The following is a 114,779-nucleotide window of genomic DNA, read 5'->3' on the forward strand; positions in this document are numbered from 1 at the left end:
CTTTTCCGAGGCCGATTCGCCAAATGCCGAAACGATGGCGCCGGCGTGACCCATGCGTCGACCCTTCGGAGCCGATAAGCCTGCGATGTAAGCGATCACCGGTTTCTTCATGTGCTCCTTGGCGAACATGCCGGCCTCCGCTTCCTGCGGACCGCCGATTTCGCCGATCATCAAGACGGCATCGGTCTCGGGATCCTTCTCGAAGGCTTCGAGAATGTCGCGATGCGAAGAGCCGTTGATCGGATCGCCGCCGATGCCGACGGAGGTCGAAACGCCGATACCGAGCGACTTCATCTGCGCTGCGGCCTCGTAGCCAAGCGTGCCGGAGCGACCGACGATGCCGACGCGGCCGGGCAGGTAGATATGACCCGGCATGATGCCGAGCATCGCCTTGCCGGGCGAGATCGTGCCCGCGCAGTTCGGGCCGGTCAGAACCATGCGGTTCTCTTTCTTGTAGCGACGCATGTAGCGCTTCACGCGGATCATATCCTGCGCGGGAATGCCGTCGGTGATGCAGACGCAGTATTTGATGCCGGCATCGGCTGCTTCCATGATCGCGTCGGCCGCGAACGGCGGCGGCACGAATACGATCGAGGCTTCGGCGCCGGTTTCATCGACCGCGCCCTTGACGGTGTTGAACACCGGACGGCCGAGGTGGGAGGTGCCGCCCTTGCCGGGCGTGACGCCGCCGACGACGTTGGAGCCGTAGTCGATCATTTCCTGGGCGTGAAAGGTGCCGATGCGTCCGGTGAAGCCCTGGATCAGGATCGGCGTCTTTTCATTGATAAAGATTGCCATTGGTGCGTTTCTCCGGATTTAGGCTGCTTTTTTGGCTGCTTCGACCGCTTTTTTTGCCGCTTCCGCCAGCGTATCCGCACTGATGACGGTAAGACCGCTGGTGTCGATGATCTTGCGCCCTTCCTCGACGTTGGTTCCGGCGAGGCGAACGACAATCGGCATCGTGATGTTCAATTCCTTGACGGCATCGACGACGCCTTTAGCGACCCAATCGCAGCGATTGATGCCGGCGAAGACGTTGACGAGGATGGCGCGAACGTTCTTGTCGCGCAGGACGGCGCGGAAGGATTTCGTCACGCGCTCCGGCGAAGCGCCGCCGCCGATGTCGAGGAAGTTCGCCGGCTCACCGCCAGCAAGCTTGATCATATCGAGGGTTGCCATTGCGAGACCCGCGCCGTTGACGATGCAGCCGATATCGCCGTCGAGGCCGACATAAGACAAACCACGATCGGAGGCGTAGGTTTCGCGCGGATCTTCCTGGCTCTTGTCGCGCAGCTCTGCGATGTGCGGGCGACGGAAAAGAGCATTCTCGTCGAACGACATCTTGGCGTCGAGCGCGACGACCTGCTTCTCCTTGGTGATGACGAGAGGGTTGATTTCGACCATCATCGCATCGAGGTCGCGGAAGGCGCGATAGCAGCCCATGATCGCCGGAACGAGCTTGTTGACGATCTCAGGATCGACACCAAGGCCGAATGCCAACTCGCGAGCCTGGAACTGCTGCATGCCGACCGCCGGATCGACGGTAACGCGGATGATCGTGTCGGGCTGCGTGGCGGAGATCTCTTCGATATCCATGCCGCCGGCGGCCGAGGCGACGACGACGATACGTTCGGTGGCGCGGTCCATCACGAAGCCCAAATAGATCTCGCGATCGATGTTGGTTGCTTCTTCGATGTAGAGGCGCGAGACCAGCTTGCCGGACGGTCCCGTCTGATTGGTGACAAGCTTGCGACCGAGCATCGATTCGGCTGCTTCCTCGATCTCACGCTCGTTGCGGCACAGCTTGACGCCGCCGGCCTTGCCACGCGCACCGGAATGGATCTGCGCCTTGACGACGACAGTGCCGCCAAGCTCGCTGGCGCGATAGGTCGCCTGTTCGGGGCTATAAGCCAGTCCGCCGCGCGGAATCGGCACGCCAAACTTCGTGAGAAGCTCTTTTGCCTGGTATTCGTGAATGTCCATTATTGGACCTCCCTAGGATTATCCGACGTTTCCTGGCCGTTTATTATTTCGCCCGCGCGGCTTCAGCCGCCTTGATCGCGGCGGCAGTCACAAGCAGGTTTTTCGCCATCTTCTCAGATGCAGCGTCAATCATCTTGCCGTCGAGCGACGCGGCGCCCTTGCCTTGGGCCTCAGCTTCCTTGAGAGCGACGAGAATACGCTCGGCGCGCTCGACTTCCTTGGCCGTCGGCGAATAGATCTCGTTGGCAAGTTCGATCTGCGAGGGATGAATGGCCCACTTGCCTTCCATGCCAAGAGCCGCGCCGCGGCGAGCTGCTGCCTTGTAGCCTTCCGGATCGTCGATGCCGCCGAACGGTCCGTCAATGGGACGAAGGCCGTAAGCGCGGCAGGCAACCGTCATGCGCGACAGCGGGAAGTGCCACTGATCGCCGGGGTAGTCGGGGTTCAAGCCGCCGATGACGACGGTGCGTGCTTTGTTGAACGCCGAATAGTCGGCGACGCCGAAGTGCATCGATTCCAAGCGGCTCGGAGTTCGAGGCAATCGCCTCGACGTTGGCCATGCCGAGCGGCGTTTCGATCAGCGCTTCAGTACCGATCTGGTTCTTCAGCCCCTTGGCGACTTCGATCTGGCTGACGATGCATTCAACGGTGTAGACGTCGGCCGGAACGCCGACCTTCGGAATGAGGATGGTGTCGAGCTTGGCACCGGCCTGCTCGCAGATGTCGACGACATCGCGATACATGTAGTGGGTGTCGAGACCGTTGATACGAACGGAAACGCTTTTGCCGGCTGCTTTCCAATCGAGATCGTTCAGCGCCTGGATGATGTTCTTACGGGCCTGCTCTTTTTCCGGCGGGGCGACGGCGTCTTCGCAATCGAGGAAGACGTAGTCGGCTGCGCTCTTGATGGCGCGATCGATCATGCTCGGATTGGAGCCCGGAACCGCGAGATAGGAGCGCTGCAATCTCTGTTTGCGGAGCGGGAACTGCGAGAAGCTCATTGGGAGTTGCCTTCCTAGGATACGTGTTTTTGTTTTCGGGTCACAAAGGCTCAGAACGGTAAGTGCCCGGCCCTTTCATCAGAGCCAGGCACTTTTTGCTTATGCGGCTTTCGCAGCAGGCTGAGCCGGGCTCGTCGCCGATTTCGTTGCGGTCTTGGAGAAGTATTCGGCTGCAGCACCCGTGCCCGATCCGAGCTTGATGTTGATGCCCGTGTCCTTCAGCGCCATCTCGACAGCGAAGAGAACGCCGCCGATCATGAACTCGTCGAGCGCACCGAGGTGGCCGATGCGGAAGACCTTGCCGGCGACCTTGTTGAGACCGGTTCCGAGCGACGTGTTGTAGCGGTAGTAAGCCGTCTTCAAGACAGCGTTGGCGTCGAAGCCTTCCGGAACCAGAATTGCCGATACGGTGTCGGAGTGCCACTTGGGTTCCTTGGCGCAGAGCTTCAGACCCCAGGCATCGACGGCGTGACGGACGCCCGTCGCCAAGCGATGATGGCGGGCGATGACGTTGTCGAGGCCTTCAGCAAAGATCAGATCGAGCGAGGCGCGGAGCCCGCGGATCAACTGCGTTGCAGGGGTGTAAGGGAAGTAGCCAAGATCATTCGTCTTGATCATGTCTTCCCACGAGAAGAAGCAACGGTTCATGCGGCCGTTGACGCTCTTGTTGACGTCGAGCGCCTTCTGGCTGACGGCGAGAATGCCGAGACCAGTCGGAAGCATGAAGCCTTTCTGCGAACCAGAGACGCATGCGTCGACGCCCCATTCGCCCATGCGCATGTCGAGCGAGCCAACGGACGACACGCCGTCGACGAACAGAAGTGCGGGGTGCTTGGCGGCATCGAGCGCCTTGCGGACGCCGGCGATGTCGGAAGAAACGCCTGTCGCCGTTTCGTTATGCGTGGCGAAAACGGCCTTGATCTCGTGGTTCTTGTCCTTGGCAAGAATGTCCGCATACTTCTCGAGCGGAACGCCCGTGCCCCACTCTTCGTCGCAGAGCTCGACCTTGAGGCCGAGGCGTTCAGCCATATCGACCCAGAGAAGCGAGAACTGGCCAAAGCGGCTCATCAGAACTTTGTCGCCGGGGGCGAGCGTGTTCTCGATTGCGGATTCCCATGCGCCGGTTCCCGATGAGGGGAAGATAAATACGCGACCGTCTTTCATCTTGAAGACCTTCTTCAGGTCTTCGAACACCGGCAGCGTGAACTTAGGAAATTCCGGCGAGCGCATGTCTTCCATCGGAAGGTTCATGGCCATGCGGACTTTGTCCGGAATCGTGGTCGGGCCGGGAATGAAAAGATGAGGCGTAACGGTCATTGAAGCGTTCCTCCGCGCTGCGTTGAGCCAAGCCGACGATCCCCGATACAGCGGGGGAAACGTTTTGGCGTGCTTTTGCTGATCCACCCGCCCGATCGCAGATGCGGGCGTCCGGTCTTAACTAGCAGGCGGACAGTGATGGTGGGAACGAGAATCTATCAACACCCTGTTGGGCAGATCGAGCTACCCACCCAGTCGTGCTTTGGTGCCGACATTCGCGCTGGATCAGATGTCTCGCTTGCTAGGACTCGGAACGGTTAACGGAGACATGCAGCGCAACAGCCATGGCGCGATTCGAGACACCGAGTTTATCGTATAAATTTTTCAGATGATATTTCACCGTGTTGCGCGAAATTCCCGTGCGCGCTGCGATTTGAAGGTTGGTCCAGCCGTTCGCTAGTGCAGCAAGCAACTCGCGCTCGCGCGCCGTCAATCCTTCGAGCGGGTCGTGATTCAAAAGATCGATATCGACATATGGCAGCGACAAGCGGCCACGCGCGACCGAAACGACCGCTTCGAGCAGAACCTGCGGATCTTCAGTCTTCGAGACGAAACCCCAGGCGCCGCCTTTGATGGCTTGCCGAAGCACGTCATTGGAACGTTCGCCGGTGTAGATGATGACGCGCGTCTGCCACTTCTCTTGTTTCACGCGCTGAAGCACTGCGCCGCCGTTGATATCGGGGAGCGTCCAGCCGACAACGGCGATCTCGACGGGCTTCTGTCTCAGCGCGTTGATCAGCGCTTCGCCGGTCGGATAAACTCCGCACACGTTGAAGCGTCCATCGCGCTCGATCAGAGCGTCGAGGCCCGCGCGTACGACCGGATTTTGATCGGCGATCGTGACCTCGATCTTGGCGGCCATCCGCGTGAAGCTCTCCTTAAACACTGACGGCGGCTAAACGAGCGCTAACGGCCCGCCCGAACGCTGGCGACCCCGGCAGGATTTGAACCTGCGACCTACGGTTTAGGAAACCGTTGCTCTATCCAGCTGAGCTACGGGGCCCGCTTCGGCCTTTCGGCCGCGACTCGTCAGATCGATTTCCCGCATCGATCGCGGGCGTCAAGAGCTATGAGGTTAGTGTCGGCGGAGGTCAAGCACGGCCCCGTTCGGCTTATGGCCTGCGAACATGTTTTGGTGACGCAATTCGTGCGAGCGAAGCCATTGGATTGCATAGACTCTTGCGTGCCAAATATTCTAGCATCTACTTTTGGTTGAATTATGCTTTAATTCAGGATAATGGATTGACCGCCGCGAGCGGGCAGGCGGCTGAAAGGCCAAAGCGGGGCCTGTATTGAGGGCCGCTCGCGGCAATTCCGTCCGGCTCATGCACTCGCTTCTTAGGCCCGCTCCACGTTAGGCTGGCTTCGCGGTCCACTGGTCTTGGTGAAGCAGGATGGGTGTGGTGTCTGTTGGGGCATGACAGGGCAACGGCGGCGGGTGACATCTGGCGTGGTGGGACTTCTTGCTCCCTTTGCGGCGGCGGCTGAAACGGTCAATGCGCCCTCGCAATGCACGCTCGACCCTGGCCCAATTCGGACCGTCACCCGGGTCGTCGATGGCGAAACGCTTGTGCTCGATGACGGCAAGGTCGTCAGGCTGATCGGCGCACTTTCGCCCAGGGCACGCGATGCCGACGCCGCCGCAGGCGCTTGGCCGCCGGAAACGGAGACGATAAGAGCGCTGTCGGATTTCGTATTAGCGAAGCGGGTGAAACTCGCCTTTTCCGGCAGGAAGGTCGACCGATACGGACGCTCCCTGGCGCAAGTCTTCGTCCTCGATCATGGCCGCGAAGAGTGGCTGCAGGGCAGGTTGCTTGCGGGCGGCTTCGCGCGAGCTTACGGACTGCCTGAGAGCTTTGCGTGCGCGCACGAGCTCATGGCGCACGAAGCGGAAGCGCGGCGCCAGAGGCTCGGTTTGTGGAGCAACGGCATCTATCGCACGCGCCCTGCCGATCATCCCGGCGAGTTGATGAGGGAGCGCGGAAAGTACGAGCGCGTTATGGGTACGATCGTTTCGGTGGGACGAACGAAAGGCGCGACCTATCTGAATTTCAGCAGCGACTGGCGCACAGATTTCACGGCGCGCATCGATAAGAAAGTGCTAGCCGCCAATCCCGAATTCGACAAGTCGCTCGATGGGCTCGCAAACAAGACCGTTATCGTTCGCGGCTGGATCGAACGTCGCAACGGTCCGTTGATCGACATCGCCGATCCCTCACAGGTCGAGGCACCGGACGAAGCACCACCGACCGAAGCCCCAAAAGAGGTGCGCCCGGCCCCGCCGGAAGGTGCGGAACCGAGCGCTGTAAATCTCAAATCTCTTTAGCGGATTCGCGAACCAATTGTCGCGAACGCGATCAGGCCGCTTCCTCTTCGACCGGCGCTTCGGTTTCCGTCAGGCGACGGCCTTTGGCGCTTTTCGAGAGAATGTCGGTGATGCGCTGGACGGCGCCGCGCTCGTCGAGCTTTTCGACGGCAGCGAGTTCGCGGGCCATGCGATCGAGCGCGTCCTCATAGAGCTGGCGCTCCGAATAGGACTGCTCGGGCTGGGCCTCGGAGCGATAAAGATCGCGCACCACTTCCGCGATCGAGATCAGGTCGCCCGAATTGATCTTGGCGACGTACTCCTGAGCGCGGCGGCTCCACATCGTACGCTTGATGCGGGCGCGGCCCTTGAGCGTCTCCATGGCCTTTTTGACGAGACCTTCGTCGGCGAGCTTGCGCATTCCAACGCTCGCCAGCTTGCCGGTCGGGACGCGCAGCGTCAGCTTCTCCTTGTCGAAGGTGATGACAAAGAGTTCGAGCGCCATACCGGCGATTTCCTGCTCCTCGATGCCGACGATACGGCCGACGCCATGAGCGGGATAGACGATGAATTCATTGGCCTTGAAGCCGTGACGCTGATTGACCGGCTTCTTCTGCACCGCCAAAATCTGACGTGCGGCGGCGGCCTTGTCGGCAGCTTCCTTCTGAGCCGGCTGCTGTGCTGCGGATACAGGCGCCGAAATTTTCTGGTTAGCCGCCTTGTGGGCGTTGGCCGGCACAGCGACTGTGCGCTGCGGAGCAGCGGCGGCAAGCTTGGCGTTGAGCTGAGCAGCGGCAGCCTGCGGCGTAATCGGCGTGGCGCCGACCGGCTTCTTCGCGACAGGCGCGGCTTCGGCCTTGGCGACCGGCTTCGATGTGGCGGGCGTTGGCTTTTTGTTGGCGACTTTCGGAGCGGGTTGAGCGACCTTCGCCTTCACAGGCGCTTCGACCTTTGCCTTGGCAGCCGGCTTCGCCACCTTGTTGGCAGCGGCGGTAACCTTCAAGGGCATCGATTTACGCGCGGAGGCACTTTTCGCTGCGGACTTAGGGCTGACCGGAGCTTTTTTCTTTTGAGCCATATCGATCTCTCACTCTCGCATACAGGGCTGTGCCGGTGATGACCGGCTTCGCCGTCTGACCGCCCCCGGGGGAGGACGGAGCATCGAGCCGCGGGCCGAACAATACCCGAACGGCACGCGCGCATTGATCCGAGCCTCGCCCTTTACGAGAGGCCGTCCCCTGCGCGCTCACTTTTGGCCTAGCTTTGCAAATCCCGTCCGACTCTGAATTGGCCCTGTGACGCCCCATAACGTCTTATTGGTTGCTGCCCTTCAAAGCTGGGCAACCCCCTTTTGTTCGCGGCCGTTCCGGATTTGTGCAGACTTAACGCCATCGCAACTGACACTAACACAGTCTTGACGGTAATTGAAGGGTGGGGTTCTGAGACAATCTCGACGAGATTAAGACGACCTTTAAATTACCGCGCCAAACCAACAGCTTAAGTAAGAACTGCCGTAACAGACTTCAAGACCTACGGCGCGGACGCAATATCAATCCCCGGATCCGGGATTAGGCGAAAAATACTTCTCAAACTTGTCCGCCTCATCCTTAACGGCGTCGGCGTCGGGGAGGGCCGCCTTTTTGGCGGTGATATTGGGCCAGACCTCTGCATACTGGCGGTTGAGTTCCATCCACTTTTCCACGTTAGGTTCAGTATCGGGCTTGATGGCATCGGCCGGACATTCGGGCTCGCAGACGCCGCAATCGATACACTCGTCAGGATGGATGACGAGCATGTTCTCGCCCTCATAGAAACAGTCGACGGGGCAGACCTCGACGCAATCGGTGTATTTGCACTTGATGCATTTCTCGTTGACGACGTAGGTCATTCAAATTCCCGGTTCTCGAAGCGGCGATGCTCGATCGAATCAGCCGCCAAATATAAGCGCTCGTTCGAGCGGCGCCCTTATTACCATAGGCCTTGCCGCTGCCTAGGTGGACCGGGCGTCACAGTTCATCACGTCCTCTTAACTTGTCAGTCGCGCGCCGGTCCCTTTTTGTCGGGCGGCCGCTGCCCTCAAGCCGGGCTGCGGGGCGGCCACTGAAGGCAATCTCGCCCTCCAGCGCCGAGACGCCCGAAGCCGGTTTTTGAGGCTTCGGCGTCAGGTCACGGTAGAGCAATTGCGCCTCTGAGGCCGGACCACGACGGGCGCCGATGCCAAGGACTTCAATACTTATCACGCGCGGACCGAGGGAGAGCGTCAGGACGTCGCCCGCGCGAACGTTGAGGCTCGCCTTTTCGATCTTCACCCGGTTGACGCGGACCTTGCCACGTTCGATCAGGGCCTGCGCCAGCGTTCGCGACTTGGCGATCCGGGCAAACCAAAGCCATTGATCGATGCGCTGCAACAGCGCGCGATCGGACTCTGGCACGGTGTCAGGTCGACCCGGAGCCTTCACTCCGTTTCTCCATCTGGGCTTTGAGGGCCGCGAGCGCCGCAAATGGCGATGAGGAGTTGCCGGCGGCAGACTTCGGCGGCGCGGCCGTGATCAGCTGGGGCGAGCGGCGCTCGTCGCGGCGCCGTCCGTCGTCACGGCGGCCCTTGCGATCGTCATCGCGGTGGCGGCCTCCGTCATCCTTGCGGTCGTGCCGGCGGTGATCGCCGTTGCGGCCTTCGGCCCTGCGATGATCGTCACGGCGATCGCGGTGTTGGTGTTGTTGGCGATCAGATCGCTGACCGCTTTCCGCGGAACCTGACGCGGGCGCGTCGACGGTCGTTGCGGCCGCTGCGGGAGACGGCGTCGCTTCCGGCGCAGGCGCCTGCTGAGGACGATCGCCGCGCTGGTGAGGCCGGTGACGACCATGTCCGCGATCGCGGCGCTGACCGTCGCGCTGCTGATTGTCCCGGCGTTCCGGTCGATGGTGACGGCGCGGACGCCAAATTTCCTCGAATTGCGGTTCAGCGGGCGTCGCAGCTTCAATCGCCTCAGCCGTCGGCGCCGGAGTTTCGATCGCGGCCGGTGCGGCCACTACTTCTTCGGACGGGCCCGTCGTGGTCGCGACAGAAGCGTCGTCGACTGTCGTGCCGGCGACAGCGGCTTCAGCGGGCGGTCCTGCTTCCGGCGGCATCTCGGCATCGACAGGGCTCGGAGCGGGAGCCGCGGCCGGCATCGCGATCGGGCGCCTTTCGAGGCGGAAGCCCAAAGCTTTCAAGACCTCGCCCAATTCCTCCGCCGAGCAGCCGAGAATGGACATCATGTCGTCAGTTGCGCGGAAGCCGCCGTCGCCGGTCGAGCCCTTCGGCGGTGTATCCGTTTTTCCTGGCCCCGACCGCCAGGCGAGCAACGGGCGGATCAGATCGGCGAGGCGCTCGAGGATGTCGAGACGAATTGCGCGAGGACCGCAGACGTGGAAGCCGTGAGCCCGATAAAGCGCTTCGGGCGTTGCCGGATCGACGACCACCGACGTCAGCCCAGGGCGGGGCAATTGCGGCGTGGCGCCGTTCGATGGCGGATTTTTCAGAAGCCAGAGCGTCGCCGCAAGATCGGCGGGCGCAGGCTTCAGCATGATCGGGAAGAAGATGTTGAAGGCACCGAAGCGAAGGCCGAATTTGCGCAACTCGGCGCGGGCCGCCTGATCGAGTGCGTTGATGTCGTCGGCAACGACCTCGCGCTTCAGAGCGCCGAGACCTTCCTTCAGTTGGAAGGCAATACCGCGCGCGAGGCCCTGAAGTTCAGCGCTCTTCGACATCTCGACGAGTGGCTTCAGCTTGTCGGCGATCGTGTCATCTATCCAGGTCTTGATGCGCGCCTGAACTTTCTCGCGATCAGATTCGCTCATTGTCTCGTCGGCGATCAAGGTCACGCCGGGCTGAAGCGGATCTTCCGCCCGATCGAGCTTGGCGATCTCGTCGTCTCTCCAGACGATGGCGCCGTTTCGCATGAGTTTGAACGCATCGTTCTGTGCGGCAGCGACGCGGCGCGCGCGCATGCCCAATTCGCGCGTCACGACTTGCATCGCGGCCTGGCGCGTCGCCTTTTCATGAATACCGTCGGCAGCAGAATCCATCGTGAAGCGGAAGCCCTTGAGCTTTCCGACGAAGTGATTTTCGACCGTTATGGCGCCGTCGTCGGCGATGTCGGCGGTCAGTTCGTCTTTGTCTCGCATGCCTTTCATCAGAGCGCTGGTCCGGCGATCCACGAACCTTTGAGTGAGGCGTTCGTGAAGTGCGTCGGAGAGACTATCTTCAATGGCGCGCGTCCGCTCCTGCCAATGCTCCGGATCTTTGAGCCAGTCCGGGCGATTGGCAACGAAAGTCCAGGTGCGAATGTGCGCGATGCGGGTGGCGAGCGTGTCGATATCACCGTCGGTGCGGTCGGCCAATGAAACTTGCTTGGAAAACCAGTCCTCGGGAATGCGGTTATCGCCGTTCGTCAAATGCTTGTAGAGGCTCGAAACGAGCTCTGCATGACTTTGGCCGGAGATCTTGCGATAGTCGGGAAGCTGGCAGACATCCCAAAGCAGTTCGACGCGCGCCCGGTTGCTGGCGATGTCGGCAATCTCGCGATCGGCGGTGAGCGCTTCGAGCGCGGCCACATCGTCGGCCGTGCGGACGCGGGTCAAACGCTGCTCGCGCGGAAATTCCCGCAGCGATGCGTGAAGCGCATCGAGTGAAGAAAAATCGAGTGAACGATTGCGCCATTGCAGCGTGCGCACGCTGTCGAAGCTGTGCGTTTCGAGACGCTCGACGAGATCTGAATCAAGAGGTTCGGCGCCGCCCGTAACCCCAAACGTGCCATCATTCATGTGCCGACCGGCGCGGCCGGCAATCTGGCCGATCTCGCCGGGCGTCAGATTGCGGTGGTTGTAGCCATCGAACTTGCGCAGCGCCGAGAAGGCGACGTGATCGACATCGAGATTGAGGCCCATGCCGATGGCATCGGTCGCGACCAGGAATTCGACGTCGCCCGACTGATAAAGCGCGACCTGGGCGTTGCGCGTGCGCGGCGAAAGCGCGCCGAGCACGACGGCTGCGCCACCGCGCTGGCGGCGGATCAACTCGGCGACGGCGTAAACTTCCTGCGCGGAAAAGGCGACGATGGCGGAGCGCGCCGGCAAGCGCGTGATCTTCTTCTCGCCGCTGTAGGTCAATTTCGACAAGCGCGGCCGCGAAATGAAGTTGGCGCCGGGGATCAGATCATTGATGGCTTCGCGCATCGTCTGGGCACCGAGCAAGAGCGTCTCGGAGCGGCCGCGCGCATGCAGCAGGCGATCGGTGAAAACGTGGCCACGATCGGGATCGCCACAGAGCTGGATTTCGTCGATCGCGAGGAAATCGACGTCGATGTCGCGCGGCATGGCTTCGACGGTCGAGACCCAATAGCGGGCGCGCTCGGGCTTGATCTTTTCCTCGCCGGTGATCAGGGCGACTTTCTCGGCGCCGACGCGCTGCTTGATGCGGTCATAGACTTCGCGCGCGAGGAGGCGCAGCGGAAGGCCGATCATGCCGCTTTCGTGGCCGAGCATCCGCTCGATGGCGAGATGTGTCTTGCCGGTATTGGTGGGTCCGAGCACCGCGGTGACGTTTCGGATGCGGGCTTCCAGATCACTTGCCATGTCGTGCATTTGACTCCGATCGAGCCCTGGCATTGCAGACGAGGGCTTAGAGATCAAGGATTATTCGGTTCGCGGACAAAGTGTTCGCGCCGCTGCAAGGGCTCGCGTGCGGCGCGTATCACTGCTTCAACGCGATCTGCTGGTTGTTGGCTGCCGTGATGTTAATGGTATCGGCGGTCATCACGGCGGAGCCAATCGGCGATGGAATTGTTACCCGATATGGCACATAAATTCCGGCTTTTGGAACGGCCCTAAGGGCAAATTCGATGTTGTTGTAGTCGATCCAGGGGTCGACGAAATCCTTCGGCTTATGGCCGGCGATCGGGACATATTTGACGCGGCAGACGATGAGTTCCTTCGGCTGGCCCGAAGGGTAGCGCTCAGTCAGAGGCTCGCGGGCCTTGAACGAGAAGTGCAAATCGTAGCGCTGCTTGCCGTCGAACACTGGTATCACGCGGTTGCAGGCGTCGGACGGCCGGGCGTCCGATACCGTGATCATCGCCGCCATCGGGTCGAAGACGTTCTTCAGATTTTCCGGTTTCAGCTTGATTGCTTCGGGCGAGGGAGGCTTGTTAGGAACGAGGGCCACCGAGGACACCGTCCGGCCCGCGAATCCGATTTTCACCGACACAAACTTCTTCTTTTTTTTGTAGCTCATCTCGAAGGTGGCTGGGCGGAGGCCCGCAGCTTCGAGAGCGCCGCTGCCGGAGAAATTTCCCGCCCACTTGAAGGCGCCGAAGAGAGCCGAAACTTCGGCCTTGCTGACGGCGGAATAAGCGCCATTGGCGAAATGGCCGTCGAAACGATAGGTGCCGACCTCGAAGCCATTGAAAGACAGCTTATAAACTGCGGAAAGCTGGCTCGGCCACGCCGTATCCAGTGCCGCCGCGCGCTCGGACGGCCAGGCCACAGTGGCAGCAGCAACGACGACAAGGCCACGGACAATGCTCCGCCCCCGCGCACCGGCTCCCAAATTTGCCATGGCTATCCCTGCTTGCCCCGTCCGCGCCCGGCATTGAGTTAGCCCGGCTTTACGACGATTCTTGGACCTTGGGCCGCCGACCGGGGACCTCCGGGCGGCCTAGAACGGCCATCGCCCCGTCTTGACGGGCCTCGGCCATGTCAATTATACAGCAGCCGAAATCCCCGTAGGCTCCGCTTGCGGGGTACTATTTTTTGCTGAAACAGCAAGTTTTCGATCAGACCGCCTCCATTTCGAGGGGTGCGGCATAGGAGAGTGTTATGACCAGGCGCTGTGAGCTGACGGGGACTTTACCCCTTTCGGGCCAACTCAGGAGCCACGCCGAAAACAAGACGAAGCGCAAGTTTCGTCCGAATCTCTGCAACGTCACGCTGCTCAGCGACGTTCTCGGCCGGAAGGTTCGCCTGCGCGTTTCGGCACGCGCGCTCAAGTCCGTCGAACATCGTGGCGGCCTCGATGCATTCCTTCTCAAGGCCAACAACGACGAACTATCGGCGGCGTGCCTGAAGCTCAAGCGTGAGATTCAGAAGGCTCAGGCTTCGAAGGCGGCCTGATCCCGTTCGAAGTTTCGCGATCTCATTCAAGCCCGGTGGCCTGGTTGGGCAGCCGGGCTTTCGCTTGCCCGGCATCCTTCAGCAGGAACTGCAGCAAGAGCGTGCGCTGGATGACGTGATTGAAGTTGTCATCCGAGATCATCGTGATGAGCACGGCGCCGGATTTCAACCGGGTGGCCGCGAGCCCCTCCATATTGTCGATGTTGTCGTTCATGTCGGCTTCGATAAGCGTTTCACCATCGAGCGTGCGGTCTGGTCCCAGCGCATCCGGCGCGATACGCAGCAGGCGCATCTTTACGCCTTCGAGCCAGCGAAAGCGGCGCTCCAATACGAACAGCGTCCCGTCATCGAGGCTCGCAATATCGGTTACATCGAAGTCCCCGACGTTTTTCAGATGGATCGTGTGCGGACCGTTTGCGGTCCACAGCCAACCTGTGTGGTTGCGCGACAGATTATAGAGCCGTTCTGAAAAGGCAATCGGATGGCCTTTGAACGGGCCGCCCTTCAGCACGGTCAGCGCTTCGAAGCCCTGATTTGAGCGCATCTTCTTGGCGGCGGCGGGAATTTTGAGGCCGCCCCGATCGACCGTTATGCCGTTGAGCGTGAGATCGTAGCGCTCGATGCGATGCCGGCCTTCGAAGCCGATCAGAAGAGAGCCCTGCCGCAGTGTTCCGCTTTCGAGGGCGATCGATTCTGAATCGCGGCCGCGTGCGCGAGCAATGGGCCTACCGGATCGATCGAGCAGCGGGCCGAGGTGAGCGTCGGCGATACCTGTAGGACGGGCGCCGGAATAGGTCAGGTCGCCGGTCATCCAAACTCCGGTGTCGGAGAGCGCGACGAAGGATTTGGCGTCGTCGGCGAGCAGGAGCCCTGACCAGCCGCCAAAGAACGGCGATGAAGACTTCAGAACGAGGCCGCCTAGAAACTGCAGCTTGCCGAGCGCGCGCTCGGGTCCGCCTCTCGAGAACGTGGAGATCGGCTGCGCCTCGACCGTTATCGGCGCCGCTTTCAAACTGGAAATGTCAGGCTTTTCATCTGCGAAGGACCCGTTCGCGCAGATGCCGACGAGGGCGATCGCGCAAGCCAATCGTCGACAAAAAATCGCTGGCAAATGAAGCCTCAATGGCTGCGACTGGACTTCCGGCCAGCGGCGGCCTTGTCGGCCTGGTGCTGTTCTTCGAAAAGCTCAACGAGTTTTTCGGTCATGGCGCCGGCAAGCTCGGAAGCGTCGGTGATGGTGACAGCGCGTTGATAATAGCGCGTCACGTCGTGGCCGATACCGATGGCGATCAGTTCCACCGGCGAGCGATTTTCGATCTCGTGAATGACCTGACGCAAATGCTGCTCGAGGTAGCTGCCGGAGTTTACCGACAAGGTTGAATCGTCGACGGGCGCACCGTCCGATATCATCATCAAAATGCGGCGCTGCTCGGGCCGATTGACGAGGCGGGAATGCGCCCATGCCAGCGCTTCGCCGTCGATGTTTTCCTTGAGCAATCCTTCGCGCATCATCAAGGCGAGCGAATTCTTGGAGCGGCGCCATGGCGCGTCGGCCGTCTTGTAGATGATGTGACGGAGATCGTTCAGACGGCCAGGCGCCGGCGGCTTGCCGGCTGCGAGCCATTCCTCGCGCGACTGACCGCCCTTCCAGGCTTTGGTCGTGAAGCCCAGGATCTCGACCTTGACGCCGCAGCGTTCGAGCGTTCGCGCAAGAATGTCAGCGCAGCAGGCTGCGACCATAATCGGCCGGCCGCGCATCGAGCCTGAGTTGTCGAGCAGCAGCGTCACCACGGTATCGCGGAAATCGGTATCGCGCTCGCGCTTGAAGGAAAGCGCTCCGGTAGGGTCGGTGATGATGCGAGTCAGACGGGCGGCGTCGAGCTGGCCTTCTTCAAGGTCGAAATCCCAGCCGCGGTTCTGTTGCGCCAGAAGCTTGCGCTGAAGCTTGTTCGCGAGCTTGGCGACGGCGGCGGAAAGTGTCTTCAGCTCCTTGTCGAGGAAGGCGCGAAGACGTTCCAATTCTTCGGGCGTTGAAAGCTCCTCGGCGCCGACCTCTTCGTCGTGGGCGCGTGTGAAAACCTTGTAGCCAAAGGCCTCGGGATTATCGAGAACCGTCATGTTCGGACGCCAGGGAGCGGGCGTCTCTTCGTCGTTCATCTCGCCGTCGTCGAGGTCCTGGGGCTCTGTCGAGCCCAATTCCATGGTTTCCTCGGTTTCGGACAGATCTCCTTCCGATTGCTGCTCCTCGCTTTCCTGGTCCTGACCGTCGGTCGCTTCCTCGCTCTGCTCGTCGGACTCTTCCGAACCGCCCTCGGCGGCGCCTTCTTCGTTTTCTTCTTCGTCTTCGTTGGGCTGCGGCTGATCGCTCTGATCGACCATTTCCAGAATCTTCAGAAGATCGCGGATCTGGCGGCCGAATTGCTCCTGGTTTTCCGAAAGTGTCTCGAGCCTGTTCAGAAGCTTGCCGCCGCGCGACTCGATCAGCGAGCGCCAGACGTCGACGAGGCCTTTAGTCGACGGCGGAGGCGTCTGGCCCGTCAGACGTTCGCGGATGAGAAGTGCGAGCGCGTCTTCGAGCGGCGCTTCGGCACGCGTTGCGACCGAGCGAAAGCGGCCGTGGCTGTACTGATCTTCAAGGCGGGCCGTGAGGTTCGCCGCCATGCCGGGCATGCGGGCGGAGCCAACGCCTTCGATGCGGGCGCGCTCGGCGGCTTCGAAGACGGCGCGCGCCGGTCCGGCAGGAGGCGCGATGCGGCGATGGAGCTTGGCGTCGTGACAGCCGACGCGCAGAGCGAGACTGTCGGCCCAGCCACGTGCGAGAGCGATGTCCTTGGCGGAAGGGGCTCGCGGCAGATCGGGGAGATGGACGGCGTTGCCGGAGACGTCACCCTTTCCCGGGCCGAAATCGACCTCAAGCTCGCCGTCGCCCGCAATGGCGCGCACCGCCGGCGCCAGCACGCGCTTCAACGGTTCGGACGGCGCTTCGCGGCGTTTGGTGGTGGAACTCATATACGGCCCATCTCGCGGCCCCGGTCGATCAGATCAGCTCAATGCGACGTTGGCTGTGCTTTCAGGAAGCTCTTCGCCGAAGCACCGCTGATAGAACTCGGCGACAAGCGGCTTTTCGAGATCATCGCACTTGTTCAGGAACGTGACGCGGAACGCAAAGCCGATGTCACCGAAGATCTCGGCGTTCTCGGCCCAGGTGATGACCGTGCGCGGGCTCATCACGGTCGAAAGATCGCCGTTGATGAAGGCGGAGCGGGTGAGATCGGCGACGCGAACCATGTGCGAGACCTGCTTGCGCTTGGCGTCGGTCTTGGCAAAAGACTTCACCTTCGCGAGGACGATCTTGGCTTCGTCGTCGTGCGGCAGATAGTTCAGCGTCGCAACGATCGACCAGCGGTCCATCTGGCCCTGGTTGATCTGCTGCGTGCCGTGATAGAGGCCGGACGTATCGCCGAGGCCGATGGTGTTCGTCGTCGAGAACAGGCGAAAAGCCGGATGCGGACGGATGACCTTGGACTGATCGAGAAGGGTCAGCTTGCCCGAAACTTCCAGCACGCGCTGGATGACGAACATGACGTCCGGCCGGCCGGCGTCGTATTCGTCGAAAACCAACGCGATGTTGTTCTGAAGCGCCCAAGGAAGAATGCCTTCCTTGAATTCGGTGATCTGCTTGCCGTCCTTCAGCACGATCGCGTCCTTGCCGACGAGATCGATGCGCGAGACGTGGCTGTCGAGATTGACGCGAACGCAGGGCCAATTGAGGCGCGCGGCGACCTGTTCGATGTGGGTCGACTTGCCGGTGCCATGATAGCCCTGGATCATGACGCGGCGGTTGTGCTTGAAGCCGGCAAGGATCGCCAGCGTGACGTCGCGATTGAAAAGATAATCGGGATCGGTATCCGGTACGTGATCGTCCGGCTTCGAGTAAGCGGGAACTTCGAGATCGCTATCGATGCCGAAGACTTGGCGAACGGACAATTTCATGTCCGGAAGATTGGCGGCGGCCGCGCCGTTCGCGCTGGTAGACGTGCGCATTTCCATTGGATTCCCGATCGGATCGCCGAGCTGCCGCTAAAACCTCGAACAGGGGCAACTCTTTCGGCGCATTCCTGTTTCAGAGGCTTGGAGGATTAAGCCAGGCCAGATTGCTTTAAATAGTTATAGGCTTGCAGGATTTCGCGCAACTTTTCCTCAGACCTGCTATCCCCGCCGTTGGCATCGGGATGGTGAATTTTCACGAGTTCCTTAAACCTGGTCTTGATCTCTTCGCGGCCGGCATCGTCGCCAAGATCGAGGACGCGAAGCGATTTGCGCTCGAGCGGCTTCAACTGACGGCGGAACGTCGGCGCGGTTGCCGTCCGAGACGAGCGCACTTTGCGCGCCATGCGCTCGGTGCCTGCCTTGACGCGAGCAGCGGCGTCAGCGTCCTGCGAACCGTCGCGCGTGCCGTGCGCCCAGGCGTTTGCGCCTGTTTTCCAGGTCGGGCGATGTCCGGTCATCGCGTCCTTGCGGAAGCTTGAGACTTCCGCGTCGCTCATGCCGTCAAAATAATTGTAGTCCTGATTGTATTGGCGGACATGCTCGATGCAGAAATGAAAATATTCGCCGTCGCGGCCCCGGCCCTTTGGAGCCTTGTGCGCGCCTGGCTTATCGCAGCCCTTCCACTGGCAGAGAGGCGCACGCGTTTCGGCTTTGGCGCTTTGCTGGCGCTTGGACGAGACGCGAATGCTATCGAAAAATTTTGAATCCAGCTTCATCGCAGAATTATGAGGGTTGGAACGCGCCGAAACAAGGCGGCAAGAAAACGCTTGATTTCCGTCAGGACTGTGCAGTCAATCCATTAATAGGCTGTTTCCTTTTAAGGCCACATCACACCAAAGCAGCACGCTCGATCACGTTGGAAGAAAATCATGTCCGTAACGGGCCGACTTCGCGAAAAGCTGATGGTGGGACTGAAGCCGACACGGCTCGACGTCATCAACGAATCCGAGTTGCACGCAGGCCATCGTAATTCGCCGGGTACGGGCGAAAGCCACTTTAGAATTCTTATCGTTTCTGAGGCGTTTGCCGGAAAATCGCGCGTCGACCGACACCGGCTCGTCAATGAGTTGCTGAAAGATGAACTCGCGGGTGGAATTCATGCGCTCGCGCTGTCGACGATCGCACCCGGAGAGGCGCTTCCGAAGACTTCCATTTCGCACGGCTGAAACCGGTTCAGCGCGCCGACCGAGCCGGAGCCGATGCGACCGGAGGCCCTGACGCGAGCGGCTTGATGCGGATCGCCATGATCCGGTTGCGGCTCTTGCGCAAGATCTCGAACCTGTAGCCGTGGAAGGTGAAAACCTGACCGGGCTCGGGAATGGTCTGGGCTTCGTGGATGACGAGGCCGGCGACGGTGGTTGCCTCATCGTCGGGAAGATCCCAATCCAGATGGCGATTGAGGTCGCGAATTGCAACAGTGCCGTCGACATTGACGGTGCCGTCCGATTGCATCCGGATATGGCTATCGGGATTGTCATGCTCGTCGGTGATCTGGCCGACGATTTCTTCCAGAATGTCTTCAAGCGTAATCAGGCCCTGGACCTCGCCGTATTCGTCGACGACGAGGGCCATCTGCACTTTTTTCTTCAGGAACTGATTGAGCTGATCGCGCAGCGTCGTCGTATCGGGAACGAACCACGGTTCCGTTGCCGATTTCATGATGTCGAGCTTGTCGGGCTCCCAACCGTTGCGCGACAAGGCCAGCAGCAGGTCCTTGGTGTGGAGCACGCCGACGATGTTCTCCGGCTCGTCCTTCCACAACGGCATGCGGGTATATTGCGAGCGCATCAGCTGATCGAGAATCTTCGCCGGCGGATCGTCGATGTTGACGGTTTCCATCTTGGTGCGATGAACCATGATGTCGGCGACCTGCAGATCGCCGAGATCGAGCACGCCGCCCAGCATCTCCGCATCGCCTTTTGCGACCGTACCCTCCTTGGCCTGCAAATCGATGGTGCCGCGAATTTCCTCGTGGGCGGCCAGAATATTGGAGGCGTCGTCGGCCTTTCCCGGTGTCAGGATCAGGATGTGACGGACGACAAACTCGATCGCCTTCGTGAATGGGGTCAAAAGATAGATCAGCCATTGCATCGCCGGCGCGACGACCAGCGCAACGCGATCGGAATAGGCAAGGGCATAGGTCTTCGGCAGAACGGCCGCGAAGATGACGATCAGGATCGTAATGATAGCCGTGGCATAAGCGACGCCGACCTGGCCGTAGAGGTGGACGGCAATATTGGAGCCGAGCGCCGCAGCCAGCGTATCGACGAGCGTATTGCCGAGCAGGACTGTGCCGATCATCTTTTCGGGTCGCGACAGCACCCTATTGACGGTTTCAGCAGCGGTATTGCCGTCTTCCTCGAGCGCGTGCATGCGGGCCCGGGATGCTGCCGTCAGTGACGTTTCGCTGACGTTGAAGAAAGCCGACAAAACGATGAGCAAAAGGATGGCAACGAAGCTTATGACTATGGTCATCGGAGTAATTTGTTCGCTATTCCGCCCTGGGGAGGGCGCAATCTAGCACAGATCGGCGACGGGAAAGGAATATGCTGTCAGCGTTCGATTTCCCGCTTCAGGAATGCCAACACCGTGTCGGGGGCGATATCGCGCGTTACGAACGCCTGCCCGATGCCGCGCACGAGGATGAACGCGAGCTTTCCGGCCTTGACCTTCTTGTCCTGACCCATCAGCCGCAGAAGCTCAGCGGCATCGGCCTTTGCGCCGGGGATGTCGGCGATTTTGGTCGGAAGTCCCACGGCTTGCAGATGCGCGGTTACGCGCTCGCTGGTTCCGGACGGGCATAGTCCCAGCTCTTCGGAGAAGCGGAAGGCCTGGCACATTCCGATGGCGACGCCTTCGCCATGGAGCAGGCGATCGGAATAACCCGTCCATGCTTCGAGCGCATGACCGAACGTGTGGCCGAGATTGAGGAGTGCGCGGTCGCCGGTTTCAGTCTCGTCGCGCGCAACGATCGCGGCTTTGGCGGCGACACTTGTTTCGATGGCGGTCGTTAGCGTCGGGCCGTTGTTGCCGAACACGCCTTGCCAATGAGATTCGAGCCAAGAGAAGAAGTTCGCGTCACCCAGCAGCCCATATTTTGCGACCTCGGCATAGCCCGCTCGCATTTCGCGCGGCGGAAGCGTGGTCAGAACGGACGTATCGGCGATGACGAGGCTCGGCTGGTGGAAGACGCCGATGAGGTTCTTGCCTTGGGGCGTATTGATGCCCGTCTTGCCGCCAACCGAGCTGTCAACCTGGGCGAGGAGGGATGTCGGGATCTGAACGAAGCGGACGCCACGGCGCAAGATACCGGCGGCAAAGCCCGCCAAATCACCGATGACACCGCCACCGAACGGCAGCACGAGATCGCCCCGCTCAAGGCTGAGTTCCAGGAGCTTTTCTGAAAGCTCGGCGAGGTTGCGGAAACTCTTCGTCGCTTCCCCGGGCTTCATCACGACGGAACCAGCGAAGATGCCCTCGGCCTTGAGGCTCTCCTCAAGCGTTGCGAGATGATGACGGGCCACATTCTCGTCGGTGACGACGCCGCACTTCAACTGGCCGAAGCGGGCCTTGATGATGGCTCCCGCGTCGCGAAGAAGTCCGCGGGCGATCAGAACATCATAGGAGCGGTCGCCCAGTTCGACGCGAACGGTCCTCGACGGATTGGCGTCGAGCGACACCGGCGGAGCGCCGTCGACGCCCGTCGCTATTCGCGTGATGATTTCATTGACGATGGTGTCGTGGGGCTCGTCGCGGCTTTCGACTGTCATATCGGCTTCTGCGTAGATCGGATATCGCGCGTCAATCAGCTTCTTCATGGTGGCTTCCGGATTGCCCTCGCGCAGCAGCGGCCGGGTGTCGCGCTTGGTCACGCGCCGCATCAGTACGGGCAATTCGGCGCGGAGCCAGATCGAAAACGCGCCGTCCTTAATGCGCTGACGGGTTTCGGGATGGATGAAGGCGCCGCCGCCCGTCGCCAGAACCTGCGGACCGTTGCCGAGAAGCCGAGCGATAACCTTGCGCTCACCGTCACGGAAGTGCGCCTCGCCGTGGTCGGCAAAAATTTCGTTGATGGTCTTGGCGGCGGCACGTTCGATTTCTTCATCGGCGTCGATGAACGGCAGATTGAGCTTGAATGCCAAACGCTTGCCGACAGATGACTTGCCGCAGCCCATCAGGCCGACCAGCACGATCGGCCGTCTGGCGATGCGTTTTTTTGCGAGGTCGATCGCTTCCGCTTCGGTCATGGGATCTCAGCGCCGACAGGTCCGGCGAATCGGTTAGTTTCGGGCGGTAGGCCTCGTGGCGGAATGGTCATATGGGCGCCCTCATGCCACGAACCAAAATCGTTCGCAAACTCGAACCCTGCCCAATATTCATGCCGGTGCAGAGCCCGACGCTCTTTCGACGTCTGGGGGGTTCCGTTCAAATGGCGAAGCGAGTCATAATCGCGCCATCAAGGGTGCTCACCTAAAAGGCCGGGACGGGGAGAAAATGCCGAGCCTTTTCCGGCTATTGTTTGTACTTTGTGCACTTGCCGCTGCAGTTTTCGGTGGCCTTTACGTGCTGGCCACCCGGTTCGAGCCTGAGCAACAGACGATCAGCAAGCCCGTCCAAGGCGTGAAAATCCGGCGGTGAAGCTATGGTGCATACACACCGAAACCTGAGGGCGGTAGCGCAGCGCCTTTTATTTGCGGGGCTGATGCCGGTTATCATCGGTACTTCGTCGCTGCCTGCGATGGCGCAAGATCCTTCGGGCGACAGTTCCTACAGTGCGCCAGCCACAACGAACCGGAAGCGGCCCGTCCACGACGACGCCTATTCGCCCCCTCCCGACAAAAGAAGCTATCTGCAGCCCCTCGGCGCTCCGGCGGGTGGCGGCGACGATATGTGGGCGCAGCCATCGGGGGGCGGCGCAGCGTCAGGTGCAAGCAAGCGCTTTCCGTCGAGCCCCGGCGATTCCGTCATGCGAGACACAATTCCTCCCGCCGTCGACAAGGGCGACCTCGCGCCGGTGATGTCGGGAGACGGTTCCGGCCTTCCCTACGAGCTGTGGGGAGGCATGGACGTCGGATCGCTCGAAAAGCTGATCGCAACGATCGAAATTCCACCGCGTTCGCCGGCGCTGCATGGACTCTGGAAGAAGCTCATCACGTCGCAAACGGGCGATCAATCGAACAGCAGCTTTACGGCGCTGCGACTCGAAGCGCTCTATCGATCGGGGCTTGCACGTGAAGCCGCCGCCGAATTCGCAAAACAGCCGCCGGGCGATAATCCGCTGCTCGTGACGCTTGAAGCCCGCAATGAGCTTGCGGCGGGGCATGCCGACAAAGCCTGCGAACTGGTTTCGCGCTCCGCCACGCTGAAAGGCGCCATTCCGGCACGGCTCAAGGGCCAAGTCATCTTGATGGCCGGGTATTGCTCTGCATCGCAGGGCGATAAATCCGCGGCCGGTTTGGCTGCCGACATGGCGCGCGAGGAAGGCGTCGAAACCTCGCCCGGGCTTGAGGCGCTCGATGCTTTCTCGATCGGCTCGAAGCCGCGCTTCACGCAAACGAAACAGATCACACTTCTCGATTACCGGATCGCAGAGCGGGTCGGAGGGCTACCGCACAAGCTCGTGCTGGAGAAAGGCGAGCCGGCCCTTCTTGTCTCGCTCGCGACCGACCATTCCACACCCGTTGATCTCGGGCTTCCCGCGACCGAAGCCGCCGCGCGCCTCAATGCCCTGACGCCGCAAATGCTTGCCGGCATCTATCGCGTCAACGCGCCCCAAGTCGCCGCCGACGAGCTTTTGAACGGCGGTGGTCCGAAAGGAGTTCTGCGTCGCGCCGCGCTTTTCAAGGCTGCGGAAGAGGAACACACGCCGATGCGCAAAGCGCGGCTCATTCGCGCCTTTCTTGACGACGTCAAGCGCGAAGGTCTGGGCATGATCGGCGCGCAAATGATCTCGCAGGCGACCGCAGATCTTCAACCGGCGCCCGAGGTCGGCTGGTTCGCCGAAACGGGCGTCGAGATCGGTTTGGCTTCGGGCCGTTTCGACATGGCGCGACGGTGGATTCAGATTGCCGACCAGGACGGCGGTCCGGCGCTCGGCCATTGGAGCGCACTCATCGACATTGCCGATCCGAATGCGCCGGATCGCGGCCAGAGCTTTGCGGAACTCGAAAATTATGCCTCGAGCGGACGGTTTCCGCCGGTGGCGCTCTACCGGCTGACCACGGTCATGGAGGCGCTCGACTATCTCGTCCCCATTCCGCTTTGGGATGCCGCGAATAAGGTCACTCAACCGACCTCCGGATACCTGCCCGAGACCGGAGTGCTGACCGAGCTGCAGGTCGCGTCGAAGAAGCAGGAATTCGGACGAACCGTTTTGCTGGTCATGAAAGCGCTCGGACCAAACGGCGCCGCCGACGCGAATCTGATCGCGCTCGGAGATAGCATCCGCGCCTTGAAGCGCGCCGGGCTCGAAGCCGATGCGCGGCGACTCGGACTCGAAGCGGTCCTACCGACCTGGCCGCGCACGGAAACGAACTGAGGGCGTGATGACGTCTGCCGCGGGGCGCAACGATCATGTCGCGGATTTTCTCGCCATGCTTTCGGCCGAGCGGGGCGCATCGGCCAATACGATCGAAGCTTACGCAGCGGACCTTGACGGCTATCTCGGGTTCCTCGTGACGAAAGGCATCGCACCGGCAGATGCGGTTGCCGATAACGTTCTGGACTATCTCGGGCTGCTCGCGAGCGAAGGGCAAGCGCCCACATCGCGGGCGCGGCGTCTGTCGGCGATCAAACAATTCTACCGGTTCCTTGTTGCGGAAGACGTCGTCTCCGACGATCCTACGGCAGGGCTGCAGGGTCCCAAAAAGCGGCGTGCGCTTCCTAAAGTCTTGAGTGTCGACGAGGTCGACCGTTTGCTGACGGCGTCGGAAAAGCAATGCGAAGGCCAGGAAGGACGGGCGTTGTTCCGCGCCCTGCGATTCCACTGCCTGCTCGAACTGCTTTACGCCACGGGGATGCGCGTCTCGGAACTCGTTGGGCTGCCGAGAAGCGTGCTCCGCGGCGACACGCGCGTTCTCACAATCAAGGGTAAGGGCGGCCGAGAGCGCATGGTTCCGCTCAACTCCAAGGCGCGGGCCGCATTAGATGCTTTTCTCGGAGTTTCCGGGCGCTTTGACAATTCGGAATGGCTGTTTCCGTCTAACGCGGCGCTCGGGCACGTGACGCGTCAGGGTTTCGCGCTGGATCTGAAAGAAATTGCCATGGCGGCAAAAATTTCGCCCGAGCGCGTATCCCCTCACGTGCTGCGCCATGCGTTTGCGAGCCACCTTCTGGACCGTGGCGCAGATTTGCGTGCAGTTCAGCAACTCTTGGGTCATGCTGACATTTCGACGACGGAGATCTATACGCATGTGTTGCAGGAACGGTTGAAGGCGCTCGTCCAGGCGCATCACCCGCTTGCCAAGAACAAAACGTAACGCGCGCCACGGTTTTCGGACCTTAAGGCGCCGGCGCGAAGGGAGCAGCCAAGCGCGACAACTTCTTCTTTCCGAGGAACGAGAATGTCAGGAGACCACGAGTATCCTATAAACGCTGCCCGCAAGCTGCCACGGCGCGGCCAACGGACGTCTGCATGACCGGCGATAAAGGCGCGTAATGTCGTCTCAGGACAGCCAAGAGCAAGCCACTCACGGATTCATGGCGTCGATCGCGTCGAATGCCCGTGGCGCCTGGCTCGGCCTCGGTGCACATCCGCGCGGGCTTTCGACGCTCTATTTCACCGAGCTTTGGGAACGATTTTCCTACTATGGGATGCGGGCGCTGCTCGTCCTCTTCATGGTCGCGCCAGTGGCGCAAGGGGGGCTGGGCTTCGCGACGCCGACCGCCGGAAGCATCTACGGCACCTACGGCATGGCCGTTTATCTGTTGGCGCTCCCCGGCGGCTTCATCGCTGATCGGATCATCGGAGCGAAACGGAGCGTTCTGTTCGGCGGCATGCTGATCGCAGCGGGGCATTATTCGCTGGCGTGGCCATCGATGCCGACGTTCTATTTCGGACTTATTCTTATCGCCGTCGGTACTGGGCTCTTCAAACCAAATATCTCGGCTTTGGTCGGGGCGCTCTATGACCGGGACGACAACAGACGCGATGCCGGATTTTCACTGTTCTACATGGGCATCAACGTCGGCGCATTCCTGGCGCCGCTCGTCACCGGATTTCTCGCGCAAAGCGATACCTTCAAGTCCTGGCTTTCCGCCGCCGGCTTCGACCCGATGCAAAGCTGGCATTGGGGCTTCGGCGCGGCGGGAGTTGGCATGACGATCTCGATGGTGCTTTTTGCCCGCAACATGCGCCATCTCAGAGACCATGAAGGCTTGCAACAGGAACCGTCATCGTCATTTCCGCGGCAAGCGGCTTACATGGCGGCGGTGACGATCGGGCTGCTTTCCTTGGCGCTGCTGTCCGACGTCAACGGCTTCCGATGGCTGCGGTGGCTTTTCGTTGTCTTGCCGTTGATGGGCATCGCTTATGGCGCGACACGACAAAGCCCAGATGCGCGGCGCATGGCGGCCGTCGGCGTCTACTTCCTCGCTGCGATGGTGTTCTGGGCGATCTTCGAGCAAGCGGGCACGACGCTATCTTTGTTCGCCGATACTCTGACGCGGAACGAGGTGCTTGGGATGCCGTTCCCATCGTCGTGGTTCCAATCCGCCAATCCTATCTTCGTCATTATGTTGACCCCGCTATTTGCGGCGCTGTGGTTGAAGCTCGGCAATCACCAGCCGACCTCGCCCGTCAAATTCGGCCTCGGACTGACGTTTCTCGCCGCTTCCTTTCTACTGATGGTGCCTGCTGCCAATCTGGCTTCGGATGGACGGGTGTCTCCGCTTTGGCTGCTTGGCCTTTATTTTCTTTTCACGGTCGGCGAGCTGATGCTGAGCCCGGTCGGACTTTCGACAATGACGCGGATCGCGCCGCAACGCATGTCGGGGCAGGTACTCGGGCTTTGGTTCCTCGCGACGGCATTCGGCGACAAGCTTGCAGGCGACATCGGCGGCGCCTTCACGACGAGCGACCCCGATGCGCTCGCCCTTTCGTTCCTGGCCCAGGCCGGGCTTGTGGCGGTGGCGGCGGCGCTTATGTTTGCGGTCGCCCCGATCGTCAGACGGCTGTCGGAAGGCGAAAGTTAAGCATTCGCGAGGTCCACCGGTCCGAAGCGCCCGGCGGGAGGGTCTGTCGCCTTGACACCCGCAGCCAGCCGTGGCGAATGTCGCGCGTGAAACGGCTACGGCCGCACGCTTCAGTTGCACAGCCAGGAAAGCCAAAGCTCTGTGAACGCCACCACCGCACTGCGTACATATCTCGACTTCGAGAAGCCCATTCTCGAACTCGAAAACAAGGTTGCAGAACTGAAGGCCCTACAGACTGAGGGCAAAGGTCCGCAGATTGCGGACGAGATCACGAAGCTTGAGCAGAAGGCGAAAGCCGCGCTTGCTGACACCTATGCTAAACTGACGCCGTGGCAGAAGACGCTCGTCGCCCGCCATCCGGAACGTCCGCACGCGCTCGATTTCATCGGCGGCCTGATCGAGGATTTCACGCCGCTCGCCGGGGACCGCTATTTCGCGGAAGATGAAGCGATCGTCGGCGGCATCGGGAAATTCCGCAACCGCTCGGTCGTCGTTCTCGGGCACGAGAAGGGTGCGGACACCGAGCAGCGCATCAAGCACAACTTCGGAATGGCGCGTCCGGAGGGCTACCGAAAGGCCGTGCGTCTGATGGAGCTGGCAGATCGCTTCAATCTGCCGATCATCACGTTCGTCGATACGCCCGGCGCTTATCCGGGCATCGGGGCGGAAGAACGTGGCCAGGCCGAGGCCATCGCACGATCGACCGAATGCTGCCTGAGGCTCGGCGTGCCGATCGTCGCCGTCATTGTCGGCGAGGGCGGCTCGGGCGGCGCAATCGCGATTGCGACGGCGAACCGTATTCTTATGCTCGAACATGCCATCTACTCGGTCATCTCGCCGGAAGGTGCCGCTTCGATCATCTGGCGCGACAGCAACAAGAAGGAAGAAGCCGCGACCGCCATGAAGATCACGGCCCAGGATCTCGATCAGCTGGGTGTTATCGACGGCATTGTGAAAGAGCCGACGGGGGGCGCGCATCGCGATCGCGAATCGGTGATCATCGGCACCGGCAATGCGATTGCGAGGATGCTGTCGGAGTTCGATGGAAAGTCGCCCGATGAAATTCGCGCCCAGCGCCACGAACGTTTTCTGTCGATCGGCCGTTGAGGCCTGGGGCCTTTCAGCAACGCTGATGCCTCGCCGCTCGCGCGCCGCATTTTGACACGATACTTGAGTTGACTGGGAGCTGTTTGAATCTCAGTTAGTGCGGTGAGTTTAGTGTGTCATTCGTCCGCCAGCCTCGCGGAACGGGGAAAATCTAACGGTACGGGAACGACGTATTGGTGGGGACCTACACTGGCTCGTCATTTTGGGCAGCCGTCCGGCGCGCCTTTTCGGTGGCCGCTGCCGGGCTGATGCTGGCTGCGTGCTCGAACACGCCAACAATTCCGCCGCCCGCCGACGTGCCGCTCGCCAAAGAAACGCTGACATCGCTCGCCAAGAAGGGCATGCAGCCCGCCTCACCGATTTTCATCAGGATTTTCAAAGAAGAATCCGAGCTTGAAATCTGGAAGCAACGCGACGACGGGCGCTTCTATCATTTCAAGACTTATCCGATCTGCAATTGGTCGGGCGAAATCGGCCCAAAGCAGAACTATGGCGACCGGCAGGCGCCTGAGGGCTTCTACACCATCACGCCCGCGCTGATGAACCCGAACTCCAAGTATTATCTGTCGTTCAATCTCGGGTATCCCAACGCCTACGACAAATCGTGGGGCCGCACGGGCGATTCCGTCATGGTGCATGGCAATTGCCGGTCGGCAGGCTGCTACGCGATGACGGATGCGCTGATGGAAGAGATTTACGGCTTAGCACGCGAATCGCTCAAAGCCGGGCAGCCGAGCTTCCAGCTCCACGCTTATCCATTCCGGATGACCAATGCGCGCATGGCGCGCGAGAAGAACAACAGGTGGTACGGCTTCTGGAAAACGATGAAACAGGGCTACGACTACTTCGAGACATATCGCATCCCGCCGAGTGTGACGGTTTGCGAACGGCGCTATGTCGTCGACACGGTGGCTCGCAGCCGTCCTGATCCGGCGGGTGCTTGTCCGCCGCTCGCGCGACCTATCGTGACTGCATTTAAACCGCTGCCCGAGCCCGGCGAAACCGAGGTCGCGAACGGCAACAAATTGAAGGGCATCACCGACCCCGATAACGAGCCGACGCTCGCAGACATCGAAAAGGCCAAACGGCAACAGAGCGTGCAATCGGCCATTGCCTCGTCGCCCGTCGCAAATGCAAACTGAGCCCGCGGCCGTGCGTTAGATGAGCAAATAACAAGCGCAAGCGAGCCCATAGTGTCGAGATTGCCAAAACGGTCGGCGTTTCGAGCCCTGCTGATAACCGCGGCGTTGTTTGCACTCGGCGCGGCGGCAGTCGTGACGTTGCCAAGGTGGCTGCCGTTATTGCCCGACGGCGACCGTGCGCTGATCAAATTCGAACGAAGCCAGCGTCAGATGCGATGGAGCTTCGGGTTGCCGATGCCGGGCGAGCCCGACCTTTCGCGCTTGCCTGAACGTCTGGAGAAAGCTCACCTCAAAGAGGGTTCGCCGATCCTTGTCAGGATCTTCAAGAGTGAATTCGAGCTTGAGCTTTGGATGCAGCGCGACGGCGTCTTCCATCGGTTCGCGACGTATCCGATCTGCCGGTGGTCAGGACGCATCGGTCCGAAATTCCGTGAAGGCGACGTCCAGGCCCCCGAGGGCTTCTACACGGTCAACTCGAGCGCGCTCAATCCCAACAGCCGGTGGTACCGGTCATTCAATCTCGGCTATCCCAACGCGTTCGATCGCGCTCATGGGCGGACGGGTTCGCTGATCATGGTTCACGGCGGCTGCGCCTCGATCGGCTGTTTCGCGATGACGAACGCGCAGATGCAGGAGATCTGGCAGCTGGTGACGGCGGCGCTTCAGGGCGGACAGAAGCGGTTCCAGGTGCAGGTCTATCCGTTCCGGATGTCTTCCGACCGGATGGCGCGATATGCCAGCAGTCCAAACGCCGGTTTTTGGAACAACCTCAAAGCGGGCAATGATCTTTTCGAAGCGAGCGGATTAGCCCCCAAGGTCAGCGTCTGTGGCGGGGAATACCGGTTCGAGGCGGGAGAGAGGGGCGCAGCGGGTGCCGATCCGATAGACGACAAGTGCGCGGGGGAGGCCGCCAAAAGCTAGCTCATCGCAAGCGCGCTTATCCGTACGAGTGTTCCGAAAAAGTCACTTAGAATTGGCACGCGACAGGCGATAATGTGCGGGTCGCGCAGGAGCAGAATCCCGGTCGCAAATTCCATGCTGTCGTTCGATATTTCGCGTCTCAGGCTTGTCGCGGCGATGATGTTCTGCCTCATCGCCGATACGCGCGCGCAGGCGCTGACGATCGAGTTGAAGGACGTGGCGCCTGATCGGGTCGAGCGCCAGCGCGCCGCAGCGACCGGAGCGCTGCCCTTGCCCGGCACCCCGAACGTCGCCGTGCTGCAGGAGCGGTTGCGTGAAAAGGGCGTCACGCTCGCCTCGCCCATTCTCATCCGCATCTTCAAGGCCGAATCCGAACTCGAAATCTGGAAGCAGAAAGAGACGGGTGGGCCGTTCATTCTGTTTGCGACCTATCCCATCTGCCATTGGTCGGGCACTCTCGGCCCAAAGCTGCGCGACGGCGACCGGCAAGCGCCGGAAGGCTTCTACACGGTATCGCGCGCGCAGGCGCGCCATGTCGGCCGATGGCCGATTTCGATCGATATCGGTTATCCGAACGTCCTCGACCAATCGCACGCACGGACGGGCTCGGATATTCTGATACATGGCGGCTGTTCGTCGGTCGGCTGCTTTGCAATGACCAATCCGGTGTCGGAAGAAATCCATCAGCTGACGCTTGCGGCAATCGACTCGGGAGAAGAGCTCGTACCGGTGCAGGTTCTTCCCTTCCGGATGACGAACGAAAACATGCTGGCCCAGAGCGCGTCGCCCTGGAGGTCGTTCTGGACCAATCTGAAGGAAGGCTACGATCTGTTCGAGCGGACAAAGCGGCCACCGATGATCGGTGTATGCAGCGGCCGTTATATCTTCAGCGAAACGCCGGCGGCGGCGCTTCCGGGCGCGTTCGATGTCTGCGGCCCGACGCTTGCGTCGATCCGTGAGCAGGACCAATGGCTGAATAACGTGCCCGCACCGAACGCCGTGCTAGCGAAGCCCGAAACGCAAACCGCCGAATCCAAGACCGCCCCGATACCTCAGATCCAGACGAGCCTCGAAAGCGAGACCCCGCCTCCGATGTTTTCCTGGCCTCTTATCCGGTAGCGGAAGCGAGTCTTGTGCGCAGCCACCGATAGTCCACTTATGCCATCACCGCGCGGTCCTAGCGGCGCCCGACGCCAGTTGCTAGGCTGAGGATTGCAGTCCCCATCAACGGAGCAAGGATCACCTGAATGGCCGAGAAGACCATTTTGAAGCGCGTCGAATACTTCATGGAGAACTTGCTGTTCAGCGCGCGCTGGCTGCTGGCGCCGTTTTATTTCGGACTGGCGATCTCCCTTTTCATTCTTCTGATCAAGTTCATCATGGAGCTTCTGCATCTCGCGGAAGGCGCGTTCACGTCGACCGAATCGGATGTGATCCTCGGGCTTTTAACGCTGGTCGACCTGACGCTGACAGGATCGCTGCTGATCATCGTGATCTTCTCGGGCTATGAGAACTTCGTGTCGCGGATGGATCATTCGACCCATGGCGATCGCCCGGAGTGGATGGGCACGATCGATTTTTCGGCATTGAAGCTCAAGATGCTGTCATCGATCGTCGCGATTTCGGCCGTGCAGCTTTTGCGTCAGTTCATGGCGCTTGGGACCGTGACGCCGGAACGCGAGAAAGAACTGTTCTGGCTGGTCATCATCCATTTGGTGTTCGTCGTCTCAAGCGTATTGCTGGCGCTATCCGATCGCATCGCGGGCGGCGCGCATGGCCACGCCGGCGAAGCGCCGGAAAACGCCGGCAAGACGAACGGACATTGATAGTTCGATGAAAGCGCGGGCAAAGACGGACTGATCGCGCGATCAGTCCATCTTGCCGTGGCAGTGCTTGTATTTCTTGCCTGAGCCGCACGGGCAAAGGGCGTTGCGCGAGACGCGACCCCAGGTGGCGGGATCGTTCGGATCGACGGCACCCTCGGCGCGGCGGCTTTGCAGCGGCGCACGCTTTTCAGGCTCGGGCGGGGTGTTGCGACGGGCACGGGCGCCCGCGATTGCAGCGTCCGCCAGCGCCAGCTCGGGATCGGGCTCGAACTCGTCATAGCCCGTCGTGGCGTCGACGTGATGCGCCTCCATCGGCGGCAGATCGATAGGTTGCAGCAGCGGCTGGTCCTCTGGCGGTGCCAGCTCGACGTGCATCATCTGGCCCGTGACGTTTTCGCGAAGACGGCCGAGCATATTTTCGAACAGAATAAACGCCTCGGACTTGTATTCGTTCAGCGGGTCGCGTTGACCGTAGGCGCGGAAGCCGATCACCTGACGCAAATGCTCGAGCGTAACGAGGTGCTCGCGCCAGAGATGATCGAGGGTTTGCAGCAGAACCATCTTCTCGATCTGGCGATAGAGATCTGGTCCGAGTTCCTTGGTCTTGGCTTCGACCTTGGCATCGACCGCTGCCTTGATGCGCTCGCGAATTTCTTCGTCGGCGATGCCTTCTTCGGCCGCCCACGCTTCGATCGGCAGATCGAGGGCGAAGACGCCGTTGATCTGTTCGGTCAGGCCCTTGACGTCCCACTGCTCGGCATAGGCGGCGGGCGGGATGAAGCGCGTGACCAGCTCATCGATCAGTTCGTTGCGCAGCTCGACGACCGTCTCGGAAACATCTTCCTGGCCCATGATGTCGAGACGCTGCTCGAAGATGACCTTGCGTTGGTCATTCATCACATCGTCGTACTTCAGGATCTGCTTACGGATGTCGAAGTTGCGCTGCTCGACCTTCTTCTGCGCGGTTTCGAGCGACTTGTTCATCCAGGGATGCGTGATCGCCTCGCCTTCCTTCAGGCCCAGCGTCTGCAGCACCTTGTCCATGCGCTGCGAGCCGAAGATGCGCATCAGGTCGTCATCGAGCGCAAGATAGAACTTCGAACGGCCTGGATCGCCCTGACGGCCCGAGCGGCCGCGCAGCTGATTGTCGATGCGGCGGCTTTCGTGCCGCTCGGTGGCGAGAACGTAGAGGCCGCCGGCTTCCAGCGCCTTCTTCTTCTTGTCGGCGACATCGGCAACGAGTTCAGCGCGTTTTGCGGAAATCGCAGACTCGTCCGGAGGCGTACCCTTCTCGGTTTCCTCGCCGATCCAATCGCGCAGGCGGAATTCGGCGTTGCCGCCGAGCTGAATGTCGGTACCGCGGCCCGCCATGTTGGTGGCGATCGTCACCGCGCCGGGCTGGCCGGCCTGGGCGACGATGTTGGCTTCCTGCTCGTGATAGCGGGCGTTCAGCACCTGATGCGGAATCGGATATGCGTTGCCCTTGGCGTCGTTGGCGAGCTTCGAGAGCAGCGCGGCCATATCCGTCAAATGCTTGCGAAGCTCTTCCTCCTTGCCCGGCTTGATGGCGGCAGCCTGCTCGTCAAGCTGGCGGGCGAGATCCTTGATGTACTTCTTATCCTTCAGAAGCTCGGAGAGCTGCTCGGAGCGCTCGATCGAGGTGGTTCCAACGAGGATCGGCTGGCCACGGCTCTTGGCTTCGGCGATCGACTGCACGATGGCGGCGAGCTTCTCGCGCTGCGTGCGATAGATTTCATCGTCCTCATCGATACGGCTGACGGGAAGATTTGTCGGAATCTCGATGACTTCGAGGCCGTAGATATCGAGGAACTCGCTGGCTTCGGTCATGGCCGTGCCGGTCATGCCGGCGAGCTTCTTGTAGAGGCGGAAGTAATTCTGGAACGTGATCGAGGCTAGCGTCTGGTTCTCGGGCTGGACCTCGACGTGCTCCTTGGCTTCGAGAGCCTGGTGCAGACCTTCCGAATAGCGCCGTCCCGGCATCATGCGGCCGGTGAACTCGTCGATGATGACGACCTGTCCGCCTTTGACGATGTAATCCTTGTCGCGCTGGAAAAGCTTATGAGCCTTCAACGCCTGCGTCAGGTGGTGAACGATCGTGACGTTGTCGATATCGTAGAGCGTGCCCTTCAGGAGCCCGGCGGCTTCGAGAGTGCGTTCCATTTTTTCGTTGCCGGCTTCGGTGAAAGAAACCTGACGCTGTTTTTCATCAAGCTCGAAGTCTTCGGGCGCGACGATCTTCATCATCTCGTCGATCTGCTGATAAAGATCGGCGCGATCTTCGAGCGGACCGGAAATGATGAGCGGTGTGCGCGCCTCGTCGATCAGGATCGAGTCGACTTCGTCAACGATGGCGTAGGCATGTCCACGCTGCACCATCTCGGGATAGTGCATCTTCATGTTGTCGCGAAGATAGTCGAAGCCAAGTTCATTGTTGGTGCCGTAGGTCACATCGCAGGCGTACGCGGCCTTGCGGTCTTCATCCGACATATCATGGATGATGACGCCGACCGTCAGTCCGAGGAAGCGATAGACCTGGCCCATCCATTCGGCGTCGCGTTTGGCAAGGTAGTCGTTGACGGTGACGACGTGGACGCCCTTGCCGGTGAGGGCGTTGAGATAAACGGGAAGTGTGGCGACGAGGGTTTTACCTTCGCCGGTTTTCATTTCGGCGATGTCACCCTGATGAAGGACCATGCCGCCGATAAGCTGGACATCGAAGTGGCGCTGACCGAGCGTGCGCTTGGCCGCTTCGCGGACGGTGGCGAAAGCGGGAACCAGCAGATCGTCGATCGAGGTCCCTTCAGCGAGCTGCTTGCGGAAGGTCTCGGTGCGCGCGCGCAATTCTTCGTCTGAGAGATTCTGAACTTCCGCTTCAAGGGCATTGATCGCGGCGACACGCGAACGAAAGCCTCTCACCCGCCGTTCATTGGAAGAGCCGAAGATTTTCGAAGCGATGTTTCCGAACGACAGCATCTCTAAGTTCCGTCCCTACAAAATCCGTATGGCCGCGCGTCAGCACGGCGTTTTCAAGCTTCATGCGCCGGGAAGCGTTCAGCAAAAAATGCGCGGCAAGGGCCTCCCCGCCACGCCTGCATTCGCGTTCCCTCGGCGCTGTCAATTGCGCGGTCAGTACGGGCCTTGAGGCCCGGTCCGAATTAAGCGGACACATAAGAACTCGCCCCCCTGACTGTCAATGTTTTGCCGGGGGCGGCCAAGGAAGGTGATTTTTGGGCAATGGCCAAGAATTAACTTGGTTTTCGGCCGTCATGCCGCTATCGAGGCGCGCTTGTTGGCCGCCAGTGTGCGGATACGCCGTCGTGCCTGAATAAGCGGTGATACGGCCATTATTTCCGACCTAAACCCCGAAGTGGAGCCCCACGCTGATGAAGCGCATCGCTTTTGCCATCCTGACATTCGCGCTCGCCGGCGCCGCTCTGCCATTGGCGGCTTCCGCTGAGGATAAGGTCATCGCGACAATCGACGGAAAACCGATTACGGAGGGCGACCTCGCCGTCGCGGAAAGCGAAATCGGTTCGGACATGGGCACGATGCCGGGCCCCCAAAAGCGAGTCTCGCTGCTCGAATTTCTCATCGACAATCAACTCTTTGCCGAGGCCGCTGAGAGTGAAAAGCTTGACCAGGGCGCCGACTTCCAGACGCGCCTTGCCTATTTGAAGCGGCGAGCGCTGCGCGAGCTTTATTTCGATAAGGTCATCAAAAGTTCGGTGACCGAAGACGAAGCCCGCAAGATCTATGACGAGCAGGTCAAGCTTTTGAAGCCGGAAGAGGAAGTATCGGCGCGCCATATTCTGGTCGATACGGAAGAACAGGCCAAAGCTTTGAAGGAAAAGATCGACAAAGGCGCCGATTTCGCCCAGCTCGCGAAAGAAAACTCGAAGGATCCGGGTTCGAAAGACGACGGCGGCAACCTCGGCTACTTCGGCCACGGGCAAATGGTGCCACAGTTCGAAGACGTGGTGTTCAAGCTGCAAAAGGGCCAGGTGTCCGACCCGGTCAAGACGCAGTTCGGCTGGCACCTCGTCAAACTCGAGGATCGGCGGACGAAACAGCCCCCGGCGTTCGACGTCGTCAAGGACCGCATCATGCAGTCCTTGCTGTTGCGTAAAGCCCAGCAGACCGCGGTTGCCCTTCGCGCGAAGTCGAAAATCGAGATCGTCGATCCGGATATCAAGAAAGCGGCCGACGAACGCAACGCCATGATTCAGAAGCAGTCGCAGCCAAAACCGGCTGACGCGCCGACGGATGCCGCCAAGCCCTGAGCCTTCGCGTCCGTTCCAAAAGATCGCTGAGATCAAAAGATTGCAGCCGGGCCGCTTGATTATGGCGGCCCGATCTGTTTCAGGGAGCCTCTCGACAATTCGGAGGTCCCGCCATGGGCAAAATCACGAGCGTATCGCCGTTCGCGCCCGAAACCCTCGCCAAGCTGCCGGCGATCGAGGGCGTGGCTTTCGCCACCGCCGAAGCCGGCATCCGATACAAGGACAGGACTGATCTTCTGCTCGCCGTCTTGGCGGAAGGAACGGCGGTCGCCGGGGTTCTGACGCAATCGAAGACGGCGTCAGCGCCAGTCCTTGCGTGCCGCAAGCATTTGAAAAAGGGCGCGGCGCGGGCGCTCGTCGTCAACTCCGGAAACGCCAACGCCTTTACCGGCAAGAAGGGCGTCGAGGCGGTCGACATCACAGTTGAGCATGCGGTTGAGGCGGTCGGCTGCAAACCCCACGAGGTGTTCGTGGCTTCGACCGGCGTCATCGGCGAGCCGCTCGATGCGGAGAAGTTCGCGCACCTCCTTAGCGATCTGGCCGGTCGCACCGAGCCTGATGCGTTCGAGACGGCGGCTCGGGCGATCATGACGACGGATACCTATCCGAAGCTCGCGACGCGAACAGCGCTGATCGGCGACGTCGAAGTGACGATCAACGGCTTCTGCAAGGGTGCCGGCATGATCGCGCCCGACATGGCAACGATGCTGTGCTTCATCTTCACGGATGCAGCGATAGCATCGGAAGCGTTGCAGGAGCTTCTGGCGGAGCACGCGCAGACGACCTTCAACTGCATGACGGTCGATGGCGATACCTCGACCAGCGACACCTGCCTCATTTTTGCGACAGGGGCTGCGGAGGCGCGCGGACAAAAACTCGTCACCAAGGCATCGTCGAAGAAGCTGCAGGCGTTTTCGGACGCCCTCGTTGACCTTATGCGCGACCTCGCGATCCAGGTGGCGAAAGATGGCGAGGGCGCATCGAAGTTCGTTACGTTCGAAGTTGCCGGCGCAAAGTCCTGGCACGCGGCACGGGCAATCGCGTTATCGTGCGCGAATTCGCCCATTCTCAAGACCGCAATTGCGGGTGAAGACCCGAACTGGGGGCGCGTCGTGATGGCGGTCGGCAAGTCGGGCGAAGCGGCCGACCGCGATAAACTGTCGATCTGGTTCGGACCGCATTGCGTCGCTCGCGACGGGGAGCGGGCCGACGACTACGATGAAAAGACGGTCGCGGCGTATATGAAGAACGGCGAAATCTTGATCCGCGTGCATGTCGGCGTCGGCAAGGCCGCAGCCAGGGTGTGGACGTGCGACCTGACGCACGAGTACATCTCGATCAACGCGGACTACCGGAGTTAATCCGCTATCGATAGGATTGAACGCTCGTGGAGCACAGCTTCTGGCATAATCGTTGGGAACGTGGCGAGATCGGTTTTCACCAGCCGCACATCCACGATCAGTTGCAGCGCTTTTGGCCGGCGCTTGCCCTCGCAAGGGGAAGCAAGGTGTTCGTGCCGCTTTGCGGCAAGACTTCGCGACATGGTTTGGCTTGCCGAGCAAGGCCATCAGGTGATCGGAGCGGAACTATCGGAATTGGCAGTTCGTGATTTCTTCAAGGAATCCGGGCTTTCGCCAACCGTAACGGAGGGCGGGCCGTTTCGAGTCTTTGAGGCCGATGCGTTCAAAATCTACCAGGGTGATTTCTTTGCGCTGCCTGTCGACGCGCTCTTGGGGGTTGTCGCCTGCTACGATCGTGCGGCGCTGATTGCTTTACCGCCGGAGATGCGGCCGCAATACGCAGCAAAGCTTTCGAGCGTCCTGCCGCGCGAAGCCGTGATGCTTACCATTGCGATCGAATATCCGGACGGCGAAATTGCCGGGCCGCCATTCTCGGTCGCGAGAGAAGAAGTTCGAACGCTCTACGGCGAGCTGTTCGATATCGAAATCCTTGAAGAGCGGGACGGGCTCGCAGCCAGCGACAATCTTAAAAAGCGCGGCGTGACCAAGCTCGAAGAAATCGCCTATGTCTTGAGGCGAAAAGCATGAGCAAGCCTTTGCTGCTCGTCGCAGCCGTGGCGTTGATCGACGACGACAATCGCGTCCTGATCGCGCAACGCCCGGAAGGGAAATCGATGGCCGGGCTTTGGGAGTTTCCGGGCGGCAAGGTCGAAGCGGGCGAGACACCGGAAGATGCGCTCTGCCGCGAGATCAAGGAAGAGCTTGACGTCGAGCTTTGCCGAACGTGCCTTGCGCCTTTCAACTTCGCGAGCCATGCGTACGAAAAATTCCATCTTCTGATGCCGCTCTATCTTTGCCGAACCTGGGACGGCGAAATCAATCCGCGCGAGGGGCAAACCGTGAAATGGGTGCGCGGGATCGACCTTGTTCGCTATCCGATGCCGCCTGCGGATGAGCCACTCATTCCGTGGCTCCGGGATCTCTTGAGCGATCTCTCAGGACAGCGGCGAGGCTGACTTCGGCGGATCCCGGTTGCAGCGGCTTCTGCTGGCTTTCGTGAGGCGCCCAGCCCGTCAGCGTCACGATCTCGAACGTTGCCGGGATGCGGCCATTCGGAAGGCCAAAGCGGTCCTGGTAGATCTCGGCGGCGCGCAGCAGCAGACCGCGCGTTACAGGTGAGCGACGGCGCTCGATCAGCGGGTTGCTCGCGGCCATTGCCTTCAATTCCTGCATCAGGGTCAGGGGTGAGGAATAGGTGACTTCGACGATGTCGTTGTCCGCGACGGGCAGCGCGAATCCGGCGCGTTGAAGGAGACCGCCTAGGTCACGAACGTCGGCAAAGGGTGCAACGCGGGGAGAGGCACCCCCCGAAAGCTCGTCTTCGGCCAGGATCCAAGCCTCCCGCAGTTCTTTGAGGGTTTCGCCGCCGAGCAGAGCACCCAGAAACAGCCCGTCCGGCTTCAGTGATCGGTTGATCTGGATGAGCGCGCCGGGGAGGTCGTTGACGAGTTGAAGCGACAGGCCGGAGACGATCAGATCCAAGCTGGACGGCGCCAACGGCAGGGCTTCCTCGTCGGCGACGAGGCGCCATCCGCCATCGAGGGGAAGCGATCGGAAGGACGGCTCGACATCCAAAACGTGTCCTACGGTCGGCAGGCTTCGAAGCCGCGTCGCCAGCAGGCCCTGATGGTCTCCAAGGCTCGCGGCAATGGGAAACTCGCGACGGACAAAGACGAGGCGTTCGGCAAAGTCGTCAGCGACGCGTTCGAGCAGGAAATCGGGCCGTGAACCGCCGCGATCCGCTGCCGCCATTCGATCACGGCGGCAACGGAGCAGTTTGCGATCGAAGATCTGAGGCGCAACGGCCATCGGCTTTCTTTCGGCGCTTTCGCCTCAACGGCGATAATGTCTTTCTCGCCCGCGTTAGCGTGTTGGGCTAGAGTTATGCAATGGCGAACAGCAGCATCGGCGCGGATGAGGGCTTCGAGGACAGGGCGAAAGCCGGCTTCCTGAACCGCATTCGGCCCCTTACCCGGATTGCACGGGGCGCGCTCGACGTCGTTCTACCGCCGCTGTGCATCGGCTGCCACGCCCGCATCATGGACCACGATGCCCTCTGCCCGTCTTGCTGGCGGCAGGTCTCGTTCATTCGGCCACCGCTGTGCGACCGGCTCGGGATACCGCTTAGCGTCGATACCGGCGGGGTGATGATCTCGGCGGCCGCAGACGCTGATCCACCTGACTATGACCGCGCCCGGGCCGTTGCCCGATTTGACGGTCTTATGCGGGTGCTGATCCACGGTTTCAAATTTCACGATAGCCACAATGCCCGCCGTCTGTTCGGCCGCTGGATGGCGGTCGCGGGTCAGGACCTGATGGCCGAAGCGGATTTGATCGTGCCGGTGCCTCTTGCGCGCTGGCGGCTCTTGTCACGGCGGTTCAATCAAGCCCAGATTTTGGCTTCCGAGGCGGGACGAAGGGCCGGGAAACCCGTCAACCCCTTCGCGCTCGTCCGGACGCGCTCGACGGGGCATCAGGTCGGTCTGACGCGCGCGCAGCGCCTTAAGAATGTTACGGGCGTTTTCCGTGTTCCAATGAACGAATTGCCGAATGTGTCTGGAAAAGCCATAGTTTTGGTCGACGATGTGATCACGAGCGGCGCGACGGCGTCGGCCGCCGCCATCGCCCTCAAACGCGCAGGCGCCCGGCGCGTTGACGTTCTCGCTCTTGCAATTGTTTCAGAACGATAGTCCTGAAACTGCAAAAGGCGTGACAAAGGCGCGGCACAGCGGCGCAAATCTATAGAGCAAGGTTGCATGACCTCGCGAACAGGTTACCTTTGATTCGAATTATTCCAATGGCGTGTTGAGAGGCGCCGAGCAATGCCGAAGGTGACGGTCTACACGGCTGGGAATTGCTGCTACTGCCATATGGCGAAGGACTTGCTGCGGCGCAAAGGCGCTTCATTCGAGGAAGTCGATCTGACCGGCCGCAACGATCTCCGCGCTGATCTCGTTTCGCGCGCCGGCGGCAGGCGAACGGTTCCGCAAATCTGGATCGGGGAAACCCATGTCGGTGGCTGCGATGATCTTTATGATCTTGATCGCTCCGGTCAGCTCGACACGTTGCTGACGGCCTCCTGATATGTCGTCCGGCCGATCCAAGACTGCGTTTCGCGCCGCGCTCGTTCAAATGCGGGCCGGACGGAATGTCGAGCGCAACGTCGCCGATGCGATTTCGCTGATCGAGGAAGCCGCGGACCAAGGCGCCTCGTACATCCAAACCCCGGAATGCACGACGCTGATGGAGCTCGAGCAACCGCGGCTGATGGCGGAGACGAAGCCAGAAGCGAGCAATCCGGCTCTGCAAGCCTTCGCCGACGCGGCGCGGAAGCGGAAAATCTGGCTTCACATCGGCTCGATGGCCGTGAAAGTCGGCGAACGGCGGCTAGCAAACCGATCGTACCTCATCGATCCAGACGGCGGCGTCGCGGCGCGATACGACAAGATCCATATGTTCGACGTCGATCTGGGCGGCGGGGAATCTTACGCCGAAAGCTCCAATTATCAGGCCGGTCCGAGCGCGATGCTGGCAGAACTGCCATGGGGGCGGCTCGGCCTTACCATCTGCTACGATCTGCGATTTCCGGCGCTGCATCGCGCCCTCGCGAAGGCCGGGGCGAAGTTCATCGCCGGGCCGGCTGCCTTCACGCGTACGACGGGAGAAGCGCACTGGCATACGCTTCTCAAAGCGCGCGCCATCGAGACGTGTACGTTCATTCTGGCCGCTGGGCAGGGTGGGCTGCATGAGAATGGACGGGAAACCTACGGCCACAGCCTCATCATTTCGCCCTGGGGCGAGGTCCTTGCGGAAGCGGGCGTCGATCCCCAGGTCATCATAGCGGACATCGATGCCGCCTATGCCGATCAAATCCGGCGGAAAATTCCGTCCCTCACGCACGACCGCGATTTCGATGTCGTCGTCGCGACGCCATCGAAATCGCCGCACCTGGTACACGAGCAGTGATCAAATACCTTCTTGGATGCGCCTCAGGGCACGAATTCGAAAGCTGGTTTCGGGCCGGCGCCGATTTTGACGCGCAATCGCGATCGGGCGAGATCGCCTGCCCTTATTGCGGCTCGATCGAAATTTCGAAACAGCCGATGGCGCCGTCGGTGGTGACGAAGCGCGCGAAAGCGGCTGCCCAAACGACTGAAGCGCCGGTTTCGGCGCCAGCAGGCGGCGCCGGGAGCTCGGACGTACGGGAAGCGCTGCGCGTTTTCACCCAAAAGGTCATCGCCAACACCGAGGATGTCGGGACGCGTTTCGCGGATGAAGCGCGGAAAATGCACTTCGGCGAGATCGAAGAACGGCACATAAGGGGAAGCTCGACGCCCGAGGAGGCGCGTGAACTCGTCGAGGACGGCGTGCCGTTCGGCATTCTGCCCACGCTTCCCGAGGATCTCAATTAACCAGCCTTCCCGCACCGCGAGCCTTTTCCGGCCGGTCAGGCCGATCAAGGAGGCATTTTGACGGTTGCGAGACGGCCCGGAAGCGGTGCAAACATCTTCCGATAGGGCGGCATGCCCTGCGGAGACCAAGCCTGAATGACCTCGACCGTTTCCCGACTCGACCCGTCCGCCCGCAGCGTTAACAGGATGGGAGCTGCGCTCCGCCACGATTGGACGAGCGGGGAGGCGTTGGCACTCTACGAGCTGCCGTTCATGGATTTGCTCTTCCGTGCCCAAAGCGTACACCGCACGTCGTTCGACCCCAACAAGGTTCAGATGAGCCGTCTCCTGTCGATCAAGACTGGGGGCTGCGCCGAAGATTGCGGCTACTGCAGCCAGTCGGCGCATCACAAGACGGGTCTGAAGGCTTCCAAGCTGATGGAAGTCGAGCGGGTGATTTCCGAAGCCAAGAAGGCGAAAGCGGCGGGTGCGACGCGCTATTGCATGGGTGCTGCGTGGCGAAGTCCAAAACAGCGCGACATGGACGTGGTCGTCGCGATGGTCGAAGGCGTCAAGGCGCTCGGCATGGAAACGTGCATGACGCTCGGCATGCTGACGGATGACGATATCGTCAAGCTGCGCGACGCCGGCCTCGACTACTACAATCACAATGTCGATACGTCGGAAGCCTACTATGGCAAGGTGATCACGACGCGCACTTATGCCGACCGGCTCGATACGCTGGCGCGCGTGCGCGATGCAGGCATGAAGGTGTGCTCGGGCGGAATCGTCGGCATGGGCGAAGCGCGGCAGGATCGTGTCGATATGCTGGTCACGCTCGCCAATCTGGAAGAGCATCCCGAAAGCGTGCCGATCAACATGCTGATCGCTATTCCGGGCACGCCACTCGAAAACGCCGAGCGGATAGATCCGATCGATTTCGTGCGCACCATTGCTGTCGCGCGCATCATGATGCCGAAGTCGTTCGTTCGCCTGTCGGCAGGCCGCACCGACATGAGCGATGAAATGCAGGCTTTGTGCTTTTTCGCAGGAGCCAATTCGATCTTCGTCGGCGATACGCTGCTGACCGCCGACAACCCGGGCGAAGACACGGACAGCAAGCTTTTCTCCAAGCTTGGACTTGCGCCGCTCGAACTCGATATCGACCAATCCTCGGAGCATGAGCCCGCGGCTTGCGCGGGACATCAGGATGTCAGGCAATCATGAGCGTGCGCTCGACGCGCTCTCCCGCCGCGGGCGCCTGAGAGCGCTTGAGCCGGCGCACGGAATAGATTTCACGTCGAACGACTACCTCGGTCTGGCGCAGTCGCAAGAGCTCGCCCAGGCCGTTGAAGCTGCGATCGCGCGCGGGGTGCCGGTCGGAGCTGGAGGTTCCCGTCTCCTGCGTGGAAATCATCCGGAGCACGAACTGCTCGAACAGGAAGCGGCGCGGTTCTTCGGCGGCGAAACGGCGCTCTACTTCGGCGGCGGTTTCGTTGCCAACACCGCGCTGCTCGCGACATTGCCGTCGCGCGGAGATCTCATCGTCTACGACGAACTGATCCATGCCAGCGCCCATGACGGCATGCGGCTATCGAAGGCCGAGGCCAAAGCAGCCCGCCACAACGACGCGCAGAGTTTCGATGATGCCATCTCGGCATGGCGCGCGGCGGGCGGCATGGGGCAGGCATGGATCACGATTGAAAGCCTTTACAGCATGGACGGCGATCGCGCGCCGATCGCGGCGCTTGCGGAAATCGCCGATCGCCATGACGCCATGTTGCTGATCGACGAAGCGCACGCGACCGGCGTTTTTGGACCTGATGGACGCGGGCTTGCCGCCGGTCTCGAAGGCCGAGCCAATGTCATCACTCTGCACACCTGCGGCAAGGCGCTCGGTGCCATGGGCGCGCTCGTGATCGGGCCGCGCACGGTTCGCGATTTTCTCGTCAATCGTGGGCGCGCCTTCATCTATGCGACGGCGCCGTCGCCGCTGATGGCGGCAGCCGTACGAGCCGCCCTGGCGATCTGCCGGGACGATCCGCAGCGGCGGCAAAAGCTTCACGATCTTATCGCATTTGCGGAGCGCGCACTGACAAGCAAAACGCGATTTCAAGCGTCGGGCTCTCAGATCCAGCCACTCGTGATCGGCAGTGATGCGGCAGCCGTAGCACTGGCGACGGCCATGCGGCGGCGAGGATACGATATTCGCGCCATCCGGCCGCCGACGGTTCCGGAAGGCACCGCGAGGCTTCGCCTGACGATCACGCTCAACGTGACGGAGGAAGAGATTTCGCGTCTCATCGACGACATCGCGGCTGCACAGGCGGAGACGGCAGCATGACCATCCGCATCGTCGTTGCCGGGACCGACACGGATATCGGCAAAACGATATTCTCCGCCGCTCTGACCAACGCGCTCGACGGCTATTACTGGAAGCCGGTGCAGGCGGGTCTTGAGGGTGAAACGGACTCCGACGTCGCCGCCCGACTGACGGAACTCGCCGAAGCCCGAATTCTGCCTGAGGTCTATCGGTTGAAGACGCCGGCATCACCGCACTTTGCGGCGGAGATCGACGGCATCGATATCGATTCAAAGCAGCTGACGCCGTTTGGATTGCCGACGCCGCTGGTGATCGAAACGGCAGGTGGCCTGATGGTGCCCCTGACGCGGCGCCTGCTGCAGATCGACTTGCTTGCCCAGTGGCGGCTGCCTGTCATCCTTTGCGCTTCGACCCGGCTTGGCACGATCAATCATTCGCTGCTCTCGATCGAAGCGCTGAAGCGGCGCGCTATTCCAATTCTCGGCGTCGCATTCATCGGCGATGCGAACCCCGATAGCGAACGGACGATTGCCGCCTTCGGCGGCATTCGGCGGCTTGGACGATTGCCGCGACTGGCCTGTCTCGACGCCGAAAGCCTTCGCCAAGCGTTCGACGACAATTTTTCGGTCGGCGATTTGCTCGACATCGGGGCCGTTGGGCCATGACGCCGTCGCCGATCTGGCATCCTTTCACGCAACATGCGCTCGAACCGTCGATGCGCAGCATCCGCTCGGCCGACGGCGCGTGGCTTAAAGCCTCCGATGGGCAGCGAATTTTCGATGGCGTGTCGTCATGGTGGGTGATCACGCACGGACACCGGCATCCGAAAATCGTCGCGGCGATCGAAAAGCACGCCGCGATGCTCGATCAGATCATTTTCGCGGGCTTCACGCACGAACCGGCGGAAGAAGTCGCGGCCGGCCTGATGAAAATCGTGCCGCCGGGATTGACGCACGTGTTCTTTTCCGACAGCGGTTCGACTTCGGTCGAAGTCGCGCTGAAGATGGCGCTTGGCTACTGGAAGAATATTGGTGCACGACGCACACGTATTCTGGCGCTGGAGCACGGCTATCACGGCGATACCATCGGAACGATGTCGGCCGGCGCGCGCGGCGTCTTCAACGCGGCCTACGAACCGCTTCTGTTCGAGGTTGGCCGCATCCCCTACCCGAAGCCGCATCACGCACAGCCGACGTTCGACGCCCTTGAAATTCAATGCCGGAAAGGCGACGTCGCAGCCTTCATTTGCGAACCGCTCATTCTCGGTGCCGGCGGTATGCTGATCTACGATGCCGACACGCTCAAAGAGATGCATCGCATCTGCAAAGCGCATGACGTCCTATTCATCGCCGATGAGGTGATGACCTGCTTCGGCCGAACGGGAATGATATTTGCTTGCGAGCAGGCCGGCATATCACCCGACATCATGTGCGTTGCGAAGGGGCTGACCGGTGGTTCCTTGCCTTTGGCGGTGACGCTTGCCACCAGCGCGATCTACGAAGCACATCTGTCGCAAGATCGCGCCAAGACGTTCTTCCATTCAAGCTCTTATACAGCCAATCCGATCGCCTGCGCCGCGGCGGCGGCTAATCTCGACATCTGGCGGACAGAACCGGTGATCGAGCGCATCCTCGCGCTATCACAACAGCAGTCGCTTTGCCTCAACGACCTTGAGACCGACACGCGGTTTGCGAATCTGCGCCAGCTTGGTACGATTGCAGCCTTCGAGCTTGCGGGTGTTCAACCGGGCTATCTGGCCGATGTTGCGCTGAAGCTGCGCGCTCGTTTACTGGAGCGCGGTGTTTTGCTTCGTCCGCTCGGTTCAACGATTTATATCATGCCTCCCTACTGCACGACGAAAGACGAATTGAAGTCGGTATATCGAGCGATCGGCGATACCGTCGACGAGGTGCTGAGATGAAAGGCGTCGAGGTCGTCGGGCACGGACATTACGCACCTTCGCGCATTGTGCCGAACAGTGAGATCGAGACACGCCTCGGGCTCGAGAGCGGATGGATCAAACGGCGCACTGGTATCGACGAGCGGCGCTACGCGGCTGATGGCGAAGCGCTGTCGGATATCGCGGTGAGGGCCGGCGACATGGCGCTCGATATGGCGCTGGCGCGTTGCGGTCTTGAGCGCGGCGACGTCGGGTTGCTGCTGCTTGCGACATCAACACCTGACCATCTCTTGCCGCCATCGGCTCCGCTTGTGGCGCATCGGATGGGGCTGGTCAATGCCGGCGGTATCGACATGGCAGGCGCCTGCGCAGGCTTCGTTTACGCACTGACGCTTGCCGACAGCTTCGTGCGCGCGCAGGGTCTTCCGGTTCTGGTGGTCGCCGCGAATATTCTTTCACGACGGATCAACGAGCGCGATCGCAGCAGCAGCGTGTTGTTTGCCGATGCCGCGGGCGCCGTGCTGCTGGCGCCGACCGATCGAAGCGGCGCGGGCATCATCGGCGCGCACCTTTCGAGCGAAGGGCGGCACTACGATTTGATCACGATCCCGGGCGGCGGCAGCAAAAAGCCATTCTCACAAATCCAAGATCCGGCCGACGTTCTGATGGTGATGAACGACGGCAAGGCCGTTTATGCCGGGGCTGTTGCGATCATGACGGAGTGCGCCGAGAAGGCGATGGCAAAAGCGGGCATTGGAGCGAGAGACGTCTCGCATCTGGTGCCGCACCAGGCCAACGCGCGTATGCTGACTACCGTCGCGCACCAACTCGATATTCCCTCCGAGCGGGTGCGTTCGACGATTGCGAATTTCGGAAACAGTTCGGCAGCGACAATCCCGTTCACGCTGTCGGCAACCGCAAAACGCCGGCCTTACCAGCCGGGCGATGTTGTCTTGATGACGGCGGCGGGCGCGGGCTTGATCGGCGGCGCCGCCGTCCTTCGCTGGTAGCAGCCGCCACTTATTGACGGATGCCCTCGATATTGAGGATCAATTCGACATCCTTGGTCGCGGGTCCGAGGTTGCGCAGGATGCCGAAGTCGGCGAGCGTGATCTTCGTCGTGCCGATGAAGCCATCGCGATAGCCGCCCCAAGGATCCTTGCCGCCGCCGACGTGATCTGCTTCGATCACGACCTCCTTCGTGACGCCGTGCAGCGTCAGATTGCCGGTGACCGTGGCCTTGTTCGGCGCCGTGGATTTGATGCTCGTGCTTTCGAACTTCGCGGTCGGGTATTTATCCGTGTCGAGGAGATCGGCGGCGCGAAGATGCTTGTCTCTGAGCGCGAGGTTCGTGTCGATGCTGGTCGTATCGATATCGACTGAGACCTTGGACGCGTCCGGGTTTTTGTCGTCAAATGAGAATGTGCCTGAGAATTTGTCGAAGCGTCCGATGATCCAGCTGAAGCCGAGATGGCTTACCTTGAAGGTGATCGACGCGTGAGCGTTGTCGGTGTCGATCTTATAGTCGGCGGCCATCGCAGGCGCCGACATGGCGAATGCTGCAAACGATGCGGCGAACGCTGCGTATTTGAACGTCATAGGTCGTTTTCCTTTTTAGAGCTGCGCGATGGATTAGAAGGGCCCGACCACATGCGCGACATGATCGGGCTTTTGTCGATGAAGTGATGCTTGAGCGCCGCAAGGGCGTGAACGGCGGCGAGAGCCATCGTCGCGTAGGCCAGGATGCGATGGACGTTGCCTGCAGGCGTTTCGAGGCCGGGCATTTTTATGATCGCCGGAACGTCGAACCAACCGAAGACGCTGATCGGGCTGCCATCGGCCGTCGAGATCAAATAACCGCTGAGCAACAGCGCGAGCAGGAGCACGTAGAAGCTCCAATGGACGGCGAATGACGCTTTGCGCTCGAAGGGAGAGAGTTCCTGGTCCGACGGCTTCGGATTGAGAACGCGCCAAAGCCAACGGATCGGAAGCGCAAACAATAAGATCATTCCGACACCGCGATGAATATCGGGCGCCGAGTTGTAGTAGGGGCTGTAGTAATCGAGCTTGACCATCCAATATCCGAGGCCGAACATCGCGATGATTGCGATCGCCATCAGCCAATGGAACAAGCGAGAGACAAGCCCGTAGCCGTCAGATGTGTCACGTATAAGCATGGCATACCCATTGCGCGCATCAAGCGCTCCCTCGCCGGCTGCCGGAGAGATGCGAATGGGCAGTAGCGATTTTCAAGAGGGCACAAAGAAGGAATTGCCGCGGCGGTTCGCCGTCGTGGTCAGACTTCAGCCTGCGGTTGCGTCGGCGACCATATTGACATCGACGCCGACATCGACGGAATGCTCGCCGCCGCCACGCAAGACCCCGCTTATGGGACTGATGTCGTCATAGTCGCGGCCAATGGCCACCGTCACGTGCTCGTCGCGAACGAGAATACCGTTGGTCGGATCGAGATCGACCCAGCCGTATTCGGGAGACCACACGGAAATCCAGGCGTGCGAAGCATCGGCGCCTTGAAGCTTCGGCCGGCCGACGGGCGGGTGGGTGTGAAGATAGCCGCTGACGTATCGTGCCGGAATGCGCAACGAGCGGAAACACGCCAGCGCAAGATGAGCAAAATCCTGACAGACGCCACGACGCATGGCGAACACTTGCGTCACCGGAGTTGATACGTCGGTGGCGTGCGGATCGAACTTGAAATCGTTGTAGATCCGCATGACGAGATCCATCGCGCCGTCGAGAACCGGGCGCGCCGGGGGAAACGAGTGCGCGGCGTAATCGGCGATTTCAAGAGTGGGAATCGTCAAGCGTGAAACGCAACGGAACAGCAACGTGCCGACATCTCGATCGTTGGTGGCGCGGAGGTGATAATCGAGATCGTCCCATGCCGTCGTCGCCGCTAGGTTGAGCATCGGCGGCGGCGACTTCTCGACGGTGCTGCGCGCCACCAAGACCAGCTCCTTATGGGGCTCCTCGATATCAAGAATGACATAACTGTTGCCCAGCGAATCGATTCCATCCTGGCGCGAGGCAGGCGCGGGCTCGACCAGCAAGCTGTGATGACGAACGATCTGACCCGGCATCGCGCGGGGCGACATGTGGACGAGGTGCAGCGACTGCACGACCGTCGAGCGGTAGCGATAATGGGTCTTATGGACGATATCGAAAATCATATCGAAGGATCGACCCTGGTGTGCGCGCGATGCGGTGCTTCATCCATGACATTGAAGAAGCGGCGCGAGATCTCGTTCGATAATTCGGGCAGCATGTCGAGCTGATCCATCAGCAGGCGCTCGAGCATCGTGCCTTGATCGTGCTTGGCCATCGCCTCGACGTCGGCCAGCCGGATCGAGGTCAGAAGCGCAAGGATGAGCCGGCGGTCTTCGGAAAGCGCGGAGCCTTGTGAGGAATCCGGCAGGCTTTCGAGATGCCGTGCGATCGCCGACAATTGATAGGCGAGGCTGCGCGGGTTTGCTTCATCGAGCAGGAGCAGATCGAGCACCAAAGCCAGCATCGGATCGAGACGGTAGCGCGAACGATAGGTGATGAAGCTATCGGCGAGTTCGAGAAGCAGCAGCAGGCTGCTCGACATTTCTTCCTGATCCGGAACCGGAATGAACAGGGTCAGGATCGCTTCGCTCAGGTTTTGGGCCCGTTCGATGCGGCGTCCCATATCAAGGAACGACCAACCGAAATTGCGCGTCATGTTCTCGTGCATGAAGCCGTTGAAGGCGGCGATGGCAGTGATGCCTTCATCGAGCAGATCGAGAATTTCGACGGGGTGGGCGGCGCTCAAGGCTTTGCGCCACGTTTCTCCGGCGCGGAACTTGCTCAACGTCTGCCAGGCTTCGAGCGAAAGACGGTCGCGAACGAGATGGGCAACGCGATAGAGACCGTCGAGCGTGCGTTCGAGCGTGCGCGATCCGACGCCCGATGTGATGAGGCTTCGGCAAAGGCGCTCGATTTCCGCATCGGGCGGCATTTCCCGCGTACCTGTCAATTGGCTCAGGTCCTTGCCGAGCAGGACTTCAAGGCACTTGCGCGCGGCGCGACGGCCGGTGTCCGGGCCGCTGTCTTCCTCGACGCGGCGGAGCGCACCGCGCAAGACGCGCATGGTCCAATCAGCGCGCTCGCTGTAGCGGCCGAGCCAGAAGAGATCGTCGGCGACACGGCTTTGAATGACGCGCTGCGAGCGCTCGACGCGTGCCGTCGCGAGCATCGGCCGCCAGAGACTGATATGAGGCGCCTGTTCGCCTTCGCCGAGCACCCAGACGTCGCGGGTTTGACCGTCGGGCGCGCTCAAGGCTACGGCACGATCCTGGGCTATGCTCATCGCGAGGCCGCCGGGCATCACCTGGTAGCCTCCGGATGCCGTCCGCGAAACGTAAAGCCGAACGGCGAACGGTTTGGGTGCAAGACCGTCAGGGCCGTAAACGGGCGCTGAGCTGAAACCGATCCGTTCTTCGGCAACGAGCGTCGCGCCGTGCAGCGTGATTTCGCGTTTCATTCTCTCGCGATCGGATGTCGAGAGAGCCCGCGCTTCCCAGCCGAGCGCCGCCTGTCCCGGGCGGCCGGTGCCCTCCTGGGCTTTGCGGATGGTGAAGCGATCGGGGTTGGCGAAAAGGTCTTCGCGCGCGGCGGCATTCCCCAGCCAGCGGCGTGGAGCGTCCTGAAGCTCGAGATCTTCGCCCAGGATAAAGCGGGCAAGCTGCGGCAGGAATGGCCCGAGGCCGCGGTTTTGCGCGAGCGCGGTGCCGATGGCGTTGACGATGATGTGCGGAGACTTGCGGCAAACGCGAAGCAAGCCCGAAGGACCGATGAAGCCCGTCGGATCGAGCTCCAAGGGATCGCTCGACTTGCCGCTGATGCAGCGGACGATCAGATCGAGTTCTTTCAGACCCTCGAGCGTCTTCAGGTAGACCTGCGTGTTCCTGGTCTTGAGATCATGCCCCTCAACGATCAGGTAGCCGAGATAGCGGGCGAGATAGGCGTGAGAGAAATAATCCTCATGATACGGACCCGGCGTCAGCAGGGCGATGCGCGCATTCTCGCGGCCGCTGTGCAGCGTCAGCGTCGATTGCAGCTCCTGGAAATAAGGCGCCAGTCGGCGAGCGTTGCAATCCTTGAAGATGTCGCCTGCGACGTGCGTGTGGACAACGCGATTGGCGAGCGCGAATCCGATGCCAGCCAGCGTCTCGGTGTGATTGTCGATCACGCGCCATTTGCCGTCGTCGCCGCGGGCCAGGTCGGCAGCGTAAAACATCAGGCCGCCGCCATTCGGCAGGATGCCCCGGCAGGGCACGAGATAAGCTGGATCGGAGAACAGCAACTCGGCTGGGATCATACCCTCGCGGACCAAATTCTGTTCGCCGTAGACATCGTTGAGGATGGCGTCGAACAGTCGCGCGCGCTGGATGAGAGCACGTTCCAGACCTTGCCACTCCGCTGCAGAGATGACGATCGGAAGAAGATCGAGCGACCAGCGCTGCGCCGGGGTATTGGGATCGGCGAAGATATCGTAGGCGATGCCCGTCTCGCGGACGCGACGCGCCAGCCGCGTGGCGCGCAGATCCCGTTCGGCGGCGGTCAGTTCCGCCAGTCCGTCGAGAAGCGGTCGCCAATGGCTCCGTGGCGCGCCCTGGCTATCCAGAAGCTCGTCAAAGCCGGCGCCCCGCGGACGCCGATAGGCGTTCAGGAGGTCGCTCAATGGTTCCGCTTTCACTGTCGCTGCTGCCGTCATTCCGACCGATCCACGCCGCGACGATCCCCCAAATCACCGTTTGAACATTGCCCACTATCATGCGTCGAATCGCGCACTGCAAGCGAAGCGGCGTTGCAAACCGGGGAACGGCGGCGAAAACTCACGGAGTGCGACTTTCAACCTGGGCTGCGTCGAAGGTCGAGAGTGCAGGGATAATCCGGGTTAACGCTCTCCGGCTTGACACGCATGGCGCCGGCCGTGTGGCCCTCGGCGTCGAATCGGGCCAAGCGGCGGCCTTCCGCTTCATAGGCGTTGATGGGGAAGACCTCGAAGTTCCGGCCGCCCGGATGAGCGACGTGATAGCGGCAACCTGCAATCGAACGCCCGGTCCAGGTATCGACCACGTCGAATGTCAGGGGAACGTGGGGAGGAATGGTCGGATGCAGCGCTGATGGCGGCCACCACGCCCGATAGCGGATGCCAGAAACGGCCTCTCCCCACACTCCGGTCGAAGCAAGCGGAAGCGGCCGGCCGTTGCACGTGACGACGTAGCGTTCGCCGGTTTGGCCTTTGATCTTCACCTCGACACGCTCAAGCGAAGAATCGACATAGCGCGCGGTTCCGCCGGCGGTGCTTTCTTCGCCCAGCACGTGCCAAGGTTCCAAAGCCTGACGCAGCTCGAGAGTGAGGTTATCGGCCGTAATGGTGCCGAACAACGGAAAGCGGAATTCGAAGTGCGGCCGGAACCATTCGAGTTCGATCGGGAGGCCGGTGGCTTTTAAATCGTCGACGACTGTCGCCAGATCGGCCCAGAGGTAATGCGGGAGCATGAAGCGATCGTGCAGGGCGGTTCCCCAGCGCACGAGTTTCTGGCGATAGGGCTTCTCCCAGAACATCACGATCAGGGCGCGAAGCAGTAGCTGCTGCGCCAAGCTCATGCGCGCGTGCGGCGGCATTTCGAAAGAACGGAATTCGACAAGGCCGAGGCGTCCGGTTGGCCCGTCGGGCGAATAGAGCTTGTCGATACAGATTTCGGCGCGGTGCGTGTTGCCGGTGACATCGACAAGCAGGTTGCGGAAAAGGCGATCGACGAGCCACGGCGGGATATTGCCCGCACCCGGATCCGGAACTTGAGAGAGGGCGATTTCGAGTTCGTAGAGCGACTCGTGCCGAGCTTCGTCGCTGCGCGGCGCTTGGCTTGTCGGCCCGATGAACATGCCAGAGAAGAAGTAGGACAATGCCGGATGATTTTGCCAGTATGCGATCACCGAAGCCAGCAGATCGGGGCGGCGAAGGAACGGGCTATCGGCGGGAGTGATGCCACCCAAGACAATATGATTGCCGCCGCCCGTTCCAGTGTGCCTGCCGTCGAGCATGAACTTTTCGGCGGAAAGACGGGCATTGTGTGCTTCTTCGTAAAGCGCGGTGGTGATGGCCGCCGAGCTTTCCCAGCTCGTTGACGGATGAATGTTGACTTCGATGACGCCGGGATCGGGCGTCACCTTGATGACGTTGAGGCGCGCATCCGACGGCGGATTGTAGCCTTCGATTTGAACAGGCACGCCGGTTTCTTTGGCGGCCTCTTCGACCGCGGCGATCAACGCCGCGTAATCCTCGGCGTCATAAAGCGGCGGCATGAACACGCAGACTGCGTTGTCGCGCGGCTCGATCGTCAGAGCGGTCCGAACCGAACCGGAAATTTCCGGCGCGAGGTTTGGCAACTGGTTCACGCGCGGGGCTTCGAGCGTCACCACCCGGCGCTGTTGCAGGAGGACCGTGCGCTCCGGCAGCGGCCGGCTCGGCCCCATCGGATCGCGCTCGATCACATGCGGATAGTCGATCGACGACACGACCGGGAAGGATTGCAGCGGCAGCCTGAAGCCCGCCGGCGAATCGCCGGGGATGAGAAAAAGCTGATCGCGCCGGATCGACCAACGCTCGGTTACCCAGCGGCGGCCACGGTCGGCGGTCTGCCACGCCTGGATCGGAAGCACGTAGCTCGCGGCAGTTCCGAGGCCGCGGTCGAAAACGCGGGCGATACGGGCGCGCTCGGCGGGATCTTCGAGCTTGTTGGCTTCAGCGGTGACGTTGATCGGCAGCTTGCGCTCGACAAGCAAGAAGTGGGCGGGATCTTCAAAGGCGGGCATGCCGCTATCGGGAGGAAGGCCCAGTTGCTTGCACAGCCCGCGCATCAGCCGTTCGGCGTCTTCGGGGCGAGCGGGGCGCGCAACGCTCTCGCTGACGATCAGATCCTGGTTCAGCCATAGCGGCTGGCCGTCGCCACGCCAATAAAGGGCGAATGCCCAGCGCGGGAGCTGCTCGCCCGGATACCACTTGCCCTGACCGTAATGGAGCATACCGCCCGGCGCAAAACGGCGTTGCAGGCGGCGGATGAGGTCATCGGCATAGCGCCGTTTGGTCGGGCCGACCGCAGCCGTATTCCATTCGGCGCCTTCCATGTCCTCGGCCGAAACGAAGGTCGGCTCGCCCCCCATGCTGAGGCGCACGTCACCTTTTCCAAGCCGTTCGTCGACCGACGCGCCGGTTTCGAGGATCGTTTTCCAGGTTTCGTCATCGTAGGGCTTCGTGACGCGCGGAGTTTCGCGGATTCGCGTCACCGCCATCACGAAATCGAACTCGACCTCTGCCTTCGTATGACCGCCGCTGATCGGCGCGGCGCTGACCGGGTGAGGAGCCGCTGCCAGCGGGATGTGGCCTTCCCCTGCGAGCAGACCTGACGTTGCATCGAGACCGACCCAACCGGCGCCCGGAAGATAGACTTCAGTCCAAGCGTGAAGATCGGTGAAATCCGAGTCGGCTCCGACGGGCCCGTCGAGCGATTTAACGTCGGGCTTCAGCTGAATGAGGTAGCCGGACACGAAGCGCGCAGCGAGGCCGACGTTGCGCAAAATCTGCGTGAGGAGCCACGCGCTGTCGCGGCACGAGCCGGACGCTTTGATAAGCGTTTCTTCCGGCGTCTGAACTCCCGGCTCCATGCGGATCAGATAGCCGACGTCGCCCTGCACCATGCGGTTCACATCGCAGATGAAATCGATCGTCGTTTGTTTTTTGGTGCTGACCTTTTCGAGATAGCGCTTGAGACTCGGGCCGACGGGATCCTTGACGAGGTAGGGCGCCAGTTCCTGCTTCAAATGATCGTCATACGTGAACGGCCAGTCCTTGGCGCTTTCCTCGATGAAGAAATCGAAGGGGTTGATGACGGCCATGTCGGCGACGAGATCGACGGTGACGGAAAATTCCGTCGTCTCCTCCGGCATGACGACCCGCGCCAGGAAGTTGCCGAACGGGTCTTGTTGCCAATTGAGAAAATGGGTTTTAGGCGTGATGGTGAGCGAATAACTCAGGATTGGGGTCCGGCAATGCGGCGCCGGCCGCAGCCTGATCACTTGGGGGCCCATCTGAACACGTCGGTCGTAGTGGTAGCTCGTCTTATGGGTCAGCGCGACATGGAGAACCATGGATGAGGCAGTATCCCTATTTGATCTCGCGATGGACGCCCCACGGGAGGGCGCTCGGCAACGAAATACACCCTTCTGCGTTACCGGTCGGAAAGTTGTGGTACAAGCCGACGGCAGCCTAAAAATCGCGCAGCAGATATTTATGCTTGATGATTGTGCAGATTGCCGAACAATTGGGGGCTTCGTGCGATATATAAGGGCAACGGTGTGACCTAACCGCAAAGCGACGTGAGCGAGGATTGCCCTGCCTCAAATGGGCCGGTTGGCATCAGGGAGGCGAGGCTGATTTTATCAGTGCAGGCGTAGCCAGGATCGAGAATGAAGAATTTTGCCTGCTCGAATTGCGGAAATACCGTCTACTTCGAGAACGTTAAGTGCGTGAATTGCGGGAGCACGCTGGGCTTCGACAGCGGGGAACTGTCGATTGTCGCCCTCGCCGACGCGGGGATGAGCGAGACGGCGCCAGACGTTCCGATCTTCCGCAAGCTCAATCCCGGACCCGATGACGTGGTGTTGCGGTATTGCGCCAATGCGGAGTTCGGGGTCTGCAACTGGCTGACACCCGAAAGCGAAAGCAACATCTTCTGCAAGGCGTGCGACCTCAATCGCATCATTCCCAATCTTTCCGAGCCGGGCAGCCTGCATGCCTGGCGCGCGCTGGAGCATGCGAAAAAGCGTCTGGTCTATTCGCTGTTGCGGTTCAGCTTGCCGTTCGACGGTTCGGCATCGAGCAAAGGTTCCCTGACGTTCGATTTCGTCCGCAACGCTTTGACCGGGCATCTCGATGGCGTCGTCACGATCGACGTCAGCGAAGCCGACGCCGTCGAGCGCGAACGGCAGCGCAAGCATTTCGATGAGCCGTATCGCTCGCTGCTGGGGCACTTGCGCCACGAGAGCGGGCATTACTATTGGATGGTGTTGGTCGACGAAGCGCAGCGCCTCGAAGAATTCCGCGAGATTTTCGGCGACGAGCGCGACGATTATGATGCGGCTCTGGCACGCCATCACAGCAGCGGACCGGCGCCCGACTGGCAAGAGCGGCATGTGTCGGCCTATGCCAGCGCTCATCCCTGGGAAGACTGGGCGGAGACGTGGGCGCATTATCTGCACATGGTCGATGCGCTCGATACGGCGGCGGCGGAAGGCATGGAAGGACATGGCCTGCGTCTCGACCTTCGAGACGACATTTACTCGACCGTGACTTTCGAAACTCTGATGGCGCGCTGGATTCCATTGACCATCGCTCTCAACAGCCTGAGCCGCAGCATGGGGCATGACGATTTTTATCCGTTCGTCATTCCGGGGTCGGCATATGACAAGCTGGCATTCGTCCATCGCGTCATTCACGGACGCGGTGAGCAACAGCAGCCGGCCGAAGCCGCGCCGGCCGAAACTTTAAACTTGACTCCATAAGTATACTTTCGCTTAATTGGCTATCTGCCATTTGCGGGGCCTTGAACCCCGATACTTTGGAAAGAAGCCTATGAAGCGCTCGCACCTCGCTGGTGAGCCGTTTGACGCGCGCGATGCGTCGAACACAGTGCTCGCCGCCTCCATGTTCGCGGCCTCGGTCGGAATGATTTGGGATCTCGCGACCGGACACGTTTCCGCATTCGACCGTATGCTGTCCGATTTTTCGGAGCGAGGCGATCGAGAATCGCCTGCCGCCATGGCGACGACGAAACATATCAATCTTTATCGATAACGCGCGGATCAACGGCAATGCGTAACAAGACAGCGAAACCCACGGACGGCGCAGCGCAGGGCGAGGATGTATGCGCCGGACATGCGTTGGGCTTTCCGCTTCGAAGCGAGCTCGGCTTTTCGCCGATCGAGAACGTGACCCTCGATGTGTTCCGTGCGGTCTGCGAGATTTACACCAGCGGGTCGGCCCAGCCATGGGAAATCGCCTGCAAGATTTCGGAAGAGAATCTCGGCTCCGGTGACGGTCCGGTTCTCGTGGCGCGTGTCACGGCGTTGCTGCGGGCTTTGCGCGCCGAGCGAAAAATCGGCTTCTCTTATCTGAGCATCGGCTGCCAGCACGTTTCGCCCGACGAACTTGCGGTCGCGGGTCTGCTCAAGGCAATGAGGTCGCGCGATGAGCATGGTGTTCAGCGCGGAATCATGCTGGCGCTCGACAAGCCGCAGACCTCGACCCGAACTCAAGCTGCCGCGCGGTCGCTCGCCGGACTGCAAATGCAGCTCGCGGCTTCGCACCTCAACGCGGGCGCCGAGGCCCAGGAATTCAAGGACCAGACCGTCCAAGCCGTTTATCTTCATTGAAGTGGACGTCGATTGCCATGTCTGCGTCTCAATCCACGCCTTCGACGGAAAGAATGTCAGCCAAAAAGCCGCTCGCCGGGCCAGTTTTTCGTCAAGGTGTAACCGGCCCGACCACGACTGCTCCGGCCGCCGACGGCCATCAGCGCGGAGCGTCGGGATGCAATGTCCGCTATCGAGTGGATGAACTTTTGAAGGGCGGACGCGAAGCGGTGCTCATTCATCGCGGTCAGGAATATCGCCTTCGGATCACTTCGACCGGCAAGCTCATTCTGACGAAATAGCCGATCTCAGTCGTATAATCATTGAGGACTTGACGAAGATGCGCGTGGCGACACGTTTTTTCATCATCGCAGGCGCAGCCATAGCGCTCGCGGCACCGTCTCCATCGGACCGGAGCTATGCGGCCGACGCCGATAACACGCCACGCATTCTGTCGATCGGCGGCGATATCACGGAAATTCTTTATGACCTCGGACAACAGGACAAGGTCGTCGCAGTCGACACGACGAGTCTCTACCCTCCGAGCGCACTGAAAGAAAAGAAGTCGATCGGGTACATGCGCGCGCTTTCGGCCGAAGGCGCGTTATCCGTCAACCCGACGCTGATTATCGCGTCCGACGGAGCCGGTCCTCCCGAGGTCGTGCAGGCGCTGAAGAGCAGCGGCGTCCGCTATGTCGATATCGACGACAAGCCGACCGCAGAGGGCGTTCCCGACAAGATCCGCCACATAGGCAATATTGTCGGCGCGGACGATGCCGCGAAGACGCTTGCCGCAAAGATCGAAGCGGAATTCGCAACGCTCGAAAGCGATCGCAAGCAAATCAAGACGCGCAAGAAGGTGCTCTTCATTCTCGGTATTCAAGGCGGTCGGGCGACCGTTGCAGGAACGGGGACATCGGCGGATTCGGTGTTGCAACTGGCGGGAGCCGATAACGCGGCCGCCGGAGTTGCGGGATACAAACCCGTCAGCGACGAGCAATTGGCCGAGTTCGCTCCCGAAGCCGTCGTCCTCATGCGGCGAGGCGAGAGCGATCCGCATAAAGTGAAAGAGGCGTTGAAGCTACCTGGCCTCAGCCAGTCGCCGGCGGCGAAAACGAACAGCGTGATCGAGATGGACGGACTCTACCTTCTCGGCTTCGGTCCGCGTGCGCCTTCGGCGGCGCGCGATTTGATGAACGCGATCTACGCAGAGGGCGGTCACGCTGCCGCGACGCCGTGACGACGTTGGACACCAGGCTCGCGTGGCGTCAGTCATCCGTCAGACCGGCGCGCGCAAAAGTTTTCGCCGGCCTCGGCGCGCTTCTTCTCGTCGTCGCGGTGCTGTCGCTCTCAATCGGACCGACGGGAATATCGCTGGATGCGCTGCCGCGCGCAATCTCCGCTTCGCTCGGCTATACGGACGACGCCGCCGCGTCGCGTGATCGTCTCGTCCTTATCGATCTCAGATTGCCCCGAACGCTGCTTGCGGGCTTTGTCGGCGCAGCGCTCGCAATATCGGGCGCCATGATGCAAGGGCTTTTCCGCAATCCTCTCGCGGATCCCGGATTGATCGGTGTTTCCTCCGGTGCGGCGCTGGCCGCAATCGCGACCATCGTCCTTGGCCACGGAATTGCAGCGCCTCTGGTCGCGCCGCTTGGGATTTACGCGCTTCCGATTTCGGCGTTCTTCGGCGGACTGATCACGACCATGATCCTTGTGATGATCGCGGCGCGGCGCGGGCAGCTCGCCGTCGGGACCTTGCTACTTGCCGGTATTGCGGTCGGTGCATTGGCCGGCTCGATCAGCGGATTTATCGCCTACATCAGCGACGACCGCGAATTGCGCGATCTGACGCTGTGGTCGATGGGCTCGCTTTCGGGCGCAAGCTGGCAAAAGGTTTTTGCTATTGCGCCGTTCGCCGTCGCTCTCGCGCTGGTCGTGCCCGGCCTCACGCGCGGGCTCAACGGTTTTCTGCTCGGCGAGGCCGAGGCCATGCACCTCGGTATCGATACGGAGCATATCAAACGGATCACAGTTGCGGCAACCGCGGCAGCGGTCGGAGCTGCCGTGGCGGTCGCCGGTGTCATCGGTTTCGTGGGCCTCGTCGTTCCGCATGTGATGCGTTTGATTTCCGGGCCCGATCATCGTGTCGTGCTGCCAGGAAGCGCAGCGCTTGGCGCCGCGCTCGTGATCTTCGCCGACATCGTGGCGCGGATGGTTGTGCGGCCAGCCGAGCTTCCAATCGGTATCGTGCTTGCGCTCGTGGGTGCTCCGGTCTTTCTTCACCTCGTGCTGAGGCGCGGCGTGGGCGGATTGGAGTAGCGGATGCTCGAAGCGCGCAACATCACCGTCACGCGCGGCGGAAAAATGCTTCTCGCCGACGTTTCCGCCGCCATTGTGCCCGGGCGCCTGACGGCGGTAATCGGTCCGAACGGCGCGGGCAAATCGACATTGCTACGCGTGATGGCGGGAGAACTTCGCCCGACGGCGGGGTCAGTGTTCCTCGACGGCGTGAATATCCGCGACGTTCCAGTGGCTCAGTTGGCGATGCGCCGCTCGGTCGTGTCGCAATCGGTCAATCTTTCGTTTCCATTCACGGCGCTCGAAGTGGCGATGCTCGGCGTCACGGTGCCGGGATTTGGCGTGCGCGACCAGGAAGCGGCGGAGATGGCGCACAGAGCGCTACATGCTGTCGGGCTTTCCAACTTCGAAGCGCGCATGCTGCACGAATTATCGGGAGGCGAACGGCAGCGCGTGCATATCGCACGAGCGCTGTGTCAACTGAACGCCGCGCGCAGTGATCACAATGGGACTTCGGCGCTGCTGCTCGATGAGCCCACCGCAAGCCTCGATCTCAAACATCAGGGCGACGTGCTGTCCGTTGTCAAAGAACAGTCACGGAACGGGCGAGCGGTTCTGCTCGTCATTCACGATCTCAATCTTGCCGCAGCTTTTGCCGACGATGTCCTGCTAATGGCCGACGGCCGTATCGTCGGGCGCGGTAAGCCAAACGATGTCTTGAATGAGGACCTTCTCAGCCACACATTCGGGTGCCGACTAACGATCGAAGCGGCGAGCGACGGCAGGCGGCTGGTCGTTCCCGCGACAAGTACTCTCAAACTCAAGACGGGAGCGGCCGCAGAATGATGACATTGCCCGACGAACTCCAAGACAGCGGCGTCATCGTGCCGCTGGCCATTCCGGTGCTGATCTCGACCGATATCGCACATGCTGCCGAGACCTATGCCAGCAAGGGGTTCACGGTGGTGAACGCCGCGCACAATTACCTGATCCTACGTAGAAACGCTGTCGAGCTTCACGTCTCGGGTGTGACGCAAGTCCCCGAACCGCAGTGCGTATGCGCGTATATTCGCGTGAATGATGTTGACACATGGCACGCAGCCTTCAGGAACGGTCCTGCAAAGCGTCTTTCGGAGGTCGAGGACAAGCCTTGGGGGCTCAGAGAATTTCATTTCATCGATGACGACGGGAACCTTCTCAACATCGGACAGATGCTTCCGACGCATGAAGCGTTTTCATCGCGAATTGCGAGATAATGTTGACTTTTTACGTGCACAATTCTAGCGTCCGCTCGCCGTCATGCCGGGGACGCTTCATGCGGTTCATCTTTGAAGCTGGAACCCTTCACGCGGTATCACTTTTGTTTTCTGAAATGCGTCTTAGAGCCCAACTGACTTCCCGTCTCGCCGCTCTGAGATCATTGTAGCGGGCCGGTCGCCAGAAACCCCAGATCCGGCCCGCTACTCGAACGCCACATGGAAGGTACGTCCGATGTATATCGCTATGAATCGTTTCAAGGTTGAGCCCGGCGCGGAGAAAGATTTCGAGCAGGTCTGGCTGACGCGTGAGGTCAACCTGCACAAAGAGCCGGGTTTCATTTCGTTCCACTTGCTGCGCGGCCCGACCAAGGAAGATCATGTCCTTTACTCGTCGCACACCGTGTGGCGGTCGTTTGCGGATTTCGATGCCTGGACAAAATCGGATTCGTTCCGGAAATCACATTCCGGTGCCGGCTCGGCGAAGAAGCTCTATCTCGGCCATCCGGAATTCGAAGGTTTCGAGGTCATTCAGGAAGTCGGATCCGACGGCAAGTCGTCGGTCTTGGCCGCCGCCGAGTAAAGTCGATGGCCGGAACGTTGACATCGGAAGCCAGTGAGCGGCCATCCCTTCGCGAACGTCTTGCAAAAAGCGCAGACGGCATCCTGGAGCAAGTTGCCCGCGAGTACGGCGTCAGCACATTCGAAGCGGTCGAAGCGCTTCCCACTTCGCATCGCGCGATCGTGCCAGGAAGCGCATTCGAGAAAATTCTGGCGGCGCTGACGTCGTGGGGACCGGTCGTCTTCATCGTGCATACGCCGGATATCGTGCTCGAATGCGAAGGACCGATCCCGGCCGGGACTTTCGCTCGCGGGTATTTCAATCTTCACGGCGACAGTCCGATCGGCGGTCACATCAAGGCCGAGAACTGCACGTCGATTGCCTTCGTAATGCGGCCGGCGAAGCGATCTTCAAGATTTTCGTCCGCCGCGATGAAAAGCGAGACCTCATTGAAGAGCAGGTCAAACTCTTCGATGCGCTGAAGGCGAGCTTTGCGAGCTGATTGCGAATTCGCTTTGTGACACACGACAGAGGACGACGCATCGCCAATGCGTCGTCCTTATTCGTCTCTGATCACGCCGCAGGAAATCTTACTTCCGCTTTGAGCCCCGGCGCGTTGTCGGAAAGCGCAATCTTTGCGCCATGAAGCTCGACAATGGCTGCCACCAGGCTCAAGCCGAGACCGCTACCATCGGTCGATCGGGCGCGTTCCAATCGATAGAGACGCCGAAAGACATTCTGGCGCTCTTGCTCCGGAATGCCGGGCCCGGTGTCGGCGACACTTACGATGTAGGCGCCCGACTCAGCCGACAAGGTGATCGAAATCGCCGTATCGGCGGGACAATGGCGAATGGAATTTTCAACGAGATTTGCGAAAAGCTGGACCAGCAATTCTGGATCGCCGCGGACCTGAGCAGGACCGTCGCACGACGATGAATAGGAAAGCCGGTCGCCCGAATCTTCGGCGACGATGTCGTAGACATCACGCACATCAGCGAGCAGGGACGCCAAATCGACGGTTACGAAGCGTGATTTGCGGGCGCCGGCTTCTATCTGCGTGATCCGCAGAAGAGCATCGAACGTTTCGGAGATCGAATCTATATCGCCCAGCGCAGACTCGATAGCACCCTGGAACTCTTCCTTGGTGGCAGCCTGCCGGCGGGCATCATCGAGGCGCTGCCGCAGCCGTCCCAGCGGCTTTTTCAAATCGTGCGCAATATCGGAGGAAGACTGATTTACGTTTTCGATGAGACGCTGCAGGTTGCCGAGCATGCCGTTGACCTGCATCGCAACCTGATCGATATCGTCCTGCTGGCCAGATGTCGGAACGCGCGCTGCAATTTCGCCCTTCGAGACGCGCGCAAGCGGCCGCGCAAACGCATCGATCCGATGCTGAGTTTCACGCGCAAAATAAGTGGCGCATAGAGCGATCGCCAGAAATGCGGCCAGCAAGCCGTAGCCAAGCAGCTTTTTGAGAAAAGATTTCATCTGCTTGACTTCGCTGTTGTCGCTCCCGACCAACAGTTTGCCTTTGAGAAGCGGGCGCCAGATCGCTAAAAATTCATCGTCCGGCTCGCCGCGATCGAGCGTGAGAAAAAGATCGGCGCGCTTCAGGGTCATCCATTGATTGGAATCCTTTACGCCGCGAACATTTCCGGCGAGAAAATTTCCGTTCTTGTCGACGAGTTCAACGATGAAATCGGGATCGCGGACGGATTCGCTTTCGCTGGCAACGAGCGTGACCAGATCATCAAAGGTGCGTTCGCCGTCGAGAGCCGCAAGCGAGTCAAGCGTGGTCTCGACACGGTCGCGGATATCGGCAACGAGCCGCGCGCTGGCGACGAGGTAGACGACGGTAAAAAGCGCCAGGATCGTCGTGATGAAAAATAGCGAGAATGTTACCGCCAAGCGAAACGGCGTGCGCTTCAGGAGATCACGAACCGTCATGGACCGTGTATCCGCTCCCGCGAATGGTGTGGATCAGCTCCTTGCGATAGGGCTTGTCGATCTTGGCCCGCAACCGCGAAATGTGGGTCTCGACGACGCTCGTCTTGGGATCGAAGTGGAAACTCCAGACGCGTTCGAGAAGCATCGTGCGTGTGACGACGCGGCCGCGATTGCGCATCAAAACCTCAAGGAGGCGAAACTCTCGCGGCTGAAGATCGATGACATCGCCGCCGCGCGTGACCTTGCGGCTGACGAGATCGATTTCAAGATCGCCCACCTTGAGTCGGGTTTCCTCGCCTTTGGTGTGTGGGCGGCGGGCCAGTGCGTTGACACGAGCAAGCAACTCGGAAAACGCGAACGGCTTGACCAGATAGTCGTCAGCACCGGCATCGAGACCTTCGACGCGATCATCGACGCCGCCGAGAGCCGTTAAGAACAGGACAGGCACGCCGCGACCGGCACTTCTGATGGTCTTTATGATCGCGAGACCGTCGAGGCTCGGCAGCATGCGGTCGAGAATGATGACGTCGTAATTTTCCGCGACCGCCTGGGCGACGGCGTCGCGGCCATCCGCCAAGTGATCGACGGTGTGGCCCTCCTCCTCCAGACCTTTTAATATGTAGGCTGCGGTATTCAGATCGTCTTCAAGCAGAAGAATTCTCATGCTCGTCTCGCCTCGCACATCGCGAATCTGGCGGTCAGCATCAACATGACCAGCGCCAGCATTTAGTATAGGACGGCTGCGGAGGCCACGGCTGCGAGAGATTTTGGGCGTCCGTTACCAAAATTTTAGGCTCACCGCCTCAGGCCGGGTGATTGCGGCCGAAAAGGCCCGACGGCCCTTCGATGGCAAGCACGATAAGCCCGGCGATCAAGCTGCAAATCGCAAATCCGGCGGCTATCGGGAGGATCGTGCCGTCGAATGCGCGCGCCACAAGCCCGCCGGCCGCGGCGCCAATCGCGGTGCTCAATGCGCCGATGATCGATGATGCCATACCAGCGTTGTGGCCCTGCGGCTCCATGGCGATGGCGTTGAAGTTCGGCGCGATCAGCCCGAACAGAAAAAAGCTCGTTCCGACGGCCAACGCGAACACGACGAAGCCAGCGACGCCGAGCGAGGTGGCCACTGCGAGGAGCGCGGAGACGATAATAAATCCGAGCAATGCGGTGTGAGAAACCCGGCGCATGCCCAGTCTGCCGACCAATCGCGCGTTGACGAACGATGCGACGGCAATTGCCGAGGCGATGGCACCAAAGACCACCGGAAAGATATCGCCCATGCCGAACACTTCGACAAAGACCTGCTGGGCGCTGGCGACGTAGGCGAGCAGGCAGCCGAACATGAAGCCGCCGGCGGCGCCGTAGCCCGCCGTCAGGGGATTGGATATCGCAAGCAAGAAGGAGTGGCGAAGATCCATCGGTCGCTCGATGCCGAGCGCCGGACGGGCGGTTTCGGGCAATCGCAAAGCCGACCATACCGCGGCGACAGTTGCCATCACCAGCAGCACGAAAAAGATCCAATGCCAGTTACCAATGTGCGTCAATGCCTGGCCAACGGATGGCGCAAGAACCGGTATGGTGATGAAGATCATCATGGTGAAAGACATCACGCGCGCCATTTGCCGGCCGGCATAAAGGTCGCGAATGACGGCGATGGCGATGATGCGCGGCGAGGCTGCTCCGATGCCTTGAACGCAGCGGGCGATCAACAGAACGTCGAAGGTGCGAGCCCATAGCGCGCCGATCGTGCCAACGATGAAAACGGCGAGCCCGAGCATCAGAATGGGCTTTCGTCCGTAGTGATCGGAGAGCGGCCCGAAGAAAATCTGGCCGACCGCGAATCCCGCCATGTAGAGGACGACGATGAGCTGGCGGTCATTCTCATTCGTGACGTTGAACGTCGAAGCGATCTCGGGCAGCGCCGGCAGCATGATGTCGATCGAAAGTGCCGTCATCGCCATCAGGCAGGCACTAAGACAGACAAATTCGAGAAACGAGATCGTGAGCCTCTCGGACGGCTCATCGGGGCGAGACGCTACCGTCTGCGTCCCGCGCTCTGACGTGGACATCTTGTATTCCTGAAATGGGTTTCGCCGGGAGGGAAATGAAGCCGTGCCTAGGTCCCAAGCGGCGCGAAAATGCGGCATTCAGTTGAATGTCGCGCAGGCGCGGGGATTAGCATGCAGTTTCGACGTCGTCATCTGCGCGGCGAGTTCGAGCGGATCGGATAAAGCTCCCGATGGCCACCGACACCGCGTGTCGGCGATCTGCTCAGTTTTCAAATTTTACAAGATCGGGCGAGCATGCAACGGCCCATCGGGACATTCGCTAGAGAAAATGATGTGCAGGACAATTTCTCGAGCTTGCCATAAGGGTATGCAGGCTTCGACTGCCGAGGCATATCGCCACGGCCAAATGGCTTCAAAATATTTGCGAGAAATCGGGCGCTGAGCGAAGTCGCGGAGAATGTTCAAAAATCCGGAGCCTGTCTCCGTTATTTCGTTAAACCCATAGTTTCATTGGCGAACGCGGCACGGAAATCAGCCCAGAACCTGCTTGAGATCAGGGCGGCTTCGGTCTTTAAGACTTATCGGGCTCCAGGGGAGAGAGCCCAACTGCCGGCAATTGATGGCTCCCGCGCTTCAGCACGGATGACGCATGGTCAATTTCTTCATTCACCGGCCGATCTTTGCATCTGCAATCGCCGTCATCATGGTGCTTGCGGGTGCCATTTGCTATTTCCTGCTGCCGGTTTCCCAGCTCCCTGACGTCACGCCGCCGCAAGTCGTTGTCAGCGCCATCTATCCCGGCGCAAGCGCCCAGGTCGTCGCCGATACTGTCACCACGCCGCTCGAACAGCAGATCAACGGCGTGGAAGGCATGACCTACATGTCGTCGTCGAGTTCGAACGACGGATCCTCGACGATCACGATCACGTTCGACGTCGGATATCCGCTGAGCATTGCGGCGGTGGACGTTCAGAACCGGGTGTCCGAAGCCGCCTCGTCGCTGCCGCCGATCGTCAATCAGGCCGGCATCACAATCAGGAAGCAAAATCCCAACTTCGTGCTGATCGTCAACCTGACGTCACCGGACCACTCGGTCGACCCGGTCGCGCTTAGCAACTACGCGTATCTGCAGATCGTCGATCCGCTCAAACGGCTGCAGGGCGTCGGCGATGTCCAGATCTTCGGCGAACGGCGCTATTCGATGCGCGTCTGGCTTGATCCCGACAAGCTTTCGCAGCTCGGCATCACGGCCGTCGATGTGCAGAACGCGGTTGCCGAGCAAAACGTCCAAGTTGCCGCCGGCAAAATCGGGCAATCGCCTGCGCCCCCGGGCACGCCGTTCGAGATGCAGATCAACGCCACGGGCCGGCTCAGCAGCCCCGAGGAATTCGGCAACATCGTGCTCCGGGCCAATCCTTCGTCAGGCGCGATCGTCCGGCTTCGCGACGTCGCGCGCATCGAGCTTGGCGCGCTGCAGTACTCATCGAGCGCGTTCTTCGGCAAAGACCCGTCGGTGGTGCTTGCCGTGTTTCAGATGCCGGGTTCGAACGCGCTCGATCTGCAAGAGCGCGTGCTCAACAAGATGCAGGAGTTGTCGAAGCGATTCCCGAAAGGCATATCGTACGCGATGCATTACGACACGACGCGCTTCGTGTCGGCGGCGATGCATGATGTGATCTTCACACTGCTTGAAGCGTTGGCGCTGGTCGTTCTCGTCGTCTACATCTTCCTGCAAAGCTGGCGAACGACAATCATTCCGACGATCGCCATTCCGGTGTCGCTGATTGCGACGCTCGTGATCATGGAAGCCGTCGGCTTCTCTCTCAATATGCTCAGCCTGCTCGGCATGGTGCTGGCGATCGGTCTTGTCGTCGACGACGCGATCGTGGTCGTCGAGAACGTGGAGCGGCAGCTCGAGAACGGGCTGAAGCCGATGGACGCGGCGTTGAAGGCGATGTCGGAAGTGACCGGCCCCATCATCGCGACGACCGGCGTGCTGATGGCGGTGTTCATTCCGGTCGCCTTCATCCCAGGCGTTTCCGGCCGGCTCTATAATCAATTCGCGTTGACGGTTGCGATTTCGGTCGGCCTTTCAGCCTTTAACTCTCTGACGCTCAGCCCAGCGCTGGCGGCGGCTTTCCTTCGCCATAAACCGCCCTCGCAGTTTTTTGCCTTCCGCTGGTTCAATGCCGGGTTCGAGCGGCTGTCGCATGGCTACGCCCATCTTGTCCGCTTCCTTATCCGCATTCGCTGGCTGATGCTGATGCTGTTCGTCGGCATTTTGGCGGCCACCTATTTCATCGCGCAGCGGGTGCCGTCGACGTTTCTGCCGGTCGAAGACCAAGGCTACTTCTTCGTCGTGGTTCAGCTTCCCGATGGCGCGTCGCTGGAACGAACCGATGCGGTTGCGAAGCAAGTCAGAGATATCCTCGAGAGCACACCCGGGGTCGACATCGTCGGCTCGATCAGCGGTCTCAACTTCCTGACGAACGCCGCGCAATCGAATTCGGCGGTCGAATTCGCAATCCTGAAGCCATGGGACGAACGGCCGCCAGAGCAAAGCGCCTCCAATCTCGTGGCGCAGGTGCGCGGCAAGTTGCTGATGATTCCCGATGCCTTCGCGCTGAGCTTCGATCCGCCATCGATTCCCGGTCTCGGCACCACAGGTGGCTTCGAATTCCAGGTCGAAGACCTGACGGGACGCGGCAGCCAGGCTTTGAGCGATGCCACGCAAGCGCTGATCGCGGAGGCGCGCAAGCAGCCCGAACTCGATCCGCAGCAGCTTTTCACCTCGTTCTCGACGTCGACACCGCAGTTCAAATACGATCTCGACCGTTCGAAAGCGAAGCTGCTTGGCCTCAATCTGCCGGACGTGTTCAATACGCTGCAGATCTATCTCGGCTCGCTCTATGTCAACGACTTCAACCTGTTCGGCCGCACCTTCCGGGTGACGCTGCAGGCGGACAAGGCGTCACGCTCGTCGCCATCGGATCTATCGAAGCTCTATGTGCGCAACGACACCGGTGGCATGGTTCCGCTCAGCACGCTCGGTTCCTTGAAGCCGATCGTCGGTCCGGAAACCGTACCCCATTACAACAACTACGCATCGGCTCTGATCAACGGCGGTCCGGCGCCAGGTTACAGCACGGGGCAAGCAATCGCCGCCATGGAGCGAGCCGCAGCAACTGCTCTGCCGAGAGATTTCAGCTTCGAATGGACGGGCATCACCTTCCAGGAGCTCAAAGCCGGTTCGATTGCGATCATGGTCTTCGCGCTCGCGAGCGTGTTCGTGTTCCTGATCCTTGCCGCGCAGTACGAAAGCTGGTCGATGCCGTTCATGGTCCTGCTGGCAGTGCCGCTCGCCCTGTTCGGCGCGCTGCTGGCGATCTGGGTTCGTCACATGCAGATCGACGTCTATTCGCAGATCGGGTTCGTGATGCTGATCGGGCTCTCCGCGAAGAACGCCATTCTGATCGTCGAGTTCGCGAAGAGGCGGCGGCTTGAAGGATTGTCGATCGTCGAAGCCGCGATGGAGGCGGGGCGTCTCAGGCTGCGTCCGATCCTTATGACGGCTTTCGCCTTCATTCTCGGCGTCGTGCCGCTGATGATTGCCAGCGGCGCCGGCGCGGCCAGCCGTCAATCGATCGGAACGACCGTGTTCGGCGGCATGCTGGCGGCGACGCTGCTGACGCTGCTGTTCGTGCCGGTGTTCTACGCCATCATCGAAACGTGGCGCGAGGGCCGCGACGCCGACAAATCCGGCGAGGCCGAAGCTGCGCACGGTCCCTCGAAGCCCGTTGCTGCTGAATAGAAGAGGAAATCGCGATGCGCGTTTGGAAGGCAGCTCTTCTCGGATTGATCGCAATAGGCGGCGGTGCTGCTTATTACTATCGCCAGGCGATCCCAATGCTTCTGGCGGAGGTCGAAGGCAACGCAGGTGCGCCGCCGCCCGGCGCTTTCGTTATGCCGGTGCCGGTGACACCTGTCGTCAAACGGCCTGTCGGCATCTATCTCGAATATCCGGCACGCACCGAATCCATCAACAACATCACGCTGCAAGCCCGCGTCTCGGGCTACCTGCAGGCGCAGCACGTTCCTGACGGCTCGGACGTCAAGGAAGGCGAGCTGCTCTACACGATCGATCCGCGCGACTATCAAGCGGCGCTCGATCGGGCCAAGGCGGAAAAGCAGCGCGATATCGCAGCGCGCGATTATGCGAGTTCCAATCTGGAACGCGGCACGGAACTTTCGAAGAGCGGCTGGCTGGCGAAAGACACTTTCGATCAGCGCTCCAGTTCGCTGCGCCAGAGCGAGGCGGCCATCAATATCGATGACGCCGCCATACGGACCGCCGAGCTCAATCTCGAATACACGCAAATCCGCGCGCCGTTCGCAGGCCGGCTCGGCAAGAACCAGGCGGCGATCGGCGCGCTGATCAGCGTTGCGGGCGCCCCGCTCAACACGCTGGTCCAGCTCGATCCGATTTATGTGACGTTCAATCCCTCGGAAACAGATCTCGATGCGATCGAGAAGGTCCGCAAGAGCGGCACGGTTGCTGCCGAAATATTCCAGCCCGGCGACAGCAAGCCGCCGCATAAGGGTACGATCACTTTCGTCGATAACGCCGTCGACCGCTTGACGGGAACGCTCACCGCGCGCGCTACGATCGCGAATGCGGACCGTGGGCTGCTGCCGGGGCAATACGTTCGCATTCGGGTGCATGCCGGAGAGAATCCCGATGCGCTTCTCGTGCCTCAGACGGCGATCGGCTCCAGTCAGCTTGGAAAATACGTCTACGTCGTCGGCGAGAAAAATGTTGCCGAGCAAAAGCTCGTCACGCTCGGGCCGACGGACGGGGATCTCGTGACAGTCTCCGGGTTGGACGAGAAAGATATGGTCATCACCGGCAATCTGCAGAAAATCGGACCGGGAGCGCCGGTGCAGCCGATCACGGCGCCGCCCCCTCAGGCGAAGGCGGGGCTGCAGACGGGAAGCACGGTGAATTAGTGACTGCTGTCATTTTCCGACGGCCGCGAACCTAGGGCTTTTTCGCGCCGTCACCGCCCGGCGCCACGACGCTATAGTGCGTGTGTCCGGGCAGTTCGGACGACACATCGGTGGTATCGGGCGGCATAATCGGTTTGTGTACCACCGGCAAAGGATCGGTGTCGGCCGTTCGACCCAATTGCACCAAGTACCAACCGCAGAATGCGGCGGCTGCGAGCAATGCAAGGATCAGCGCGCCGCCATGATCTGTCCGGGGCGGAGAAGTGCGGATTTTTCCATGGCTCGGCGGACCATGATATTTCATCGTCAAGAGCACTCAGTCGGATCGCAGACGATCGACGGAGCGCCGCATCGTCCGATTGGCTGACGTCTCGTACCCTTGCGCGCGAATCGTGCACGCGAAGGCGTACGCTCCTTGATATGAAGCGGACCCGCGATTGGCAAACAGCAAGTGGGCCGTGAAGCTATAGTTGTTCGGCGCTGCGCTCTTATTTCAACATCAGGCGCTTTGATAGGCAGCTTGAACGCGCTTCAGCCACGTCGCACCGGCAACGCCGATCAACATGGCCGGCACGAAGACGAAAATCGCGGGCGCCGCGAGGACAATCGAGACAAGCGCAGGGCCAGGGCATAGCCCGACAAGACCCCAGCCGGCGCCAAAGATCGCTGCACCGATGACGAGTTGCCGATCGATCTGGCGCGCCGTGGGGACACGAAAATGATCATCGAGGACGGGCTTTGCGCGGCGGAACACCATGCGATAGCCGATCATCGTGACGATGACGGCGCCCCCCATGACGAATGCCAGGCTCGGATCCCAATGCCCCGCAAGATCGAGGAAGTTCAGAACCTTGGCTGGATCAGCCATACCCGACAGCAACAAACCGAATCCGAACAGAATACCGGCGAGGAAATTGAAGATAATAATCATCATGCGGCTCCGATCACATGTCGCGCGATGAAGACGACGGCGATGGCCGTTGCCATGAAAATTGCCGTAGCAACGAAGGATCGCGGCGAAAGACGAGACAGGCCGCAGACGCCATGTCCGCTGGTGCAGCCGCTGCCGTAAACCGCGCCGAAGCCGACGAGCAAACCTGCGACGGCGGCGAGGGGAAGATTTTCAGTCACCGTCTGAACGACACCGTGACCGGAAAGCGGGACCCAAATAAGCGGGGCGACCACCAACCCCGCAACGAATGCCAATGCCTGGAGCGGCTTGCTGTCTGACCCCGGCAGCAAAAGGCGGCTCAGAATGCCGCTGATGCCGGCGATGCGGCCGCTCATAAGCATCAGAAGAACGGCAGCACCTCCAATGAGAGCACCACCTGCCGCGGACGCGAGGGGCGTAAATTGAGTTTCGATAGGCATTTCAGTTTCCCCGAGATCCTCGCCCGGACGAGGCATTTGATCTCGAAGCATGAAATAAGTCCCGGGGGCCCCGGTTGACAATATCGGAGCGGCTGCCGTGCCGTCGCAGTTACCTTCGGAGCGCGCTCCCGACTCTGCAAATCAATGCGCGAATCTGATTGTTTTTGTGGAAGCCTGACGGCGGCTTAAATCGAATATCTCTGACGCGGCGCACAACGCCAATTGTCTGCGATGTGATCGCTTCGGCGATTCAGTTGGTGAAATGCTTCTCGATCGGGGAATTCAAAAGCGCGCGTTCGACCGCCGACTTCAGCCCGGTCAGCGCTTTGTGAAGCACGATCAGAAGCTCGCGATCAGCGGCCGAAAGATCGGTGTGGGCGCCGTCTTCCACAGCGCGACATAAATCCAGAAAATCCAATCGATGGTCAGACATAATATCTCCGTCAATAGCTGCGGAATTCGTGATGCGGGCGCCATACTGCGCGATAAGCTATCGGTATAAATTCTTTTGAATTGCCAATTTTCCTGATTATCGATCGCGTCTTACTCTAGCCAATCCGTGTCCTGCATGGTCCAAATGCACCAGCAGTGCGCCGCCCAATTTGTTTGCAATGGCCCATTGATAAATTTATCGCACTCATTTTTCCGATTGGGGCCTGCACTTTTAGCCAATGTCACCGTCTAATTTCTTTGCAAAAGCCATGCAACCAGCGCGGCTTGGCGATTTGTTCCCGTTTTTGCGAAGAGAGCGGCGAGCTGTTTGCGCGCCGTATTGATCGATATTCCGGCCTGATCGCTGAAATCGGCAAGAGACAGCCCGGTAAGCAGCGCTTTCGCCAGCCGCGCTTCGGCGGATGTGAATTGCGATGGAAATTGATCCGCACGCTCATTGCGTTCGCTTATCAGCAGGACCAGCGCGTGCGGCGCTTCCAGCATCGGCAATTTCAGGACAACGAGCGAGGCGCGATCGCCTGACACCGGCAGACGGCATTGCACCGGACCGCCGACGGGTGCCTGGCAATTGAATACGGCATCGACAGCTGTGAGAAAGGCCGAATGCACGTCACTGTCCTTTATGCGCAATTTTCCGATCGGATCGATCGACAGAAATGATCGCTCGCGCAAATGGCTTTCGGCGGGCGGATTGACGGCCTTTACGGCGCGGTTTTGCGAAATGAGAATGGCGATGCACGAAAATTGTGCGGGCAAGCCTGCGCTCATCGGATCAGCCCGATTGACCTTCGACAGCGCGACAGCACGTTTCAAATGCGGCGTTAAAAGCTCGAACTGCCTCGTGTAGCGATCCCCATCACGCTCCAGCTTCTTCTCATCGGGCGCGATGGCCAGGACGACCATCTCCCGTCCGTCATTGTGGATCATGCACCCCAAGTGCTCGGGGCTGATGCCCTGCGGTCGCATCCAGTCATTGTAGAATTCGGAGCGTAGCGCTTCCTCCCTGCTGACGACCGCAGTCGCAGGCGTGACGGTAAAAGGCGCAAGCCTTGCGAACGATTGGACTGGGTAGGGATTGCAGCTTGAAAAGTGTTCCTGGTAGCCGACCAGATATTTTTGTTCGAGACCGAATGGGAAGGCGAGAGGGGTGGTCTGAGTTTCGATATCGAAGAAGTGCAATATACCGTTGGCGCCATCGAAAGGCTTGCGCAGCCTGTCGAGGAATAGGGGCCATAGCTCTTTGTTCACGGCCGCGCCGTAAATGAGATCCAGAAGAGCCGGGAGATCCTCCAAAACGAAGGCGTTCAGCGTCATTATCAAGCAATGTCACAAAATTGATATCGCGCGGTGGGAAGCGCAAATTGCTATGAAACTGACGGTATGGGAGGAAGTTTGCAACAATCTTTGTTGCGGTTTTGATCATAAGAGGCGGAGCCCGGCCGGCCGAAGGCACGAAACGGGCTGAATGCCGCCGCGGGCGATTGTTTTGCAGACAAGAAATTATCGCGGCGCTATTTCGCTTTGGACGAAAGTTCGCGGTCAAGGTCGTAGGACTTGCATCCGCCAGCGACCAACAGTGCGTTCACTCCGGCGGCATCATCGCGGAGCTGGGATATCTGAGCCGATTTTTTGGCATCGAAGTCCTTTTGGCCGCCGAGCATGTCGAACAAGCTGCCGTTGCTCTTCGGCGCCGACGCCTGCAGGACCTTGATGCGATCTATCCGCTCGCGAACGTAGGCGTTGGGCGCGGCGCAAGGATCGCTACTCGTCGGCTGGGGGTTCTTTTGGCGATGCTTGGCAAGGCCCAGCTCCGGCGCGCCCAGAACCGCGAAGGCGCCAAGAATGATGGTAGACATAAAACGGCGGCCGTACATTTTTGTCCCCGGAATCCCCCCGTCGAAGCCCGTGACCGACGACGCCAAGATACGGCCTAGCGTCGGATCGGCTCAATAGTTCGAACGCAGTAATGATATAGGTCCGACGGCCACGCTCTCAAGCAACGCCGGACAAGAAATCGAGATGTCCGGCAAACTCTCGGTTCAATCGCGGATGCAACGACAGCTACACAGACCGGCGAAATCGAAGGAATTCTTGCATGCGGAAGATGAAACTGAGCAGGGCTTTCACTCTGATCGAGCCGGGGCCGGTCGTGCTCGTGACGACGCAGGGGCGAGACAAGAGCAATATCATGACGATCTCGTGGACTATGGTGCTCGACTTCACGCCACAGTTCGCGCTCTGCACCGGCAGCTGGAACTATTCATTCGAAGCGCTCAAGGCCACGAAAGAATGCGTCATCGCAATTCCGACGGTCGATATGCTCGATACGGTCGTCGGCATCGGCACATGCTCAGGGAACGACACGGATAAGTTCGCCAAATTCGGGCTGACGGCTGTGGTGGGAAAAAATATCGGCGCGCCTTTAATCGGCGAATGCCTCGCAAACATCGAGTGCCGAGTGATCGACTTCGTTTCTTCGCACAACATCGTCGTGCTCGAGGGCGTTGCCGCCTACTTTGATTCATCAAGGAAAGAGAAACGCATGCTGCACGCGGTCGGCGATGGAACCTTTATCGTCGACGGGCGCACATTTGATCGGAAGAAAAAGATGGCTGCCAAGCTCCCGTCGGGGCTTTGATTTGAGACGTCGGACGGGGTCAGGCGTCGGTGGCGCGAGATTTCGACGGGGGCGAATCGTGCCGCGCGACGGGCAGCTTTATGAGTGGCAAATGTGGCACTCTGTCTAAACTCCTTGCAGGATAACCCGGCCTGACGCAGGCCGATTCTGTTGTCGGGGGCTATGCGCTCATCTAGTTTCTGAACCGGGGTAAATTCTTTTTTTGGAGGGGCAAATGCGTTCTTTGAAACTCGGCTTGGCCGCCGCGGCGGCATTCTGCGCACTTTCGGCGACGGCCCAGGCGGACTGCGTCAAGGTCGGGGCGGTCGGCGAGGCCGTGACCCATGATATCGCCTATCTCTTTTCAACACACGGTCTGGCAAACGTCATCTATGGGCAGGGCCGCGTGGGCAAAGGCCCGGTGCACACGAAATGCGACGACGGCGCTGGCACGACGACGTGTCACTCCTCGCAGATCGCGTGCAAGGTGACGACACCCAAAACCTGCTTAGGCGCTTGGCTCTGCTTCCCCGCCTGACCCCGTCGCTCGGCGCAACTGAAGAATAGCCTTGCTGCGAAGGGGGCTTCGAACCGCTTCGTGAACGCTTCGCCCGCTGGGTCGGAAGAGGATTACTGGATAGCGATGACGTTCAGTTCATCGCGTCAGCTTCGCCGATTTCGACCCAGAGCCTGCTTTTCAAGAAAGCGGGAAAAAAGCAGCCCGGATAAGTTCGTTTTATCGAATCGGGCGATCTCGAGCTATCAATCCAAATTTTATGACGTGAGTGTTGTGCCGGGTATTCTTCGGCCTATGGCGCTCGGATTTACCCGCAACGAATCCGGGACTTGATCGCCCGCTACTGACCGCGGCGATCCTGCTTCATTCTGATTTTTTTTTGCTGTCGCGAGAATGTGCTGCGAGCCATTGCTCGCGCTCAGCTTGCTGCGGGTGGGCACAAGCGCCTGATAACGGTTGCTAACCTTGGAAGAACAACAATTTAGCTGGCAATTGGTGGAGCCGAGGGGAATCGAACCCCTGACCTCTGCAGTGCGATTGCAGCGCTCTCCCATCTGAGCTACGGCCCCGGATGCGCGGCATTTAGGGTTCGCGCTCCACCCTTGTCAAGAAATCGCCTCGGCCGGTCTGCGGCAGCCGGTTGCTGTCCAGGTGCGAAAGTCTCAAGGCGAGCCGGATCAGAGACTTGCGGGGTACCGGGTGTCGGGGCTACATGGCGCAACGACACCTAACCGCGGGACGGCGAATGCTCGAGCTTCTGGGCTTTATCAACTATCTCATCACGCTTTACACTTACGTCGTCATCGCCGTTGTGATCGTCAGCTGGCTCATGGCGTTCGGGGTGGTCAATCCCTATAACCCCATCGTGCGGTCGATCTGGCAGGCTCTCAATGCCGTGACGGAACCGCTGTTGGCGCCCATCCGCAACGCCATGCCGAATATGGGCGGGCTCGATATTTCGCCCGTCATCCTGCTTCTCGCCTGCTATTTCATCCAGACCGTCGTCCTGCCGAACATCGCCAAGGCCGTGGTGTGACGAACGCCGGGGGCGTCGGCCGGGAGGCCGGAAAGGCCTGGCGGCATGACACCGCGTGCGTCATTGCGCGCTTTCGGTTAACGCCGAAATCGTCCAAAGAGGCGGTTGACGGGGTGGTCGAAACCCCCGACGGTCCGGCCTTTCAAGCGCACGTCCGCGCCCTTCCCGAGGATGGAGAAGCGAACAGGGCTCTCGAAGAGCTCGTCGCCCGATGGCTTGGCGTGGCGAAGCAGTCCGTTTCGCTCGCCAAGGGCGGGAAATCGCGGATCAAATCCTTGCGGATTTCTGGCGATCCGGGAGTGCTCGACCAGCTTTTGCAGGACCGAACAAGCAAACTCAGAAAATAGCGAAACGAGGAGGAACAAGCGGAATGTCGGCGCAGGTGATCGACGGAAAAGAAATCGCAGCGAAAGTCCGCGCCGAAGTGGCTGCGGAAGTGGCGCGACTTCAAAAGGAACATGGGCTGAAGCCCGGGCTTGCTGTCGTGCTCGTCGGCGAAGATCCGGCAAGCAAGGTCTACGTGGCCAACAAGGCCAAGCAGACTGTCGAAGTCGGCATGAATTCGTGGGAGCATCGCTTGCCGGCGGAGACGAGCGAAGCCGATGTGCTGGCCCTCGTCGACAAGCTCAACAAGGATCCGGCGTGCCATGGCATCCTGGTGCAGCTGCCGCTGCCGAAGCACATCAATGCCGAAAAGGTCTTGAACCTGATCGATCCGGACAAGGACGTCGACGGCTTCCATCCGGTAAACGTCGGACGGCTGTGGGTCGGAGAACGGGCGCTGGTGCCGTGCACGCCGACGGGATCGGTTATTCTGGCGAAAACGGTTCATTCGAACCTGTCGGGCATGAACGCGGTGGTGATCGGGCGATCCAACATCGTCGGCAAGCCGGTGGCGGCGCTGCTGCTGCGCGAAAACTGCACCGTGACGATCGCGCACTCGCGGACGAAGGACCTTTCGGGAGTCGTCAAGGCCGCCGATCTCGTGATCGCGGCCGTCGGCATTCCGGAGATGGTCAAGGGCAGCTGGATCAAGCCGGGCGCGACGATCATCGACGTCGGCATCAACCGCGTGCCGTCGGATGGCGGCAAGACGAAGATCGTCGGCGACGTGGCCTATGCAGAGTGTGCGGCAGTGGCAGGGGCGATCACGCCGGTGCCCGGCGGCGTCGGGCCGATGACGATTGCGTGCCTGCTTCGCAATTCGGCACAGGCGGCGGCGATGCAAGCGGGCGTCAAGTCGGCGTTCGGCTGAGGGCGAGGCGAATTCTTCGATCGACGCAATTGGGAAGGGCCTTCGGGCCCTTTTTCTTTAGGGTCCGACTAGGCGGCTCGCGATTGCCGCAGCGTTTCGCCGCGATAGCTCAACGCTTCGGCGACGTGTGAGCGCGAGACGATGTCCGTGCCTTCGAGATCGGCAATCGTTCGCGCGACTTTCAATGTGCGATGGAAGCCGCGGGCAGATAGCCCGAGTGCTTCGGCAGTATGGCGCAGAAGGGCTATGCCGGTTTCATCGGGCATTGCCGTCTGTTCGAGCAAAGCGGCAGAGCAATCGGCGTTCGTGCGTATACCGCGAGCGCCGAGCGCGGCGAAGCGCTGACGCTGTCTTTCTCTTGCTGCGGCGACGCGGGCACGGACTTCCGCGCTGCCTTCCGAGGGTGCGGGCAGCACGAGGTCCGCGGCCGAAATCGCCGGGACCTCGATCTGGAGATCAATGCGGTCGAGAAGCGGTCCCGACACGCGGGCCTGATAATCCGCGGCGCAACGCGGTCCGCGGCGGCACGGTTCGCCCGGATTGGCGCCGCCGCACTTGCACGGATTCATCGCCGCGATCAGCTGGATGCGAGACGGGTACGAGATTCGGTGGTTGGCCCGAGCTATGACGGTCTCGCCCGATTCAAGCGGCTGGCGCAGGGCGTCGAGAACGTTCGGCTGGAATTCGGGAAGCTCGTCGAGGAAGAGCACGCCGTGATGAGCAAGCGACACTTCTCCCGGGCGTGGACGCGAGCCGCCGCCGACAAGCGACGCCATGCTGGCGGAATGATGCGGAGCGCGGAACGGACGCTCGACTGTGAGCTTGCCGCCCATTAGTTCGCCGGCCAGCGAATGCACCATCGAGACTTCGAGGATTTCCTCGGGTTGCAGAGGCGGCAGGATCGACGGCAAGCGCGCGGCGAGCATCGACTTGCCCGAGCCGGGCGGCCCGATCATCAGCAAGTTATGATTGCCGGCGGCAGCAATTTCGAGCGCCCGCTTGGCGGTTTCCTGGCCTTTGATATCGCGCAGATCAGCGGCGTAGCTTTGTGCCGGCAGCACGTTGGGTTTTGGCCGCGAAAGCGTCTGCATGCCTTTGAAGTGGTTGACGAGCGACAAGAGATGCGGGGCGGCGAGAACGTCGATGTCTTCGCTGGCCCACGCCGCCTCGGGGCCGGTGGCGGCCGGACAGATCAAGCCCTTTCCCAGCGCGTTGGCGCCGATCGCGGCAGGCAGCGTGCCCGGTACGGCGCGGATCGAACCATCGAGTGCAAGTTCGCCGATGGCGGCGTAGTTGGCGATGGCGTCGGGGGCGATCGCTTCCATCGCCGACATCATGGCAAGCACGATGGGAAGGTCGAAATGGCTGCCTTCCTTAGGCAAGTCAGCGGGCGCGAGGTTGACGGTGATGTGCTTGTAGGGAAGTCCAAGCCCCACTGCGTGCAGCGCGTTGCGGACGCGCTCCCGGCTTTCGGCAACGGCCTTGTCGGGGAGGCCGACGATGGCGAAGGCGGCGGCGCCCGGCGTCACCCGGACCTGCACCTCGACGGGGCGTGCTTCGATGCCGATGAACGCAAGCGTCGAGATCTGGCCGTACATGCGCGCCCACCCCAAAATACGAGGCCGACGGTAATATTCACGGCGAGGGCAAGTCAAGAACAAATATGGAACAGACTAGCGTTATCCGAGAAAAACATAGGAGCCGGATAGGAAGATGACGCCTGCGATCGCGTAGTCGAGGAGCGAAAACCGCCTAGCGACCCAGCCGGGAAGAGGCGTTTGCCGCGGAGCAAGCCGCACCAGCCAAAGCGCTCCGTATATAATCCACAATATCATGAATGCCGTCGCCGCTCCGGCTTTATCGGGTGGCTGAGGGCCGTCGAGGGATAAGAGCAGCAGTGCGATGCCGACGCTGCCGTAAAGGCAGTAGGCCCCCATCAAGCGGATGGTTTTCCAGAAGCCGCGTGGATCTTTTTGATACTGCCGGTAGACCTCGGGCAAACCGGCAGCGACCGAGATGATCGACACCAGAATGCCGATGACTTCGCCCGCCCCCATCGAACTCGCCCCCCAAGGCGATGCCGGATCAGCCTTTCGTCAGGATCAGCGTGACGCCCCGCAGCGATGAAGAATCGGCGAACTGGATTTCGACCGCCTGTTTGCCGTTATCGACGATGATGTCCATGTTGGCGCTGACGTCGGCGCTCTTGATGACGACGCGGTAGCCCTTGGCGGTCACGTCTCCGGTCAGATCGCCTTCGAAGTTGTGAATCGTCTCTTTCCAGTGACCAGAGAGCTTACCGCCCGCTTCCTTGACGTTGCTGATGATCTCGATATTGCCGCCAGTCGTGGCGCAGCGGACCGTCTGTTTCAATTCGTCTTGCGCATCGGACAGCTGATAAGTGGCGCGGCATTTGATTTTCTCAGGCGGGCTTTCCTTGTAGCCGATCATGCCGATGCCGGTCCAACGCCCCAGGAGCGGGGCGAAAGGCGAGGCGGTCACGGCCGCCGCCGGTTCGAGCGGCAAGGCTGCGGCGAAGCACACAGTAATGGCAGCTGCGGCGCGGATCAGAAATGATTTCATGGCAACATCCCCTTGTTAGCCGCGCGCCTGGAAACAGCGCCTCATGCTTTCGAACTTCTCTTTGCTTCGATGACGTCCCAGATCATGGCCGCGATATCGTTGCCGCCGAAGGCCTTCACCTGCCGGATCCCGGTCGGCGAGGTGACGTTGATCTCGGTGATGTAAGGCCCGATGACATCGATGCCTGTAAAAATGAGTCCACGGCGTTTGAGTTCCGGTCCGAGGCGGGCGCAGATCTCACGATCGCGATCATTGAGTTCGATCGGAACGGCGGTGCCGCCGACGTGCAAATTCGAACGCGTCTCGCCGGCCTGCGGCACACGATTGATCGCGCCGGCAATCTCGCCGTCGACAAGGATGATGCGCTTGTCGCCTTCTTTTACCTCAGGCCGGTATTCCTGGACCATGAACGGTTCGCGAAAGACGGTCTGGAAAAGCTCGACGAGAGAGGCGAGGTTGCCGTCGTCAGGCTTGATGCGGAACACTGCGGCGCCGCCGTTGCCGTAGAGCGGCTTGACGATGATGTCCTTGTGTTCGGCGCGGAAGGCCTGGACGTCGGCGAGCGAGCGCGTGACGAGCGTCGGCGGCATCAGATCGAGGAAGTCAAGGACGAACAGTTTCTCCGGTGCGTTGCGAACATGCGCGGGATCGTTCACCACCAGCGTATTGGGATGAATGCGCTCCAAAAGAAATGTGGTCGTGATGTAGGCCATGTCGAACGGCGGATCCTGACGGAGCAGAACAACGTCGCGTTCGGCAAGGTCGATGACGCGCGAATCCGACAGTGCATAGTGAGCGCCGTGCTTGTCCTCGACCTTCAGCGTTTCACCGCGTGCGAGCAGCTTGTCTTGGCGGAGCGACAAGCCGGGCGGCGTGTAATAGAAAATATCATGGCCGCGCTTCTGGGCCTCGAGCAGGATCGCGAATGTTGAATCGCCGCGGATGTCGATGCGATCGATCGGGTCCATCTGAACAGCGATACGTAAGGGCATGGAAGGCTTTCAAGGCACATTGCGCTGTTCGTCGTTTAGACGATTTGGAGCGTTCGCGGAATCTCGCGAGCGTCAATCGGGCCGAAGCATCCGCGCTTATGGCAAACATGCCGCAGAAGACCGAGCGACCGCCGTCGAATCAGAGGAAATTGTAGGGATCGATGTCGACGGTGACGCGAACATCGGATTTGAGTTTTGGAATCGTTCCAGCCCAGGCTCTGAGATAGCCCTGCAAATCGGCGTCGCGTGGAGCTTTGACGAGCAAGCGCCAGCGGTGGCGACCGCGAACGATCGAGATCGGCGCTTCGGATGGGCCCAAAACCGAAATCGCATCGCTCTGGGGCGCCCGGCGGGCAACATCACGCGCGACGACTTCGGTGAGCGCCTTGTCACGCGATGAGATGATGATGGCGGCAAGGCGGCCGTAGGGCGGCAGCAGGCCCTGCTGGCGTGTGCGCACTTCGTAGTTCAAGAATGACTCGCGATCGCCGGCGACGATGGCCCGCATCACCGGGTGCTCGGGCGAATAGGTTTGTACGAAGCCGCGGCCGACGAAACTCGTTCGTCCTGCGCGGCCGGTGACCTGATGCAAGAGCTGGAACGTCCGTTCGGCGGCGCGCGGGTCGGCGCCGTGCGCGAGCCCGAGGTCGCCGTCAACGACGCCGACCATCGCGAGGCCCGGGAAATTATGTCCCTTGGCGACGATCTGCGTGCCGATGATGATGTCGAATTCGCGCGCCTCGATGGCGCGGATGATCTCGCGCATTTCGGTGAGGCTCGGGATCAAGTCGGAGGACAGGAGCGCGACGCGGGCGTCGGGGAAGCGCTCTTTCACTTCTTCCTGCACGCGCTCGACGCCCGGGCCGCAAGCGACAAGCGAACCCGGCGTCGCGCACTTCGGGCACTTCTCGGGCAGCGCGAGCTGGAAACCGCAGTGATGGCAGGTGAGCTTTTTCTTGAAGCGGTGCTCGACAAGCCAGGCCGTGCATTGCGGGCATTCGACGCGATAACCGCACGAGCGGCAGAGCGTCAACGGCGCATAACCGCGGCGGTTCAAAAACAGGAGTGTTTGCTGGCCTTTTTCAAGCGTTTCGGTGACGCCCTGGACGAGGCTCTGCGACAGCCACTTGCCGGGTTCGAGTTTCTCGGCGCGCAAGTCGATGGCGGAAACGTCGGGCATTTCGACGCCAGAAAACCGCCCCGGCAGAACGGCGTGGCGATAGCGTCCGATCAATGCGTTGACGTGACTTTCGATCGAGGGCGTCGCAGAAGCGAGTACGACCGGGAACTTGCCAAGGTTGCCGCGCACGACGGCCATGTCGCGGCCCTGATAGTGGACGCGATCGTCCTGCTTGAAACCCTGATCGTGTTCTTCGTCGACGACGATCAAGCCGAGCTGGCAAAACGGAAGGAACAGCGCGGAGCGGGCGCCGACCACGCAACGAACATCACCACGCGCGACTCCTTTCCAGATGCGACCCCGTTCGGCAGGGCTCAGCGCCGAATGCCATTCGACCGGCGGGGCGCCGAAGCGACGCTCGAAGCGATCGAGAAACTGGCTGGTCAGCGCGATTTCGGGAAGCAGGATGAGCGTCTGATGGCCGGCTTCGAGTGCACGCGCCACGGCTTCGAAATAGACTTCCGTTTTGCCCGAACCGGTGACACCGTCGAGCAAAGTGACGGAAAAATTTTCGGCATCGACGGCGCTTTTCAATATTTCGACGGCGCGCGACTGATCGTCGGTAAAAGTCGACATCGCATGCGCGGGCTTCGGACGCGGGAAGACGCGTTCGGGAATGGCGACCTCGACGAGCATGCCGGCTGCGGCGAGGCCGTCGATCACGCCGGTCGAGCAGGCGGCGAGATGTGCCAGGTCTGACTTGGCGCGAACGAGGCCATCGGCCGCAATCTCGAGCACGCGGGTGCGCGCCGGAGTCATCTTCGCCGGAGGCGAGGCGCCCTCGACAATCGCGACGCCAAAGCGGGGCTTCGGCGGCTCGAAGGCGGCATCCGCGCTCATCATCATGCGGACGACCATGCCGAGCGGCGCCAGCGTGTAGCGGGCCACCCATTCGGCGAACCGCATCGAAATCTCGGGCAGTGGCGGGGCGTCGAGGCGGCTTGTGAGCGCCTTCAGCTTCTTCGGATCGACAGGCTTGCCCTCCCCGCGGGGGCCATCCCAGACGATGCCGATGCGGGTCTGCGGGCCAAACGGGACAAGGACGAAGGAGCCGGGCTCCGCGTCGATACCGTCGGGCACCAGGTAATCATAGGTCTGGTCGAGCGCCACCGGCATCAGCACGGGCACGCTGCGGGCGGCCGAAGCGGCGCCGTTATCCAGAATTTCAAGCAGGCTATCCAAAGGGGCGTTCAACGGACTAGAAGCTTCCTCCGAGAATCGGTCGTGTTAGGTTTGCCCCGGAGTTGCGGCGCACCAAAGGCAGATCTTCAAGACTTAAGGGACGAGTTGAGGAGAAAGAAATGAAATTCTTCGTCGATACCGCCGACGTGGCCGAGATCAAGGAGTTGGCGGCGACGGGCCTGCTAGACGGCGTTACGACGAATCCGACTCTCGTCGCCAAGGCGGGCCGCGATTTCAAGGAGATCGTCGCGGAAATCTGCGCCGTGGTGCCCGGTCCGGTTTCGGCAGAAGTGGCGGCAACCGATTATGCCGGCATGATGCAGGAAGCGGAGGTTCTGCGGAAGATCGCCAAGAACGTGACGATCAAAGTGCCGCTGACGATGGACGGGCTCAAGGCCTGCAAGGCGCTGACGGGCGAGGGCACGATGGTCAACGTCACGCTGTGCTTTTCGGCGAACCAGGCGCTGCTTGCCGCAAAGGCCGGCGCGACGTTCGTTTCGCCATTCATCGGCCGTCTTGATGATATCGGATTGAACGGCATGGACGTCATTCGCGAGATCCGGACCATCTACGACAACTATCCGGACCTTTCGACCGATATTCTTGCAGCCTCAATTCGGACGGTGAACCACGTCAAGGAAGCGGCTATGATCGGAGCAGATGTTGCGACTATTCCGCCGGCCATTTTGAAATCATTGGTGAAGCATCCGCTGACGGACGCAGGTCTTCAGGCCTTCGTCAACGACTGGAAGAAGACCGGCCAGAAAATCGTGTGAGACAGGCACGAGCACGTGCACGCCAAAACCTTATCCGCGAGCTTGATTGCGCGCTTCGTTGACATCGTCGGCGCGAGCCACGCGCTGACGCAGGCGGAGGATCAGGCCGCGTATCTGAAGGAGCCGCGCGATCGCTATAGCGGCAAGACGCCGATCGTCTTGCGACCGGGCTCGACCGAAGAGGTGTCGCGCATCCTTTCACTCGCGCATGCCGAAGACATTGCCGTGGTGCCGCAAGGCGGCAACACCGGGCTTGTCGGCGGACAAATCCCATCGGACGGCGGCAACGAGATCCTTCTGTCACTTGGGCGGCTCAAGGCAGTACGCGATATCGATGCCGCCGGCGGCACGATGATCGTCGAAGCGGGCGTGACGCTCGCGGAAGCGCAAAATGCGGCCAAGGGCGCGGGGCGCCTGTTTCCTTTGAGCCTTGCCTCGGAAGGCAGTGCGCAAATCGGCGGCGTGCTGGCGACGAACGCTGGCGGAACCGCGGTGCTCGCTTACGGGAACGCACGCACGCTGACGCTCGGCCTCGAAGCGGTGCTTGCCGATGGCCGCGTCTGGCACGGGCTGCGGCGGCTCAAGAAGGACAACACGGGCTATGACCTGCGCGACCTTCTGATCGGATCGGAGGGGACACTCGGCATCATCACCGCGGCGTGCCTCAGACTTTTTCCGCGGCCGGCGGAGCGCGAGACGGCCATCGTCGCATTCGCAAACCCGGAGTTAGCACTCAAACTCTTTCGTCGCGCCGAGGCCGAAGCCGGGGCGTCGCTGACGGCATTCGAGTTCTGGGCGCATCGGGCGTTGGAATTCGCTGTCAAATATGCGCCGAACGTCCGCGACCCTTTCACCGACGGTTATCCGTGGTACGCGCTGATCGAGCTTTCCCATGGCGGCAAGAGCACGCGAATTGCAAACACCATCGAGCCGCTTCTGACGTCGGCGCATGCGCAAGGGCTGATCAGCGATGCGGCCATCGCGCGATCGCTTCGCCAGGCGGATGATTTCTGGCGGCTGCGCGAATCCTTTTCCGACGCGCAGAAAGGAGCGGGCGGCAGCATCAAGCACGACATCTCTGTGCCGGTGGCGTGCATTCCCGAATTTCTCCAGCGCGCCGCCAAAGTCGTCGAGCATGCATGTCCGGGCGCGCGACCGGTGCCGTTCGGACATTTCGGCGATGGCAACCTGCACTACAACGTCACGCAGCCCATCGGCATGGACCGGCAGCGCTATCTCGCGCTGTGGGATCAGATGTCCGGTGCGATCTTCGATCTCGTGATCGAGTTCGGCGGTTCGATCTCGGCGGAGCATGGGATCGGACAAATGAAGCGCGAGGTGCTCAAGCGCTATAAATCGGACGTCGAAATCGACATGATGCGCGCCATCAAAAAGGCGCTCGACCCAAAGGGCATCTTAAACCCGGGCAAGGTCGTGTGACGCGCCGTTAACGGGTTGTTAACCCAACGCGCGAAGGGTCAGTTTGCAATCGACGGTGGGGTCCGTGGCGCAATCGCTTGACGACATTCTGGCAGCGGACGCCGAATTGCCGCTCGGCGGTGACCTCAAGCATGCGGTCGAGGGATGGCTTTCGCATCTCATCATCGAGCGGGGCCAAAGCGACGCAACGCGCGCGGCTTACGAGCGCGACGTCCGGCAATTCCTGGCTTTCCTCAAATCGCATCTCGGGCATCCGCCGTGCCTCGGCGATCTCGAGCGACTCGACGCGCGAACAGTGCGCGCGTTCCTTGCGAGCCGACGCAAGGCCGGTTTGACCTCGCGGTCGCTCGCTCGCTCGCTATCGGCACTTCGGACTTTCTTCCGTTGGCTCGAGCGCGAGGAAACAGCGAAAAACCGGGCTTTTCTGCAAGTCGCGACGCCAAAGATCCCGCATTCGATTCCGAAGCCGCTGACGGTCGAAGGCGCAGCTTCGCTGATGGAGCGCGAGGCGGACGAGCGCGCGGAGTGGATTTCCGCGCGTGACACCGCAGTGCTGCTGCTGCTCTATGGTGCGGGGTTGCGCATCAGCGAAGCGTTGAACCTCACGCCTGCAACGGCACCGATCGACGGCCGCGATATCATGCACATCCGCGGCAAGGGCGGGAAGGAACGCCTCGCCCCAGCGCTTGCCGTCGTCTCGGATGCGATCGGCGTTTACATGCGGCTCTGCCCTTATCCTTTGGAAGCAGACGAGCCGCTTTTTCGTGGCGCCAGGGGCGGCCCGTTGTCGCCCCGCCTGATCCAGCTCGCCATGGAAAAAATGCGGCTTCAGCTTGGCTTACCTGAAACGGCGACGCCGCATGCGCTTCGCCACTCGTTCGCCACGCATTTACTTTCAGCCGGAGCCGATTTACGGCAAATTCAGGAGCTTTTAGGCCACGCCTCGCTCTCGACCACGCAAGTCTATACGGAGGTGAACCGCGACCGGTTGCTGGCCGTCTACGATCAAGCGCATCCGAGAGCCGCGCGCCGCTGACAGCTAAATCGCGTTTTGTGTAACGAGTTCGCCATGACGTCATCCAAGACACCACGTTTTTTCCTTCTCATGTTTGCAGCGCTTGTGCTTGTCGCGGCGCTCGGTGCGGGCGTGGCTTCCGCCGACGATGCGGCGCCGCGCTGCCAGGGCACCGACATGCTGACGGACCTGCAAACAAAATCTCCCGACGTTTATAAAAAAGTCATGGCGGAGAGCAGCGCGCTTCCGAATACCGAAGCGGTTCTGTGGAAGATCGAGAAACCCGGCGTCGCCAACTCGTACCTGTTCGGCACGATGCACCTGAGCGATCCGCGCATCGCGACCTTGTCGCCTGAGGTCAAAGATGCCATCGCGCATTCGAAATCGGTAACGCTCGAGGTCGCCGATCTTTCGGACAAGGCCGTCGCGGCGGCGATGGCGAAGATGGCGGCGCTCATCGTTTACACCGACGGTAAATCGCTCAAATCGGCACTGACGGACGACGAATACAAAGGCGTGCAGCAGACGGTCGCGAAGGCTGGCATGCCCGGCGAACTGGCGGCGATGATGAAGCCGTGGCTCGTCAGCATGCTGCTCGCGACATCGGACTGCGAACGGAAGCAGCTGGCGGCCGGCAAGACCGTGCTCGACCTGCAAGTCGCCGCCGAAGCGCAGAAGAACGGCATCACGATCACCGGCCTGGAGACGATCGACGATCAGCTCAGCGCGCTCGCCGCTGTGCCGGACGACCAGCAGCTCGCAATGCTCAAAGTCGGCCTGAAGTTCATCGACCGTGCCGACGACATGACCGAGACACTGGTGCAGATGTACGTCAAACGCCAGATCGGCGCGGCGATGCCGTTCCAGCTTGCACTGGCGCAGGAAGTCGGGACGTCGCCGGCTGTTTTCGACGGCTTCAAGAAATATCTGCTGGTCGATCGCAACGCGAAGATGCGCACCGCGGCGTTGCCGCTGCTCGAAAAGGGCAATGCCTTCATCGCTGTCGGTGCGTTGCATCTGCCGGGTCCGACCGGGCTTGTCGCACTGCTGCGGGAGTCCGGTTATACGGTGACACCGGTCGAATGAGCGCGCGCTGATCAGGAGTGAGGCTCCGATTGATCGTCGGCTGCGCCAAGACCCATTCCTATTCCGCCCATGGCGATGCCGCCGCCCAACCCGCCGCCAAGTCCGGCGCCGCCACCTTTGCCACCGGAGCCTTCGCCACGGCCTTCGGTTCCTCGTTCGGCCTTGCCGCCGCCACCCGATCGTGACGGCCGCGCGGGGCCTTGTGCTGGAATTTCAAGGTTGGGGGGAAGCGGACTGAGGTCGAGCGCCTCGCGAATAAAGTTGCGAAGCGATACGACAAGCTCGTGCGTATGAATTTTATTCCCCGCGATGAGTTCTCTTGCCGCGCGTGTCGCCAGTTCGACCTGCTCTTCAGTCCCGAGCAGAATAATATCGGAGAGCGCCGATTCCACGGCATCGCGGATTCGTCGCGACCGGTCGGTGGCTTCCTCTAAACCGATGGCGTTGACGTCCTCGCCTTCGGCCGGTGCTTGATCCTGCCGCCGCAGATCGCGCAGGTGGCGGGGATCGACCGTCAATGTGCCGGTGAACGAACCGCCAAGCGTTCGATACGCCGCGATCAACGTGCGCAGCCGTTCGTTGATCTGGCGGTTCATGCGCTCGCGCCGCTGCTGGATCGTGAGCATCATCAACAGGCGGATACCGACACCGACAAGCGTGATGAAGCCCAAGCCGAGCAGGGTCAGCAGCAAGCTATGCCAAGAGCTGAAATCGATACTGCGCATCGGCACCTCCGAGGTTAAGCAGTCTCGCTTCGCTCAAGCGCTGAGTTCGCCCGGGATGACATAGATGCCGGGCACGCACAATACTCGGCCGACCGAAGCCGCCGATGAGGATGAAGCAAGCGAAGGGGCAGATCGGCGACGCCTCGCGTTTTTCAGTTTTTGTTTCGGGATGCAGCCTTCGCCGATCCGCGACGTGCAACGGAGGTGGGCCTCCATTTCGAACCGTCGACACCGCCATCCGCCCGCGCATTCCGATTTATCGAACGGGCGTTGAACCACGGCGCCCCTCGGGGGCTACCGCGGCCGGCAGACGACCCCGGTTCCAGCTGATGGGCCCCGGCAGTCCGGCACGCTCCTGCCGCCCTCAGGATCCCAGCTCGAGCCTTGAGCCCTTCGCATGCGGCAAGATGAGGTGAGTATGCGGCAGGCTCAGAGGGCGGGGATAAGTTTTTTTGCTGATTTGAATTCATACCGAGGAAGGTCGGCGCCCTGACAGCAATTATCACGCGAACTCTTTCATCCCGGCCAAGGCCGGGATGACGGCGAGGGGCGCAGGCGACGGCGTTAGGATCCCGATCGGCGTAATCCCGCCTGCACGGCGTTTTCGAGGGCTTGGAGAAACTGAGAGCGGTCGCGCGCGGTGAAAGACGCGTTGTAGCCACGGCTTTCGCCCGTTTCGCGAAGGTGGCGCTGCATGTCCCGCATCGCCAGCGCCATGCCGATGTTGGCATCGCTGAAGGGTTTCCCCGTCGGGCCGAGGCATTGCGCGCCTGCTTTCAGAGCCCGCGCCGCCAGCGGGATATCGGCTGTCACGACGATGTCGGCGGGCGTTACGTGCTCGGCGATCCAATCATCGGCGGCGTCCGCGCCGTCACCGACGATCACGCGCTTGATCAGCGGACTTTCGTCGAGCCGCATCCAGCTGTTCGAGACCATGTGGACGATGAGATTGTGCCGGGTCGCGACACGGAGAACTTCCGGCTTGACCGGACAAGCATCCGCATCGACGTAGATTTGCATGAGTCGTGTCACCTCAGCCTCGGAAGCACTTTTATATCTCCGTCATGCCGACGAAGAGCCTGCCCCGGCGAAGGCCGGGGTCGGCACCCAGGCAATTGTCATCATCTCGTATGCAGAGGCCTGGCTGGATCCCGGCCGTCGCCGGGATGACGGTGAGGGGATGCTGGCGTCAGAAATGGATGGCGCGCTTGGCGACGGCGAGGGCGGCTTCCTTTATGGCTTCGGAGAAGGTCGGATGCGCATGGCACGTGCGTGCCAAGTCTTCCGCCGAGCCCGAGAATTCCATCAGCACCGCGGCTTCGGCAATCAATTCTCCGGCGACGGCGCCGATGATGTGGACGCCGAGGACGCGATCGGTCGTGGCGTCCGCCAGGATTTTGACGAAGCCCGCGGTCTGATTGATCGCTTTGGCGCGGCCGTTGGCGGTGAATGGGAATTTGCCGACGTTGTAGGCGATGCCTGCGGCTTGCAATTCTTCTTCGGTTTTGCCGACGCTTGCAACCTCGGGACTTGTGTAGATGACGCTCGGGATGACGTCGTAGTTCACGTGGCCGGCCTGACCGGCGATGATTTCGGCCACCGCGACGCCTTCGTCCTCAGCCTTGTGCGCCAGCATCGGACCGGCGATGACATCGCCGATGGCGAAGACGCCGGTGACGTTGGTCTGGTAGTGGCCATCGACGAGCACGCGCTTTTTGGCGTCAAGCGCGATGCCGGCTTCAGCTAGCCCCAAGCCTTCAGTATAGGGAACGCGGCCGACTGCGACGAGCACGGCTTCGGCTTCAATGGTTTCGGCGACGCCGCCCGCTGCCGGTTCGACCTTGGCGACAACGCCCGCATCGGCTGTTTCAACGCTCGCGACCTTGCTCGACAGGCGGAAGGCGATGCCCTGCTTTTCGAGAATGCGCTGGAACGACTTTGCGACCTCGCCGTCCATGCCAGGCAGAATGCGCGGCAGGAATTCGATGACGAGAACTTCGGAGCCGAGGCGGCGCCACACGGAACCAAGCTCAAGGCCGATGACGCCGGCGCCGACGACGAGTAGTTTTTTCGGTACGGTCTGGAATTCGAGCGCGCCGGTCGATGAGACGACGCGTTTCTCGTCGATTTCGATGCCGGGCAGGCGCGTGACGTCGGAGCCGGTGGCGATGACGATCGACTTCGCCTCAAGCGTCTGAGTTTCGCCGCTCGGAGACGTGACCGCGACCTGGCCGGACTTGACGATGCGGCCGGTGCCGAAGTGATGATCGATCTTGTTCTTCTTCAAGAGGTAGGCGACGCCGTCGGTGTTGCCTTTGACCCCTTCGCGCTTGAAAGCCTGCATCTTGGCGAGATCGAGCGTCGGGTCGGTGCCGATGCCCATCGACGCGAATTCGTGCTTGGCCTCATCGTAACAGTGGGAGGCGTGCAGCAGCGATTTGGAGGGAATGCAGCCGATGTTGAGGCAGGTGCCGCCGAATGTTTGCCGCTTCTCGACGACGGCCACTTTCATTCCGAGCTGGGCGGCACGAATGGCACACACGTATCCGCCAGGGCCGGTGCCGATGACGATCAGATCATACTGCACAGCCATCCCTCAGAGCTCCAGGATGAAGCGCTGCGGATCCTCGAGGCATTCCTTGACGCGAACCAGGAAGGTGACGGCCTCCTTGCCGTCGACGATGCGGTGATCGTAGGACAGCGCCAGATACATCATCGGACGGGCGACGATCTGGCCCTTCACGACGACCGGGCGCTCCTCGATGCGATGCATGCCGAGGATGCCGGACTGCGGCGCATTGAGGATCGGCGTCGACATCAATGAGCCGTAGACGCCGCCGTTCGAGATGGTGAACGTGCCGCCTTGCATATCCTCGATCGACAGGCGGCCGTCGCGGGCGCGTTTGCCGAACTCGTTGATCTGCTGCTCGATGCCGGCGAGGCTCAGGCGGTCGGCGTCGCGCACGACGGGAACGACGAGGCCCTTGTCGGTGCCGACGGCGACGCCGATGTGGTAGTAATTCTTGTAGATCAATTCATCGCCGTCGATCTCGGCGTTGACGGCCGGGACGTCGCGCAATGCCTGGATGCACGCCTTCACGAACAGGCCCATGAAGCCGAGCTTCACGCCGTAGCGCTTTTCGAAAATGTCCTTGTACTGCGAGCGAAGCGCCATGACGGCGGTCATGTCGACGTCGTTGAATGTCGTCAGCATCGCCGCCGTGTTCTGGGCGTCTTTCAGGCGGCGGGCGATTGTCTGGCGCAGCCTCGTCATTTTCACGCGCTCTTCGCGCGCGGCGTCGTTACCGGCCGACGGCAGCCGTGTTTCCTGCGGAATGGCCTTCAACGCTGGGGCGGTCGGAATCGTAACGACGTTGGTCACCGGGGCTGGGCTCGACACCTCGTGCACCGGAGGCGGGGTTGCCGGACGCGGCGCTGCGGAGGCGACCGCGGCGAGAACGTCTTCCTTCAGAACCTGACCGCGACGTCCGGAGCCTTGGATTTCGGCTGCTTCCAAACCTGCTTCGGTCAATGCCTTTTGCGCGGCGGGCGGCGGAGGTGGCGGCGGCTGGGCGGAGACAGGAGCAGCCGGAGGCGGCGGAGGCGCGGCCTTGATCTCGGTCTTGACCGGGGCGGCCTGCGTCCCACCTTCGTACAAAGCGGCGAGGAGAGCGCCGACCGCGACGGTTGTGCCCGATTGCACGAGGATTTCGCCGAGAACGCCGGAGGATGGCGCGGGAACCTCGACAGTGACCTTATCGGTTTCGAGTTCGACCAACGGTTCGTCGGCGGTGACCGTATCGCCGGATTTCTTGAACCACTTGCCTACGGTCGCTTCCGTTACGCTTTCTCCGAGCGTGGGGACGCGGATCTCGATCGACATTTTTATCCTCTCGGGCTTCTTGTTGCGACCGGCGGCTCTGCTTCGGGCGAGTCAGCCGCCGATCGTGAACGTGTCAAATTCCGAGGGCATCGGCGACGAGCGCCGTTTGCTCCTTGATGTGCTGCGAAAGCAAGCCGGTTGCGGTAGACGCCGACGCCGGCCGGCCAGCGTAGCGAGGACGGCGGTGAATATAGCCGAGATGGTTCAAAACCCACTCGATATTCGCGTCCATGAAGTACCAGGCGCCCATATTCTTCGGTTCTTCCTGACACCAGACGATCTCGGCGAACTTGAAGCGGCCGAGTTCGTTGATCAGCGCACGGGCCGCGAAGGGATAAAGCTGTTCGACGCGAAGGATGTATACGTCATCGAGGCCTTTAGCATCGCGGGCATCGAGTAGATCGTAATAGACTTTGCCGGTGCAGATGACGACGCGCTTGATCTCAGCATCGGGCTTCAGCTTGATCGAGGACGTGCCGCGCTCGGCATCATCCCACAGCAGACGATGGAAGCTGGTATTGGGGCCGAAATCCTCGATTTTCGAGACGACACGCTTGTGCCGAAGCAGCGACTTCGGCGTCATCAGGATCAGCGGCTTGCGGAAATTGCGATGCAGCTGGCGGCGGAGAATATGGAAATAGTTGGCCGGCGTCGAGCAGTTGGCGACCTGCCAGTTGTCTTCGGCCGAGAGCTGGAGGTAGCGCTCGAGACGGGCGGAGGAGTGCTCGGGGCCCTGGCCTTCGTAGCCGTGCGGCAGCAGGCAGACGAGGCCCGACATGCGCAGCCACTTGCGCTCGCCGGACGACAGGAACTGATCGAAGATCACCTGGGCGCCGTTGGCGAAATCGCCAAACTGCGCTTCCCACAACGTCAACGCATTCGGCTCGGCGAGCGAGTAGCCGTATTCGAAGCCCAGCACAGCTTCTTCCGACAGCATCGAGTTGACGATCTCGAAGCGCGCCTGATTGGGAGAGAGATGCTTCAGCGGCGAGAACCGGCGTTCGTTCTCCTGGTCGATAAAAACGGCGTGGCGCTGTGAAAATGTTCCACGCTCGCAATCCTGACCCGAGAGGCGGACACGGAAGCCTTCCATCAAGAGCGACGCAAACGCCATATGTTCGGCCATCGCCCAATCGATGCCCTGACCGGTGTCGATCATCTCGCGGCGGCGCTCGACCAGCTTGCCGACGGTCTTGTGGATGTGAAAGTCATTCGGGATCGTCGTGATGCGATGGCCGATGTCTTTCAGCTTTTCGATCGCGATGCCGGTGTTGCCGCGCCAGTCGTCGCTGTCGGGGCGCGTGATGCCCGACCAGCGACCGTCGAGCCAGTCGGCCTTGTTCGGCTTGTAGCCGTCGGAGAAGGTGAATTCCTTGTCGAGATTGGCGCGCACCGCTTCCTTCATCTCGGTGAATTCGGCGGCGGTGATGACGCCTTCGTTGATGAGGTCCTTCGAATAGATATCGACCACTGTCGGCAGCGACTTGATGCGGGTGTACATCGCCGGCTGCGTGAACATCGGCTCGTCGGTTTCGTTGTGACCGTGACGGCGATAGCAGAACATGTCGATGACGACGGGCTTCTGGAAGCGCTGACGGAATTCGGTCGCGATCTTGGCGACGTGGACGACGGCCTCGGGGCTATCGCCGTTGACGTGGAAGATCGGCGCTTCGATCATCAAGGCGACGTCGGAGCAATAAGGCGACGAGCGCGAGTGATGCGGCGCGGTGGTGAAGCCGATCTGGTTGTTGATGATGAAGTGGATCGAGCCGCCGGTGCGGTGGCCTCTGAGGCCCGACAGGCCGAAGCATTCGGCGACGACACCCTGACCGGCGAACGCCGCATCGCCATGGATCAACAGCGGCATGACGGCGGTGCGATCATTGCTCGGGCAATTGTGCTGGTCTTGCTTGGCGCGCACTTTGCCGAGCACTACGGGATCGACGATTTCGAGATGCGACGGGTTCGCCGTCAGCGACAGGTGGACGTTGTTGCCGTCGAACGAGCGATCGGACGAGGCGCCGAGGTGGTATTTCACGTCGCCCGAGCCTTCGACGTCGTCGGGCTTGAAGGAACCGCCCTTGAACTCCTTGAAGATCGCCCGCAGCGGCTTCGACATGACATTGGCGAGGACGTTGAGACGGCCACGGTGGGCCATGCCCATCGCAATTTCCTGCACGCCCAAATGACCGCCGCGCTTGATGATCTGCTCGAGCGCCGGAATGATCGATTCCGCGCCGTCGAGGCCGAAGCGCTTGGTGCCGGTGTATTTCAGATCGCAGAACTTCTCGAACGTTTCCGTTTCGATCAGCTTGTTGAGGATGGCCTTCTGCCCCTCCGGCGTAAACCGGATATCCTTTTCGACGCCTTCGATGCGTTCCTGGATCCAGCCCTTTTGCGTCGGATCGGTGATGTGGGTGAACTGCACGCCGATCTTGCGGCAGTAGGTGCGGCGCAGGATCGTCAGGATCTGGCGCATCGTAGCGGTTTCGAGGCCCATGACGCGATCGATGAAGATCGGACGATCGAGATCGGCTTCGGTGAAGCCGTAGGTCTCGGGCAGCAGTTCGCGATGGACGCGGCGGTCGGCGAGGCCGAGCGGGTCGAGATCGGCGGCCAAGTGGCCGATGACGCGATAGGCGCGGATCAACATCAGCGCGCGGATCGAATCCTGGGTGGCGCGCAGCGAAGCGGCCGGCGTCATCTCGAAGCCAGAGATGTGAGCGCGGCGCTCGATCTTGTCGCGGATCGTGCGTTCTGTATCGCCGTAGTCGCCGGTCAGGGCGCCGACGAGATCACGGTTGGCGCCGTTTTCGTTCAACAGCGAAGAGAGCGGGGGCGCCCACGCGGGGCCGCCGGAATTTGCAGTCGCGGAGGCGGAAGGCTCCTTGATGCTTTCGAAAAAGCGCCGCCACTCGTCGCTCACCGCGCCGGGGTTACGCTCGTATTCGGCCTGCATGTCTTCGATATAGGGGGCGTTTGCGGCGCTCAAAAAGGAAGTGCGCAGAAACGCTTCATTCTGGCCATTTCGTGCCATGACGTTCGTCCTTGTTCATTCGCCAGGAGCGTTGCCTCGATGCTCTCTACGACGCGGACAGCAACCGGACTGTTACTACACCGCCGGTTTTACGGTTCAGTGATTTTCGGCGCCTTTTAAGTGTTCAAGACTTCGACAAGAGTGCGACCGAGGGCGGCCGGGCTCGGCGCGATGGCAATGCCTGCAGCTTTCATGGCCGCGAGCTTGTCTTCGGCTTTGCCCTTGCCGCCGGAAATGATGGCGCCGGCGTGACCCATGCGGCGACCGGGAGGAGCAGTAACGCCGGCGATGAATCCCGCCATCGGCTTTTTGCGGCCCTTCTTCGCCTGCTGGACCAAAAAGTCAGCCGCATCCTCTTCGGCGGAGCCGCCGATTTCGCCGATCATGATGATCGACTGGGTTGCGTCGTCGGAGAGGAACATGTCGAGGACGTCGATGAATTCCGTGCCCTTAACGGGATCGCCGCCAATGCCGACAGCCGTCGTTTGTCCGAGACCAACGTCCGTCGTTTGCTTCACGGCCTCATATGTGAGGGTTCCGGAGCGCGATACAATGCCGACGGAGCCATTCTTGAAGATGTTTCCGGGCATGATCCCGATCTTGCACTGATCGGGCGTCAGAAGGCCCGGGCAGTTCGGTCCGACGAGGCGGGATTTGGAGCCGTCGAGGGCGCGCTTGACGCGGACCATGTCCATCACCGGGATGCCTTCGGTGATGCAGACGATCAGCGGCAGGCCGGCGTCGATGGCTTCGAGGATGGCGTCGGCTGCGAACGGCGGAGGAACGTAGATCGAGGTCGCGGTGGCGCCGGTCTTGGCGACGGCCTCGCCGACGCTGTCGAACAGAGGGACGTCGGAGAGTTCGGCGTCGGCGTGCTTGGTGCCGCCTTTGCCCGGGGTCACGCCGCCGACGATCTTGGTGCCGTAGGCGCGGGCCTGCTTGGTGTGAAATGTTCCTTGGCTACCGGTAATGCCCTGGCAAATGACCTTCGTATTCTTGTCGACAAGAATAGACATTCCATCCCCGCATCGTGATCGGCTTTTCTCAGGCGTACATGTCGCGCATTTTTTGCGGTGCAGCAAGCAGAACCCACTGCGCGACGCTTGAAATTGTTCTCGAACAGCCCCTAGGCGACGGCTTTGAGCTCATCGGTGATCTTTTTGGCGGCGTCGGCCAGATCATCGGCAGGAATGATCTTGAGGCCGGATTCCTTCAAAATTTTCTTGCCGAGTTCGACGTTCGTACCCTCCAGTCTGACGACGAGCGGAACCGTAATCGCCATTTCGCGCGCAGCAGCGACAACGCCTTCGGCGATGATATCGCAACGCATGATGCCGCCGAAAATGTTGACCAGGATGCCTTTGACCGAGGGGTCTTCGAGGATCAGCTTGAACGCCGCCTGGACCTTTTCCTTCGAGGCACCGCCGCCGACATCGAGGAAGTTCGCGGGCTCGGCGCCGTAGAGCTTGATGATGTCCATCGTCGCCATGGCGAGACCGGCGCCATTGACGAGGCAGCCGATATTGCCGTCGAGCTTGATGAAGGCGAGATCGTATTTCGAGGCTTCGATTTCGGCCGGGTCTTCTTCGGCAAGGTCGCGCATGGCGACGATGTCGGGATGGCGATAGAGCGCGTTGGAATTGAAATTCATCTTGCCGTCGAGGCAGATGAGCTTGCCGTCCTTGGTGATGACGAGAGGATTGATCTCGAGCAGGCTCATGTCCTTCTCGACGACCATCTTGAACAGGTTCTCCACGAGGTTTCCACAGGCTTTCACCTGATCGCCCTTGAGGCCCAGCGCGAACGCGACCTTGCGGCCGTGGAACGGCTGATAGCCGGTGGCGGGATCGATCGTCAGCGTGTGGATTTTTTCCGGCGTGTCGTGAGCGACGTCCTCGATGTTCATGCCGCCGGCCTGGCTGACGATGAACGCAACGCGGGAGGTGGCGCGATCGACGAGGGCGGAAAGATAAAGCTCGCGCTCGATGGCGGAGCCGTCTTCGACATAGAGCCGATTGACGACGCGGCCCGTGGGACCCGTCTGCACGGTGACGAGCGTTTTGCCGAGCATTTCCTCAGCGAACGTTTTGACTTCTTCTAAAGACTTGGCGAGGCGGACGCCGCCTTTGTCGCCGGCGGAGGCTTCCTTGAATTTGCCCTTGCCGCGGCCGCCTGCGTGAATCTGGGCTTTCACCACCCAAACCGGACCGGGCAGCTTTTTGGCGGCTTCGACCGCTTCTTCGACGGTGAAGGCGGGAAATCCGTTCGGCGTCGGGACACCATACTGACGGTAAAGCTCCTTCGCCTGGTATTCATGGATGTTCATAATCGAGCCCCGCTCCACAAAAGATTGTCATGACCTGCACTGGAACACATCGCGCCGCTTTTACGCCCTAATTTGCGGCGGTAAAGGTGGCCCTCTCGGGCAATTGTCGACGGGCGGGAAGTCCGCCTCTTGAGTTGACACTGGCGCCGCCGTAAATCGGTTTTCAATAGGGGTTCAGTCAACAACGGGGAATGTCCATGACTTTTGCCTGCATCAACATCGACGGCCTGAAGGCCGCGCGAACCGGCCGCGATCCCTTCAATTATCTCGTCGGCGAAAATTTCATTCAGACGCCTGCCGTCGCGCCGCTGAGATCGGATTTTCCCGACCTCAAGGAGCCGGGGTTCCTGACGGAAACGGATATCGGCGAGGGGATCCACGGCGCGTTCGCGAAGCTGCTCGATGATCTCAAAAGCCCGGAAGTTTCCAAGATCGTATCCGAGAAGCTCGACATCGATCTCGTCGGCAAGCCGAAGATGATCACCATCCGCAAGCTGTCGGCGGCGAAAGACGGTCGCATCCACACGGACGGCGAAGCCAAGATCGCGACCATGCTCACCTACCTGAACGACAAGTGGGACGGCACCGGCGCCGGCTGCCTGCGCGTTCTCAAAAACGATCACGACTTCGAGGATTATACCGAGCAGGTCAACCCGCTGACCGGCACGGTGTTCGCGTTCCGCCGCTCCGACTGGTCGTGGCACGGACATACGCCGTTCGTCGGCGAGCGCCGCGTCGTGCAGATGACCTGGCTCAGAAGCGAAGCCGACGTCGCCCGCAAGGAAAAGCGCGGCGCGTTCTCGCACGGCCTCAAGAAGATGTTCAAGTTCGGCTGAGACCGAGCTTTCGATCTTATCGAAGGAGTGGCGTGGCGGCATTGGTCGCGCCGCTCCTTTTTTATTTGGCGAGCGAAGGGCTGATGGACTTGCAGGCTTCGATGAGGCCCTGGACCGAAGCCACCGACTTCGCGAACATCGCCTTTTCGCTTTCGTCCATCGACAGCTCGATGACCTTCTCGACGCCGCCCGCGCCGATGATGACGGGCACGCCGACGTAGGTATCCTTTAGGCCATATTCGCCATTGAGATTGGCGGCGCACGGCAACATGCGCTTCTTATCTTTGAGGTAGCTTTCGGCCATCGCGATCGCAGAGGCCGCAGGGGCATAGAACGCCGAGCCGGTGCCGAGCAGAGCGACGATCTCGCCGCCGCCACCACGCGTGCGCTTGATCATGGCGTCGAGGCTGTCCTGCGTGAACATGCCGAGCTTGACGCAATCGGGCAGAGGCACGCCGCCGATCGTCGAATAGCGAACCATCGGCACCATGTCGTCGCCATGGCCGCCAAGCGTCATGGCACGGACGTCTTCAATGGAGACACCGGCGGCTTCGGCGAGGAAGCAGGAGAAACGGGCGCTATCGAGCACGCCAGCCATGCCGACGACCTTGTTGGCCGGAAGGCCGGTGAACTTCTGCAGGGCCCACACCATCGCGTCGAGCGGGTTGGTGATACAGATCACGAATGCGTTCGGCGCATGGGTTTTGATGGCGGCGCCGACCTGCTCCATCACTTTCAGATTGATGCCGATAAGGTCGTCGCGGCTCATACCGGGCTTGCGGGGGACGCCTGCCGTCACGATGCAGACATCGGCGCCGGAAATGGCTTCATAACCGTCGGTGCCGGCTCCTGAAAGCTTGGCATTGTAGCCCTCGACCGCCGCGGTTTGCGCCAAATCGAGCGCCTTGCCCTTCGCCACGCCGGGAAGCATGTCCGTCAGAACGATGTCGCCGAGTTCCTTCAGCCCGGCGAGGAGGGCCAGCGTTCCACCGATCTGTCCAGATCCGATCAGTGCGATTTTGGTGCGCGCCATGCTGGCTTCCCCCAATTCATTGATGATCCATACCGACTTGAACGGCGGCGGCGTTTGCTGCCTAATCAAAATCCTTCATGCGTCAAGCGCAAGCCGCAAGTTTCATCCGAAAGTTCGAGGCATGCGCATAAAACGTGCGATTTGCCGATGTCCGCTCCAGATCACGGACCGCTGCATTCGTTAATGGCGGCTGCGGCCGCCGGAATGTCCGGCGAGATAGGCTTCAGAGCGCATTTCGGTGAGGCGGGAGGCGGTCCGTTCAAAAAGATCGGCGCCATCGCCCTTCGGGTAGAGGCCCGACGGTTCGGCGGCCGCCGACGCGATCAGGCAAATGCGATTGTCATAAAGGGCATCGACCAAATTGATGAAGCGGCGGGCAACGTCGCGGCGGCCGGGCGTCAGCAGCGGAATGTCGTCGATCAGAACGGTGTGAAAGGCGTGCGCGATGTGCAGGTAATCGTTGGCACCGAGCGGCCGGTCGCAGAGTTCGGCGAAGCTGAAGCGGGCAACGCCCATCGAGGCCAACGGCACTTCGACTTTGCGGCCGAGCACTTCGATGCTCTGCGGTTTTCCCGGATGATTGCCGGTGAGCCGCTTCCAATGGCGGTCGAGCGCGGCCTTGGCGGAGGCATCGGCGGGATAGAAATAGAGCTGAAGGCCTGACAGCTTGTCGAGGCGGAAATCCTTCTTGGCGCCGAGTTCGATGACGTCGAGATGCTTCTCGATCAGCGCGATGAAGGGAAGGAAAAGCTGGCGATTGAGACCATTCTTATAAAGCTCAGCAGGCCTCGCATTCGAAGTGGTGACGATGACGGTGCCGGCCGCGAACAGCTTTTCGAACAAGCGGCCCAAGATCATGGCGTCGGCGATATCGGTGACGTGCATCTCGTCGAAACACAGGAGGCGCGCATCCTTGGCGATCTCAGCGGCGACGTGCGGGATCGGATCGCCGGGAACGTCATGCCGCGCCTTGGCGATGCGATCATGGACGTCGGCCATGAACTCGTGGAAGTGGGCGCGACGCTTCGGCTCGAATGAGGTTTCTTCGAAAAAAAGATCCATCAGCATGGTCTTGCCGCGACCAACGGAGCCCCAGATGTAAAGGCCCTTCGGCGGTTCTGTGGGCTTGGCGAAGAACTTGGAGAGCACGCCGTTTTTGGGGCGATAAGCGGCGAGTTTTGTTTCGAGCGCATCGAGCCGGGCGGCGACCTCGGCTTGGGCGGGGTCATGTTCGATCTCGTTCGATGCAAGCCGCCGCTGATATCCCTCGAGGATCGTCGCCATCATTCCCCCATCGCCTGACGCACCTCGGTAAGCGTGCGGATGCGGAAGACGCAACAGGGCACCATTGCGACGAATTGGGTTGTCTCCACCCTAGTGCGGGCGGCCCGCGAAAGCGCCGGTTTGCCGAGGGCGGCAGCGTTCCGTCGCCTGCAAATGCATTGCTGCCCTGCAGCATTTCCTATCGCATGGCACAAATAAATCGCCATTTTAGAGGTTAATCCAAGCGGTTAACGGCTGGCGGGCCGTTTCCCACCGAGGAGTGTTTACGATGTTGAAAGAGGCCCAGGGGGCGGACGCCGATCATATCGGCTTCATTCGCCGCCTGCTGACAAGTGAAACCTATCTGCTGCGCGATCATTTGCTGCGGCTCGATAGCGAGGCGAGGCATCGCCGCTTCGGCCACGATGTGTCGGATGATTTCATCAGCCGCTATGCCGCGCACGGCGCCGACTTCGGCAACGTGACGTTCGGCTATTTCGTCGACGGCGAAGTGCGTGCGGTTGCGGAACTGCGTCCCGATATCCTGATACATCGCAGCGGCGCCGAAGTGGCGTTTTCAGTTGAAAAACCGTTCGTAAATCGCGGGATCGCGACGCAATTGATGGGACGTGTTATCCGCACCGCGCGCAATCGCGGTCTGCGCCATCTCATTCTCGTGTGCCTGCCCGATAATGCAAAGATGCAGGCCATCGCCCGTCATTACGGTGCCGAACTCAAGATCGAGGACGGTTCTGTTATCGCCGACATCATTCCGCAGGATCCCGACTATCAATCCTGGTTTTCGGAGATGCTCGATGAGCGGATGACTTACTTTCAGTCGGCGCTCGATTTGCAAAAGCGCGTGCGCGGGTCGCCGCAATTGTGAGTTGCGAAGACGAATTCAAATCGATTCAAGGTACGGTTTTGATTCGCGAATTGCGCTTTCGAGCGGTCGATGCGCTGCGAAATTTGCGAATTGGAGTCTCAGCCCAAGACTCCCCAATGTCGGAAAATAAGAAAAATTGCGACTTTGCGGCCACAGTTGAGCGTTAATAACCGCCTTTTTGCCCGCAATATCAAACTTCTTCGTCTACAAACTTCTGGAAGTTGCTCATGTTTGCAGTGTTCGAGCTGATTCGAACTCCTAGAGGGAGATTAAAAACTATGGCTAAGGCAGTGAAGAAGACGGCAGCGAAGCGGAAGAAGCCGGTCGCTAAGAAAGTCGCCAAGAAGACGGTGAAGAAGGCCGTCAAGAAAGTGGCGAAGAAGAAGGCCGCCTAATTTCATTGGCGTTCTGAAGCTCTGGACTGGGCACTCAGGTTTCGAACGCAAATGCATATTGGCGAACGGGCGCTTTCATTGCGCCCCTTCCTTTTCCGAGAAATGGCCGGGCGACAGCGATAAGCGTCACCGGCCATATTCTTTGGCGGCGACACCCAATTCGACTGGCCAATTCGTCTGGCACGTCTCCGGCTGATCGGCCGGTTATTTGAATGCCCTTTTCAGAGATATGGCTGGATGGATATGGGCGGGCCGCGATCGACCCGCCCACGATTTGCCACCGTCAGCCGGCGCGGAACACGGCGCCCGCAACCGACATCGGCCGCTCGCGGACAGCATTGCCGTCATTGCCGGACTTGACGATCCAGCGACCATCGGCGGAACGGCCGGTGATCATGCCGACGTGATGCGGCCAGACGACCACGGCGCCGACTTGCGGACCGCTCGGACGCCCATAATGGCGCCAGTTGGCCGCGAGGTTATATTCCGGACCGCCGCCAAGCTGCGTGCGCATCCACCAGCCGCACCATGCGCGCGGACGGCCACCGACTCCACCGGCGGACGCGTAGCGGCGACCGCTGTAGTAGCGGCGCTGTGCGTAGTGACGCTGACTGTATTGGCGCTGACCGTACTGGCGATAAACGCGGCGGCCACTGTAGGCGTAGCTGCGGCGCTCGCCAGACCTGTAGGCGTATCGAGCCCCCGATCTGCGGTATGAGTACTGACGCTGGGCCACACGGCGTTGCGCGTAACGACGTGAGTAAGACCGATCGCCGGTCCAATGCGCGTGGCTGCGTTCGTAGCGTTTCCCGTTGTGGGACTTGTACTCACGCGCCCCCGCCGACGACATCCCGGCCAACCAGGCCAGAGCCATCGCCACTGCGATTAAACCCAATCGCATTTTTCACTCCTTCACTTGTCTTCACAAACGGGGCGCATCCACCGTCCCAATCGGGCGAAAACAAGAGAGGATTCGACGCGCGGCATATCGTCAGGGTGCCGCACAACTGACACGCGTAAACCGAATCACGTCGATTTATGAAAAAGTTAGATCAGATTGTTCGCGCTCTGATCGAATTTGACTCTACCGATGAGCGAAAAAATTGTGAAGTTTGCGTACGGAACAGGCCGAGATGTGATCGCTTTTTTTGCACTGCGATCACGCTTCGTACCCATCTGAGCTGCGGCGACAATCCGCAGTTACGCGCCATAAAATTGCACAATCAGCGAAAGGGTTTGCCATGGACTATCGACGGCTCGGCGCGTCGGGATTAACCGTCCCGGTTCTGAGTTTGGGTGCCGCGACGTTCGGCGGTTCGGGCGAATTCTTCGGCGCGTGGGGATCGAGCGATGTCGCGGAAGCGCGGCGCATGATCGATCTCTGTCTCGATGCCGGCGTCACGCTGTTCGATACCGCCGACGTTTATTCGAGAGGCAATTCCGAATCCGTGCTCGGCGAAGCTTTGAAAGGGCGGCGCGACAAGGCGCTGATCTCGACGAAAGCGACGTTCCGATTCAGCGACGAGCCGAACGATGTGGGTTCGTCGCGCTTTCACCTGCTCAAATCGTGCGACGAGCAGCTCAAACGTCTGCAGACAGATCATATCGATATTTTTCAGCTGCACGGCTTCGACGCCAAGACGCCGCCGGAGGAAGTGTTATCGACGCTCGACCAGCTCGTGCGCGCCGGCAAGATCCGCTACGTCGGGGTTTCGAATTTCTCGGGCTGGCATTTGATGAAGTCGCTGGCGGTCGCGGATCGTTACGGATATCCGCGCTACGTTGCGAACCAGACTTATTATTCGCTGATCGGCCGCGACTACGAATGGGAGCTGATGCCGCTGGGACTCGATCAAGGTCTCGGCGCGCTGGTCTGGAGCCCACTCGGCTGGGGCCGGCTCACCGGCAAGATCCGGCGCGGCCAACCGCTGCCCGAGGTCAGCCGGCTGCACAAGACCGCCGACATGGGGCCGCCGGTTTCTGACGACTATGTCTATGCGGTCGTCGATGCGCTGGACGAGGTCGCGAAGGAAACCGGAAAAACCATTCCGCAGATCGCGCTCAATTGGCTGCTGCACCGGCCGACGGTTTCGAGCGTCATCATCGGCGCGCGTAACGAGAAGCAATTAAAGGACAATCTCGGCGCCGTCGGCTGGAACCTGACAGCGGAACAGATCGCCAAACTCGATGCTGCGAGCGATAAGCCAAAGGCTTATCCTTATTGGCATCAGGAGGCGGTGTTCACCGAACGGAACCCGCCGCCAGTTTGATCCGCTCGCAGCGGGCGGCGATTCAACAAGCGTGATCAACGTCACGCTTGTCACAGCGCTGTCATATGGCTCGCGTGTCTATCGGCGCGAAGGTTGGAAGCTGGGACGAAAGAGGTTTGTGCGCGATGACGGACGAGCAGGACAAGAACGACCGCGCGATGGCAGCGCGTGTCGAGGCCGAAATCGCCGACAGCTTCGATGAAGAGCTCGAAATGGAGCTCGACGATAACCGGCTCGAACGCCTTCTCGACGGCGAGGACCACGACCGCGAAGCCGGCCTTCTCGACCGGCAGTTCTATTTCAAAGAACTTTTCCGGCTGCAGCACGAGCTGATCAAGCTGCAGGACTGGGTCGTCAACACGAAAGCGAAAGTCGTCGTGCTGTTCGAGGGCCGCGACGCGGCGGGCAAGGGCGGCGTGATCAAGCGGATCACGCAGCGGCTCAATCCGCGTGTCGTGCGCGTCGTGGCGCTGTCGGCGCCGAGCGAGCGCGAGCGTTCGCAGTGGTATTTCCAGCGCTACGTTCCGCACCTGCCCGCTGGCGGCGAGGTCGTGCTGTTCGACCGCTCCTGGTACAATCGCGCCGGCGTCGAGCGCGTGATGGGCTTCTGCACCGATTCAGATGTCGAAGAGTTTTTCCGGACGGTGCCGGAATTCGAGAAGATGCTGGTTCGCTCCGGAATTACGTTGATCAAGTACTGGTTCTCGATCTCGGATGACGAGCAGCATCTGCGCTTCCAGATGCGCATTCACGATCCGATCAAGCAGTGGAAGCTGTCGCCGATGGACCTTGAATCGCGGCGGCGGTGGGAAGATTACACCAAAGCTAAGGAAGCGATGCTCGAGCACACGCATATTCCGGAAGCGCCGTGGTGGGTTGTCCATGCCGACGACAAGAAGCGGGCGCGGCTCAACTGCATCCATCACCTTTTAGGCCAGATCCCTTATCAGGAAGTGCCGCGAGCGCCCGTCATTCTGCCTGGGCGCGTGCACAATCCCGACTATCACCGGATGCCCGTTCCCGACGATATGTACGTTCCGGCGATTTATTGAGACCCCACCCCCGACCCCTCCCCGCAAGGGGGAGGGGAAATCGGGGGAAGGCGTCAGCGGATGCGGCGCGGGTTCATGTAGAGATCGGCTTCCTGGCGCTGAATGTCGGGTTTCAGGCGGCCGTCGTGGATGTCGCGGGCGATGTTCTTCACGTGCCGGCGCGCCTGAGCGTTGAACGACACCATGCCGGTGAAGAGCTTCATCACCTGCAACAGTCGCGGCTCGACGTGATCGCCGCGCAGCCGGCAGCGCCAGCGGCCACCGATCGTCAGGATGGCGCCGTCGATGTAGCCGACATGCTCACCATGCTGATCGATCAGCGTGTAGTCGCCGCCAAGATTTATGAGAGCGCGGCGGAAGCGATAAAATCTCGGCACGCCGTCGTCCATCAGGAAGAACGAAAAGTTTTCCGGCAGCAGCGGCCACTTGTGCGCCGAGCGCTCGAGATAGACGAGGTAATCGTCCTCACTGGTGTTGATCGAATAGGTGGTGACGGGAAGGTGGCCGGCGGCAAGCGTCTGCTGGATGGAGCGGCCGAGCATCATGTCCATGCTCGCCTTCCAGTTCAGGTTTTCAGTGAAAAGCTTCATCACCAGGCGCTTGTCCATGCCCTTGGCGTCTTTCCAAAGCTCCTTGCGATAGCCGAGGACGCCGGTGCGCTCGCCGTTCTCGGTGATCTCGGCGAAGATATCCATGTCGCTGGTGAACTGGCGCGACTTGCCGCGGTTGCGCTCACGCTTCCATGGGCCGAATTCGATTGAGTTGAAGGGCGTCAGCCAGACGTCGACGTTGAAGTCGTGCCAAGCTTTCTTGGCGTCTTTCGCCGCGCCTTTGCCGACCTGTTCGAGCTTGGAGACTGCGGCCTTGGGCGCGTCTTCCTTTTTTGCCTGCTCGATCGCCTCCGAGCGCGCGACGGTGGCGGCTTCGGCGGCAGCGGCCTTGGCTTCGGCCTCGACGTTGTCTTTCTTCCAGGCATTGGCAGTCATTGGACATTCCTCGCGCGCGGCAATGAACACGTCTCAGCGAATCAGCTGAAACCGTAGCACTGCGCGCGTCCGCGACTGTGGTGAGACGAAAATTTGCGGTGGGAAAACGATTTACCTGGTGCCGAAGATGGCCGAGCCGACACGGACATAGGTCGCGCCGAAGGCAATGGCGGTTTCGAAGTCGCTGCTCATGCCCATGCTTAGGCCGGTCAGCCTAAGCTCGCGGGCAAGTTTCGCCAGAAATGCGAAATGGACAGCGGGCTCCTCATCGACCGGCGGGATGCACATCAGTCCCGCGATCGGCAGTTTCAATTCATCGCGGCAGAGCGCGACGAAGGCTGAGGCCTCGCGCGGCAGGACGCCTGCCTTCTGCGGTTCTTCACCGGTGTTGACTTGTACAAACAGTTCGAGCGCACGGCCTTGCTTCACCATTTCGGCGGCGACGGCGCGGGCGATCTTCTCACGGTCGATGGTGTGGATCGCGTCGAAGAAGGCGACGGCTTCCTTCGCCTTGTTGGATTGCAGCGGCCCAATGAGATGCAATTTGAGATCCGGCGTCTCGGCGCGGAGCGGCGGCCATTTCCTTTCGGCTTCCTGGACGCGGTTCTCGCCAAAGACGCGCTGCCCCGCCGCAATCACCGGACGGATGGCATCTGCGTCGAAAGTCTTAGAGACGGCAATGAGTTCGACGCTGTCCGATTGGCGTCCGGCAGCTTTCGCCGCGGCAACTATTTCGTCTTTTACGCGCTTTAGTCTATCAACTGCGCTTTCGTGATAACCGTCGCTCGTCAAATTGTCCTCGTTGGGCTGTCGGCCCTGCATAAACGTTCCGGCACGCAGTGAACAAGTGTCGCAATTTTGTGCTGATCACGACGCACTACATAACGCTCCCGACTATCCCCCCCCCTCGCAAAGGAAATACCGTCATGCTGAAACTTGCCGACGCTCGTCGCATCATCGACGCTGCAGAAAAGAAGGCCAAGGAAATCGGCCAGCCGATGAATATCGCCGTGGTTGACGAGGGCGCGAACCTGATCTCGCACATCCGTATGGACAATGCCTGGATCGGCTCGATCGACATCTCGATCAACAAGGCGTTCACGGCGCGCGCGTTCAACATCTCGACGAAAGAGCTTGCCGAGAACAGCCAACCCGGCGACCAGTTCTTCGGCATTCATGCTTCCAACCACGACCGCGTGATGATTTTTGCCGGCGGCATTCCGCTGAAGGATTCCAAAGGCACCGTCATCGGTGCCATCGGCGTGTCGGGCGGCAGCGGCGTGCAGGACCAGACCGTCGCGGAAGCCGGCGCCAGCGCGCATACGTGCTGATGGCCGGTAACTTGCACTAAATTTAAATTTTTTAGTGCATGTATTGGAAGACCTGTTCTTGAGCGGTGCATGTTTGAATAACGTGCATCGCTATTTTATTTTTTAGTGCATATTCATATCGACATGCGCCGAACAAGTGCATAAAACCTCTTACATGCACTAATTTTTGATAAAATAGGGCATTTATGGCGACCAAGTTTGATCCGAAAGTCCCTTTTAATGCCCTCCCTTTGCTTCCCCCGGCTGAGGACGTCGAGACAAAAGCCGTCCTCAAGGCATGCATCGAGGCGACGCGTCAGCTTGAAGGACTACGCCAAGCGGCAAAGCGCATTCCCAACCAAGACGTGCTGATCAATAGCATTCCGCTACGCGAGGCCAAGGACAGCTCGGCCATCGAAAATATCGTCACGACCAACGACAAGCTCTTCCGATTCGCGAGCGCCGACGACGAGCACGCGGATCCCGCGACACGCGAGGTTCTTCGCTACAGAACGGCGCTTCGCAACGGATTCAACAACCTCACGGTCCGGCCCTTGACCGTGCAGACGGCCCTTACGCTCTGCCGCACGATCAAGGGCTATGATCTCGATGTGCGCGCCGTTCCCGGCACGACGCTTAGGAACCATGCGACGGGGGAGGTCATCTATACGCCACCTGAAGGCGCTGCCGTCATCAACGAAAAACTCAGCAACTGGGAGGCGTATTTGCATGAAGACAATGGCATCGATCCGATCATCCGCATGGCCATTGGACACTACCAATTCGAGGCTATTCATCCATTTCCAGACGGAAATGGCCGCACCGGGCGTGCACTGAACATCCTCTATCTGATCGAGCAAAAACGGCTTGACCTGCCGATCCTTTATTTGAGCCGGTACATCAATGCCAACCGTGAGAGCTACTATCGCCTGCTGACGGGCGTCACGGTCAAAGGCGACTGGGAACCCTGGATTCTGTTCATGCTTGATGCCGTCCAGCACACCGCACGTTGGACAACGGAGAAAATCGAAGCCATCCAAACTTTGATGGACGACACCGTGCGCCATGTGAAGGCGCACCTTCCGCGAATTTACAGTCGTGAGCTTGTTGAGCTTCTTTTCACGCAACCCTACTGCCGCACCGGCGACGTGGTCGGAAGCGGCATCGCCAGCCGGAACATTGCGGCGAAGTATCTGAAGGAACTTGCGGCCGCAGATGTGCTTCTATCGCGCAAAGAAGGACGTGAGGTGCTTTATCTGAATACGCGGTTCCTCGACCTGCTGAAAAGCAACGAGCAAGTATTTCGACCTTACTCAGCCGCGTGACGGCAATTCCGGCACATCCAGCGGCATAAAACACCTGGCGGCAGAACCGCGCGACGACCTAACCATTCGTCCGAATCCGTAAGTCCCTTGACCGTTTTTATCATTCGGGGTCTTTACGGCGTTCCGGCAAGCATTTGAATGAGATCCAGGCCCCATGGCCAACGAACGCTACAACGCGCCCGAGCGTGAAAAACACTGGCAGTCGATCTGGGAAGAGGCGGACATTTTCCGCGCCTCGGAGGATCAGAAAAAGCCCAAATCCTACGTGCTGGAGATGTTTCCCTATCCGTCGGGCCGCATCCACATGGGGCACGTGCGCAACTACGCGATGGGCGACGTGGTGGCGCGCTACAAGCGGGCGAAGGGCTTCAACGTGCTGCATCCGATGGGCTGGGATGCGTTCGGCATGCCGGCGGAAAACGCAGCGATGGAGCGCAAGGTTCACCCCGGCGCTTGGACCTACGCCAACATCGACACGATGCGCGGGCAGCTCAAGTCGATGGGGCTGTCGCTCGACTGGTCGCGCGAGATCGCGACATGCTCGCCGAACTATTATCGTCACCAGCAGAAGCTGTTTCTCGACCTTCTGAAGAAGGGTCTCGCCTATCGCAAATCGTCGAAAGTGAATTGGGACCCGGTCGATCACACGGTGCTTGCCAACGAACAGGTGATCGACGGGCGCGGCTGGCGCTCGGGCGCGCTCGTGGAACAACGCGAGCTGACGCAGTGGTTCTTCAAGATCACCGATTATGCCGAAGAGTTGCTGTCGGATCTCGATACGCTCGACAAGTGGCCGGAGAAAGTGCGCCTGATGCAGGCCAACTGGATCGGCCGCTCGGAAGGTTTGCTGGTCCGCTGGGCGCTCAACAAGACGACGGCGCCGAAGGGCTTCAGCGAGCTCGAAGTTTATACGACACGGCCCGATACGCTGTTCGGCGCTTCGTTCCTGGCGGTCGCGGCCGATCATCCGCTGGCGAAGGCGGCAGCCGAAAAGAACCCGGAACTTGCAGCATTCTGCGACGACGTCCGGCGCATGGGCACGTCCGTCGCCGAGATCGAGGCAGCGGAAAAGCGCGGTTTCGATACCGGCATTCGCGCCGTGCATCCCTTCGACGACAGCTGGCAATTGCCGGTTTACGTCGCGAATTTCATCCTGATGGATTACGGCACCGGCGCGATTTTCGGATGCCCGTCGGGCGATCAGCGCGACATGGATTTCGCGCGGCGCTACGATCTGCCGGTGGTGCCGGTCATCCTGCCGCCGGGCGAAAACGCAGAGACATTCGAGCTGACGGACAAGGCCTATACCGAAGACGGCACGATGATCAATTCGCGCTTTCTCGATGGGCTTTCGACGACGGCGGCGTTCGAGGACACCGCCAAACGGCTCGAAAAGCAGAAGCTCGGCTCGAAGCCGCAGGGCGCGCGCAAGGTCAACTATCGCTTACGCGACTGGGGTATTTCGCGGCAACGCTACTGGGGCTGCCCGATCCCCATCATCCATTGCAAGACGCACGGTGTCGTGCCGGTGCCGGAAAAAGATCTGCCGATCGAGCTGCCGGAGGATGCGACCTTCGACAAGCCCGGCAATCCGCTCGACCGGCATCCGACGTGGAAGCACACGACCTGCCCGATCTGCGGCGAGCCGGCTCTGCGTGAAACCGACACGATGGATACGTTCGTCGACTCGTCGTGGTACTTCGTGCGCTTCACCGCTCCTGACGCACCGACGCCGGTCGACAAAAAAGCCGCGCAATATTGGCTGCCGGTCGATCAGTATATCGGCGGCATTGAGCACGCGATTTTGCATCTGCTCTATTCGCGCTTCTTCGTGCGGGCGATGTGCGACACCGGCCATCTGACGTTCGCGACGAATACGCGCGAACCGTTCGCGGCGTTGTTCACGCAGGGCATGGTCACGCACGAGACCTACAAGTCGCAGGATGGTCTTTGGCTGCTGCCGAGCGATGTGCGGGTCGAAGGCGAGGGCGCCGGGCGGCATGCGACCGAACTCGCGACCGGCAAACCGGCCGCGATCGGCTCCATCGAAAAGATGTCGAAGTCGAAGAAAAATCTTGTCGATCCCGACGACATCATCGCCCACTACGGCGCCGACTGCGCGCGCTGGTTTATGCTCTCCGACAGCCCTCCCGAGCGTGACGTGATCTGGACGGAAGCTGGCGTCGCCGGCGCCGGACGCTTCATCCAGCGGGTGTGGCGAATCGTCGATGAGGTTGCAGAGGCCTATCCCGACGAGAAGGGGCCGAAGCCCAGCTCCTTTGGTGCGGACGCGCTGGACGTCCGGAAGGCGGCGCACCGGGCGCTCGACGGCGTCGGCAAGGCGATCGAAGCCCTACGTTTCAACGTCGCGGTCGCCAACGTGCACGAGTTTTCCAATGTTCTCCAAAGCGCTCTATCGAAGCGAAATGCCGAGACCGCCTGGGCAATCCGGGAAGCCGCGGAGCTGCTGGTGGTGATGATCGGCCCGATGATGCCGCATTTGGCTGAAGAATGCTGGGCGCGGCTCGGATACAACACGCTGGTCGCGAACGAACCGTGGCCCGCGCCGGAGGCCGAGCTACTCGTTGACGATCAAGTGACCATTGCCGTACAGGTTAATGGTAAGCGACGGGACGAACTCGTGATTTCACGTCATGCGAAGTCCGAGGAAGTTGAGGCGGCGGCGTTGAAACTCGATGCGGTGATGCGTGCACTGGATGGACGCGCGCCGAAGAAGGTGATCGTCGTTCCGCAGAGGATCGTGAATGTCGTTGGCTGAGGGGCGGTTTGGACTGGGGGGCACGTACGGCCTTAGGGCTGTGCGCGGCTTGCTTTTGGCGTCCTCCGTTCTCGGACTTTCGGCTCTCGGCGGCTGCGGCGGCACCGGCTTTCATCCGCTTTATGGTTCGGCGCTGATCAACGGCTCGGCCATCAACGAACGCTTGGCGGCAGTTGACGTCGCGCCCATCCCAGGCCGCGTCGGCCAGCGGATCCGCAACGAGCTGATCTTCCAGACGACGGGCGGCGGCTCTCCGGCACCTCCGAAGTACCGCCTCGATATCGCCATTCGTGAATCGGTGACATCGATGCTCGTCGCAGTCGACGGCAATGCCGGCAACCAGATCTACGGCGTCGATGCGTCGTACAATCTCGTGCGCCTGTCGGACAAAAAGGTCGTGGCGTCGGGCACCAGCTACGGCCGCGCCTCGTTCGACCGCGTGTCGTCGATCTTCGCCAACGTCGAAGCTCGCCAGGACGCGGAAAATCGCGCCGCTCAAACGGTTGGCGAGGAGCTTCGCACGCGGCTGCTCGCCGTTCTCGCCAGCAACCAAGCCTAGATTGAGCCTCTAGCTCTTACTTTTGGGCCCCGCGCCCTATAAGAGCGTCGTCATGGCCGTCATCAAACCGCAGCAGACCTCTCAATTCATGAAGGCGCCGCCATCCGACTTGGCGGCCGTGCTGTTCCATGGCAGCGATCCGGGACTCGTCAGCGAGCGCTCATCAGCGTTGGCCCACGTTCTGGCGGGGCGCGAAAACCCGCCCGGCGAAATCCTCAAGATCGACGACGCGGAGCTTGATGAGGATGCGGGTCTGCTCGAAACGGAATTGCAGACGCGGCCGATGTTCTCCGGGCGGCGCATCGTACGCGCAATTGCCGGGCGGAAGATCTCAGCGCAGCTTTTGAAACCCATTCTGGCGTCGGTGCCGCTCGAGGGCCTGCTGATCGTCGAGGCCGGCAATCTGAAGGCTGACGACGCGCTGCGTGCGCTCTTTGAAAAGCAGCCGTCGTGCTATGCGGTCGCGTGCTATGCCGATAGCGCCGCCGATATCGACGAACTCATTTCGGAGGTGCTGACGTCGTTCGGATTGACGATCGAGGGCGATGCGCGCGAGCTGTTGCAAAGCCGGCTCGGCGCCGATCGGGCGTTGTCGCGCTCGGAAATCGAAAAGCTGGCGCTTTATTGTCTCGGGCGGACGCCGGTTACTTTCGACGATGTCGATCTGATTGTCGGCGATGCCGCCGGATTAGCGATCGACCGGATTGCGGAAGCAGTGGCCGACGGACGCACGAAGTCCGCGATCAGCGATTTCGGGCGGGCCCTGGCATCGGGGGAGAGCGCGCAGGCGATCATCGCAGCGCTGCAGCGCTATTTCGTGAAGCTCCATCGTGTGCGCAGTGACGTCGATGCTGGGCAGCGGCTCGATGATGCCTTGAAATATCTGCGGCCGCCGCTGTTCTTCAAGCAGAAGGACATTTTCGCCCGGCAGGTTCGCAGTTGGCAGCGCGAGAAGCTCGACCAGGCGCTGCGCCGGATCGCGGAGGCCGCAAAGGCGGCGCGGCTTTCGTCCAATCTCGAAGACGTGATTGCCGAGCGGCTGATCCTGGCGCTGTCGTCGATGGCGGCGATATCAGCGGCTGCGGCGGGCGGCCGCTAGGGTCCGGCTTGCGGGCCGGCGATCCCTCCCTATAGTGCCAGCGCTTTTGTCTCAGAACGGGGGAATTCATGACTGCTGCGCGTTACGACGTGATCGGGATCGGCAACGCGATCGTCGATATTATCGGACGATGCGACGAGGCCTTCCTTGCAGATGTCGGCGTCGCCAAGGGCAGCATGCGGCTGGTCGATGCCGCCGAGATCCAGAAGATCTACGCAGGCATGGGACCGGCGGTCGAAATCTCGGGCGGATCGGCGGCGAACACGATTGCCGGCATCGCCTCGTTTGGCGGCAGCGCCGCTTTCATCGGCACGGTTGCGAATGACGAATTCGGCCGGATTTTCTCGCACGATATTCGCTCAATCGGCGTGACTTTCGATGCGCCGCCGGTTTCGAACGGCACGCCGACGTCGCGTTCGCTTATTCTCGTCACGCCCGACGGTGAGCGCACGATGAATACCTATCTTGGTATTTCGACGAACCTCGGCGAAGCGCAACTCGATCTCGATATGATCAGAGCTTCATCCATTCTTTATCTC

103 protein-coding genes, 2 tRNA genes and 2 pseudogenes (2 of these 107 only partly in view) are annotated in these 114,779 nt (G+C 60.8%); 55 read left to right on the forward strand and 52 right to left on the reverse strand.

Annotated elements, in window-relative coordinates:
* The 6 genes and pseudogenes from sucD (QM780_RS13955) to QM780_RS13980 all read right to left on the reverse strand — a co-directional run.
* Positions 1-798, reverse strand: the 5' portion of a protein-coding gene (gene sucD / locus QM780_RS13955) for a succinate--CoA ligase subunit alpha (RefSeq protein WP_415071058.1). 102 nt of this gene lie to the left of the window's left edge; the window shows 798 of its 900 coding nt (coding positions 1-798); the start codon lies at positions 796-798; its stop codon lies off the left edge, out of view.
* 18 nt (positions 799-816) lie between these two features.
* Positions 817-1,983 (reverse strand): malate--CoA ligase subunit beta, encoded by a 1,167-nt coding sequence (locus tag QM780_RS13960; protein WP_415071059.1) that lies wholly within the window; start codon positions 1,981-1,983, stop codon positions 817-819.
* 43 nt (positions 1,984-2,026) lie between these two features.
* Positions 2,027-2,984: pseudogene (locus QM780_RS13965) on the reverse strand (HpcH/HpaI aldolase/citrate lyase family protein).
* A gap of 99 nt (positions 2,985-3,083) precedes the next feature.
* Entirely contained in the window at positions 3,084-4,301 is a 1,218-nt protein-coding gene (locus tag QM780_RS13970) for an aminotransferase class V-fold PLP-dependent enzyme (protein WP_415071060.1), read from the reverse strand.
* 241 nt (positions 4,302-4,542) lie between these two features.
* On the reverse strand, positions 4,543-5,163 hold the full coding sequence (locus QM780_RS13975; RefSeq protein ID WP_415071061.1) for a response regulator transcription factor: 621 nt from the start codon (positions 5,161-5,163) through the stop codon (positions 4,543-4,545).
* A 64-nt stretch (positions 5,164-5,227) separates the two neighbouring features.
* Positions 5,228-5,304: transfer RNA gene (locus QM780_RS13980), tRNA-Arg, on the reverse strand.
* 414 nt (positions 5,305-5,718) lie between these two features.
* Here QM780_RS13980 and QM780_RS13985 point away from each other — a divergent pair.
* The gene (locus tag QM780_RS13985; RefSeq protein WP_415071062.1) at positions 5,719-6,627 is read left to right on the forward strand and encodes a thermonuclease family protein; all 909 of its coding nucleotides are present in this window, start codon (positions 5,719-5,721) and stop codon (positions 6,625-6,627) included.
* 31 nt (positions 6,628-6,658) lie between these two features.
* On the opposite strand, the gene QM780_RS13990 is transcribed toward QM780_RS13985, so the two are convergent.
* The 5 genes from QM780_RS13990 to QM780_RS14010 form a co-directional block, all read right to left on the reverse strand.
* A complete protein-coding gene (locus QM780_RS13990) occupies positions 6,659-7,684 on the reverse strand; it encodes a CarD family transcriptional regulator (protein ID WP_415071063.1) in 1,026 nt (341 codons plus the stop codon).
* Between the two features lie 471 nt (positions 7,685-8,155).
* Complete coding sequence (fdxA, locus tag QM780_RS13995) at positions 8,156-8,494, reverse strand: ferredoxin FdxA (protein WP_415071064.1); 339 nt, start codon at positions 8,492-8,494, stop codon at positions 8,156-8,158.
* 118 nt (positions 8,495-8,612) lie between these two features.
* Positions 8,613-9,065, reverse strand: a complete 453-nt coding sequence (locus QM780_RS14000; RefSeq protein ID WP_415071065.1) for an RNA-binding S4 domain-containing protein — start codon at positions 9,063-9,065, stop codon at positions 8,613-8,615.
* A complete protein-coding gene (locus tag QM780_RS14005) occupies positions 9,043-12,222 on the reverse strand; it encodes a helicase-related protein (RefSeq protein ID WP_415071066.1) in 3,180 nt (1,059 codons plus the stop codon). Before QM780_RS14005 ends, QM780_RS14000 begins: the two co-directional genes overlap by 23 nt.
* A gap of 118 nt (positions 12,223-12,340) precedes the next feature.
* On the reverse strand, positions 12,341-13,204 hold the full coding sequence (locus QM780_RS14010; RefSeq protein WP_415071067.1) for a DUF3108 domain-containing protein: 864 nt from the start codon (positions 13,202-13,204) through the stop codon (positions 12,341-12,343).
* Positions 13,205-13,464: 260 nt separating this feature from the next.
* Here QM780_RS14010 and rpmB point away from each other — a divergent pair, with 260 nt between their 5' ends.
* A complete protein-coding gene (rpmB, locus tag QM780_RS14015) occupies positions 13,465-13,758 on the forward strand; it encodes a 50S ribosomal protein L28 (RefSeq protein ID WP_415071068.1) in 294 nt (97 codons plus the stop codon).
* 22 nt (positions 13,759-13,780) lie between these two features.
* On the opposite strand, the gene QM780_RS14020 is transcribed toward rpmB, so the two are convergent.
* The 4 genes from QM780_RS14020 to QM780_RS14035 all read right to left on the reverse strand — a co-directional run bounded on the left by QM780_RS14020 (position 13,781) and on the right by QM780_RS14035 (position 18,524).
* Entirely contained in the window at positions 13,781-14,845 is a 1,065-nt protein-coding gene (locus QM780_RS14020) for an esterase-like activity of phytase family protein (protein WP_415071069.1), read from the reverse strand.
* A 32-nt stretch (positions 14,846-14,877) separates the two neighbouring features.
* A complete protein-coding gene (cobT, locus tag QM780_RS14025; RefSeq protein ID WP_415071070.1) occupies positions 14,878-16,767 on the reverse strand; it encodes a cobaltochelatase subunit CobT in 1,890 nt (629 codons plus the stop codon).
* A gap of 33 nt (positions 16,768-16,800) precedes the next feature.
* Entirely contained in the window at positions 16,801-17,802 is a 1,002-nt protein-coding gene (cobS, locus tag QM780_RS14030; protein WP_415071071.1) for a cobaltochelatase subunit CobS, read from the reverse strand.
* Positions 17,803-17,897: 95 nt separating this feature from the next.
* Positions 17,898-18,524 (reverse strand): J domain-containing protein, encoded by a 627-nt coding sequence (locus QM780_RS14035; RefSeq protein ID WP_415071072.1) that lies wholly within the window; start codon positions 18,522-18,524, stop codon positions 17,898-17,900.
* Between the two features lie 153 nt (positions 18,525-18,677).
* Between QM780_RS14035 and QM780_RS14040 the strand changes: the two genes are divergently transcribed.
* Entirely contained in the window at positions 18,678-18,974 is a 297-nt protein-coding gene (locus QM780_RS14040) for a BolA family protein (RefSeq protein ID WP_415071073.1), read from the forward strand.
* 7 nt (positions 18,975-18,981) lie between these two features.
* Here the strand turns inward: QM780_RS14040 and QM780_RS14045 are convergent, their stop codons facing one another.
* A complete protein-coding gene (locus QM780_RS14045; RefSeq protein ID WP_415071074.1) occupies positions 18,982-20,283 on the reverse strand; it encodes an HlyC/CorC family transporter in 1,302 nt (433 codons plus the stop codon).
* Positions 20,284-20,360: 77 nt separating this feature from the next.
* On the reverse strand, positions 20,361-22,055 hold the full coding sequence (gene aroB, locus QM780_RS14050) for a 3-dehydroquinate synthase (RefSeq protein ID WP_415071075.1): 1,695 nt from the start codon (positions 22,053-22,055) through the stop codon (positions 20,361-20,363).
* 455 nt (positions 22,056-22,510) lie between these two features.
* Here aroB and QM780_RS14055 point away from each other — a divergent pair, with 455 nt between their 5' ends.
* From QM780_RS14055 to QM780_RS14090, 8 genes are all read left to right on the forward strand, one after another.
* Complete coding sequence (locus QM780_RS14055; protein ID WP_415071076.1) at positions 22,511-24,346, forward strand: hypothetical protein; 1,836 nt, start codon at positions 22,511-22,513, stop codon at positions 24,344-24,346.
* A 7-nt stretch (positions 24,347-24,353) separates the two neighbouring features.
* Positions 24,354-25,286, forward strand: a complete 933-nt coding sequence (locus QM780_RS14060) for a site-specific tyrosine recombinase XerD (protein ID WP_415071077.1) — start codon at positions 24,354-24,356, stop codon at positions 25,284-25,286.
* Positions 25,287-25,464: 178 nt separating this feature from the next.
* A complete protein-coding gene (locus QM780_RS14065; RefSeq protein WP_415071078.1) occupies positions 25,465-27,000 on the forward strand; it encodes a peptide MFS transporter in 1,536 nt (511 codons plus the stop codon).
* 159 nt (positions 27,001-27,159) lie between these two features.
* Positions 27,160-28,107: an acetyl-CoA carboxylase carboxyltransferase subunit alpha gene (locus tag QM780_RS14070; RefSeq protein ID WP_415072046.1), complete on the forward strand. Its 948-nt coding sequence runs from the start codon at positions 27,160-27,162 to the stop codon at positions 28,105-28,107.
* A 176-nt stretch (positions 28,108-28,283) separates the two neighbouring features.
* A complete protein-coding gene (locus QM780_RS14075) occupies positions 28,284-29,249 on the forward strand; it encodes a L,D-transpeptidase family protein (protein WP_415071079.1) in 966 nt (321 codons plus the stop codon).
* A gap of 51 nt (positions 29,250-29,300) precedes the next feature.
* The gene (locus QM780_RS14080; RefSeq protein ID WP_415071080.1) at positions 29,301-30,170 is read left to right on the forward strand and encodes a L,D-transpeptidase family protein; all 870 of its coding nucleotides are present in this window, start codon (positions 29,301-29,303) and stop codon (positions 30,168-30,170) included.
* A 114-nt stretch (positions 30,171-30,284) separates the two neighbouring features.
* Entirely contained in the window at positions 30,285-31,289 is a 1,005-nt protein-coding gene (locus QM780_RS14085; protein ID WP_415071081.1) for a L,D-transpeptidase family protein, read from the forward strand.
* Between the two features lie 128 nt (positions 31,290-31,417).
* Positions 31,418-31,996, forward strand: coding sequence for a TIGR00645 family protein (locus QM780_RS14090; RefSeq protein WP_415071082.1), 579 nt, complete (start codon positions 31,418-31,420; stop codon positions 31,994-31,996).
* A gap of 42 nt (positions 31,997-32,038) precedes the next feature.
* Here QM780_RS14090 and QM780_RS14095 read toward each other — a convergent pair whose 3' ends face one another.
* Both QM780_RS14095 and secA read right to left on the reverse strand, forming a co-directional pair.
* Positions 32,039-32,248 (reverse strand): SEC-C metal-binding domain-containing protein, encoded by a 210-nt coding sequence (locus QM780_RS14095; protein WP_415072047.1) that lies wholly within the window; start codon positions 32,246-32,248, stop codon positions 32,039-32,041.
* Positions 32,227-34,990: pseudogene (gene secA, locus QM780_RS14100) on the reverse strand (preprotein translocase subunit SecA); the annotation flags it as partial. The pseudogene secA and the gene QM780_RS14095, both read right to left, overlap by 22 nt.
* A gap of 410 nt (positions 34,991-35,400) precedes the next feature.
* Here secA and QM780_RS14105 point away from each other — a divergent pair.
* From QM780_RS14105 to mutT, 5 genes are all read left to right on the forward strand, one after another.
* Positions 35,401-36,297: a peptidylprolyl isomerase gene (locus tag QM780_RS14105; protein ID WP_415071083.1), complete on the forward strand. Its 897-nt coding sequence runs from the start codon at positions 35,401-35,403 to the stop codon at positions 36,295-36,297.
* 113 nt (positions 36,298-36,410) lie between these two features.
* Positions 36,411-37,658 (forward strand): bifunctional glutamate N-acetyltransferase/amino-acid acetyltransferase ArgJ, encoded by a 1,248-nt coding sequence (gene argJ, locus QM780_RS14110; protein WP_415071084.1) that lies wholly within the window; start codon positions 36,411-36,413, stop codon positions 37,656-37,658.
* Between the two features lie 26 nt (positions 37,659-37,684).
* Entirely contained in the window at positions 37,685-37,906 is a 222-nt protein-coding gene (locus QM780_RS14115) for a hypothetical protein (RefSeq protein ID WP_415071085.1), read from the forward strand.
* A complete protein-coding gene (locus QM780_RS14120; protein WP_415071086.1) occupies positions 37,839-38,345 on the forward strand; it encodes a thiopurine S-methyltransferase in 507 nt (168 codons plus the stop codon). The genes QM780_RS14115 and QM780_RS14120 overlap by 68 nt, the downstream gene beginning before the upstream one ends.
* On the forward strand, positions 38,342-38,773 hold the full coding sequence (gene mutT, locus QM780_RS14125; protein WP_415071087.1) for an 8-oxo-dGTP diphosphatase MutT: 432 nt from the start codon (positions 38,342-38,344) through the stop codon (positions 38,771-38,773). The genes QM780_RS14120 and mutT overlap by 4 nt, the downstream gene beginning before the upstream one ends.
* Here the strand turns inward: mutT and QM780_RS14130 are convergent.
* Positions 38,718-39,626 carry a methyltransferase domain-containing protein gene (locus tag QM780_RS14130; protein ID WP_415071088.1) on the reverse strand — a complete coding sequence of 303 codons (909 nt, stop codon included), beginning with the start codon at positions 39,624-39,626 and terminating at the stop codon, positions 38,718-38,720. The two genes, mutT and QM780_RS14130, sit on opposite strands and share 56 nt — an antisense overlap.
* Before the next feature lie 80 nt (positions 39,627-39,706).
* Here QM780_RS14130 and QM780_RS14135 point away from each other — a divergent pair, with 80 nt between their 5' ends.
* The 9 genes from QM780_RS14135 to QM780_RS14175 all read left to right on the forward strand — a co-directional run bounded on the left by QM780_RS14135 (position 39,707) and on the right by QM780_RS14175 (position 47,441).
* Positions 39,707-40,507 carry a ComF family protein gene (locus QM780_RS14135; RefSeq protein WP_415071089.1) on the forward strand — a complete coding sequence of 267 codons (801 nt, stop codon included), beginning with the start codon at positions 39,707-39,709 and terminating at the stop codon, positions 40,505-40,507.
* A 132-nt stretch (positions 40,508-40,639) separates the two neighbouring features.
* Complete coding sequence (gene grxC, locus QM780_RS14140) at positions 40,640-40,900, forward strand: glutaredoxin 3 (RefSeq protein ID WP_415071090.1); 261 nt, start codon at positions 40,640-40,642, stop codon at positions 40,898-40,900.
* Between the two features lies 1 nt (position 40,901).
* Entirely contained in the window at positions 40,902-41,783 is an 882-nt protein-coding gene (locus tag QM780_RS14145; RefSeq protein WP_415071091.1) for a carbon-nitrogen hydrolase family protein, read from the forward strand.
* Positions 41,780-42,229 (forward strand): DUF1178 family protein, encoded by a 450-nt coding sequence (locus QM780_RS14150; RefSeq protein ID WP_415071092.1) that lies wholly within the window; start codon positions 41,780-41,782, stop codon positions 42,227-42,229. Before QM780_RS14145 ends, QM780_RS14150 begins: the two co-directional genes overlap by 4 nt.
* A gap of 186 nt (positions 42,230-42,415) precedes the next feature.
* A complete protein-coding gene (bioB, locus tag QM780_RS14155; RefSeq protein WP_415072048.1) occupies positions 42,416-43,435 on the forward strand; it encodes a biotin synthase BioB in 1,020 nt (339 codons plus the stop codon).
* A complete protein-coding gene (locus QM780_RS14160; RefSeq protein WP_415071093.1) occupies positions 43,419-44,552 on the forward strand; it encodes an 8-amino-7-oxononanoate synthase in 1,134 nt (377 codons plus the stop codon). The genes bioB and QM780_RS14160 overlap by 17 nt, the downstream gene beginning before the upstream one ends.
* Complete coding sequence (gene bioD / locus QM780_RS14165; RefSeq protein WP_415071094.1) at positions 44,549-45,196, forward strand: dethiobiotin synthase; 648 nt, start codon at positions 44,549-44,551, stop codon at positions 45,194-45,196. Before QM780_RS14160 ends, bioD begins: the two co-directional genes overlap by 4 nt.
* On the forward strand, positions 45,193-46,452 hold the full coding sequence (locus QM780_RS14170) for an adenosylmethionine--8-amino-7-oxononanoate transaminase (protein ID WP_415071095.1): 1,260 nt from the start codon (positions 45,193-45,195) through the stop codon (positions 46,450-46,452). The genes bioD and QM780_RS14170 overlap by 4 nt, the downstream gene beginning before the upstream one ends.
* Positions 46,449-47,441, forward strand: a complete 993-nt coding sequence (locus tag QM780_RS14175; RefSeq protein WP_415071096.1) for a beta-ketoacyl-ACP synthase III — start codon at positions 46,449-46,451, stop codon at positions 47,439-47,441. The genes QM780_RS14170 and QM780_RS14175 overlap by 4 nt, the downstream gene beginning before the upstream one ends.
* A gap of 10 nt (positions 47,442-47,451) precedes the next feature.
* Here QM780_RS14175 and QM780_RS14180 read toward each other — a convergent pair whose 3' ends face one another.
* From QM780_RS14180 to QM780_RS14200, 5 genes are all read right to left on the reverse strand, one after another.
* Positions 47,452-48,030 (reverse strand): YceI family protein, encoded by a 579-nt coding sequence (locus QM780_RS14180; protein ID WP_415071097.1) that lies wholly within the window; start codon positions 48,028-48,030, stop codon positions 47,452-47,454.
* Complete coding sequence (locus QM780_RS14185) at positions 48,027-48,608, reverse strand: cytochrome b (protein WP_415071098.1); 582 nt, start codon at positions 48,606-48,608, stop codon at positions 48,027-48,029. The genes QM780_RS14180 and QM780_RS14185 overlap by 4 nt, the downstream gene beginning before the upstream one ends.
* 126 nt (positions 48,609-48,734) lie before the next feature.
* The gene (locus QM780_RS14190) at positions 48,735-49,622 is read right to left on the reverse strand and encodes a transglutaminase family protein (RefSeq protein ID WP_415071099.1); all 888 of its coding nucleotides are present in this window, start codon (positions 49,620-49,622) and stop codon (positions 48,735-48,737) included.
* Positions 49,619-52,189 (reverse strand): circularly permuted type 2 ATP-grasp protein, encoded by a 2,571-nt coding sequence (locus tag QM780_RS14195; RefSeq protein WP_415071100.1) that lies wholly within the window; start codon positions 52,187-52,189, stop codon positions 49,619-49,621. The genes QM780_RS14190 and QM780_RS14195 overlap by 4 nt, the downstream gene beginning before the upstream one ends.
* A gap of 137 nt (positions 52,190-52,326) precedes the next feature.
* A complete protein-coding gene (locus tag QM780_RS14200) occupies positions 52,327-55,629 on the reverse strand; it encodes a DUF2126 domain-containing protein (RefSeq protein ID WP_415071101.1) in 3,303 nt (1,100 codons plus the stop codon).
* A 318-nt stretch (positions 55,630-55,947) separates the two neighbouring features.
* On the opposite strand from QM780_RS14200, the gene QM780_RS14205 reads away from it, so the two are divergent.
* From QM780_RS14205 to hutX, 9 genes are all read left to right on the forward strand, one after another.
* Entirely contained in the window at positions 55,948-57,042 is a 1,095-nt protein-coding gene (locus QM780_RS14205; protein WP_415071102.1) for a putative zinc-binding metallopeptidase, read from the forward strand.
* Positions 57,043-57,351: 309 nt separating this feature from the next.
* Positions 57,352-57,912: a hypothetical protein gene (locus QM780_RS14210; RefSeq protein ID WP_415071103.1), complete on the forward strand. Its 561-nt coding sequence runs from the start codon at positions 57,352-57,354 to the stop codon at positions 57,910-57,912.
* A gap of 53 nt (positions 57,913-57,965) precedes the next feature.
* Positions 57,966-58,193: a hemin uptake protein HemP gene (gene hemP, locus QM780_RS14215; RefSeq protein ID WP_415071104.1), complete on the forward strand. Its 228-nt coding sequence runs from the start codon at positions 57,966-57,968 to the stop codon at positions 58,191-58,193.
* A 38-nt stretch (positions 58,194-58,231) separates the two neighbouring features.
* Positions 58,232-59,131 (forward strand): heme/hemin ABC transporter substrate-binding protein, encoded by a 900-nt coding sequence (locus tag QM780_RS14220; RefSeq protein WP_415071105.1) that lies wholly within the window; start codon positions 58,232-58,234, stop codon positions 59,129-59,131.
* On the forward strand, positions 59,128-60,213 hold the full coding sequence (locus tag QM780_RS14225) for a FecCD family ABC transporter permease (RefSeq protein ID WP_415071106.1): 1,086 nt from the start codon (positions 59,128-59,130) through the stop codon (positions 60,211-60,213). Before QM780_RS14220 ends, QM780_RS14225 begins: the two co-directional genes overlap by 4 nt.
* A gap of 3 nt (positions 60,214-60,216) precedes the next feature.
* Positions 60,217-61,038, forward strand: a complete 822-nt coding sequence (locus QM780_RS14230) for a heme ABC transporter ATP-binding protein (RefSeq protein ID WP_415071107.1) — start codon at positions 60,217-60,219, stop codon at positions 61,036-61,038.
* Positions 61,035-61,448, forward strand: coding sequence for a bleomycin resistance protein (locus QM780_RS14235; protein ID WP_415071108.1), 414 nt, complete (start codon positions 61,035-61,037; stop codon positions 61,446-61,448). Before QM780_RS14230 ends, QM780_RS14235 begins: the two co-directional genes overlap by 4 nt.
* 235 nt (positions 61,449-61,683) lie before the next feature.
* Entirely contained in the window at positions 61,684-62,031 is a 348-nt protein-coding gene (locus QM780_RS14240; RefSeq protein WP_415071109.1) for an antibiotic biosynthesis monooxygenase family protein, read from the forward strand.
* Between the two features lie 5 nt (positions 62,032-62,036).
* Positions 62,037-62,492 (forward strand): heme utilization cystosolic carrier protein HutX, encoded by a 456-nt coding sequence (gene hutX / locus QM780_RS14245; protein ID WP_415071110.1) that lies wholly within the window; start codon positions 62,037-62,039, stop codon positions 62,490-62,492.
* 91 nt (positions 62,493-62,583) lie between these two features.
* Here hutX and QM780_RS14250 read toward each other — a convergent pair whose 3' ends face one another.
* The 3 genes from QM780_RS14250 to QM780_RS14260 form a co-directional block, all read right to left on the reverse strand.
* A complete protein-coding gene (locus QM780_RS14250; RefSeq protein ID WP_415071111.1) occupies positions 62,584-63,957 on the reverse strand; it encodes a sensor histidine kinase in 1,374 nt (457 codons plus the stop codon).
* Positions 63,944-64,621 (reverse strand): winged helix-turn-helix domain-containing protein, encoded by a 678-nt coding sequence (locus tag QM780_RS14255; RefSeq protein WP_415071112.1) that lies wholly within the window; start codon positions 64,619-64,621, stop codon positions 63,944-63,946. Before QM780_RS14255 ends, QM780_RS14250 begins: the two co-directional genes overlap by 14 nt.
* Positions 64,622-64,760: 139 nt before the next feature.
* A complete protein-coding gene (locus QM780_RS14260; protein WP_415071113.1) occupies positions 64,761-66,026 on the reverse strand; it encodes a multidrug effflux MFS transporter in 1,266 nt (421 codons plus the stop codon).
* A 589-nt stretch (positions 66,027-66,615) separates the two neighbouring features.
* On the opposite strand from QM780_RS14260, the gene QM780_RS14265 reads away from it, so the two are divergent.
* On the forward strand, positions 66,616-69,777 hold the full coding sequence (locus QM780_RS14265; protein ID WP_415071114.1) for an efflux RND transporter permease subunit: 3,162 nt from the start codon (positions 66,616-66,618) through the stop codon (positions 69,775-69,777).
* A 14-nt stretch (positions 69,778-69,791) separates the two neighbouring features.
* A complete protein-coding gene (locus tag QM780_RS14270) occupies positions 69,792-70,973 on the forward strand; it encodes an efflux RND transporter periplasmic adaptor subunit (protein ID WP_415071115.1) in 1,182 nt (393 codons plus the stop codon).
* 31 nt (positions 70,974-71,004) lie between these two features.
* On the opposite strand, the gene QM780_RS14275 is transcribed toward QM780_RS14270, so the two are convergent.
* The 6 genes from QM780_RS14275 to QM780_RS14300 form a co-directional block, all read right to left on the reverse strand.
* Positions 71,005-71,277 (reverse strand): hypothetical protein, encoded by a 273-nt coding sequence (locus tag QM780_RS14275; RefSeq protein ID WP_415071116.1) that lies wholly within the window; start codon positions 71,275-71,277, stop codon positions 71,005-71,007.
* A 195-nt stretch (positions 71,278-71,472) separates the two neighbouring features.
* Positions 71,473-71,904, reverse strand: coding sequence for a DUF6691 family protein (locus QM780_RS14280; protein WP_415072049.1), 432 nt, complete (start codon positions 71,902-71,904; stop codon positions 71,473-71,475).
* Positions 71,904-72,344, reverse strand: coding sequence for a YeeE/YedE family protein (locus QM780_RS14285; protein WP_415071117.1), 441 nt, complete (start codon positions 72,342-72,344; stop codon positions 71,904-71,906). The genes QM780_RS14280 and QM780_RS14285 overlap by 1 nt, the downstream gene beginning before the upstream one ends.
* 250 nt (positions 72,345-72,594) lie before the next feature.
* Positions 72,595-72,777, reverse strand: coding sequence for a hypothetical protein (locus tag QM780_RS14290; RefSeq protein WP_415071118.1), 183 nt, complete (start codon positions 72,775-72,777; stop codon positions 72,595-72,597).
* 248 nt (positions 72,778-73,025) lie between these two features.
* Positions 73,026-74,111 (reverse strand): helix-turn-helix transcriptional regulator, encoded by a 1,086-nt coding sequence (locus tag QM780_RS14295; RefSeq protein WP_415071119.1) that lies wholly within the window; start codon positions 74,109-74,111, stop codon positions 73,026-73,028.
* Positions 74,112-74,308: 197 nt separating this feature from the next.
* On the reverse strand, positions 74,309-74,653 hold the full coding sequence (locus tag QM780_RS14300) for a hypothetical protein (protein ID WP_415071120.1): 345 nt from the start codon (positions 74,651-74,653) through the stop codon (positions 74,309-74,311).
* A 239-nt stretch (positions 74,654-74,892) separates the two neighbouring features.
* On the opposite strand from QM780_RS14300, the gene QM780_RS14305 reads away from it, so the two are divergent.
* Positions 74,893-75,435: a flavin reductase family protein gene (locus QM780_RS14305; RefSeq protein ID WP_415071121.1), complete on the forward strand. Its 543-nt coding sequence runs from the start codon at positions 74,893-74,895 to the stop codon at positions 75,433-75,435.
* Positions 75,436-75,649: 214 nt separating this feature from the next.
* Positions 75,650-75,952 (forward strand): hypothetical protein, encoded by a 303-nt coding sequence (locus tag QM780_RS14310; protein WP_415071122.1) that lies wholly within the window; start codon positions 75,650-75,652, stop codon positions 75,950-75,952.
* A gap of 472 nt (positions 75,953-76,424) precedes the next feature.
* Here QM780_RS14310 and QM780_RS14315 read toward each other — a convergent pair.
* Positions 76,425-76,500: transfer RNA gene (locus QM780_RS14315), tRNA-Ala, on the reverse strand.
* Between the two features lie 176 nt (positions 76,501-76,676).
* On the opposite strand from QM780_RS14315, the gene QM780_RS14320 reads away from it, so the two are divergent.
* The 3 genes from QM780_RS14320 to folD are packed head-to-tail and all read left to right on the forward strand — an operon-like array spanning position 76,677 to position 78,222.
* Positions 76,677-76,967, forward strand: a complete 291-nt coding sequence (locus QM780_RS14320) for a YggT family protein (protein ID WP_013950096.1) — start codon at positions 76,677-76,679, stop codon at positions 76,965-76,967.
* Positions 76,964-77,314: a DUF167 family protein gene (locus QM780_RS14325; protein WP_415071123.1), complete on the forward strand. Its 351-nt coding sequence runs from the start codon at positions 76,964-76,966 to the stop codon at positions 77,312-77,314. Before QM780_RS14320 ends, QM780_RS14325 begins: the two co-directional genes overlap by 4 nt.
* Before the next feature lie 23 nt (positions 77,315-77,337).
* Positions 77,338-78,222: a bifunctional methylenetetrahydrofolate dehydrogenase/methenyltetrahydrofolate cyclohydrolase FolD gene (folD, locus tag QM780_RS14330; RefSeq protein ID WP_415071124.1), complete on the forward strand. Its 885-nt coding sequence runs from the start codon at positions 77,338-77,340 to the stop codon at positions 78,220-78,222.
* Between the two features lie 68 nt (positions 78,223-78,290).
* Here the strand turns inward: folD and QM780_RS14335 are convergent, their stop codons facing one another.
* From QM780_RS14335 to QM780_RS14355, 5 genes are all read right to left on the reverse strand, one after another.
* The gene (locus tag QM780_RS14335) at positions 78,291-79,820 is read right to left on the reverse strand and encodes a YifB family Mg chelatase-like AAA ATPase (protein ID WP_415071125.1); all 1,530 of its coding nucleotides are present in this window, start codon (positions 79,818-79,820) and stop codon (positions 78,291-78,293) included.
* An 81-nt stretch (positions 79,821-79,901) separates the two neighbouring features.
* Positions 79,902-80,279 (reverse strand): hypothetical protein, encoded by a 378-nt coding sequence (locus tag QM780_RS14340; protein WP_415071126.1) that lies wholly within the window; start codon positions 80,277-80,279, stop codon positions 79,902-79,904.
* A 28-nt stretch (positions 80,280-80,307) separates the two neighbouring features.
* On the reverse strand, positions 80,308-80,805 hold the full coding sequence (locus tag QM780_RS14345) for a hypothetical protein (protein WP_415071127.1): 498 nt from the start codon (positions 80,803-80,805) through the stop codon (positions 80,308-80,310).
* Positions 80,806-80,846: 41 nt separating this feature from the next.
* Positions 80,847-81,797, reverse strand: coding sequence for a glutathione synthase (gene gshB / locus QM780_RS14350; RefSeq protein ID WP_415071128.1), 951 nt, complete (start codon positions 81,795-81,797; stop codon positions 80,847-80,849).
* A 139-nt stretch (positions 81,798-81,936) separates the two neighbouring features.
* Positions 81,937-84,171, reverse strand: a complete 2,235-nt coding sequence (locus QM780_RS14355) for a primosomal protein N' (RefSeq protein ID WP_415071129.1) — start codon at positions 84,169-84,171, stop codon at positions 81,937-81,939.
* Between the two features lie 107 nt (positions 84,172-84,278).
* Here QM780_RS14355 and fsa point away from each other — a divergent pair, with 107 nt between their 5' ends.
* From fsa to QM780_RS14375, 4 genes are all read left to right on the forward strand, one after another.
* Positions 84,279-84,935, forward strand: coding sequence for a fructose-6-phosphate aldolase (fsa, locus tag QM780_RS14360; RefSeq protein ID WP_415071130.1), 657 nt, complete (start codon positions 84,279-84,281; stop codon positions 84,933-84,935).
* A gap of 15 nt (positions 84,936-84,950) precedes the next feature.
* Positions 84,951-86,375 carry an FAD-binding oxidoreductase gene (locus QM780_RS14365; protein WP_415071131.1) on the forward strand — a complete coding sequence of 475 codons (1,425 nt, stop codon included), beginning with the start codon at positions 84,951-84,953 and terminating at the stop codon, positions 86,373-86,375.
* A gap of 64 nt (positions 86,376-86,439) precedes the next feature.
* Positions 86,440-87,411, forward strand: coding sequence for a tyrosine recombinase XerC (locus QM780_RS14370; protein ID WP_415071132.1), 972 nt, complete (start codon positions 86,440-86,442; stop codon positions 87,409-87,411).
* Positions 87,412-87,444: 33 nt separating this feature from the next.
* The gene (locus tag QM780_RS14375; protein ID WP_415071133.1) at positions 87,445-88,476 is read left to right on the forward strand and encodes a TraB/GumN family protein; all 1,032 of its coding nucleotides are present in this window, start codon (positions 87,445-87,447) and stop codon (positions 88,474-88,476) included.
* Positions 88,477-88,487: 11 nt separating this feature from the next.
* Here QM780_RS14375 and QM780_RS14380 read toward each other — a convergent pair whose 3' ends face one another.
* The 7 genes from QM780_RS14380 to sucC form a co-directional block, all read right to left on the reverse strand.
* Entirely contained in the window at positions 88,488-89,201 is a 714-nt protein-coding gene (locus QM780_RS14380) for a hypothetical protein (RefSeq protein ID WP_415071134.1), read from the reverse strand.
* Between the two features lie 564 nt (positions 89,202-89,765).
* A complete protein-coding gene (locus QM780_RS14385; RefSeq protein ID WP_415072050.1) occupies positions 89,766-90,221 on the reverse strand; it encodes a YaiI/YqxD family protein in 456 nt (151 codons plus the stop codon).
* 169 nt (positions 90,222-90,390) lie between these two features.
* Positions 90,391-91,794: a dihydrolipoyl dehydrogenase gene (gene lpdA / locus QM780_RS14390; protein ID WP_415071135.1), complete on the reverse strand. Its 1,404-nt coding sequence runs from the start codon at positions 91,792-91,794 to the stop codon at positions 90,391-90,393.
* Positions 91,795-91,797: 3 nt separating this feature from the next.
* Entirely contained in the window at positions 91,798-93,084 is a 1,287-nt protein-coding gene (gene odhB, locus QM780_RS14395; RefSeq protein WP_415071136.1) for a 2-oxoglutarate dehydrogenase complex dihydrolipoyllysine-residue succinyltransferase, read from the reverse strand.
* Between the two features lie 73 nt (positions 93,085-93,157).
* Positions 93,158-96,121, reverse strand: a complete 2,964-nt coding sequence (locus QM780_RS14400; protein ID WP_415071137.1) for a 2-oxoglutarate dehydrogenase E1 component — start codon at positions 96,119-96,121, stop codon at positions 93,158-93,160.
* A 116-nt stretch (positions 96,122-96,237) separates the two neighbouring features.
* The gene (sucD, locus tag QM780_RS14405; RefSeq protein ID WP_415071138.1) at positions 96,238-97,137 is read right to left on the reverse strand and encodes a succinate--CoA ligase subunit alpha; all 900 of its coding nucleotides are present in this window, start codon (positions 97,135-97,137) and stop codon (positions 96,238-96,240) included.
* 110 nt (positions 97,138-97,247) lie between these two features.
* Positions 97,248-98,447: an ADP-forming succinate--CoA ligase subunit beta gene (gene sucC / locus QM780_RS14410; protein ID WP_415071139.1), complete on the reverse strand. Its 1,200-nt coding sequence runs from the start codon at positions 98,445-98,447 to the stop codon at positions 97,248-97,250.
* Positions 98,448-98,644: 197 nt separating this feature from the next.
* Here sucC and QM780_RS14415 point away from each other — a divergent pair, with 197 nt between their 5' ends.
* Positions 98,645-99,283 carry a 2OG-Fe(II) oxygenase gene (locus tag QM780_RS14415; RefSeq protein WP_415071140.1) on the forward strand — a complete coding sequence of 213 codons (639 nt, stop codon included), beginning with the start codon at positions 98,645-98,647 and terminating at the stop codon, positions 99,281-99,283.
* A 61-nt stretch (positions 99,284-99,344) separates the two neighbouring features.
* Here the strand turns inward: QM780_RS14415 and mdh are convergent, their stop codons facing one another.
* Positions 99,345-100,316: a malate dehydrogenase gene (mdh, locus tag QM780_RS14420; RefSeq protein WP_415071141.1), complete on the reverse strand. Its 972-nt coding sequence runs from the start codon at positions 100,314-100,316 to the stop codon at positions 99,345-99,347.
* Positions 100,317-100,496: 180 nt separating this feature from the next.
* Positions 100,497-101,600 (reverse strand): cell division protein ZapE, encoded by a 1,104-nt coding sequence (gene zapE / locus QM780_RS14425; protein WP_415072051.1) that lies wholly within the window; start codon positions 101,598-101,600, stop codon positions 100,497-100,499.
* Between the two features lie 268 nt (positions 101,601-101,868).
* Between zapE and QM780_RS14430 the strand changes: the two genes are divergently transcribed.
* Positions 101,869-102,465, forward strand: a complete 597-nt coding sequence (locus QM780_RS14430) for a GNAT family N-acetyltransferase (RefSeq protein WP_415071142.1) — start codon at positions 101,869-101,871, stop codon at positions 102,463-102,465.
* A 678-nt stretch (positions 102,466-103,143) separates the two neighbouring features.
* On the opposite strand, the gene QM780_RS14435 is transcribed toward QM780_RS14430, so the two are convergent.
* On the reverse strand, positions 103,144-103,761 hold the full coding sequence (locus QM780_RS14435) for a hypothetical protein (RefSeq protein WP_415071143.1): 618 nt from the start codon (positions 103,759-103,761) through the stop codon (positions 103,144-103,146).
* A 340-nt stretch (positions 103,762-104,101) separates the two neighbouring features.
* Between QM780_RS14435 and QM780_RS14440 the strand changes: the two genes are divergently transcribed.
* Positions 104,102-105,130: an aldo/keto reductase gene (locus QM780_RS14440; RefSeq protein ID WP_415071144.1), complete on the forward strand. Its 1,029-nt coding sequence runs from the start codon at positions 104,102-104,104 to the stop codon at positions 105,128-105,130.
* A 125-nt stretch (positions 105,131-105,255) separates the two neighbouring features.
* Complete coding sequence (gene ppk2 / locus QM780_RS14445; RefSeq protein ID WP_415071145.1) at positions 105,256-106,182, forward strand: polyphosphate kinase 2; 927 nt, start codon at positions 105,256-105,258, stop codon at positions 106,180-106,182.
* Positions 106,183-106,235: 53 nt separating this feature from the next.
* On the opposite strand, the gene QM780_RS14450 is transcribed toward ppk2, so the two are convergent.
* Together QM780_RS14450 and QM780_RS14455 are read right to left on the reverse strand one after the other, a co-directional pair.
* Positions 106,236-107,168: a hypothetical protein gene (locus QM780_RS14450; RefSeq protein WP_415071146.1), complete on the reverse strand. Its 933-nt coding sequence runs from the start codon at positions 107,166-107,168 to the stop codon at positions 106,236-106,238.
* Between the two features lie 111 nt (positions 107,169-107,279).
* Positions 107,280-107,990 carry a YggS family pyridoxal phosphate-dependent enzyme gene (locus QM780_RS14455; protein ID WP_415071147.1) on the reverse strand — a complete coding sequence of 237 codons (711 nt, stop codon included), beginning with the start codon at positions 107,988-107,990 and terminating at the stop codon, positions 107,280-107,282.
* Positions 107,991-108,094: 104 nt separating this feature from the next.
* Between QM780_RS14455 and QM780_RS14460 the strand changes: the two genes are divergently transcribed.
* The 6 genes from QM780_RS14460 to QM780_RS14485 all read left to right on the forward strand — a co-directional run.
* On the forward strand, positions 108,095-108,499 hold the full coding sequence (locus QM780_RS14460; protein WP_415071148.1) for a GlcG/HbpS family heme-binding protein: 405 nt from the start codon (positions 108,095-108,097) through the stop codon (positions 108,497-108,499).
* Between the two features lie 185 nt (positions 108,500-108,684).
* Positions 108,685-109,803 (forward strand): Fic family protein, encoded by a 1,119-nt coding sequence (locus tag QM780_RS14465; RefSeq protein WP_415071149.1) that lies wholly within the window; start codon positions 108,685-108,687, stop codon positions 109,801-109,803.
* A gap of 154 nt (positions 109,804-109,957) precedes the next feature.
* Positions 109,958-112,582, forward strand: coding sequence for a leucine--tRNA ligase (leuS, locus tag QM780_RS14470; protein WP_415071150.1), 2,625 nt, complete (start codon positions 109,958-109,960; stop codon positions 112,580-112,582).
* The gene (locus QM780_RS14475; RefSeq protein WP_415071151.1) at positions 112,569-113,141 is read left to right on the forward strand and encodes a hypothetical protein; all 573 of its coding nucleotides are present in this window, start codon (positions 112,569-112,571) and stop codon (positions 113,139-113,141) included. The genes leuS and QM780_RS14475 overlap by 14 nt, the downstream gene beginning before the upstream one ends.
* Before the next feature lie 52 nt (positions 113,142-113,193).
* Positions 113,194-114,240, forward strand: coding sequence for a DNA polymerase III subunit delta (gene holA, locus QM780_RS14480; protein ID WP_415071152.1), 1,047 nt, complete (start codon positions 113,194-113,196; stop codon positions 114,238-114,240).
* Positions 114,241-114,308: 68 nt separating this feature from the next.
* Positions 114,309-114,779: the start of an adenosine kinase gene (locus tag QM780_RS14485; RefSeq protein ID WP_415071153.1), read on the forward strand. It continues 528 nt past the right edge of the window; the window shows 471 of its 999 coding nt (coding positions 1-471); its start codon is at positions 114,309-114,311; the stop codon falls past the right edge of the window.

The organism is Hyphomicrobium sp. (genome assembly GCF_047600905.1).
Classification (GTDB): Bacteria; Pseudomonadota; Alphaproteobacteria; order Rhizobiales; family Hyphomicrobiaceae; genus Hyphomicrobium_B.

Bases quoted from the DNA above. Each gene is read 5' to 3' on its own strand.
- QM780_RS14455 (WP_415071147.1), bottom strand. From the start codon at position 107,990: ATGCAGGGCCGACAGCCCAACGAGGACAATTTGACGAGCGACGGTTAT.
- QM780_RS14340 (WP_415071126.1), bottom strand. From the start codon at position 80,279: ATGGGGGCGGGCGAAGTCATCGGCATTCTGGTGTCGATCATCTCGGTC.
- QM780_RS14035 (WP_415071072.1), bottom strand. From the start codon at position 18,524: ATGAAGCTGGATTCAAAATTTTTCGATAGCATTCGCGTCTCGTCCAAG.
- zapE (WP_415072051.1), bottom strand. From the start codon at position 101,600: ATGGCGACGATCCTCGAGGGATATCAGCGGCGGCTTGCATCGAACGAG.
- QM780_RS14295 (WP_415071119.1), bottom strand. From the start codon at position 74,111: ATGACGCTGAACGCCTTCGTTTTGGAGGATCTCCCGGCTCTTCTGGAT.
- QM780_RS13975 (WP_415071061.1), bottom strand. From the start codon at position 5,163: ATGGCCGCCAAGATCGAGGTCACGATCGCCGATCAAAATCCGGTCGTA.
- bioD (WP_415071094.1), top strand. From the start codon at position 44,549: ATGACCATCCGCATCGTCGTTGCCGGGACCGACACGGATATCGGCAAA.
- QM780_RS14465 (WP_415071149.1), top strand. From the start codon at position 108,685: ATGGCGACCAAGTTTGATCCGAAAGTCCCTTTTAATGCCCTCCCTTTG.
- QM780_RS14300 (WP_415071120.1), bottom strand. From the start codon at position 74,653: ATGTCTACCATCATTCTTGGCGCCTTCGCGGTTCTGGGCGCGCCGGAG.
- QM780_RS14380 (WP_415071134.1), bottom strand. From the start codon at position 89,201: ATGCGCAGTATCGATTTCAGCTCTTGGCATAGCTTGCTGCTGACCCTG.
- sucC (WP_415071139.1), bottom strand. From the start codon at position 98,447: ATGAACATCCATGAATACCAGGCGAAGGAGCTTTACCGTCAGTATGGT.
- cobT (WP_415071070.1), bottom strand. From the start codon at position 16,767: ATGAGTTCCACCACCAAACGCCGCGAAGCGCCGTCCGAACCGTTGAAG.
- QM780_RS14060 (WP_415071077.1), top strand. From the start codon at position 24,354: ATGACGTCTGCCGCGGGGCGCAACGATCATGTCGCGGATTTTCTCGCC.
- QM780_RS14045 (WP_415071074.1), bottom strand. From the start codon at position 20,283: ATGACCATAGTCATAAGCTTCGTTGCCATCCTTTTGCTCATCGTTTTG.
- QM780_RS14230 (WP_415071107.1), top strand. From the start codon at position 60,217: ATGCTCGAAGCGCGCAACATCACCGTCACGCGCGGCGGAAAAATGCTT.
- mutT (WP_415071087.1), top strand. From the start codon at position 38,342: ATGAGCAAGCCTTTGCTGCTCGTCGCAGCCGTGGCGTTGATCGACGAC.
- QM780_RS14275 (WP_415071116.1), bottom strand. From the start codon at position 71,277: ATGAAATATCATGGTCCGCCGAGCCATGGAAAAATCCGCACTTCTCCG.
- QM780_RS14005 (WP_415071066.1), bottom strand. From the start codon at position 12,222: ATGGCAAGTGATCTGGAAGCCCGCATCCGAAACGTCACCGCGGTGCTC.
- QM780_RS14120 (WP_415071086.1), top strand. From the start codon at position 37,839: ATGGTTTGGCTTGCCGAGCAAGGCCATCAGGTGATCGGAGCGGAACTA.
- QM780_RS14160 (WP_415071093.1), top strand. From the start codon at position 43,419: ATGTCAGGCAATCATGAGCGTGCGCTCGACGCGCTCTCCCGCCGCGGG.
- QM780_RS14375 (WP_415071133.1), top strand. From the start codon at position 87,445: ATGACGTCATCCAAGACACCACGTTTTTTCCTTCTCATGTTTGCAGCG.
- QM780_RS14065 (WP_415071078.1), top strand. From the start codon at position 25,465: ATGTCGTCTCAGGACAGCCAAGAGCAAGCCACTCACGGATTCATGGCG.
- QM780_RS14310 (WP_415071122.1), top strand. From the start codon at position 75,650: ATGCGTTCTTTGAAACTCGGCTTGGCCGCCGCGGCGGCATTCTGCGCA.
- odhB (WP_415071136.1), bottom strand. From the start codon at position 93,084: ATGTCGATCGAGATCCGCGTCCCCACGCTCGGAGAAAGCGTAACGGAA.
- QM780_RS14105 (WP_415071083.1), top strand. From the start codon at position 35,401: ATGAAGCGCATCGCTTTTGCCATCCTGACATTCGCGCTCGCCGGCGCC.
- QM780_RS14205 (WP_415071102.1), top strand. From the start codon at position 55,948: ATGAAGAATTTTGCCTGCTCGAATTGCGGAAATACCGTCTACTTCGAG.
- gshB (WP_415071128.1), bottom strand. From the start codon at position 81,797: ATGCCCTTACGTATCGCTGTTCAGATGGACCCGATCGATCGCATCGAC.
- QM780_RS14185 (WP_415071098.1), bottom strand. From the start codon at position 48,608: ATGCTTATACGTGACACATCTGACGGCTACGGGCTTGTCTCTCGCTTG.
- cobS (WP_415071071.1), bottom strand. From the start codon at position 17,802: ATGCGCACGTCTACCAGCGCGAACGGCGCGGCCGCCGCCAATCTTCCG.
- hemP (WP_415071104.1), top strand. From the start codon at position 57,966: ATGTCAGCCAAAAAGCCGCTCGCCGGGCCAGTTTTTCGTCAAGGTGTA.
- QM780_RS14190 (WP_415071099.1), bottom strand. From the start codon at position 49,622: ATGATTTTCGATATCGTCCATAAGACCCATTATCGCTACCGCTCGACG.
- QM780_RS14280 (WP_415072049.1), bottom strand. From the start codon at position 71,904: ATGATTATTATCTTCAATTTCCTCGCCGGTATTCTGTTCGGATTCGGT.
- QM780_RS14260 (WP_415071113.1), bottom strand. From the start codon at position 66,026: ATGTCCACGTCAGAGCGCGGGACGCAGACGGTAGCGTCTCGCCCCGAT.
- QM780_RS14345 (WP_415071127.1), bottom strand. From the start codon at position 80,805: ATGAAATCATTTCTGATCCGCGCCGCAGCTGCCATTACTGTGTGCTTC.
- QM780_RS14270 (WP_415071115.1), top strand. From the start codon at position 69,792: ATGCGCGTTTGGAAGGCAGCTCTTCTCGGATTGATCGCAATAGGCGGC.
- QM780_RS14305 (WP_415071121.1), top strand. From the start codon at position 74,893: ATGCGGAAGATGAAACTGAGCAGGGCTTTCACTCTGATCGAGCCGGGG.
- QM780_RS14475 (WP_415071151.1), top strand. From the start codon at position 112,569: ATGTCGTTGGCTGAGGGGCGGTTTGGACTGGGGGGCACGTACGGCCTT.
- QM780_RS14055 (WP_415071076.1), top strand. From the start codon at position 22,511: ATGCCGGTTATCATCGGTACTTCGTCGCTGCCTGCGATGGCGCAAGAT.
- QM780_RS13960 (WP_415071059.1), bottom strand. From the start codon at position 1,983: ATGGACATTCACGAATACCAGGCAAAAGAGCTTCTCACGAAGTTTGGC.
- QM780_RS14250 (WP_415071111.1), bottom strand. From the start codon at position 63,957: ATGACGGTTCGTGATCTCCTGAAGCGCACGCCGTTTCGCTTGGCGGTA.
- holA (WP_415071152.1), top strand. From the start codon at position 113,194: ATGGCCGTCATCAAACCGCAGCAGACCTCTCAATTCATGAAGGCGCCG.
- QM780_RS14265 (WP_415071114.1), top strand. From the start codon at position 66,616: ATGGTCAATTTCTTCATTCACCGGCCGATCTTTGCATCTGCAATCGCC.
- QM780_RS14235 (WP_415071108.1), top strand. From the start codon at position 61,035: ATGATGACATTGCCCGACGAACTCCAAGACAGCGGCGTCATCGTGCCG.
- leuS (WP_415071150.1), top strand. From the start codon at position 109,958: ATGGCCAACGAACGCTACAACGCGCCCGAGCGTGAAAAACACTGGCAG.
- QM780_RS14460 (WP_415071148.1), top strand. From the start codon at position 108,095: ATGCTGAAACTTGCCGACGCTCGTCGCATCATCGACGCTGCAGAAAAG.
- QM780_RS14285 (WP_415071117.1), bottom strand. From the start codon at position 72,344: ATGCCTATCGAAACTCAATTTACGCCCCTCGCGTCCGCGGCAGGTGGT.
- QM780_RS14450 (WP_415071146.1), bottom strand. From the start codon at position 107,168: ATGACTGCCAATGCCTGGAAGAAAGACAACGTCGAGGCCGAAGCCAAG.
- bioB (WP_415072048.1), top strand. From the start codon at position 42,416: ATGGGAGCTGCGCTCCGCCACGATTGGACGAGCGGGGAGGCGTTGGCA.
- mdh (WP_415071141.1), bottom strand. From the start codon at position 100,316: ATGGCGCGCACCAAAATCGCACTGATCGGATCTGGACAGATCGGTGGA.
- QM780_RS14400 (WP_415071137.1), bottom strand. From the start codon at position 96,121: ATGGCACGAAATGGCCAGAATGAAGCGTTTCTGCGCACTTCCTTTTTG.
- QM780_RS14415 (WP_415071140.1), top strand. From the start codon at position 98,645: ATGACTTTTGCCTGCATCAACATCGACGGCCTGAAGGCCGCGCGAACC.
- QM780_RS14240 (WP_415071109.1), top strand. From the start codon at position 61,684: ATGTATATCGCTATGAATCGTTTCAAGGTTGAGCCCGGCGCGGAGAAA.
- grxC (WP_415071090.1), top strand. From the start codon at position 40,640: ATGCCGAAGGTGACGGTCTACACGGCTGGGAATTGCTGCTACTGCCAT.
- QM780_RS14320 (WP_013950096.1), top strand. From the start codon at position 76,677: ATGCTCGAGCTTCTGGGCTTTATCAACTATCTCATCACGCTTTACACT.
- QM780_RS14255 (WP_415071112.1), bottom strand. From the start codon at position 64,621: ATGAGAATTCTTCTGCTTGAAGACGATCTGAATACCGCAGCCTACATA.
- QM780_RS14130 (WP_415071088.1), bottom strand. From the start codon at position 39,626: ATGGCCGTTGCGCCTCAGATCTTCGATCGCAAACTGCTCCGTTGCCGC.
- QM780_RS14335 (WP_415071125.1), bottom strand. From the start codon at position 79,820: ATGTACGGCCAGATCTCGACGCTTGCGTTCATCGGCATCGAAGCACGC.
- QM780_RS14175 (WP_415071096.1), top strand. From the start codon at position 46,449: ATGAAAGGCGTCGAGGTCGTCGGGCACGGACATTACGCACCTTCGCGC.
- folD (WP_415071124.1), top strand. From the start codon at position 77,338: ATGTCGGCGCAGGTGATCGACGGAAAAGAAATCGCAGCGAAAGTCCGC.
- rpmB (WP_415071068.1), top strand. From the start codon at position 13,465: ATGACCAGGCGCTGTGAGCTGACGGGGACTTTACCCCTTTCGGGCCAA.
- QM780_RS14200 (WP_415071101.1), bottom strand. From the start codon at position 55,629: ATGGTTCTCCATGTCGCGCTGACCCATAAGACGAGCTACCACTACGAC.
- QM780_RS14435 (WP_415071143.1), bottom strand. From the start codon at position 103,761: ATGCGATTGGGTTTAATCGCAGTGGCGATGGCTCTGGCCTGGTTGGCC.
- ppk2 (WP_415071145.1), top strand. From the start codon at position 105,256: ATGACGGACGAGCAGGACAAGAACGACCGCGCGATGGCAGCGCGTGTC.
- QM780_RS14170 (WP_415071095.1), top strand. From the start codon at position 45,193: ATGACGCCGTCGCCGATCTGGCATCCTTTCACGCAACATGCGCTCGAA.
- fdxA (WP_415071064.1), bottom strand. From the start codon at position 8,494: ATGACCTACGTCGTCAACGAGAAATGCATCAAGTGCAAATACACCGAT.
- QM780_RS14430 (WP_415071142.1), top strand. From the start codon at position 101,869: ATGTTGAAAGAGGCCCAGGGGGCGGACGCCGATCATATCGGCTTCATT.
- QM780_RS13990 (WP_415071063.1), bottom strand. From the start codon at position 7,684: ATGGCTCAAAAGAAAAAAGCTCCGGTCAGCCCTAAGTCCGCAGCGAAA.
- hutX (WP_415071110.1), top strand. From the start codon at position 62,037: ATGGCCGGAACGTTGACATCGGAAGCCAGTGAGCGGCCATCCCTTCGC.
- QM780_RS14090 (WP_415071082.1), top strand. From the start codon at position 31,418: ATGGCCGAGAAGACCATTTTGAAGCGCGTCGAATACTTCATGGAGAAC.
- lpdA (WP_415071135.1), bottom strand. From the start codon at position 91,794: ATGGCTGTGCAGTATGATCTGATCGTCATCGGCACCGGCCCTGGCGGA.
- QM780_RS13985 (WP_415071062.1), top strand. From the start codon at position 5,719: ATGACAGGGCAACGGCGGCGGGTGACATCTGGCGTGGTGGGACTTCTT.
- QM780_RS14220 (WP_415071105.1), top strand. From the start codon at position 58,232: ATGCGCGTGGCGACACGTTTTTTCATCATCGCAGGCGCAGCCATAGCG.
- QM780_RS14195 (WP_415071100.1), bottom strand. From the start codon at position 52,189: ATGACGGCAGCAGCGACAGTGAAAGCGGAACCATTGAGCGACCTCCTG.
- QM780_RS14385 (WP_415072050.1), bottom strand. From the start codon at position 90,221: ATGCAAATCTACGTCGATGCGGATGCTTGTCCGGTCAAGCCGGAAGTT.
- QM780_RS14210 (WP_415071103.1), top strand. From the start codon at position 57,352: ATGCGTAACAAGACAGCGAAACCCACGGACGGCGCAGCGCAGGGCGAG.
- aroB (WP_415071075.1), bottom strand. From the start codon at position 22,055: ATGACCGAAGCGGAAGCGATCGACCTCGCAAAAAAACGCATCGCCAGA.
- QM780_RS14085 (WP_415071081.1), top strand. From the start codon at position 30,285: ATGCTGTCGTTCGATATTTCGCGTCTCAGGCTTGTCGCGGCGATGATG.
- QM780_RS14180 (WP_415071097.1), bottom strand. From the start codon at position 48,030: ATGACGTTCAAATACGCAGCGTTCGCCGCATCGTTTGCAGCATTCGCC.
- QM780_RS14145 (WP_415071091.1), top strand. From the start codon at position 40,902: ATGTCGTCCGGCCGATCCAAGACTGCGTTTCGCGCCGCGCTCGTTCAA.
- QM780_RS13970 (WP_415071060.1), bottom strand. From the start codon at position 4,301: ATGACCGTTACGCCTCATCTTTTCATTCCCGGCCCGACCACGATTCCG.
- QM780_RS14040 (WP_415071073.1), top strand. From the start codon at position 18,678: ATGTCCGTAACGGGCCGACTTCGCGAAAAGCTGATGGTGGGACTGAAG.
- argJ (WP_415071084.1), top strand. From the start codon at position 36,411: ATGGGCAAAATCACGAGCGTATCGCCGTTCGCGCCCGAAACCCTCGCC.
- QM780_RS14010 (WP_415071067.1), bottom strand. From the start codon at position 13,204: ATGGCAAATTTGGGAGCCGGTGCGCGGGGGCGGAGCATTGTCCGTGGC.
- fsa (WP_415071130.1), top strand. From the start codon at position 84,279: ATGAAATTCTTCGTCGATACCGCCGACGTGGCCGAGATCAAGGAGTTG.
- sucD (WP_415071138.1), bottom strand. From the start codon at position 97,137: ATGTCTATTCTTGTCGACAAGAATACGAAGGTCATTTGCCAGGGCATT.
- QM780_RS14135 (WP_415071089.1), top strand. From the start codon at position 39,707: ATGGCGAACAGCAGCATCGGCGCGGATGAGGGCTTCGAGGACAGGGCG.
- QM780_RS14290 (WP_415071118.1), bottom strand. From the start codon at position 72,777: ATGTCTGACCATCGATTGGATTTTCTGGATTTATGTCGCGCTGTGGAA.
- QM780_RS14440 (WP_415071144.1), top strand. From the start codon at position 104,102: ATGGACTATCGACGGCTCGGCGCGTCGGGATTAACCGTCCCGGTTCTG.